The organism is Rhodospirillales bacterium, assembly GCA_023898785.1.
In the GTDB taxonomy this organism is placed as follows: Bacteria; Pseudomonadota; Alphaproteobacteria; order Micavibrionales; family Micavibrionaceae; genus TMED27.
In genome coordinates this window covers 804,606-919,948 of sequence record CP060239.1, presented here as the reverse complement: position 1 = coordinate 919,948, position 115,343 = coordinate 804,606, and the positions used below count along the sequence as shown (strand labels likewise).

The window sequence follows — 115,343 nt, the reverse complement described above, 5'->3', positions numbered from 1 at the left end:
GCGCCCGAAGGCCCCATCGACCAGGACGGCCTGAAGAAGGCGCTTGCCCTTTGTCGCGGCCAGATGAGCGCCGTGCTGGCCTCACGGCTTGACCCCGGCACCATCACCGTACTCAAGGGCAACAAGCCGCTCTGCCTGCGCATCCACCGCCAGCACCGGGTGGTGCTCTACGCCTCGGAGGCCGCCTTTATCGACTTTGCCGTGGACAACGAGAAGGGCTGGCGCGAGCTGGAGGTGCCGCCCATGACCATGCTCACCATCCGCCACGAGGATGTGCGGGCCATCGAAAACAGCGAATTCCGCTTCATACCCCAGGAGCGCAAAGGGACACTGCCCGAAGGAGTGAATGCATGAACATTGGAGACACCGCGAAGCTGAACACAAACCCGGAAGACACTTCCGAGACCATCCTCCGGCTCTTCGTTTACGGCACCCTGAAACGGGGCTACTGGAACCATCAACGCTTCTGCGCCCAGGCCCAAAGCATCGAACCGGCCGTGGTCTGGGGCAGGCTCTATCATCTCCATGCCGGATTCCCGGCCCTCGAGGTGCCCGAAGGTCTGATCCTGGCCAGGGGCACAGCCGATCCACTGGCGGACGCTCGCAGGCAGCAGGAGATCGGCACGCCGCGCTTCGGCCGCCCGACCGGGGACTGGGATCTGATCCACGGAGAGCTGGTGACCTTCACCGACCCGCTACGTGACCTGCCGCCCATCGACCGGCTGGAGGGATTTCGGCCCGGCGGGCACAGCATGTACCAGCGGGTAATGGTGGCGGTGCTATGCGGGCGCACCTCGATTCCCGCCTGGACCTATTGGATGCCATGCCCGCCTTCCGCGGAAAGAGTCGCCAGTGGCCAGTGGTTACGCCCGTGAGCCGATCTTTGCGGCCTTATCCGGACGAAAGCGTTTGACAATCGGCCCCTGCCTAAATATATTAGAGGATGTTTTAAGTTGGGGAAGCTGCGCCCAGCATCCCCGTTACCGCCTCTGGCGTGGCAAGAAAACCAATCGCCCTTGAGGAGTTGGAGATATGGCCGAGATAGAAGATCGCTGGTTATCAGTAGACGAAATAGGCAAGTACCTCGGTGTCAGCAGTGACACCGTTTACCGTTGGATCGACAAGCATGCGATGCCCGCCCATCGCATGGGCCGTCTTTGGAAGTTCAAGAAAGACGAAGTCGACGAGTGGGTGACTGTCCGCGAGTGTGCCAGGTTGCAGACGTTTCCCGACAATTTTGATTTTCCCCATTCGGCCACGTCTAACATCATGCAAATTGGCAACGCCGTACCGCCGATTCTGGGAAATAAAGTTGCAAGAGCTATCGCCAAATATCTGGAGGGCGTGAAATGAAATCAGAGTCGCTAATAACGCAAGTCGTCGACATCACACCCACCCCGAGAATCCTTAGAACGTTGGGTGACATTCCGTTTGCCGCTTGGCAATGCTTAGCGGAACTGACCGACAATTCGCTGGACGCTTTTTCTGAGGCCGAAAACAAGGGGAAAGTTATAAATGGCCCCAGGGTCGATATCCATTGGTCCAGTGATTCTGTCGCCGCTTATGATAGAGAAATTGTCGTTCAGGACAACGGTCTCGGCATGGAACTCGAAGTCCTCCAGAAAGCTGCCAAGGCGGGGTATTCAAGCAACGATCCTATCCACAACCTTGGACTATTTGGAATGGGTTTCAATATCGCCACAGCCCGACTTGGAGATGAAACTCTTTTCCTTTCGGCGACTCCAGATGGAACTGAATGGGTTGGAATTAAAATCAGTTTTGAACAATTGATAAAGGAGCAAACCTTTTCCGCTCCGGTTGTTAGGGAACAAAAAAAAACTCCTGACGAATCCGGCACTAAAATAATTGTCAAGAGCTTGAAGGACGGTGTTTTCGCGGAAATAAGGAAAAAGGAAAGCGCGATAAGAAGGCAGCTGGAGACAATTTACACACCGATACTCAGCAGGAAAAAGGTTTCAATATTTGTACAGGGAAAACAGCTTTCCCCCCGTCCACATTGCGTTTGGAGCGATTCAAGGTTTGTGGTTCGTAAAGGGGTTCGAGTAGAGGCGATCCAAAGAATAAACCGAGACCTCGGAGAGACATACTTCGACTCTCTGAAAAATCGCTATCTGACCGAAGACGAAGCCGCTGATCTCGATGTCTCGATTAGTAAAGGTGGTGTTTCTCAGACACACATAGTCAAACGTGCCCGTCGGCTTAAGGGTTGGATTGGTATTCAGCGGTATGCCGATCCATCTGATTTTGGTGTGGATTTTGTTCGTAACGGACGGAAAATACTGGTTTCCGACAAATCCCTTTTCGGCTACGAAAATCCGGATACAGGAACTTACACGTCTGAATACCCAGTCGAACTAGGATCGACTGTTGGCGGGAGAATCGTTGGCGAGCTCCATGTTGATTACCTGATCCCGACGTATCAAAAGAATGGGTTTGATATCACAGACAGAGCATGGCGACTCACACTGGAAGCCGTTCGAGGCGCTGGACCGATTCTTCCCAAGAAAAGGCAAGCTTTGGGATACGATGGGGACAACGAGTCTCCTCTCGGTAGATTGGTTAACGCATACAGAAGAACAGACCCTGGCACAAAAAATCTCGCGGTTCCTAATTCACTGGCGAGAGAATTCGCCAAGCGTTTCTTTTCCGGGGACTTGGAGTACGAAACCGATGATAAGTGGTACAAGGTCGCTCAGGAATCAGACAGAGAACGGGGGGATGGCGGTAAAGGATTGACTCCGGTAAATTCTGGAGAAACTCCGTCAGATGACATTTCTAGCTATTTGCCCGGCGCTCAATCTGGAACTGGCTCTCATACTGCCCCCCCTGTCAGTACTCCACCACTGCCATCACCTACTGTGGCTCCCGTTCCGGCGACTTCTGACAGAGATCTCTTGATTCAGCATTCTGACAAAGAGGAATCACTGTCAGGAAAATACTCTTACGACACAACTCCCGGAATGGAAATAACCGCCTGGAGAGTGCGTGACAGCCAAATCAAAATCCAAGGAAGCAGAGTGCCATGTCACCTTTATCAGGATGGAATCGAGGTTGATTTCTTTTTCGACCCGACTCATCCAATTCTATCCGAGTATCCACTTTCCCCTAAACAATTGTTGCTGCAGGGCTTGGCAGAAAAGTTCGCGCTCCGTGATCCTGGCGTGTCTATTCAAGCGGCGTTTATTGGGCTCGTTGACAATCATTTGCTTGAAGAACGGATCAATCCCCAAGCTCTACAAGAACGGGCGCATTCGATTGTTTCGTCAATACGCGAAAAGCTACCTTCTTTGCTCGGGCATCGATTTGCCAAGGTAAAAGAAGTTATCCAGTCTGTTGAAGCTGAAGAGGAAGAACTGGCAAAACGCCTGCTTGATGAGGCTCCAAATCTGCTCGGTGCCTATCAAGACTCCAGTGAAGAATCGATTCAGTCTCTGGCGTTTGTTTGCGACACGACTATAAAACGGCTGATAGAAATCTCCCTCGTGATGGTGTTTCGTATCATGAAGCGGACCACGGCACGGGGAGCGCTGGCTTTATCGAGGTAGCGAAAGGGCATGGAACCCAAGATGCTGGAAAGAAAAAGGCTAAGGTGCTGTACCACCTGGTGGTAAACCAAAACCACTCGAAAGAGGAAAAATTCGCAACGATTGCCCACGAACTAGGCCATCTCTATTGCGGCCACCTCGGAACGCCAAATGAAAACTGGTGGCCAGATCGCCGTAAGGAACACATCAACATTCGAGAGTTCGAGGCCGAAAGCGTTGCCTGGCTTGTGTGTGAGCGGGCAGGGATTAAAAATCCGTCGGCAGAATACCTCAGCGGATACCTGAACGATAACGCTCAGATCCCCCAAGTTAGTCTGGAAAATGTTCTGAAGGCTGCCGGAATGATAGAGGCCATGACCTTGAGAGGCCTTTCGCTGCGCAAAGAGGTTGTTGTCTGATGTTGGCTGGCACCTCAATTCGATTCCCGTTTTGGGAACCGAACCGGCGTCCGAAAACCGGATTCAAAGTTGTTGCGGTTCGTCGCCAGGTATCCGGTTTTACTGCAAACCCGTCACCCTCGTCCGGTGCCGGGAAATCAGGGGAGAAATTCGTTTCTCTGGTCGGGTTGGTGGGAAGTGGTTGTGCGAGATGACTTCGGCGTTTATTATCAATGAGTTACGAGTAGCGCGGGCTTTGAGACTGTTTTGCGGTAAGTCAGCGTTCCCTCCACCATTTTTTTTGAAAAAGTAATTATCTTTAAGGGGCTGCCCTAGATAATCAGCCTATATGTTTTCTAACCCATTGCTTTAACTGTGATAATTGATCTATCGGGTCACTGTTGTTAAATCGCCATTCACACTCCTTTAAAAATAAAGGGAAATGCTTGGCAGGAATACCGTTAAATTTTCGCATGTGCCTCACTAAGACTGGTGATGATGGATTTGACTCTTCTTTGCACGCGTCCGCGTTGCGCCACTGAATAATCAATAATAATTTTCTTCTTTCGGGATGGATTTATGATGAACAAAGCACATTGTTTTGCTCTGATACTTGGCCCGAATCTTGTTGCCGGTTCAGCGCATTCAGCTATTACGCTGAACTTTCTACCAAACAGCCTAACCCCTCGCCAAAAAAACAGTTACAACTGCTCAAAAAATGGATAAAATCGAGACAATTAACCTAAACATCTATGCCAGCCCCTAAAACAATTATTAATATTATGTAAATTTATGCGGTCCGTAGGACAGAACACCACGGGTTTACCCGTGGATGAATGAGCCCGGAGGCGGTATGTTGTTTCCGTTATGGAAGTTATTACGACTGGGCACAGCGCTTACCGCCTCGAATATCACGTGGTTTGGGTCTGCAAATACCGCCGGAGGGTCCTGAAGCCTGGTGTCTGTGCATACGTGCACAGGGTTCTTCTCAAGCTGTGTCGAAGTATGCCCGGCGTCACGATAGAGACGATTGGCTTTGGTCAGGATCACCTGCATATGGTCATGGTGATACCCCCGAAATACGCAATAGCGTCTGTTATGGGCACGATGAAAAGCCAATCGGCGAGCGCCTTGCACAAGCGGTTTGATTTTCTTGCCAAAGTTTACTGGAAGGAAAATATTGTGTGGTCGCCGGGCTACTTCGTAAGCAGCGTAGGCGTTGATGAGCACGTTATTCGCCGTTATGTAGAACGTCAAGGACACCGGGATTCAGGTCAATTCCGCGAGGAATTGTAATGCGCAAAGCGCGGCGCAGCCCCATAGAACCACGGGTTTACCCGTGGGTATCTATAACATAAATATCTGTAACCTTTTGTGTTTGTGACATTTTCTTTGACATTCTTCCAAAAATCTCTATAAATCCCCATATTCCTGAGAAGCGGGCACATATGCCCGCGTTGATCATTGTATCAATCCTAAAAGGGGAATCGGGACATGAACTTAAATGATTTGTCTATGAAAGGACCTTAATTATGAGTGGTAAGCGCATATCCGCAAAACATAAAATTGACCGCCGTATGGCTTGTAACCTGTGGGGGCGGACCAAATCTCCTTATAACCTTCGCCAAAAAGGCCCGGGCATGCACGGCGAACGCCGCGGCAAGCTCTCCGACTACGGTCAGCAGTTAATGGCCAAGCAAAAGCTTAAAGGCTATTATGGCAATATTGGCGAGAAACAATTTCGCAGTTACTATAAAGAAGCTGACCGTATGCGCGGCGACACAGGTCAAAACCTGATTGGCTTGCTGGAGTGCCGCCTCGATGCGGTTGTTTACCGTGCGTCTTTTGTGCCTACGGTTTTTGCGGCGCGTCAGTTTGTAAACCATAAGCACGTAACCGTGAATGGTAAAATTGTGAACATTCCGTCTTACCAAGTGAAGCCTGGCGATGTGATTGAAGTGCGCGAGAAGGGAAAAGCTATTCCTATGGTTATTTCTGCAACCCAGCAGCCTGAGCGTGAAGTACCTGAATATGTGGATGTTGACCTGAAAGCGATGAAAGCAACGTTCCTGCGCATTCCGGCTTTGGAAGACGTGCCATATCCGGTGCAGATGGAACCGAACCTGATCGTCGAATTTTATTCACGATAATCAGGTTTCAAAACCGAGAATTCAAAGAGCCGCTTATTTTTCAGCGGCTTTTTTCTTGCCAATCAACACCGAAACAATCCCTTGCAGCGTATTGATTTCCTGCATACTGAGCTCCGAACGGGTGAAAATATTACGGATATTACGAACCATCGTTGGCTTGAGGTCTTTCGCTGTAAAGAAGCCGCCAGCTTCCAGTTCACGCTCCAGCCGTTTAAAAAAGTTTTCACAATCTTCTTGCAGAGCAGGGGGGCTGTCTCCCGTGTCCATCACGCGCCCGGATGTATCATCAGCAGCCTGAAACAGCTCATGCGCCATCAACAAAACCGCTTGCCCGAGATTGAGAGAAGAAAACTCCGGATTGGTCGGCACCTGAATAATGTATGAGCATAGTGCAACCTCATCATTGGTCAGCCCTGTGCGCTCGGCCCCAAACACAAAGCCAATTTTCTGACGGTTCTGCAAGCGCCCCCGCGCATCTTTGGCGGCTGTCCGCGGTGTAAGCACAGGTTTGATCATATCGCGCCGCCGCGCCGTTGTAGCATAAGCCAGTTGAAGGTCGGAAATGGACTCGCCCAGCGTATCAAAGACGCCCACGGGCGGCATCCGCTCCAGCGCGCCTGAGGACATATCAATCGCACGTTGGTTCGGCCAGCCATCTCGAGGGTTCACAAGCCGTAAATCGGTGAGACCGAAATTCAGCATCGCCCGCGCCGCTGCGCCGATATTTTCCCCCATTTGCGGGTTTGTTAAGATGATTGCCGGGCTGTTATAGACCACTTTTTACACCAGTTCCAATAAGCGTTTATGAGCTTAAAATATTGAAAAACAAAAGAGAATCAAATTAAATTTTACAGATTTACATAAATTTGTTAGCTTTTGTTAACACTTCATTAAGAATTGCGATTTAAAACGCTATGCCACCAATGCATGAGCGTAAAGGAGTAAAGAGGATGTACGCCAAAATTAGAGATTTGCTAACAAGCGCAGAGCAGACTTTTAACATTATCGAAGAATATGCTGCGCTTAGCCCTAAACGGAAAGTTCTGGTTTGTGATCATTTCTTTATCGAAGGCCATGAAATATATGAAAACACAGTGCGTTTGCTCTGGCCCGAGGCCACAAAGGCCGACATGAAAAAGCTCAGTAATTTTTTGATTTTGCTCAAAAGTACATCGCATTAAGAATAAGGTTTCACCCAAAACTAAGGTTTAAAAGGGGTTTTTTTAAGGGTCCACATCAACGGGTGAAACCAAAGCCGCCTGCCGCTTCCCCTATCCCCACAAGGCAGGTGGCTTTTTTATGCCGCTTTTTTCGCAGAGAGGCGCTCTTTGACTTTATCCGGTCCAATGAGCAGCAAAAGCTTATCCAGCTCCGGCCCGTGATCCATCCCCGTGATCGCCTGGCGCAACGGCATGAACAGCGCCTTGCCCTTACGCCCCGTATCTTCTTTCACGGCCTTTGTCCATTGCCCCCAGGTCTCTGGTGACCAAGGCGTTTCAGGCAGCAGGCTCAGCGCTTGCGCAATAAACTCCGGCTCTTCAATAACCGGCTGCACCGGGCCGTTGGCCACGCTCCACCAGTCCTGAATATCGCCGATTTTCTCAAGGTTGGCCTTCACCGCCTCCCAAAACTCTTCATCCAGATCGGGCAACCCCATTTCTGCCAGACGCACATTCACAGCCTCAAACGGCGTGTCGTGAATAATTTTGGCGTTGAGACGGAAAATTTCGGCCGGGTCAAATTTTGCACTGGCGCGGGAGAATTTGGAAAAATCAAAACTCTCGACAAGCGGCTCAAGACTGGTAAAGGCTTCAATCGGATCGGACGTGCCCAGACGGGCGAGTAGGCTGCTCACCGCCATCGCCTCCAGCCCTTCTGTTTCGCGCAAATCCCGAATGCTCAAAGAGCCCAGGCGCTTGGACAGCTTGCCGCCTTCGGCATCGGAAATCAGGGCATTATGGGCAAATTCCGGCGGAACTGCGCCCAGCGCTTCAAACATTTGGATATGCGTCGCCGTATTAGAGACATGATCCTCCCCGCGAATGATATGCGTAATGTCGAAATCAATATCGTCAATCACCGAGCATAGATGATAAAGCGGGCTGCCATCCTCGCGGATCACGACAGGGTCGGACAAATCACTGCCGTTAAACTTTACTTCGCCGCGAATATGGTCGTTCCATTCAATCGGCTCATGATTGAGCTTGAACCGCCAGTGCGGGCGTCGCCCTTCGGCTTCATATTTGGCGATTTGTGCATCGGTGAGGGAGAGCGCCGCCCGGTCGTAAATCGGCGGCTTGCTCCGGCTGAGCAAGGTCTTGCGCATCAAGCCCAGCTCTTCCGGCGTTTCATAGCACGGATAAATGCGCCCGGCTTCCTGCAGTTTGGCAATCTGTTCCTGATAGCGCGCCAGACGGTCCTTCTGGTTGGCCTTTTCATCCCAGTTCAGCCCCAGCCACATCAGGGAATCTTCAATCGCCAGCTCATATTCGACCTTTGAACGCTCCGGGTCCGTATCATCAATGCGCAGCAGGAACCGTCCGCCTTGCGAACGGGCAAACAGCCATGTCATCAGGGCTGTGCGTGCATTCCCAACATGCAGCATACCGGTGGGGGAAGGGGCAAAACGAACTTTTACAGACATCTTTTTCTTTCTTTTTATAAAAACACAGCAATCACAGCGCGTTCAGAGATGGTCTTTGAATTTACAGTTTAAAAAACAAAACCTTATCCGCATTCTTTTATTATTTTTGGAATTTAAATACAAGGAAAAGCGCGCTGTGTCTTCGCTGTGCGCGCTGTGTTTTTTATTCCCCTGTTGACAGAATGCCTTCGCGTCTTTATTTGTCATAGCGTTTAATGCGTAACATAAGGTGAATAAAAATGTCAGAACAAACGGAAGAAAGAATTATTCGGCTAGGGCTAAGGGGAATGGTCTATGGTCAGGCAACAGAAGATCAGCCCTATGGTTCCTACGGTTATGATTTAGAAGGTGAAGGCCCACGTCGTGCCACTATTCATGTGGTCGCCTCTCTGGCGGATTTGTATAACCAAGTAGCAGATAGGGATGTTCTTCCTGCTGTGGAAAGCCCCAGTTGTGAAGTCGATGTGTTTAGTGCAAGACATAAAGGGGACGTTGTTAAAAGAGTTGTCAGGGATGGCCCTCCGGTAGAGTTGAGGTCTTTCTCGCGTGACGGCGACGATCAGTCAGGTGTAAATTTGTTTGTTTTTCCGAAAATGGGCGATGAGAACCAACTGGGCATCGCAGGCTTTAATTATGCCGCTCGTTTGACTCCTCCCATAAAAGGGGCAGGAAACGTTAGATTGATTGAGCATTTTACAAGACTTAATCCTATACAAACGCAGAAGGAAATTGAGGCTGCGTTGTCTTCTATGATCGACATTGCCCACAACGCTCATTCCTGATTGGAAAAGAATTTATTCGTAATCGGATAGCGCCGGTCACGGCCAAAGGCCCGGCGCGTGATTTTGACTCCCGGCGGAGCTTGGCGGCGTTTATATTCCGCTCTGTCTAACATCGCCCAAACCTGCTTAACGGTGGCTTCATCATGTCCGCGCGCGCAAATCTCATCCATGGCCATATCATGTTCGATCAAGCATTCAAGAATATCATCGAGCTCTTCATAGGGCGGCAGGCTGTCCTGATCTCTCTGGTTTTCTTTGAGCTCTGCCGTTGGAACCTTGGTCAGAATATTTTCAGGAATGACAACGCCGCCCGGCCCCAGTGCACCGGTTGGTTTATGCGCATTTCGCCATTTCGAAAGCGCGTACACTTGCATCTTATAGAGGTCTTTCAGGGCGTTAAACCCGCCATTCATGTCGCCATACAGCGTTGCATACCCGACCGCCATCTCGCTCTTATTGCCCGTCGACAGCGCCATATTGCCCGATGCATTGGACAGTGCCATCAGGATCAGCCCGCGCACCCGGCTCTGCATATTTTCATGCGCAATGCCTGACAGGCCCGGAATAATGCTGGTAAACGCTTCCATGGCCGCGTCAATCGGCATGGTTTCATAAGGGCATCCCAAAGCATTGGCGCAGTCTTGTGCATCAATCAGGCTTTCCTCAGAGGTGAACGGGGAGGGCATCATCACGCAATGTACGCGCTCCGGCCCCAGCGCATCGACCGCAATCGCCGCCGAAAGCGCGCTGTCAATCCCACCCGATAGGCCCAGCAGCACGCCCGGAAACCCGTTCTTTTCAATATAGTCTTTAAGCCCCAACACCAAGGCTTTATACAGCTCTTCTTCCGGGCTGAATTGCGGCACGCTGTCTGGGCAAGACAATCTTCTACCGGAAAAAGTAATCCCATGGGTTTCTTCGGTAAATTCAGCGGCCTGAAACACGGCGTTGCCTTCACCATCCATCACAAACGAACCGCCGTCAAACACCAACTCATCCTGCCCGCCGACCTGATTGACGTAAAGCAGGGGTAGACCGGTTTCACCGGCGCGCGCGCGGGCAATATCAAGGCGCGTTTCATCTTTGGTTGTTTCAAACGGGCTGGCATTGGGCACAATTAAAAGCTCTGCGCCTTCGGCCTTAAGATGCGCCGCCACATCCGCATACCACATATCTTCGCAAATCAGGATGCCCAGCCTATACCCGCGAAAGTCAATCGGTGCGGGCAGGGGCCCGGCCTTGAAAATGCGTTGCTCGTCAAACACTCCGTAATTGGGTAAATGATGCTTGGGTTGAACAGCAACGATCTGACCATTTTCAATCAGCAGCGCCGCATTATAAACCTCATCCTCAATGCGCCACGGGCAGGAAATCAGCGCTGCCGATTTAAAGTCTTTGCTTTGCTCACAAATTGATTCAACAAAAGAATGTATGGAATTGATAAAGCTCGGTTTTAAAACGAGATCCTCAGGCGGATATCCGCACAACGCCATCTCGGCAAACACCACTAGATCGCTTTCAGACTCGTCCCATACATCAAGTATTTTCTCTGCATTTTCGCGCAGATCTCCTACGGTTGGATTAAGCTGAGCAAGGGTGAGTGTGAGGCTCTCAGGCATCTTACTCGGCAGCCGCCGCCGTAACAGGTTGCGGTTGTTCGCTCTGACGTACAGCCTTAAGTTCATCGGCAATCAAAAAGGCAAGCTCCAGAGCTTGATTAGCGTTCAGGCGGGGGTCACACGCTGTGTGATAACGGTTCGAAAGATCTTCATCGCCAATCGCCTCGGCGCCGCCGACACATTCTGTTACATTGGCGCCGGTCATTTCAAAATGTACGCCGCCTGGATGCGTGCTTTCGGCTTTATGCGCGGCAAAAAATCCACGAACCTCGGCCAGGACATGTTCGAAGTTCCGGGTTTTGTAACCTGAATCAGCCTTGTAGGTATTGCCATGCATTGGATCACAAGACCATACAACGCTGCGTCCCTCTTCTTTGACTTTACGCAGCAACGGAGAAAGTTTGTCCTCAACCTGCTCATGGCCCATCCGTGCAATCAAGGTCAGGCGGCCGGGAATATTCTCAGGGTTTAAGACATCTATCAGGCGTATGAGTTCATCGGACTCTAATGCTGGAGAACATTTTAGGCCCAGCGGATTTTTAATCCCGCGTACAAATTCAATCTGTGCATGATCTTCCTGATGCGTCCGGGCACCGATCCACAGAAAATGTGCGCTCGTATCATACCAGTCTCCGGTCAGGCTGTCTTCGCGGGTCATCGCTTGTTCGTAATTCAGATGCAGCGCTTCATGAGAAGTATAAAAATCTGTCTGTTGAATGGCTGGGACGGTCTCGGATGTAACGCCACATGCCGCCATAAACCGTAAAGCATCATCAATACGGCTTGCCAAATCTTCATAGCGTTCCTTGAGCGGACTGTCGGAAACAAAATCCAGATTCCAGCCATGTACACGGTTTAAATCCGCATAGCCTCCTTTGGCAAAGGCGCGCAAGAGATTAAGGGTGGATGCCGCTTGATGATACGCGCGGATGAGGCGCTGCGGATCGGGGATGCGCGCTTCATGCGTGAATTCTGCGCTGTTGATATTATCGCCACGATAGCTCGGCAAAGTTACGTCACCTTGCGTTTCCGTATCGCTGGAGCGCGGTTTGGCAAATTGCCCGGCCATTCGTCCGACTTTAACAACCGGCAAAGATCCGCCATAAGTCATTACCACAGCCATTTGCAACAATACGCGGAACGTATCGCGAATATGATTGGCGCTGAATTCGGCAAAACTTTCGGCGCAATCTCCACCTTGGAGCAGAAATCCTTGCCCCTGTGCCGCTTGCCCAAGGCTGTGCTGCAGGCTACGCGCTTCTCCTGCGAAGACCAGTGGCGGAAGGGCGCTGAGTTCTCCCTCGACAGCCTCCAAAGCTGCCAGGTCCGTATATTCCGGCATCTGCTTGATGGGCTTCGTGCGCCAGCTTTCAGGATTCCAACCTTGTGTCATGCTTAAAACTCCATTGATCACACAATATATAAGACAAAAATTTATAAAGGAAACCGAAGCTTTGCGCAAAGCCTAACTGATATACAACGTATAATTGTATTTTTATTTTTTACAACGGTCTTAAAACACCGTACAATGTAACGAGGTAAGAAATTTGACCGGAAATCGGACGGCTATGATCAGTTTTTTTCGCGCAAAAATATCAAAAAATGAACATTTGCAATCACTTAATTCTTTAAGGTCTATACTAAAGGATGAGGAGATTGGCGATTGGTCCCGTGCCGTAGAACTGACGACGGTCCTAGACGACGTTTGTAAAGCGTTTGATAAAGATGTGAAATCTCTCGAGACATACGAAGAATGTATTTTTCCTGATATGAATAATGCAACAGCGACGACAGCAGATACTGTTGAGTATCTGCGCGAGTGGCATGTCATAGGAAATGCGCCCTCGTTGCCGGCAATGATGGCCGTGTCCTGTGGGGTTTTCGGGATTGAAAGCCCAGACCATGTGCAAACATTGCTGATGGCTGGAGTGTTGGGTGAGGTTGAAAATGATTTGCCATACCATAATAATATGCATTTCAAAAAGGTCGCGTTGCAGACTATGCGCATGATTGCCGTGCATAATGATATTTTTGAAGGCACAGCCAGAGCGTTCGGTCCGAAAGAAATAACGATGCTGCTCGCCGCCGCCTGCATTCATGATCTTGATCACGATGGGCTGGGAAACATGATTAAGGGCAATTTTTATCAGGGGCGCCTGGAACGCCGCGCCCATGAGATTGTGGTGCCGTATTTTCGTGCAACCGGAATGGATGAAGAATCTTTAACGCTGCTCAAATCAATGCTGCTGGCGACGGATGTTTCACCGTTAGGGAGTGTGACCAACCCGCTGCACCAAATGAAATCAGCTTATCGGCGGCACTATAAAGGTGAAAAGGGACTCCATAATACTTTACATCTTGATGAGGAGCTGGAGATTTTTGAGTTAAACCCCATGGCAGCGCAGATGGCATGTTTGCTGCAAGAAGCTGATATAGCAACATCTGGAGGGTTGGATTACACGGTCACGCAATATGAAACCGTACAGATTTATACGGAAATAAAACTCTACGGGGCGCGCCCCAGCCACGTTCTGGATTTTCTTGATAAGGTTTGCCAGCGTTGCTTTTTAACGGATGCTGGGCAAAGACTCTTCGGTGCGAATATGGCGCGAATCTGTGCCTTGGCTGAAGAGGATTACGCCAACGGAGACGAGCCGTTTCCAAAAGCGCAGCATACCGATTTTATTCTCGGAACGTCTGCTAATAAAAGCTGTAAAACTGATCCCTCCCGCCTTAACTAATCTTGTCATTAATCTCGTTTCGTCCGCATCAATACAAATTCTTCAGCCGAAGTCGGATGGATCGCCATGGTCCGGTCAAAGTCAGTCTTGGTTGCACCCATATTTATCGCCATCGCAAAGCCTTGAATGATTTCCGGTGCATCCAGGCCCATCATATGCAGACCTAAAACCCGGTCACTGTCCTGATCAACAATCATCTTAAGGAATGAACGTTCATCCCGGCCTGTAAGCTGGTGTTTCATTGGCTTGAACGAAGAGACATACACATCAATTTTATGGCCATGATCCAGCGCATCTTTCTCGCTGATTCCCACTGTGCCAATCGGCGGAGATGAAAACACCGCTGTGGCAATATTATCGTAATTTACGCAGCGCTCCGGCTGGTTGTTAAATAATCGGTCAGCCAGAACATGGCCTTCCTGCACGGCCACTGGCGTCAAGTTATGATGATTCGCAACATCTCCCAGAGCATAAATATGCGCAGCCGAGGTTCGGTAATTCTCATCAATTGCAATGAGAGGTGGCCCCAAGAATTCGGACAGTGAGTTAAGCTACGATCTATGACCGAAGGAGGGTCATGGATTATGAGCAAGACAAGGAAGAACTACCCGGCGAAGTTTAAAGCGCAGGTTGCGCTGGCGGCGTTGCGGGAGGACGCGCCGATCACGGAGCTGTCATCCCGTTACGGGGTGCATGCGACGGTCATTCACCGTTGGAAGAAGGAGGCTCTGGCTGCGCTGGAGGCGGGTTTTGCGGGCAAGCTGGAATCGCGAGCGGACGCGCATAACGCCGAGGTCAGGGACTTGCACGCCAAGATCGGACAGCTGACAGTGGAACGTGATTTTTTAGCCGATGCCTCCGCCCGGTTGCGGTCCGGGGGCGGCAGGAAATGGTAGACCCGTCCAATGACAATATCGGCATCGCGGCGCAGTGCCGGTTGCTGGGGATCAGCCGCTCTGGCTGGTATTACGAGCGGCGCGGGGAGAGCGCGGACAATTTGGCGCTGATGCGGCTGATTGACGCGCAATTCCTGCAAACCCCGTTTTACGGGTCCCGTCAGATGGCCCGGCATCTGCGCCGTCAGGGGTACGAGGTAGGCCGCACCCGCGTGCGGCGTCTGATGCGCCTGATGGGAATCGAGGCGGTCTATCAAAGGCCGCGCACTTCGATGCCGCATCCCGGCCACCGGATTTATCCCTACCGGCTCAAGGGGCTCACGATCACCCGCCCGAACCATGTATGGTGCGCGGATATCACGTACATCCCTGTCAAACGCGGGTTTTTGTATCTGGTAGCGATCATGGACTGGGCCAGCCGGAAGGTGCTGGCCTGGCGGCTGTCGAACACGATGGAAACGCGCTTTTGCGTGGAGGCGCTGGAGGAAGCCATCGCCCGCTACGGGCCGCCGGAGATCTTCAATACCGATCAGGGCAGCCAGTTCACGGCGGACGCGTGGACGGGCGTCCTGAAAGAAAACGGGATCGCGATCTCGATGGACGGCAAGGGCCGCTGGATGGACAATGTGTTCATCGAGCGGCTGTGGCGGAGTCTGAAATATGAATGCGTGTATCTGAACGCGTTCGAGAGCGGCCTGCAAGCCAGGCGGGATATCGGGCGCTGGCTGGCGTTTTACAACGCGCAGAGGCCGCATTCGGTATTTGATGGACAAACCCCGGACGACGTTTATGATGAACGAAATTTTGTTTCTCCGGCCTCGGGCTTGCCGCCTCCGCCTAACGGCTCCGGCGGCCGCGCCCTTCACCCGGAGAAACAAAACCACAGGCAGGCGGCATGACAATAACCAACCGATCGTAGCTTAACTTCGCCGCAAAGCTGGCCGAAGAACCGAGACCACCTCTGTATAAACAATAAAGCCGTTCTCTCCCTTACGCTCGACGCGCGTAATATCGCAGTTAAATCGCAGGTCAACGCCTTGCTTGGCCATCTCATCAGCCAGGCTGCGCGCAATATCGCGATCAAAACCACGCAAAAACAGCTCTCCACGGTAAAGCAGGGTAACGTGCGCACCGATGCCGTGCAGAATATGTGCAAATTCCACTGCAATGTAACCACCACCTTGAATGACTACCTTTTCAGGCATTTTCGGCCAGAAGAAAACGTCATCCGATGTCGCCATCAATTCTCCGCCTTCAATATCGGGAAGGCGGGGGCGGCCGCCAACGGCAATCAGAATTTTATCGGCGCTAACCTGCCGTTTGCCAACTTCAAGTGTGTGGTCATCAATAAAGCGGGCGCGTCCGCTTAAAATCTCCACACCGGAATTTTCAAGTAAATTCTTATAAATCCCATTGAGTCTACTGATTTCATTATTTTTATTATTGATCAATGCCCGCCAATCAAAGCTGCTTTCTGCCGGTGCGTCCCAGCCAAACCCCCGCGCATCTTCAAAATGCCCCGTATAATCGGAGGCATAGGCAAACAGCTTCTTCGGAATGCAGCCCAGATTAACGCAAGTTCCGCCAAGAGCCGATTTCTCTGCAACCCCAACCTTTGCGCCGTGCCCGGCAGCGATGCGTGCTGAGCGCACCCCACCGGAACCTGCCCCAATTACAAAATAGTCGTAATCATAATCAGCCATTTTTATGAATCCTTCCACCGCCTATGTAGCCACAGCCATTGCTCCGGCGTTTCAAGAATAAATTCCTCTAACACGGTATGCGCATCTCTGATGACATCCTCAATGGCGCGCGGCTTGCCATCATCTTCAAACACCGTCAAAGGTTCATAAACACTAAGGCTAAAGCTCGCGCCGTCAAGGCGGCGGTTGCGAATAGGCACAAGCGCACAGCCATATTTCTGCGCAAGCTGGACAAAAAACGGATTGGTCATCGCCTCGAGGCCAAAGAAGGGAACGCTAACGCCCTGATTATATTTTTGATCGATCAAAATGCCTAGCGTCCGGCCGTTTTTGATTGTCTCTATCATGGCTTTCCCACCTTGACGGGATTTGGAATAGGCAGGTAAACGCCCCCCAAGAGTGCGCGCACGCATCAAAAGTTTATCGCTCCACGGATTGTTTGGTGCGCGGTAACTTAGGGCCACTTTTCGTCCGGCTTGCAGCAGCACTGCCGCGCCATTAATTTCCCAGTTTCCTAAATGCGCACCAAAGAAAATTGCTCCATTGGGATTATTCAAAGCGTTTTGTAAATTGTCTTGCCCAATGATTTGGGTATGGCCCAGAGCCAGAGTTTCCAGATGAGGGTACTCGGCAATCACACGCCCTAAATGCTCCCACATTCCGGCGATGATCTCATCGCTGCATGTCTCGGTAATATCAGAAAAAACGCGGTTCAGATTGTGCCGTACTTTACGGGATGCGGCTAGTTTAGGCCCAATGCTCCGGCCGATCCACCCGCCCAGATTTGATGCCGTTTCGGCGGGCAAAACTAGAAACACCAGAAACAAAACGGCAAGTCCAAAAGCCTCGCCTGCGTAACGAAGTTGTTTCAGAAAATCATCCGTCATAGTTGTGGTTTCAGATGTTTTTGAATCAGTTGGAGGAGGGCCTTTTCATTATCCCAGCACATCTCAACAGGCAATGTTTCAACAGCAACGCCTTCAATATGCGGCAGACGCAGATAATCCTTCTCGGTCGTGATCAGGCGTGCACCTAAGGATTCTGCCTGTTTGTGCAAGGCTCTAAGGTCTGAAATTTCATAAGGGTGATGGTCGCTAAACGCACTCTCGGAAACAACATTCATGCCCAGCGTGCCTTTAAGATAACAAAAGAATTTTTGCGGATATCCCAGCCCGGCAAAGGCCAGATACTTCGTTTGTGTATCAATTTGGGCAGAAGCGCTTGGTTTAAGTTGCGCCTGGATTAACGGGATGCTATCAGGTAAGCCTTGCAAAGCATTGCGGCGATCCTCGCCGATCAATATAACGCCATCCGCCATTGAGTAATTTTCATCCAGAGGCTGGCGCATTGGTCCGGCAGGTAGCAGGCGTTTGTTACCAAAGCCCATTTCACCATTGACCACCACCAGCCGAAGGTCTTTGTGAATACTCGGATTTTGCAATCCGTCATCCATGATAATTAAATCTGCATCGTTTTCCAACGCCATTTGTGCGCTGGCTGCCCGGTCGCCGCCGACATAAGTCGGTGCATGTTGTGCAAGAATGAGCGCTTCATCGCCAACATCCCAGGCCGTATGAATTTTTGGGTCCACACGCATCGGCCCGATTTCCGCACCGCCATACCCGCGAATGAGAAAGGCCGGATTTTTGGCAATTCCATGGGCTTTCAGAGTTTTGAGCAAGGCGATGGCTGTGGGTGTTTTTCCTGTTCCCCCCGCAACGAGATTGCCGATGCACAAGACCGGCACACGGGCTTTATATGGCCGTTTCATAATATGGTGTATATCGTACAAAAACCTGTAAACGGCCGCCGCGGGAATCAAAAGCCGTTCGACCGCAGGAGGCTTGCTCCCTGCAGGGCGATACCAAAAGCTCGGGGTTTTCAGCGTCATGCAGCCTTCCTGCCGATTTCAAGAGTATCAAGGGTAGGGCGCAAAGCCTCTAAAACAGTTTCGAGAACTTGCTCCTTGCGCCGGGAAAAATCATACGCTTTTTGTTGTAGGACTTCAATTTTCTCCGCGTTTGTAAGCAAATCATATAAATGACTTTCCAGTTCTTCTGGCGTGCTTAGGCGCATCGCCGCTCCATATGCATCCATTTCATCAAAGATTTCCTGTAAATTTTGCACGTTAGGGCCGTGAAGCACAGCGCAATGAAGCTGGGCGGCTTCAATTGGGTTATGTCCGCCGCCGCCATCATCACTAAACGAGCGCCCAATAACAGCCACCGGGCAAGCGCGGTAAAACAGGCCAAGCTCGCCCATAGTATCGGCAATATAAATATCCGTATCATCACCAGGCAGGGTTTTATCCCCGCCACGAAAAACAATATTCAACCCCAGCCCATCCAGATCTTGCGCAATGGCCATGCGCCTTTCAGGATGACGGGGGATAATAATGCTAAGAAGGTTGGGGATACTGTTTTTCAGGCGGGCGTGAATTTGTGCTGCTATTTTCTCTTCACTGGCATGAGAACTGGCATAAACCCAGCATGGTCGGTTAATAAACGCGCTATTGATGGCCTTTAAGGCGGCCTCATCACAGGGCAGGGGAGCAGCGCTGTATTTCAAATTATCACTGACCTGCACGTTTTGCGCGCCTAAACGACGATAAAAAGATTCATCTTTATCTGTTTGGCATAAAATCAGCGTAAAACTGAGTAAAATTTTACGGCTTGCTCCCTTTAAAAGCTTCCAGATTCGAAAAGAACGCGGAGAAAGCCGTGCATTGATCAAAATAGCGGGTATTTTACGGGCTTGAATAGCCAGCAGCATATTCGGCCATAGCTCAGATTCCATCCATAATATTAAATCTGGCGACCAATGGTTTAAAAAGGCTTCCACCCATTCAGGATTATCAACCGGATAATATTGATGAAACGCGCCTTCAGGTAGCGCTGTTTCCATCATTTTCGCCGAACTTCGCGTTCCTGTAGTAACAAGAACCTGCACCCCCTCATAGAGCGCAAGAAGCTTGTGAATAAGGATAAGAGCAGATTGCACCTCACCAACACTGGCCGCATGGACCCAAATCAAGCGCCCCTTAGGGCGCGGGCATTGCACCACTCCCAAACGCTCATCAAAGCGCGAAGAGCTTTCCTTACCCGCCCTTTGACGCCTTTTAAGATACGCCGTGATCAAAGGCTTCGCCGCGCGCATGCTAAAGCTGTAAAGAGAAAGTACCATGAAAACTTAACTTATTTTCTGTTATCGTAACACTTGGTTAGGATCTTTGGTTTAGAGTGAAGATATAAGGGCTGGAGCCCTTTTTGGCAATTCCTAACTGCATGGAAGGCTTGAAAACTAACCGGGATGTTTTTGTATGAAACGCATATATCGTAAAAGAAAATCAAAGAAACTGCGCGAAGATACGCTGCAGCAGCTGCAAAAAACGCGTATGCATTTCGAAGAGGAATATCCTGAATTGTTGGAAAAAGCGCGCAAGGCACTAAAGCAAACCGGTCAAACACCAAAATCTGAAGGTGTAAACATTGCCGATGAAACGGTCGATCGTAAAAAGACGCTGGAGGTTGTTTTGAAATATGCGGCAACCCGGACGGGTAAGCAAAAAAACAACCTGAAACAAGAACTCTCTAAATTCCTGAATTAGAAATTAACCCATCGAAGAAGTTAATTTCTAATTTTTACAACTCCCCGAATTCTGTCCTGTAGGCTCATAGTAACACCCAGGCACAACGCAGACATATTCGTTATATTTTGATACGCCACCGGAAGTCCGTTCGATCACGAGACCTGTCTTGATCTTTGATGCAAACTGCCCATTGGCAGAGCCACAGCCTCCGGAAGGAAAAATAAGACCGAAATAGGTGATAACATCATCTTCCGTCCAGGGTGTTGTAGCGGTTTCAATGGCCTTATCCTGCTCTGCTTTAAAGTTGGCGGTCTTCGGGCAGCGCGTTGGAAGAAAGCGTTTGTCTGCTTGGGCATGATATTGGTCAAAGGTAAAAAAACCGTCCTCAGCCGCTGTATGAATGAAATCCATACATTTAGCTTGTTTCCAAACCTGATCCATGACGTTACAAGTGTAATTTCCTGGACTTATGCTGGCAGGTAAATTAACGCCCGATCCGGTTCGCCCGCCTAAAAGAGTATGATTGAAATTAGCGGTATCATACGCATCCATAGGGGCTGCAACAAGTCGGCTAAGTGTAGTGCTCATATTGCCTGGAACACCGCCCCAACGGTTTGTTCCGGTGAACATCTTGCCTGCAGCGACAGGAGGGCCAGCATGATCAGCCAATTCTTTCAAATAACCGTCAAAGCAAGTATATTCCAAAACACTGTCAGCCTTAAAAATCAGATTTTGATTTTGAGTAATTTCACGCTGCGCCTCCAGCCACGCACGCGATTTAAGCGATTCATAATATTCCGGATCACATGGGTCAGGTGCAAAAAGCCCCGCCGCCTGCGCGGCAGAAACGCTGATAAAACCAGCTAAAGCCGCTGCAAACAATACCTTAAGCAGTTTAATGTCTAATTTCATATCGCGTCGAATATACCGTATCATTCACTCTCTACCCTATATAATTGTACGCTATTGAAGTGTTTCCTGGCAAATAGCTTTTTAAAATGTTACCCAATCTCCCTAAGGAGCAGCCTTACAAACATCGTCTGCCGGGTTCGCATTGTCTTTATTATCAAAGTAACACGCAGGATTTGTGCAGACTTTTTCTTCATATTCAAATTGAGCGGCGCCCATAATAGGGTTTCCTGCCAAATCCTGTGCATACGTAGATTTCTTAACCATTACGCCAGTAGGAATAGGGGTTGCATTCGCGCACCCGCTGCCGGAAGCCGGTGCTTTAAGTATAGGTAACAATGTATCAACCTTATCAAAGGCGGCCCAGCTCCAGTCCTTGTTTTTTGCTATTTCCACGCGCATAGGCGTAATTTGGTGAGTGCCGGGGCATGCTTTCGGTTTGGTTCTGGGGTCAGTGTTTAGAAGCGCAGGCGTCGAAAAATAGCTCTCAAAAGTCATAAACGGAACATTCAGGCCAAAATCCTCACATTTTGAGATATAATGCATATTGTACATATGGTCACAAACCCCGGACGCGCCCGCAACTGTAGGCGAGAAATCATGATTGTCGCCAACCGCCGCTCCGGCCAAAAAATCATAAGGGAAGCTCTTCTCGCCATATCTATCCAAACCTTGTAAGACAAGGTTTTCAATGGATCTATCGAGATGGGTGTTACCTAAAAACACATCAATGGTAACACTCTCGCCCATAATATTGACCGTAACAGGGTGCCAGCGTGTGCTTTCCGAGAAAATCGGCCCGGCAATCGTGGCAACTCGCGCGGCCAAATAATCAAAACAGGTATATTCCAGGACGCTGTCGGGTTTGGTGATGGTTGCATTGGTAATAACCATTTCACGCTCAGCCTCGATAAAGGCTTTTGCGTAAATTTGGTTCATAAAGTTCGCATCACAGGCATTAGGGCGAGTAGGGCCGGCTGGCCATGAACGTACGGCAGGCCAGTCTTTACTGCTGTTCGGCCCGGTCTCCGGATTAAGGAGTTGCGCCGCGCTAGGCTTAGTTTCGCACGGCAAGCCGGGGAGGCAAGCGGCTGACGCGGAGTATGCCCACAGCGTTGAAAAGAACAAAGCCGCATATGCAAAGGCGCCAGGTTGAAAGGTCCTAAAATAATATTTTCTAAAAGAAATCATATTACCGGGCCTCCCTGTAAAGAGACTGTTCAGGGTCCCAGGTATAAAGTTGGAAGTCAAAATCATTCTCTTGGTTATCGAAAACCAGTAAATTACGTACGCCGTGAGCGTAATCGTTGCCCAATAAAATATACGCTGCTTCAATTTTTCCTAAATTAATCATGCCGTTTTTGGCTTCCCCAAGGATGAAATAATCACACAATGGAGCGCGTTCACACATTTTCGTACGGACAATAAATTCGTGCAGGCCATCGCCATTAAGATCCGTTCCCGCAAGATCGAATTTCTCCAATGGCGAGCTTAACTCATTGACAGTAAAAGATTTTATCTTCTCTTTGCTGCTATAGGCGAGGGGGGTGTCAAAACGCAGACTCTCAGCAGCTTGCGCATAAGATATGCCCAGCATACACAAAAGAAACCCGGTAATTAAAAAGGTTATCTGAAGTCTCAAAGCTACTGCCCCAAATTGCTCACTCCTTTAATTTTAGCAAATTGGCGCTAAGGCTGGCAACAAACGCTTTTAAAAACAGCTATTTTGCGCAAGTTTTTTTAACTGGTTGCCCCCGGTAGGTCAATTTCAAGAATGGGCATGTCAAAGTTAAAGTCGCCGTCTTCGTCTTTGTAAATCACCCCGATGAATTCACCGTTAAGCAAAACTTCAACGGAATCCCTAGCTTTCTCACGTATTTTAAGAGCAAAACCGGTATTTTTGAGTTTTCCCTGGAGATAGGATTGTAGACGAGATACTTCTTCGGGGTGAATTTCGACCATTTTATACGCTCCTCATTATGCGGCTTTTGAAAGTTTCAGACCCTTGGATACGGTTTCATGACATACTTTGGCAAGTGTTTTTCGATCAGAAAAGTCATTTGCCCGAACAATATCGTAAAATTTGATGTTTAAAACCGCGCCGGACGTCTTGGCAAAGCGCCAAAGATGTTCGGGAAGCTCCGTATCCATATCGCGGTGCCAGGCGTACAGATCACGCTCTTCCTGTGTTTTCGGGGCGCGGCCATTTGAACTTACAACTTCAATGCTCACGGGCTGAATAACAAGGTTTTGGGCATCTTTCTGTAACATGATCGAAAACAGGCTGGATTTAAATGGTACAACTTCCCGCCCGTCGGTAGACGTACCTTCAGGGAAAATTATCAGATTTTTACCGTCTTTAAGCATCTCGGCAAGCGCATTGGCACCCTTGCGGGCATCCTCACGCGAGCGGCTCACAAAAGCAGTTTGTTGAAGCTTTGATAAATAACCAAACACCGGCCAACTCGCGACATCCTTTTTAGCCACGAATGAGCCATAGCAAATCACCGAAGCCAGCGCTGGAATGTCGAGATAAGAGATATGATTGCTGACATAAATGACCTGAGAATCTGTATAAGGTTTACCTTGCATTTGAACGCGAATGCCAAAGACAGCGCATACAGCTTTGTGCCAAAGATGCGGAAGTATATAGGCCCCTCGTCCTTTGTAAACTAGCAGTAAAAGTGCTTGAAGCGGCACAACTAGAGCGCAGAGCAGAGCAAAACCAAAAAGCTTTAGGGACGCGAATGTGAGGTTCATGATTCTTTCGTCTTTTTAAAAGCGGAAAGTTCATGCACATTATTTTCAGCGTCATCACTGCCGGGAATAGTTTTTTGAATTTTACGTTCGTAATGCTTGCGATAGCGATCTGCCAGCAAATGCGTCTGTACGACGACGAAAACATCGGTGGTGTTGAATTGCTCGTCGATCACCGCACCGTCTCCGATGCATGACCCTGCACGCAAATACCCCTTGATAAGCGGGGGTAATTCGGCAAAGACTCTGCGCGCATTAATGTCTTCCTGTGGAATAATATCCATATTAATATACTGCCCCTTCAGCGCTCGCGGGCGAATAGTTTCCGGCGCAAGGTGATAGTGATGTAAATATGAAAGCGGCTTGGATATGCTCTTAATATCTGTGCTGTGCAGGCTCGCGCAGCCGAACATCAGCTCAATATCATACTCGCTGATATAATCGGCAATTCCCTGCCAGAGCAGCTGCAAAATAGGGCGTGTACGATAATCCGGTAAAACACATGAACGTCCAAGTTCCAGCAAAGTCGAACCACACTTAAGCAAAGGGGAAAGATCATATTCACTGGAAGAGTAAAATTGCCCGACCTGATCTGCACCCGAGCGTTGCAACATGCGGTATGTTCCGACGATCTTGTCACTGGCCCCGGAAGAATCAATAACAATCAAATGGTCTGCATAAGCATCATATTCATCGAAATCTCGGCGATCGGCGACCATTTCTGCAGTAGGAATTGCATCATATTCTTCATAAAAGACTGTATAGCGCAAGGCCTGTGCGGCCTCCATCTCGGCTTGCGTTTCGGCAAGGCGTACAGAAATGGACTCAAGTTCAAGTTCAATATGGGACATGATAACTCTGCATCCTAAAAATTAACGCCGCAACATCAAGCATTCCTTGCCTGCCGTAGGCATAAATGCAGAGACAACTATTTTACAAACAGGTGAACCTCATTGGTCACGGCCTGCGCACTCTTATTATAGGACAAGTCAATACGCTCATGCGGCAGGCCCATTTGTGTCAATGTCCGCAGGACTTTTTCAGCATTGCGCCGCGCTTTCGTGCTCTCTATGGCAATCTGTGCGGCATTACCTTGCATAGGCGTCACAGCGACCAGATCAAAGCGCGCGTTAGGATAACGCTTGAGAGCTTCGTTAATAGCCAGATAAATAGGCTCTTCATAAGCAACGTCAGGACGATCAAACTTGATCTTGGCCAGAGGCCGCGGGCCTGAAGAAAGGCTGGCCGCAGGAGCCACAGGGTCCGCAGACGTTGTACTGGGCACCAGTGTAGCATCATAAGCCGATACACCGGAAAAAGGCCGTTTAGCCAAACTGCGGCCATAAAACTCACCATTAGCAACGGCCAACCCCAAAAGACGCAAATTTTCACGCTCAGAGCTTAAATAGGTGCTCGTGCGGGTCATGTCATCACTGATGGTATTCAAAACCCTCTCAATCAGGATCAGCGTGTTATTAATAGCATCCTCAACCTGGGCAAGGTGCACATGGTCTTCTTCGATAGCCCCCGACAGGCTGTAGGCTGCGCGTGCTTCCTCCAGAAGAAAAGAAGCTTCCGAAGCTATATTTGATGTTTCGACAGCCATTCCATTCAACTTGGCCATACTGCTGGAAAGAGTTTCAAGCTGACCTTCAGCATCATCCAGACGCTTTACGAGGCGGGGATTACCAGGCGTTGTACCGGATTGCAATTGTGTATTAATTGTCGCGATATTCGCGTAATATTCCGCCGCGCGCTCTTCATTCACGCGCTCCAGCCCATTCAAATTCCCGGACAAGCCTGCAACAGAGTTTTGGATACGCGCCAGTTCACTGGTAATATTTCCAATTTTACGCCCAACCAGAGTCTGTGAGGGCTTGAAGTATGAATCACTTAAAACTTCCTGCGGCTTGATTGTGCGCACCTGCGCAGGTCTGCTGTAAATTTGACGTTGCAAATTTTTCGGCAAAGGCTCGTTGGTAATAACCAACGAGGGCAGGGACTCTTTTTGCTTCGCTACAGCCTGCGCCGGGATGAGAACCAGCAACGCAGCCACAACGACAATCGGTTTTAAAAAAATCGGAGAGGGTGTAATCATGATCTAAACAAATTCTTCTTACATTGAACACGCCCAGCAAGCACTTCAGGCGCATCATCCTTAAACTATGCCCAAACATCACCATTATTATACAGAGAGTCAAGTGAAACCCTTGTTATAAGATGAGTTTTACAGTGTAAAAATATTGAAATGCAAAATTACTAAAGACAGACTTGCAAAAAAAAATAAATTCGTCTATGGTCTGCCGACTTTTCAAGGGATGCGCCCGTAGCTCAGCTGGATAGAGCGCCTGACTACGGATCAGGAGGTCAGGAGTTCGAATCTTCTCGGGCGCGCCATTTCCCATTTAGTGCCGGAAATATCCCTTAGAGCCTTGAACGGGCTGGATAAATTCGGTGTTCGAAACCCGGTTTTCCGATCATATACAAGACGCTCTGCAAAGACGAGTTTTAGCACCGGCCGCTTGAGTTCCAATGCGCTGGAACCGTTGTAATTAAACAGTTTCAAGAGTGTTCGAACATCCGCTCGAAGGGAAGTAGTGAATCGCCCCTATGGATCTAGACACCTCGATTTTTCCATTTTTGCTGTTTTTCAAAATCGATTGGTGACAGCAATCCGTTATTACCATGCTTTCTTTTCGGATTGTAGAAAAATTCGATATATCAAACACATCATCGCGGGCATCTTTGCGCGTAGCATAGGTTTTACGCCGGATACGCTCTCGTTTTAAAAGCTGGAAAAAACTTTCCGCCACAGCGTTATCGTAGCAATTCCCTTTGCGGCTCATGCTCATTTCCAAATTATGCTTATCAAGAAAAGCCTGCCACTCATGACCGGTGAACTGACTGCCCTGATCGGAATGAATGATGACTTGCTGCTTTGGTTTCCTGCGCCATACCGCCATCAACAGAGCACTCAATACCAGATCCATCTGCATCCGTGATTGCATCGACCACCCCACCACGCGCCGTGAATACAGATCAATCACAACCGCCAGATACAGCCAGCACATTATAGCCGCGCCAGCAATCGGAATAAACGATGCTATCGGGCTGGATTTTATCTCGGATGATGGGCATCAAGGTCTTGCTCCCCGCATCTGGAATGATCTGTGTGTAAACCTTGCCGCCGCGTTTGAGGATTCCAAACACTGGCACTTTACCAGCGGCACCACGCCCCCGTTTGCCCTTGCGCGTGCCGCCAAAGTAGCTTTCATCGACTTCAAACTCCCCTGAAAGCAAAGCCTCGTTATTGCATTCAAGGGCAATAATTTCCCGGAGACGGTGAAAATAATAGGCAGCAGTCGTCTTGTTAACATTAACAAGTTTTGCTGCTGTACGGGCAGTTGATCCCGACACAAAATGTTCGATTAATCGATCCTGTTTATATGAGCTTATTCGACTTTTTCGCATGTCCATAGTGATAACCTTTCTCGGTTATCTAGGACAGCCCCTTCCTTTATTTTGGAGATGGGCAAGACGGTCGGCAAAGGCTAATTTGAGCATCGCTCTTTGGCTCTCTAACCGGCCTTAGGCCCAGAGATTATAAGGATTTTCAGAAATCTGAGCGCGGTTCTAAGTATGAAATCGAAATCGCGCACCGGCCTTGCCGCATTTAGCGATTAGAGGTGGTCTCGGTTCTTCGGCCAGCTTTGCGGCGAAGTTAAGCTACGATCGGTTGGTTATTGTCATGCCGCCTGCCTGTGGTTTTGTTTCTCCGGGTGAAGGGCGCGGCCGCCGGAGCCGTTAGGCGGCGGCGCCACGCCCGAGGCCGGAGAAACAAAATTTCGTTCATCATAAACGTCGTCCGGGGTTTGTCCATCAAATACCGAATGCGGCCTCTGCGCGTTGTAAAACGCCAGCCAGCGCCCGATATCCCGCCTGGCTTGCAGGCCGCTCTCGAACGCGTTCAGATACACGCATTCATATTTCAGACTCCGCCACAGCCGCTCGATGAACACATTGTCCATCCAGCGGCCCTTGCCGTCCATCGAGATCGCGATCCCGTTTTCTTTCAGGACGCCCGTCCACGCGTCCGCCGTGAACTGGCTGCCCTGATCGGTATTGAAGATCTCCGGCGGCCCGTAGCGGGCGATGGCTTCCTCCAGCGCCTCCACGCAAAAGCGCGTTTCCATCGTGTTCGACAGCCGCCAGGCCAGCACCTTCCGGCTGGCCCAGTCCATGATCGCTACCAGATACAAAAACCCGCGTTTGACAGGGATGTACGTGATATCCGCGCACCATACATGGTTCGGGCGGGTGATCGTGAGCCCCTTGAGCCGGTAGGGATAAATCCGGTGGCCGGGATGCGGCATCGAAGTGCGCGGCCTTTGATAGACCGCCTCGATTCCCATCAGGCGCATCAGACGCCGCACGCGGGTGCGGCCTACCTCGTACCCCTGACGGCGCAGATGCCGGGCCATCTGACGGGACCCGTAAAACGGGGTTTGCAGGAATTGCGCGTCAATCAGCCGCATCAGCGCCAAATTGTCCGCGCTCTCCCCGCGCCGCTCGTAATACCAGCCAGAGCGGCTGATCCCCAGCAACCGGCACTGCGCCGCGATGCCGATATTGTCATTGGACGGGTCTACCATTTCCTGCCGCCCCCGGACCGCAACCGGGCGGAGGCATCGGCTAAAAAATCACGTTCCACTGTCAGCTGTCCGATCTTGGCGTGCAAGTCCCTGACCTCGGCGTTATGCGCGTCCGCTCGCGATTCCAGCTTGCCCGCAAAACCCGCCTCCAGCGCAGCCAGAGCCTCCTTCTTCCAACGGTGAATGACCGTCGCATGCACCCCGTAACGGGATGACAGCTCCGTGATCGGCGCGTCCTCCCGCAACGCCGCCAGCGCAACCTGCGCTTTAAACTTCGCCGGGTAGTTCTTCCTTGTCTTGCTCATAATCCATGACCCTCCTTCGGTCATAGATCGTAGCTTAACTCACTGTCCGAATTCTTGGGGCCACCTCTATTTTTTCCTACAACGCCGCCTTAATAAAACAGCGAAAATTGGCGACACGGCAGGCCTTTTTACAGGGGGCGGGGGCTTAGGCCGCCTTTCTTGGCTCTTCGTCTTCCTGATCTATGGTTTTTTTACTTTCACCGTTTCCTTCCGATCTGATTCCGTTCAGGAACCGGTCAACGGAGTTTTTAAGATTATCGGAGAGTTTTGCTACTTCTCTGGCCGCATTCAAAACAGCATCGGCAGACGATCCGGTTTCTCCAGCTCCTTTTTGTACATCCACTATGATTTGAGACACCTGTTGAACGCCTTGAGCCGCTTCGCCGACACTGCGCACGATTTCTGATGTTGTAGCGTTTTGTTCTTCTACAGCTGCTGAAACCCCCGTAACAGACTGATCGATGTCTGAAATATTGTCGATAATCCGTTCCATAGCGCTAACAGAAGCACGTGTTGCCTCCTGTATCTGTATAATACGAGTATTAATTTCATCTGTTTTATTGCCAGTTTCGGTCGCCAGCTTTTTGACTTCCTCTGCCACAACAGCAAAGCCTTTTCCGGCCTCTCCCGCTCTTGCCGCTTCGATTGTCGCGTTCAATGCCAAGAGATTAGTCTGTTCTGCTATACCTTGAATAGCGGTAACAACTTCGCCAATATTTTCGACCAGTATATTTAGATTGCTTACTGTTTCATTGGCGTTTTTAGCATTTTCCGCTGTATCGTTTGATTTCACCCTCGCACTAGAAATCTGTGAAGCAATCTCACTTGCGCTGGCGGACATTTCTTCCATGGCAGAAGCCACGGTACTGACATTCGTGCTGGCCTCTTCCGAAGAAGCTGCCACCGTCTGGCTTGATTGAGAGGTGTTATCAGCAATACTGCGCATGCTTTCGGCTGTGGATTGTAGTTCGGAAGAAGCTGAGGCAAGAGAGTTAATCAAACCTCCAACCTGGCCATCAAAATTATTTGCCAGTTCTACCATAGCTTTTTTCTTTTCTTCCTCTGCTTGCTCCTGAACTTTCAGAGCTTCTTCTTCCATGCGTTTCTTCTCAATCAGTCCTTGCTTAAAAACCTCAATGGAACGGGCCATCCCGCCCATTTCATCTTTGCGCTCTGTTCCCTGAACATCAACTTCCGTATTACCTTTCACAAGCTCGTTCATCACTTCTTCTGTGTTATGAATATTTTGCAGAAGATCCTTTAAAATGATAAAGGTCAAAATAGAAACAACGGCAATTAAACCAATAAAAACGAAAAGATAAAAATTCCTGATTGACAATGCGCTGCTTGCACCCTGATGGGCAATGTGCCTGACATCTTCGGCTATATGGTCCTCTATTTCTTTAAGGATGTTAATTTTTGTGGTCATGGTTTTAAACCAGAGAGCAGCATTAACTTTGTCGGTAAGATTATAAGAATTGTCTTCAGATAAAGCGATTTCGCGCATCTTGCTAACTTCGGCAAAAGATTTATCGTTGATTTTCTCTTTATAGAATTTTAGTTCTTCACCTGCTGCATAGACCTCAAACACACGCATATATGTATCTTGCGTAGTGATAAGATTAGCCAGTTTGCTTTGCAGTGCTGAAGTCCATCCGCTGTCAAAACCCGCTGCTCCAACGGCCCTCTCAATCCCGGCGCGTTCTTTCGATTGCAGAAAACTTAGATAAGCCGACACATCACGCAAAATATCCGGATCTTCAGCCAGGAAAACCGCCTTGTTCGTGATACCGAGAAAATTTCCGTTCATGCTTGTGTAATAACCAACGGCATCGGGAAGTGATATCGAAATATTTTTTACTTTTTTGCGAGTATCTTCAATTTTATCCAGATCACCCAAAGCGGCCTTTAGCGCTTCATTATATTCCTGTCCGTAACGGTTTGTGTCCAGTCTTTCCAGAACGGCTGTTAACTGATCCTTTTTTGCGTTTGTTTCCAGATATTGTTTTGGCAAAACATCGCCAAAGTTAGAGCCTTTGCTATTAATAAAACCGGCAGAGGCGCCGCGTTCTTTCTGAAGTTCATGAACAAGATTGCTGGCTGCAATGGAAATTTCCATCAAATCTGAAAGGCTGCTCTGACGCGAAGCCTGCTCTTGTAGAGATACAATCTTTATCCCCGCCAAATTTACAACCCCCAGCACCGGAAGAAGAACAATAAATAGAAGTTTGTACTTAACAGCAATATTTTTCAAAAAATTTGTCATGATGGCTCCCCCCGCTAGTAATGTATTCTTTCGTAAAAATACAAACAAGTCCACTCTGTCGACAATCCCTGTTTTTTCACAGAAAGACGTTGATTCAGATCAAGGGCATACAGGCGCATTTCAACCTCTAAAGAACTTCCCGAAGCAATCTTATGGAAACATAAAGAACGAGGAGCGCTGTCAGTTTTTTTATTATGTCAGGATTAATGCGCGAAGATCCTGTCCACGACCCGATTTGCCCCCCGATCAGGACAGCAGGAAGCAAATACCAGTATGACAGAGCCAGAGGGAGTATCTCTGTTTCTCCCAGCTTCATCGCCTGTCCCGCAAGACCGGACAGGGAATTCAGAAGAATGAACAGGCTGCATGTTCCGGCGATATTGCGGGAATCACTCCAGCGCAGAAAATGAAGGACGGGCGCCAGAAAAATTCCGCCGCCGATGCCGGTCAACCCGGCGATAAACCCCAGCCCTCCACCGATAACAGGAGGGACAAAAGGCGGCATATGTCGGACCGGTTGCGAAAGGATACTCTTCTTCTCCGGCCATAGCATGTTAATGCCTGAGAGAAAAAGAACGCCTCCCAGAAGTCCGATAAAAACTGTTTCCGGAATCTCAATATAACCTCCTATCCAGGCTGCCGGAACAGAAAGAGCCGTCCACGGCAGTACCTTGCGGACATCAATATGCCGCCCGCGCGAAAAATGCCAGACGCCACCGCTGACAACGATAATATTGCACGTCAGGGCAATAAACGGCAGCACGCGGTAGTCCGTTCCGCTTAAGACCAGAAGCGCGTTATAGGTCGATCCGCCGCCGAACCCGACGCAGGCATAAAGCAAAGCTGTGATGAAGAAGAGCGCTGCAAGAACCATGGCGCTTACTCTTTTATACGCGGACGGCTGTCGGCTCTCAGGTCAACCTGTAAAAAAACATCAAGACCGTCTATATGAGCGAAAAGCCCTTCTTTGCTTTTTCCCATGCCAACCAGTTTTTTAATTTGCCCTTTTGTCGTCCCAAGGACCAGTCTTCCTTGATCCATGGTGATTTCCAGATTGCCGCCGGCACAAGGATCAATCGCCATTTCAAAACAGTGTCCTCTCATGGGAATACTTTTTTCCAGCGATTTCCCTTCGGCCAGTACATTCATTTCTTCTTCCGTTATTTTAAAAGTGACAGAGTTTTCGGTGATTTTAACATTCATAAAGCAGCCACCTCCTTCCACTCTTCCGGCGTATTGACGTTTTTCATAGACGAAGAGAATTGTTCGGGCAACGCCAGGGGATAAATGCCGCGAGAATCGAGCAAGCCCTGTACGGAGGTTTCATGGTTTTCTGAACAGGGCGGCGTCATAAAAGCGGGTAACGGACAGCCTTTGAAGTAAGCGCCGTTTTTTTGCTGCATAAGAATTTGCAGCATGGCAGGTTCCAGAAGCGGCATATCGACGGGAACAAAAAGAAAGCCTTTATAATCCGGAAAATGCCGAATAATCGTTTCTATGGCCTTCGCGGGGCCGCCAAAAGGATTCTCATCCGGCATGCAGTCATACCCCTCAACATTACCGCTAATGATGATCGTTTCGACCCCGGAGTGTTTCAGGATCGCCGTCATATGCTCAATGAGGGGTTTTCCATGATACGAAAGGAGCGCTTTATTCTGTCCCATCCGGCGGGAACGCCCCCCCGCCAGAATCACGCCGAGAGTCATAACGCCTCCTTCAGGGAATGTCCCGGCAGCCAGTCGCTTATCCCGTCCGTGTAGTGTTCTTTTTTCCAGACAGGCAGGCGTTTTTTGATTTCCTCAATCACATAACGGCAGGCATCGAAACTTTCCGCCCGGTGGGGAGAACTGACGGCGATCACGACACTGATCCCGCCAACATCAAGCGTGCCGTGGTAATGAGCAACATAGTAACGCGTGTCCGGCCAGAATCCTTGCGCCTCTGCGCAGATATCCCGCAGCGTTTTTTCAGCGAGCGTTTTATGCACATCATAGGTAATGCCCGTGACGTCTTTTCCTTCATGCGTATTGCGTACAGTGCCGATAAAAGTGTCAATGGCGCCATGTCCCGGATCGCAGACATAGGCAACAGCTTCCTGCAGGTTTAAAAGCGTATTGCCGATAAGGACCTGAATGCCGTTCATGTTAGATCTACCCTCCACAGACAGGCGGTAAAATGGAGAGCGCTGTTTCATCCTTCAGGATATAGGCATTCGGCAGGATTTCATTGTCGTTCGCTAAAACGGAATCTTCAACCAGAGCTTTTTGAGTCTGTCCCAGTTTTTGAATAAGGGCCTGCTTTACCTCCAGAACGGAGCTGCCTTCAGCAATATCCACATTCAGGCTTTCGCCGAACTTCCTGAACACACCGAAACATTTGACGGAAAGGCTTATCGTATTCATGGTTTTTCTCCATAGCCCTGTTTTTTGATTTTCTCCAGAGCATCGCCGATAAAGGGCGCGATGATTTCCCAGCATTCCTTGACAGCCTTGGGAGAGCCGGGAAAAGCAATCACCAGTGTCGATCCGACCATCCCCGCGCTCATGCGCGAAAGCCACGCCGTATCGGTGTAGTGCAGGCTTTCAGCGCGCAGAAGATCACCAAGCCCCTCCAGCATCCGGTCGCTGATTTCTTCCAGAACCTCCGGTGTGACATCGCGCGGCCCCGGTCCCGTGCCGCCCGATGCAATGAGAATATCCGGCTTGCCTTCCAGAGAAAGCTCTTTTATCGCTGCAGAAATTTTATCCGCTTCATCCGGCACCACGTTGCAGCATTTGACGTCCGCTCCCGCTTTTGAAAGCAGATCGTTCAAAACGGGGCCGGATTTGTCCTCGTATTCGCCGCCGGCAGCGCGGTCGCTCATAACGAGAACAGCGGCTGTTTTGCCCTTCAGGCTTTGTTCGTCCGGAAGTTGCGCCGCCAGCCAGTCAGGAATGCCGTCCGGGTTTGTCCAGACGCCGCTCTTGCCACCTGTTTTGACGAGAAGCCGGGTGCCGTCCATCGACAGATTGGGATCGACGCCCTTGGTCAAATCCCAGATTGTCAGAAGCGCGGCATTGACTCCAGCCAAAGCCTCCATCTCCACGCCCGTTTTGGCAAAGGCCGCAGCCTGCGCATAGACCGTGATGTTTTGCTCCTGTTCGTTCAGATCGCAGTGAATGGTGACCTGATCGAGCGGCAGGGTATGACACATCGGGATCAGTTCCGGCGTTTTCTTCGCGCCTGTAATTCCGGCAGCCTCCGCCAGCGCCAGAACGTTTCCTTTCGGCAGCGTGCCGTTTTTAACCGCTTCGAAAGCCTCCCGGCCCATGCGGATCGTGCCGCAAGCCACGGCGCGCCGACGCGTGGGACGCTTGCGCCCGACATCGATCATTTTAAAATTCGGTGCCTGCGCCGTCGGAAAGGCGATAACGTCCTTTGATTTTTCCATGATTTTACCCTCCTATGCTCGCCAGATGGTCGCGCACGCCGCTGTTATCCTCGTGCAGAAAATGTGCGGATTTTTTGAAATTCATCAATGTCATGATTTTATCTTCCAGCTCTTCCTGCTGGTCGTCCGCTTGCAATAAAGGCCGCAGCGAATAACCGCCTTCACCGAACAGGCACAGATGCAGATCGCCTTTGGCGGAGACGCGTAGACGATTGCAGCTCTTACAGAAATCTTTTGAATAAGGCGCAATCAGGCCAATCGTTCCGGCGCTTTGCGGATGTTCGAATTCCACGGCAGGCCCTGCGCCCTCTACCCTTGGTTTTTGCCGCCATCCCTGTGATAAAAGCCGCTCCGTTACATACGTGCCGGGCAGGTGATGTTCTTGAAAGTAAGCCTGATTGTCCCGTGTGCGCATCAGTTCAATAAAACGCAATGAAACGGGCTTGTTCCCCACAAAGTCTATGAAGTCATCCAGTTCGGTATCGTTCAGGTTTTTAAGCAAAACCGTATTGATTTTCACGCGTTCAAACCCGGCTTCAAAACAGGCGTTAAGCCCGTCCAGAACATCCCCCAGACGGTCATGGCCCGTGATGGTTTTGAAACCGTCAGCGTCAAGAGAGTCAATGCTGATATTTATAGCCCTCAGTCCCGCGTCATAATAGCTTTGCGCCCGCTGCGGCAATTTGTAGCCGTTGGTGGTGAAAGCCAGTTTTTGGATTCCCGGCAGGACGGAAATTTGCTGCGATATTTCAATAAAATCAGGGCGTGTGGTCGGTTCGCCGCCCGTTATCCGGATCTTCCAGACCCCCAGTGCGGCAAAAGCCCGCACGAGCCTGAGTATCTCGGCCTGATCCAGAAAGGCTGTGCAACCTGTTTTCTTATATCCGTCAGGAAGGCAATAAGTGCACCGAAAATTGCACACATCCGTCAAAGACAGGCGCAAGTAAGGAAAACGGCGACCAAAACTGTCCGCAAGCTGCGGCCCTTCTGTCATTTTTACTCCTTTCCAAATACGGGAGGCTACGGCGTTTCCACACGTAACCCCGGCTTTCATGCCATATCACTGCCATGACTTAGGCGGTGAAAGCTCGGAGCAGCCACGTCTTTCATAAAAAAACATGGCGACTTGTACGGTCAGTATAGAAGACATAGAGAAATAGTTGACTTGATCTAAATCAAGGGCGAAAAATTGTGAAAGCAGTTAATGAACAGATTATTTTTTAAAAACCTCAAGTTGGAAAACTATGCCTGCGAATAATATTTTCAATCTTGTAAAAGGGGCGCCCCTATTTCAGGGCGTTGATATTTCCGTCATAGATGCAGTGGTAGCGCACGCTCATCAGAAGCATTTCTTAAAAGGAAAACAGCTTTTTACCATGGGAGATAAGGCAGAAGGATTTTTTATTATCCTGAAAGGGTGGGTCAAACTCTACCGCGTTTCAAAAACCGGTGAAGAAGCCATCGTTCATGTGATTGGTCCCGGCGAGTCTTTTGCAGAAGCGGCTGTCTTCAATGATGGCCGAACCTATCCTGTGAATGCGCAAGCTGTTGAAGATGTAGATCTCATTGAAGTTCCCCGCAGTTTTTTTGTTCAGAAAATCCAGAAAGACAGCAGTTTTGCTTTGTGTATTTTGGGCGCTATTGCTTCCAGGCAGCACCACCTTATACAACAGCTTGAACAAGTGACAACACGGACGGCATCGCAGCGTGTTGGTGCCTTTTTATTACGTTTTTGCCAAAAAGAAGAGGGGGAGGGCGGAACGTACATTGTGATGCTTCCCTACGACAAAGCCCTTATCTCTGCGCGCCTTAATATAAAACCGGAAACCTTTTCGCGCGCGTTAAGAAAACTAACTCCGCACGGCATTCACCTTGGCGAAGAAAACATTATCATAACCGATATGGATTCTTTGAGAGATTTTTGCGACGTTCCTCTGGTTGAAAAGCCTTGTTAAGCCTCACGTCCGTCAGGCCGTGGCCCTGTCAGCATAGGTGTATAAACAAGAAGGTAAATTACAAAACATGCGGCCCAAAGGAAAGCCGAACCGGTAACCCATTCCGTCATCTTGTTCGGCATAGACAAAGGGCCGAACACGCGCATGAGAGCAGCAACCTGCATCATAAGAAAAGAAGCTGTCGTTATTTTAGAGGCAAGCAGATTGCGTCCCGTGTGACCAAGAGTAACGCGGCATATCATGCCCAATGTCATAGAGCCAATACATCCGGTCGTCAGAGCGTGAATAACGGACGGAAGGGCAAGAATTCCAAAACCCGTTAAGGAGAGCATAAACAGCCCTATAATCAGCCAGAGATAGCCTGCTTGCAAAATCCACAGCATGGGATCTGCCAGAGTTTTCAAACCATGATAGTGACGCATGCGCAGGCCGTGAATAAGGGCGGATAGTCCGGCGCAGAGCGCCATAAAAATCGTGTCTTTGGCAAAGACCAGGCAAAGAGCTACGGCGGCCAGTGAAACAAGAGCTGCTATATCCATTTTTTCCTGCGGTGTTTGAAAGGCTTTGACGCCGTTACGCCGCAGCGCCGCAACAGTAAAGGCTGGAATAATCCGACCTCCCACAAGGGAGATCATCGTCAAAATAACCATGAGAGCAATATAAAGAGACATTTTTTCCATTGTGATCAGGAAAACGAGATCACAAGCAAACAAAGCACTCAGAAGAGTTAGAAAAATAAAGTTTCGCTTGTTCCAGCTTTTTATAAGAGGGACGGCCAGAGAAAGGGCAAGGGCCGGGATAAAAACTATTTCCGCTAAAACCAAGCCCCAAAAGGGTAACCCCAAATCAACGTTCATGACAAGCCGTCCCAAAAGCCATAGAAAACAAAGACTAATCAGATGAATTTGCCGGGCCGGAGCGCCGCCTGTCCAGTTTGCTACGGCTGTGAGCAGAAAGCCTGCGATAATCGCCATGGTATAGCCGTAAATCATCTCATGCGCATGCCATAAGACAGAATCCAACAAAAAACCGGGTGGTGTAATGTGGCCAGCATAAAACCAGCCCCATATACCTAAAGAGAAAACGCTATACAAGGCACCAAGAAAAAAGAAAGGACGGAACCCACGGCCCCAGAAAGGTTGTTCGAAGAAAGTCTGCATTTGTTTTACTGTACAAGGGGTGTTTTACTGCCTTCAAGGTGAAAGCCGCTGATTTCCGATTTTCCAGCCAAAACTTTTATATATTGGTTAAAAGCTTGGTTCCAGCTTTTTTGCGTCAAGTCGTCTCGAATCCATTCGTGAGCCGTCTCAAAAGGAAGTTGCAAACCTTCCGCTTTTTTGTGAACTTTTATGATGTGATAGCCGACTTCTGTGGCAACAGGCTGCGGGCTGATTTCATTTTCTTTCATCTGAAAGAGCGCGGCTTCAAAAGCCGGCATTGTTTGTCCCTTGCTGATTTGTCCCAGACGCCCGCCTTCGGACGCGGAAGAACAGGCGGATTCTTCACGGGCAAGCGCTTCAAACAATTCAGGTTTGTCTTTTATCTTTTTGAGTGCTGCCTGTGCTTTTTTCAAAGCCGTCTCTCCGGCTTTTTTATCGCCGGGCGGCGCCAGATATAAAATATGAGAAACTTCAAAAAGCGGAGAGGTAAAAAATTTTCTCTTGTTTTTTTGATAGTAGCGCAGGCAGGTCTCTTCGTCAGCCTCTGGAATGGAAATTTCTTTTTCAAGCAACGCGTCAATAACTTCGTCGGGTTTTTTAACCCCTTTATCGCGTGTGCACAGACCAAGCTGTGCGGCTCTTTGAATCAAAAGCTCCCGAATCACAAGGGCCTTCATGGCTTCGTATTTAGCATCATAGAGATTATCAGCCGGATGATATTGCACTTCGGCATTTATTTCTTCCGGTGAAATCAAAATACGATTGACCGTAATGCCGGGGGCTAAAGCCTGCATTACGTTGCTCTTTTACGCACGATCTGCCAGGGGCGGACAACATAGCCAATGGGCGCGCTTAGAACATGAACGAGCCGGGTGAAAGGAAAAATCAGCAATATAAACAGACCCAGCGTAATATGCGCTCTGAAGACAGGAGCAACATCGCTTAAATATTCATGCGCACCGCCACGAAATGTCACGATATGTTGAGCCCACTCCATAAATTTAACCATTTCATGCCCGTCCAGATGATGCATGGAAACGGTGATGGTAAACAGGCCAAGCGTCAGCTGGATCAAAAGCAGGACAAGAACGCCAATATCCGCGAAAGAGCTGGTGGCACGGATGCGCGGATCAAATAAGCGCCGGTGTAAAAGCAAGAGCAAACCTATAAAACAAAAGACACCTGCAAACCCGCCCACACCCATTGCCATGATCTGCTTGAATTCATGAGAAATGCCCAGAGCATCAAAGGCGGCTATCGGGGTTAACAACCCGACAGCATGCCCTGCGAGGATTACAAGAATGCCTAGATGGAACAGAATGCTGCCGATAATCAGTTGTCTACGCCGTAAAAGCTGGCTTGACTTGCTGCGCCACGAATAAGGATCGCGGTCGAAGCGTAAAATACTTCCGAGCAAAAAGAACAATATCGCGATATAGGGAAATATCTGAAATAAAAAGTAATCCAAATATCCGCTCATTTTTTTATCCTTTCTTCTTGCTTATAACTTTCAATTCGTTCCAGCATTTCCTTTGCCTTTGGACAGCCATCATCCTGCCCGGTCGTTTGAGGTGTATTTTCAAAAGCGAACTGCTCTTCCCATTCCCTGTCGATTTGTTCAAGATCGTATTCTGCCCCGGAGGCTTCCTTCAGGGCACTATCAACGGCAGCTTTATCAGGCGTTTTTTCTGCTGCTTCAATCAGAGCGTCAAAAATACCGGTATAAGCGGAACCCCTGTTTTTAAGCCGTTCACTGAGCGCTGAAAGGATGTTTACGATACTGCCAAGATTATTTCTGATCTCTTCCGGCGGAAGCGTTGAAACATATTCCAGAAACAGGGGCAGATAATCAGGCGTTTCTTCCGTGTTGATGACAAGACCGGCCTGCTCATAAACGCCCGCCAGATCGGCCAAAGCCTGTCCCCGCTGCCGGGAATCACCGTGAATATGCTCAAAAAGATGAAGAGACAGGGACGGCGTGCGGTCAAACAGATCCACATAGGCCTCCTGAAGATCAAGAAGACCCGTTTCTTCCATCTCTGTTATCAGCCTATTCAAGCTCTCAAGCGTTTTTGCAGACAGAATATTTTCCTGCTTTAAAAACACCCGGCATTCCGAAAAGGCATCCCGGTGCGCCCCCGTGGGATAGGTCAGAAGAAATCCGAGTATTTTAAAGGTTCTTGTGTTCACTCTCTTTCTCCTATCCGCATCCGCCGCCGCACGAGCCGCCGCCACAGCCTGTATTGATTTTGGCCGCGCCCTCGTAATGGTCGCGTTCGAAAATCGTATTGACCCTGTTATCCTTGCCGGATGCACTGCGGCCACGGGATTGTTTCGGGCTGTCAAAAAGGTCAACGGCGCTGTTAGCGTGCCCGGAACACCCATTGCCGAAAGAAAATCCGCATCCGCCGCTTTCTCCGTAAGCATCCAGCGTCTCCTCGCGGTGCCCTGTCGGAATAACGTAACGGTCTTCGTAATTTGCAATCGCCATGGTTTTGTACATGTCTTCAACCAGTTCCGGCGTTAATTTCACATCCTGAAGGACAGCTGTGTTATCAACACCTTCAATCAGCTTGCCGCGCATGTAGTGGCGCATGGCCAGCATGCGTTTCAAACCCTGCCGGACAGGTTCTTCCTTGCCGCCAGTGAGCAGATTGGCAAGATATTTCACCGGAATGCGCATATCATCAAGATCCGGCATAATGCCGTCTTTGCTTGGAAGTTTCCCTTCACTGGCCGCTGCCTGCAAAGGCGAAAGCGGCGGGATATACCAGACCATTGGCAGAGTCCGGTATTCCGGATGCAACGGAAAGGCTACTTTCCACTCCATCGCCATTTTGTAGACCGGCGAATTTTGCGCCCCTTCAATCCAGTTATCGGGAATGCCCTGACGCCGCGCTTCCGCGATGACTTCCGGATCATGAGGATCGAGGAAAAGATCACATTGGGCTTCATAGAGGTTTTCTTCACCGGCCACACTGGCCGCTTCTTCAATTGCATCCGCATCGTAAAGCATGACACCCAGATAACGGATACGCCCGACACATGTCTCCGAGCAGACCGTCGGCTCGCCGTTTTCCAAACGCGGGTAACACAGTGTGCATTTCTCGGCCTTGCCGGATTTCCAGTTATAATAAATTTTCTTATAAGGACAGCCGGACATACACATCCGCCAGCCCCGGCACTTGTCCTGATCGACCAGAACAACGCCATCTTCCTCGCGCTTGTAGATAGACCCGGACGGGCAGGACGCTACGCAGGTCGGATTCAGGCAATGCTCGCACAGGCGCGGCAGATACATCATGAAGGTGTTTTCAAACTCGCCGTAGATTTCTTTTTCAATATCCTTGAAATTGTAATCTTTCTTGCGTTGCTCGAATTCCGTACCCAGAATTTCTTCCCAGTTCGGCCCCCATTGAACTTTTTCCATGCGCTGGCCCGTAATCAAGGAACGGGGCCGGGCCGTTGGCATGGTTTTCATTTCCGGCGCTTTTTGCAGATGATCGTAATCGAATGTAAAAGGCTCATAATAATCGTCAATTTCCGGCAGATTCGGATTGCCAAAAATATTCGCCAGAATGCGCCAACGCCCGCCTTGTTTAGGACTGATCTTTCCGCTGCTATCGCGTTTCCAGCCGCCTTTCCATTTATCCTGATTTTCCCATTCCTTCGGATAGCCGATGCCGGGCTTGGTTTCGACATTATTGAACCAGACATATTCCACGCCTTCGCGGGATGTCCAGACGTTCTTGCAGGTTACCGAACAGGTATGACAACCGATACATTTGTCCAGATTGAGCACCATTCCTATTTGCGCACGTATTTTCATTATTCTGCCGCCTCCATCCAGTCAATATCCTGATCCGCAACCCTGCGAACAATAACAAACTCGTCCCGGTTGGACCCGACCGTTCCATAGTAGTTAAATCCGTAAGAAAGCTGGGCATAAGCGCCAATCATATGGGTTGGTTTCACGGTTGCCCGCGTCACAGAGTTGTGAATACCCCCGCGCGCGTTCGTAATCTTGCTGCCCGGCGTATGTGTCAGTTTCTCCTGTGCATGATACATAAGCATCATGCCTTCATTGACACGTTGAGAGACAACAGCGCGGGCCATAATGGCTCCGTTGGTATTGAAAACCTCCAGCCAGTCATTATCCCTGACCCCGATTTTCCGCGCATCCGTTTCACTGACCCAGACGATCGGTCCGCCGCGCGAAAGCGTGAGCATGTGCAAATTGTCTGAATAGGTGGAATGAATGCCCCATTTCTGGTGCGGCGTAATGAAGTTGAGAAGAATTGTCGGCGATTCGTCTCCGTGCTTGTCCAGCATATGCTGGACGGTACGCGTGTTGATCGGCGGACGGTAGGACACAAGGCTTTCCCCAAAATCAATCATCCACGGGTGATCCTGATAAAGCTGCTGCCGCCCCGTCAGGGTTCGCCACGGGATGAATTCGTGGACGTTTGTATATCCGGCATTGTAGCAGACATGCTCGGATTCCAGCCCGCTCCACGTTGGCGAGCTGATAATCTTGCGCGGCTGCGCCTGAATATCGCGGAAGCGTATTTTTTCCTCTTCCTTCGGCCGCGCCAGATGCGTGTGATCGCGTCCCGTAATCTTACTTAAAGCGCCCCAGGCCTTGACCGCAACTTCACCGTTGGTTTCAGGAGCAAGAGACAGTACCGTTTCACAGGCATCAATGTCCGTTTCGATTTTAGCCCGACCGTCTTTCTCGCCGTTCAGGGCTTTAAGGAACTCCACTTCATGCTCGGTATTCCAGGCGATTCCTTTCCCGCCATTGCCGACTTTTTCCATGAGCGGACCCAGTGATGTAAACCGTTCATAAGTTGCCGGATAATCGCGCTCGATTACTTTCATGGCCGGGGCGGTCTTCCCGGGGATAAGATCGCATTCACCCTTGCGCCACTCTTTAACGTCCGGCTGCGCCAGTTCACCGGGCGTGTCGTGCTGAATGGGCGTAAGAACGATTTCCCTTTCCACGCCCAGATGGCCCTCGCAAATCTCTGAAAGTTTCTTGGCAATCCCTTTGTAAATCTCCCAGTCGGACTTGCTTTGCCAGACCGGATCAATCGCCTTGGACAGCGGGTGGATGAAGGGATGCATGTCTGAAGTGTTCAGATCGTTTTTCTCGTACCAGCTTGCCGTCGGCAAAACGATATCCGAATAAATGCAGGTCGTGGACATGCGAAAATCAAGAGTAACGACAAGATCAAGCTTTCCTTGCGGCGCATCCTCATGCCATTCGACTTCGGCGCAGCGGCTCTGCCCTTCCGCGCCAAGATCCTTGCCTTGTACACCGTGCTGAGTGCCCAAAAGATGCTTAAGGAAATATTCATGCCCCTTGCCTGAAGAACCGAGTAGGTTCGAACGCCAGACAAACAGGTTGCGCGGCCAGTTATCCGGATTGTCCGGATCTTCACAGGACATACGTAGATCACCGCTGGAAAGGCGCTCCGTAACATATTCAACAGGATCAGCTCCTCTAGCTTCAGCTTTACTCACCAGATCAATCGGGTTTTCTCGCAGCTGCGGTGCGGAAGGCAGCCAGCCCATGCGCTCGGAACGGATATTGCAGTCGATCAGCGAGCCTTTCCATTTTTCCTTATCGGCCAGGGGCGAGAGGATTTCCCCCACGCCAAGCGTCTCATAACGCCATTGGTCGGTATGGGCATAGAAGAAGGACGTCGAATTTTGCTGGCGCGGCGGACGGTTCCAGTCCAGCGCAAAAGCCAGCGGCAGCCAGCCGGTTTGCGGGCGGAGTTTCTCCTGCCCCACATAGTGCGACCACCCGCCACCGGATTGCCCCACACAACCGCAAAACACCAGCATATTGATGCAGGCACGGTAATTCATATCCATGTGATACCAGTGGTTCATGGCCGCGCCGATGATAATCATCGACTTGCCTTTGGTGACATGCGCGTTCTGAGCGAATGCACGAGCGACCTGTGTCACTTTTTCGGCTGGAACACCCGTAATCTTTTCCTGCCATTTTGGCGTATAGGGAATATCATCTTCATAACTTTTGGACACATGATCGCCATCTATCCCTTTACGGGCGATCCCGTAATTGGCGCAGAGCAGATCGAACACGCAGGCTACGGCCACTTTTTCACCGTTCAGATCAAGATATTTGACGGGGATGTTGCGATCCAGAATCTCTTCCCGTTCGCTTGGCTCAAAATAGCCGTGCTCATGACCGGCCCCTGCAAAATAGGGGAAGCCGACTTTCAAGACATCGTCATGATCTCCAAGCAGGGTTTTACGAGGGCGGATATCCTTGCCGGTTTTGGAATCGGTGGGAACAATATTCCATTTTCCCTCTTCCCCCCAACGGAAACCGATAGAGCCGGTCGGTACGGTGACATTTCCCGTTTCTTCATCAAAACAGACAGTCTTCCATTCGGGATTGTTTTTCTCGTCCAGATTTCCTTTGAAATCGGAAGCCCGAAGCATGCGTCCAGGGACAAAGCGCCCATCACGCTCTTCCAGCTTCACCAGAAACGGCATATCCGTGTAGGCGCGGCTGTAATCATCGAAATATTCGGACGGATTTTCCAGATGGAATTCCTTCAGGATCACATGCCCCATAGCCATACCGAGCGCGGCATCCGTTCCCTGTTTCGGATTCAGCCAGATATCGCCGAATTTAGAGGCTTCAGAATAATCCGGCGTAACAGTGACAACCTGTGTACCCTTATAGCGCGCTTCGGTCATAAAGTGCGCATCGGGCGTGCGGGTCTGCGGGACATTGGAGCCCCACATGATAATAAAGCCGGAATTATACCAGTCCGCGCTTTCCGGCACGTCCGTCTGCTCGCCCCAGCTTTGCGGGGAAGAGGGCGGCAAATCGCAGTACCAGTCGTAAAAGCTCATGCAGGTTCCGCCCAGCAGCGAGAGATAGCGCGACCCGGCGGCGTACGACACCATGGACATCGCCGGAATGGGAGAAAACCCGATCAGGCGGTCCGGGCCGTGTTTCTTGATCGTATGGACATTGGCCGCAGCGATGATCTCATTGACCTCTTCCCAGCCTGCCCGGACAAAGCCCCCGCGTCCGCGCACCTGCTGGTATTCACGGCGCAGTTCTTCATCAGCCTGTATAGAAGCCCAGGCATCGACAGGATCTTTCGTTGTTTCCTTTGCCTTGCGATACAGCTTGAGCAGCCGCTTGCGCACCATCGGATATTTCAAGCGGTTGGCAGAATAAATATACCAGCTGTAACTCGCCCCACGCGCGCAACCGCGCGGCTCGTGGTTGGGCAGGTCAGGCCGCGTCCGGGGATAATCTGTCTGCTGCGTTTCCCACGTAATAAGCCCGTTTTTGACATAAATTTTCCATGAGCAGGAGCCTGTGCAGTTCACACCATGCGTGGACCGGACGATTTTGTCATGTGCCCAACGGTCACGGTATGCCTGTTCCCAAGCCCTGTTTTCTTCAGTTGTTACACCGTGCCCACCTGAGAACTTTTCACGATTCTGGGAAAAATACGTGATTCGGTCAATAAAATAGCTCATCGTGGTTTCTCTCGTTTCTCTTAAGGATTTTTATGCTCTGCGCCAGGACGCAGGTAGGCCCACCAGTTCAGAAGGCAGCAAAACGCATAGAAGGCTGCAAAGCCGTAAAGCGCAATTTCCGGTGTTGTCAGCTTAATCTGTTCGCCTAAAACTTTGGGGATAATAAAGGCGCCGTAAGCGGCAACGGCAGAGGTCCATCCAAGTACAGGCCCGGCCTGTTCACGGTCGAAGACCATGGCAATCGTGCGGAACGTCGAGCCGTTGCCAATCCCTGTAGCGGCAAACAGCACAAGGAACAGAACAAAGAACGGCACAAAATATTGCTCAGGCGTTGCCGACGCATAGGCTGCTTTCATATAGTAAGCCACACCCAAAGCACTAGCCACCATAATTACGGAGCAAATTTGCGTGACCAGCGCCCCGCCCATTTTGTCGGAAATCCAGCCGCCCAGGGGGCGGATAAAAGCACCGATAAACGGGCCCATCCACGCATACATCAGGGCACTGGGACCGTTGGGGTTGGCAATGTCATGCGTCATGATACCGGCCTCGTTTACGACATGCTGAAAACCGAAGATCACTTTGATGGCTAGCGGGAAAGAAGCCGCATAGCCGATGAAAGATCCAAATGTCATGGTATAAATGATTGTCATGATCCATGTATGCGAATGGTTGAAAATCTTATACTGACGCTTTAGATTTTGACCCGTTTCTCCGGGAATCATTTTGAGCAGAAACACCGTTAACGCGATAACAATCGGCAGCACAAGCCATTTGCTGACCCCAAAACCCGAACCATTCGCCGCTTCGGGCAACATAAGCCACAAGCCAAACGTTGCCGTAATAAAGCCGATCAGCAGCATCACGGAAATTTGAAAGAATGCAACAGGAGCGGGCGCGATATTTGGGGAAACATGCTCGGCACGGATATTGTTCATACCGAACCATGCAGCAATGACAAGCGGCACCAAAATAGCAACCCAGACAAAACCGGCATTGTGAATCCATGTCTCGGATCCGGCCTCGATCTTGCCAATCAACGTTCCGCTCGTGTTTTCAAGAATCATCGGCTCCCCGCCGAAAGCGGCAAATGTCATAAAGAGCGGAATCAATATCTGCATTGTTGTCACACCGGCATTTCCCAGACCAGCATTCAAACCCAGAGAAAGCCCCTGCACCTTTTTCGGGAAGAAAAAGCTGATATTGGACATGGAAGACGCAAAATTCCCGCCGCCAAAACCGGAAAGGAGAGCCAGAAGCTGAAACATCCACAGCGGTGTATCTTTATCTTGCAGCGCAAAACCTGTGCCTAGGGCAGGGAGGATTAAAAGCGCAGTCGTAAAGAAGATTGTGTTTCGTCCACCGGCCAGACGAATAAAAAACGTGGAAGGAATGCGCAGCGTCGCGCCGGTTAATCCCGCAATGGCCGACAAGGTAAACAGCTCGGACTGCTCGAACGGGAAGCCCAGATTGAGCATTTGGACGGTGATAACACCCCAGTAGAGCCAGACAGCAAAGCCACACAGCAGGCAGGGAATGGAAATCCACAAATTTCGCCAGGCAATCGAAGCTCCGCCGCTTTTCCATTGCTCTTCGTTCTCCGGATCCCATGTTTGAATATCTTTGGCCATTCTTAGCTTCCTTCCAAATTTATAAATGCCGACTCCGCATTTTTGCAGTTTTAGAAAAGATGGACTTGATTCAGATCAAGGAGGTTGTCTGATTTCATATCTAGCTTCTGAAAAAGAGGCAAAAGCCACCTGCAAATCTACCTCCATCCCGCCCTCAATCCAGAATCGGAGTAAACACCATGGAACTCGAAAATAAAGCTACGGCCCTGTGGGCAAACTTCTTCAAGGTCAATATGGTCCAGATAAGAACATTTCACATGACGTGGTTTGCCTTCTTTCTGTGTTTCTTTGCCTGGTTCGGCATTGCCCCTCTTATGAAGGTTGTCCGTGAAGAACTTGCACTGACCAAGGAACAGGTTGGCTGGACCATCATTGCTTCCGTGGCAGTGACTATCTTTGCCCGGCTTCTTATAGGATGGCTGTGCGACCGGATCGGTCCGCGCCTGACCTATACATGGCTTCTTGTTCTAGGCTCTTTACCCGTTATGGGGATTGGTTTGGCTCATAATTTCGAGACATTCATCCTGTTCCGCTTGATGATTGGTGTGATTGGCGCGTCATTTGTTATTACGCAGTATCATACTTCCGTCATGTTCGCCCCGAATGTTGTGGGGCAGGCAAATGCGACAAGTGCCGGATGGGGGAATCTTGGCGGCGGCGTAACGCAGTTTGTCATGCCTCTGATTTTCAGCATATTCGTTTTGGGCTTCGGTTTTTCCGATGAATTCGGCTGGCGCGCTTCCATGTTTGTCGCCGGGATCGTCTGTTTCATCACAGGGATTGCATACTATTTCTTTACCCAGGATGCTCCAGACGGCAATTACAAGGATCTTCGTGCGGCCGGAAAAATGCCGGAAAAGAAACAAGTCACCGGGGGGTATTTCAGAGCGATGAAAGACTACCGGGTCTGGCTTCTGTTCCTGATTTACGCAGCCTGTTTCGGCATTGAACTCACCGTCAACAACGTTGCCGCCCTTTATTTCGCAGACTACTTTGATCTGAGCCTTGTCGCAGCGGGTATGACAGCGGCGGCGTTCGGGCTGATGAATATTTTTGCCAGAACGTTAGGCGGAGTTTTCGGCGACAACTTCGCATCACTCTGGGGTTTGAAAGGCCGTGCGATGTGGCTTTTTATCGTCTTATTCTGCGAAGGTCTGGCTTTAATGTTATTTTCTCAGATGAACGTCCTGTTTCTGGCTATTCCAACGCTGATCCTTTTCAGCTTGTTTACGCAAATGTCGGAAGGAGCAACTTATTCTGTTGTGCCGTTCATCAACAGAAAAGCTCTCGGTGCTGTGGCTGGTATCGTCGGAGCTGGAGGGAATGCCGGCGCCGTGGCCGCTGGGTTTTTGTTCAAAGGTTCTATGGACTGGTCAACAGCCTTTCTTATTCTGGGGGCGCTTGTGACCTGCGCTTCTTTCCTGGCGTTTTTCGTGCGGTTCTCTCCGGAGCGGCAAAAGGAGGAAGACGCAGCCTTGCACGAGGCCCATCTTGAGGAGATGGCCAAACGGGCTCATAAGGCTCATATAGCCTATGAGGAATACAAGGAAAAACATAAAGGGAAGCTGAATCTGGAATAAAAGCCAGTTTCTCTATAAAAATAAAATGCAAAAAGCCCTCTTTTCCGAGGGCTTTTTTATCATGTATAGCTTAATGTAACTTATGATGGATAAAGGGAAGTTATCTATGGAGTTACCGAGCGGGTTCAATAAACAAAAGAAACCGGAGCTTTTTGAAAAGCTCAGTGAAGAAAGTCTTCAGGATTTGCTCGGGCATTCTATTATGCAGGAATTTGAGGCGGGACGGCTTCTGGTGCAGCAAGGAGATGTGCCGGAATATGTTTACCTTGTGATAGAAGGAGCGGTTAAAACTTCCCGCATGAGCGAAGAAGGTGGAGAAGCAACGATCCGCATGCTTCAGCCCGGGGAAACGTGCATGGAAGCCGTTATGTTTATGGGCGGTCCGTCACCCATCAATGTTTATGTCATGGAAGATGCCAAAGTCTTAATGATTCCGGGAAAAATTATCCGCGCTCATGCACTGGAAGATTCGCAGTTCGCCGTCAATCTTCTGCGTATCGTTACGCGGCACTATAAAAACGCCATGCACCAGATTGACGCAATGAACATAAAATCTCCACTGCAACGTGTGGGGTACTATTTTTTGCTCAAATATATCGAACAAGGCCCTGAAAATCTGGAATTTAAATTACCCTTCCGCAAGCAGGTCATTGCCAATTACTTGGGTATGACGCCAGAAACTTTTTCCTGGGCATCAATGTCGATGACGACAAGATCAGGATGCGGGATTCTTTTGTATTATGCCATTTTTGTGATTTTGACGCGGACGCCTTATGTGAACGGCCAGACAAAGAAAATTGCAGAAAATGCCCGATGCATTAAAACTCGCCGGACAGAAGAGGGTACATATCTACAACATCCCCGGTTTCTAATTTTTCCAAATCCTCTGGTACACGAACCCACGCATTCATATCCAAAAACGGGCTGACCATAAAAGAAGCCTGCCCTTCCATGATTTCAACTGCCAGAGAACTATCTTTCTGGCTTTCTGATTTTCCTTTTAAAAACATCTGGAGCCCAGCCCGTTTGGAAAAGTTATTCATGGCTCGCGCACGTATTGGCATTTCACGCTCTTGGTCAGTCATGGCGCGCAGAGCATGATCAACAAGAAAACGAAGTCCCACGGCTGTTGCCACCGGGTTCCCGGGCAGACCGAAATAAAGCGTTCCGTTTGGCAGTCGGGCCAAAAGATTCGGTTTGCCGGGTTTGATCCTGATTTTATGGTAGAGGATATCTGTACCTGCCTGTTCCAGAGACTTCTTCACAAAATCAAATTCACCGGCGGATACCGCCCCGCTGGAAATAATAAAATCGAGGTTTTCCCCGTTCAATTCGGAAAGAGTCCGCAAAAAAGCTTCAGGATCGTCCTTGATCGTTAAAGTTTTTACGCACTCAATACCCAGAACTTTTAGAAAACTTACGGCATAAGAGCGGTTGGAATTGTATATCTGGCCGGGTTCAAGAGGTGACGACAAGTCGTCAACCAGCTCCAAGCCCGTGGACAAGAAAGCGGCCCGTGGCCTTTTGTAGACATTGACCTTGCTTATACCGAGTGTGGCTAGAGGCAAAATATGTGTTGTATGCAGTTTTTGGCCCGGCTGTAACAGAACAGCCCCTTCCCTAAAATCTTCTCCTGCCAGACGGATATGAATCCCTTCTTCCGGGCAGGAGGAAAAAAAAATCCGATCGTTTTGCATTTCAACCTGTTCGACAGGAACAACCGCTTGCGCATTCGGCGGCACAGGAGCGCCTGTCATGATTTGAACACAGGTTCCTGCTGACAGGGGCTGTTTCGGCACAGGAGCGCCAGCCGCAATAATCGCCGTTTTTTGCAGAGTTACAGGGGTGCCTTTCGAAGCCTCTGTCAAATCGGAGCGCAGGACGGCAAAGCCGTCCATGGCCGCATTGTCGAAGGGCTGAATATTAAGCGGCGCCGAAAGGGTTTGCGCACAAACACGGCCCGATATTTCTTCCAGAAATACAGTTTCCGTTCCCAGCCTTCGCTTCAGTGCTGTTTTCCAAATTATTTTCTGTGCGTCTTCAAAAGCGATCATGTTTTCCCCTGCTTTGCTTTTCCCTGTGCCGCCTGTGTCAATAAACCGATTTTATCTGGTTCCATATTTGTTGTAAAAATGGTTTGATCTGAATCAATAAGGTTTTTCATCAAGGTCTCTATGGTAGCAACATGGCTATAGCATTTGAAGAAGCAGAATCGCATATTTCGAACGGGAAAACCCCTTTGTCTGCTTTTTTACGTCCGGCCCTGGCTCCATTTCCGCTTTTTATCCTTCAGCCGGTTTTAAGGCGCATTGTCCGGCATATCGCGCACACGCGTCCGGAATTGTTCAACCGGATCGGGCCGCATAAGGACAAGCTGTTTTTGATCGACCCGGTTAACCTGCCTTTTGTCCTCGTGTTGCAGGCTCACCCGGACACGCCGCTTTTGAGAGCATATCGCCGCCGCAAAGCGCCGCGCACCGATGCCCAGATTGCCGGAACATTCCTGACCCTGCTGGATATGGTTGACGGACACCTAGACGGCGATGCGCTTTTCTTTACACGGGAATTGCACATAGAGGGAGATACGGAAGCCGTCGTCTGCCTGCGTAATGCGCTCGATGATCTGGAAGGCAGCGTGGCAGAAGATACCGCCAGTTTATTTGGCCCTCCCGGACGGCAAGCCCTGAAGGTTTTAAGAAAGATCAGAAACCATGAATGACCATGATGCAATCCGTCCGGAACTGGTCTGTCCGGCGGGGACGCCTGCCTCTCTGCGGACCGCTGTGGATGCCGGGGCCGATGCCGTCTATTGCGGCTTTCAGAACGCAACGAATGCGCGGAATTTTGCCGGCCTTAATTTTACACCGGAAGAAATGGAAACAAGCGTGCTTTATGCTCATGAACATGGCGCAAAAGTTTTACTGGCGGCCAACACGTTTCCTCCGGCCGGAAAAACAGGACTCTGGAAAGAAGCCGTCGATACGGCCGTCGGTTTCGGTATTGATGCCATTATCGTGGCCGATATCGGCGTGGCAAACTACGTGAAGACACAATATCCGGATCAGCGCCTGCACCTTTCCGTTCAGGCGGGCGCGCCTTCTGTCGAAGCCATTAAATATTACTGCGAGGAATTCGGCGTCCGGCGCGTGGTTTTGCCGCGCATTCTGACGATCCCTGAAATCACCGTCCTGAAAAAAGAAATCCCGTGTGAGATTGAGTGCTTCATTTTCGGCAATCACGGTCTGATGGCCGAAGGGCGTTGCAGCCTGACGAACTATGTCACAGGCCTGTCCACCAATATGGACGGCGTCTGTTCCCCGGCCAGCCATGTGAAATACGAAGAAGACACAAAGCGCAATCTTACAACCCGGCTGGGAGACTTCACGATTGACTGTTTTTCCTGTACGCAAAATCCCGGCTATCCCACGATTTGCAAGGGCCGTTATCTTGCCCCGCACAAGCAGGAAGGCTATTACGCGTTTGAGGAGCCGATCAGCCTGAACCTTGCACGCCTGTTACCGGAACTGGTTAAGGCCGGTGTCCATGCCTTCAAGATCGAAGGACGGCAGCGTTCTCGCGCCTACGTTCGGGAAGTTGTGTCCTCATGGCGCAAGGCGGTGGATGATATGATGGACGGGCAGGACGTCGAACTTGCTCACCTCCTGTCTCTGACGGAAGGGCACAAACAAACGCAAGGCGCTTATGAAAACAAGAGGTGGCGGTAGATGAGCGGTGCGGAACTGACCATAGGGCCGATTTTGTTTCACTGGTCCGCCGACAAAAAACGGGATTTTTATTTCCGCATTGCTGACGAAGCTCCCGTCGATACGGTTTATATCGGCGAAGTGATTTGCTCCAAGCGCGCGCCTTTTTTTGAGCCTTATTACGATGAGGTAGCGGAGCGACTGACCCGAGCAGGCAAAAAGATTGTCTTTTCATCGCTGGCTGAAATCATGCTTCCACGGGAGCAAAAAATGACCAAAGGCCTGTGTGAACTGGAAGAGTATGAAGTGGAAGCAAACGATGCAGCGGCACTCTATCACTTGCGCGGCAAACCCCACAGGGTAGGACAATATTTCAATGTTTATAACGAAGACACGATGGCGCATCTGACCTCTCAGGGGGCTGTGCATTTTACAGTGCCGTCCGAACTCCCGAAAGAAGCCCTGTCCGTCCTGTCGAACAAGGCGGAAGAACTGAACGTTGGTCTGGAAGTCCAGGTCTATGGCCGCACGGGACTGGCCCTATCGGCGCGGTGTTATCATGCCCGGTCGCACAACCGGGTGAAAGATAACTGCCAGTTTGTTTGCGAAGAAGACCCGGATGGCATGGAATTGAAGACTCTGGATGGCAAACCGTTTCTCAGCGTGAACGGAATCCAGACGCTCTCACATACCTGCCTCAACCTTATGCACGAAGTAAATGAAATGCAGGGAATGGGAATTACTCATTTTCGACTTTCTCCGCACAGTCACGACATGGTTTCCGTTGCCAGAGCCTTTCGTGCGGTTCTGGACAAAGACTGCGCGGCCGATGAAGGCGTAAAAAAACTCGAGCAGGCCGGATTCAAAGGGACCTTTTCACGCGGCTTTTATCACGGAAACCCTGGTTACGCGTGGAAGACGGCATAAAGGAAAGATCGATGGCCTATAAAAAACTTCTGGACGGTTTTTCCCTTTTCAAAAAAGATTATTTCCATTCAAAAAAGGGAGAAGCATATCAAAAACTGGTCGCAGAGGGGCAAAAGCCTGAAACGTTGGTGATCGCCTGCTCGGATTCGCGCATAGATCCGGCAATTTTGACCTATAGCGATCCCGGCGAGTTTTTCGCCGTCCGGAATGTCGCCGCGCTTGTACCACCTTACAATAACGGCGGACTTCTGCGAGGAACAAGCTCCGCTATTGAATATGCCGTCCGGTTTTTACAGGTCAAACATATTGTCATTTTGGGGCATGCCGGATGTGGAGGGATTGGTGCTTTGGCAACAGGCAATTTTCAGGTCACGGAATATCATAACTTTGAATTTCTGCATCATTGGCTGGGGATTGCTTCCGAGGCAAAAGAACAAGTGTTTTCCGTATTGTCTTTTGCAGGCGAAAAGCAAAGAACGAAGGCACTGGAACAGGCCAGCATCCTTGTTTCATTGGAAAACCTTCGCTCCTTTCCATGGATCAAGGATAAATACGAGCGGCAGGAACTCCAGATTCACGGCTGGTATTTCGACATGAAAGAAGGGCAGCTTCTGGAATACAACGTAGAAAAAGGCCTTTTTGAAGATATTAGGCAGGATCAAGCCAAAAAAATGTCTTCGCTGCCCAGCGCGTACGATCTTTCCCGATTTTTGAAAAAATATGCGCAAACATGCGCATGCTCTCAGTAACTTGATTTAGATCAAGGATAAACCCATCCGGTAACCACATTGTCAAACGTGGATATAACTGTTTCATATAAACAAAAGAGTGCGCCATGCTAAAAACCAAATCTTTTAAAACCCTCCTCCTGTCGGGAGTCTGTGTTGTCCTTTTTCAAGGCTTTTCTCCTGCCTTTGCCGGAGAAGACGTTGAAACGATTGTAACGGAAGGGAGCTTCTTCGGGGAAGTTCGTTATCGTTATGAGTTTGTCGATCAGGACGGCGTGGCAAATGACGCAAAGGCTTCGACCGTGCGTACGAATGTCGGTTTCAAGACAGGTGAATACCGGGATTTCCAGGCTCTTCTCGAAGCGCAGATTGTCCAGAATGTCGGCTCAAACGACTTTAACGATACGGTGAACGGGAAGGCAACCTATCCGGTTGTCGCCGATCCGGATAATGCAGAGATCAATCAGGCCTGGCTAACATGGACAGGGTTGCCGGGGGCAGAAATCAAAGTAGGACGCCAGGGAATTAATCTCGATAATCAACGTTTTGTTGGAACGGTAGGCTGGCGCCAGAACGACCAGACTTTCGATTCTGCGCTGTTCACCTATACAGGGTTGGAAAACGCTACTTTTCAGTACGGGCACGTCTGGAACGTCAACCGTATCTTCGGCGATGAGCACCCTTTGGGAGATCTGGACACGGAAAGCCATATCGCACGCGCTGGCTATCAATGGGCGGAATGGCTGAATACCATTGTTTATGGCTACTGGTTTGATTTTGACCAGCTGGCTGCACGCTCTTCACAGACATACGGAATCAGGGCAACAGGGAAGGTGCCGCTCGATCAAAACTGGACGTTTTCCTATGAGGCCGAAGCCGCTACGCAGGACGACTTCAGAAACAATACGGCCAATTATGACGAAGAATATTATCACATTGCGCCGTCCGTCTCAGGTCATGGTTTTACGCTGACGGCCGGTTATGAAGTTCTGGAAGGGGATGGCGCAAACGCTTTCCAGACTCCTCTGGCTACACTTCATAAGTTCAACGGCTGGGCAGATGCGTTCTTAAATACACCGGCCGCAGGACTTGAAGATGCTTATTTAAGCGCTTCTTACAAAATTTCCGGCACAGACAGCATCGTCGATGGCACAAAATTGGCGGCTGTCTATCATGACTTTGACAGCAACGATTCCAGTAGCGGCGATTTTGGTGATGAAGTCGATCTGTCTATCGGTAAAAGCTTCACACTTCCTGATGTTGGCCAGCCGTTCAAAGGCGTCGATGTATTACTCAAATACGCTGACTATGACGGCGACAGCGGCGTTGCGGACCGTGAAAAGTTCTGGCTCCAAATCGGTGTGAAGTTTTAAGGCCTGAAGGGGAAGCGCTGGCGTCGCCCATTAAGGCATTTGGCGCAATTCTTCCGGTTGCGTGGCATGTTTTTTTAAGGTGTTTCTGCGCTGCCCTGAATCCATTTGTCCGCGCTGTTATCGTTGTCGACCGCCGTGATGGAGGGGTGCGCCGTCGCCATGGCCCGCTCAAAATATTCCGCCGACATCTTCTCGTTTTGCGGCGGGTTCAGGCTCATGGGAAACAGGAATTTCTTGCGCCGCATTCTACTGCTCAAGGTATAAGCGACTGAAAAGAATATAAAAACAACTTAGGAAGCTTTGTTGATAAACGCTTAAAAATTTCTTTCAAGCCTTCTAAAATGCGGAAAAGTGCGTTCGAAGTATCCGGCTTGAGGCTCGTCATTTATTTCTCGAAAAAGTCTCTCAAAATATTATGCCGCATTGCAAAGGGCTTGCAAATCCCTGTAAAACACGCTTTATTGGCTGCGTTCACCATTTTTATCAATGCTGATAGCAAGGAGTTAAATAGCATGTCCACTAATTTTGGTTTAGCAGAATATATCTGGCTTGACGGAAGTGTCCCCACGCGTTTTGTCCGTTCGAAAACGCGTGTTGTAAACCTTGGTGCCAAGCCAAAAATTACGGAGTTCCCAGAGTGGAGCTTTGACGGATCATCTACGCAACAGGCCGCAGGCAATGATTCAGACTGCATCTTGCAACCTGTTTCATATTTCAAAGACCCTATCCGTGGTGAAGGCAACTTCCTCGTGATGTGTGAGGTGAATAACCCTGATGGAAGCCCGCACGAATCCAACTCACGCGCGCAACTGCGCGAAGTACTGGACGCCGGCGCCAGTAAGCAGGATCCCTGGGCAGGCTTTGAGCAGGAATATACGCTCTTCCCACAAGGTCATCGTACGCCGCTTGGTTGGCCGTCACATGGCTATCCGGCGCCACAAGGGCCGTATTACTGCGGCGTTGGCGCCGAAGAGGCCTTTGGCCGTGAGGTAGCAGAAACTCACGCTGAACTCTGCCTTGATGCTGGTCTAATGTATTACGGCATGAACGCCGAAGTTATGCCCGGTCAATGGGAATTTCAGATTGGCTATCGTGGTGATAATTCTGAAGATTCAGGCGTTTTAAATATGGCTGATCAGGTTTGGGTTGCGCGCTGGCTGCTCCATCGTGTTGGCGAAGAGTTTGATATTGCGGCAACGCTTGAAAATAAACCGGTCAAAGGCGACTGGAATGGTGCAGGCATGCATACAAACTTCTCTACAAGCGATACCCGCGATAAATCTAAAGGTCGTGCGGCAATCGATGCTGCTGTAGACGCACTGAGCAAAAAACACGCAGAGCATATCGTACTTTATGGCGCAGGCCTGAGTGAGCGCCTGACAGGGCTGCATGAAACATGCGATATCAATACGTTCAAGGCAGGAGATGCTGATCGCGGCTGTTCGATCCGTATTCCAAAACCTGTTGCAATCAAAGGGTATGGCTATTTTGAAGATCGTCGTCCCGGTGCAAATGCAGACCCGTATTTGGTTGCTGCGCGTTTATGTACGACAGTATGCGGCGTGGATGAATCTGTGATGAGATTTAGCTCCTGGCCACGTCGAGATAAGAAAATTACAGCTGTTGCTGCTGAATAAACACAGTTTTAAATGGTATTAAATTAAAGAAGGCACCAAATTTTAGATCGGTGCCTTCTTTTTTCTTTAAATCTTAAAAGTTATGTAAATAAACATATTTGTTTTGTTAACTTTTCTAGGATATCCTGATTACTCGAATGGCGTAACTCTTCTGATAATACTCAAAAGCTATTTTCTTAGGGTAGAGAGCATAAAAATGATCCATAGGGACGATAAAGAACCCATTGAGGGTATCATTGTTAAGGAATCTAAGTCTGTAAAGGCAACAGAGGCGCCGATATCAGAGACTTTTCATGGACTCGTATTAGAAGAAGATGCAGAGCCTGTTCAGGTTGAAGTCATTGATCAAAATCTGCCTAATTCTGAAAATGAAAAAAGCGCTGCGCAGCTTCCTGCGCGTTTTGTGCCTGCGCGTGAAAATCAAACGCAGCAATCACAATCACAATCACAACAGCAGAGACAAGATACGGGCCATGCTCTCAAGACGTACAGTCGTAATATTACTATAAATGAATCTGAAGAGGACGATGATCTACGCAGAAAAGGGCGCATCGGCGATCGTATGGTTGAGATGGGATTGATTTCCAAAGATCAGCTGAACGTGGCTCTTCAGGAAAAGAAAATTACTGGCAAGATGCTCGGTGAGGTCATGGTTGACCTGGGGTTTATTGATGAAGAGACGTTGAGCGCTTTTATTGCTCAAAGTTCTGGCGTTGAACTCTTTGATCCGCAAAATACAATTTTTGATGGCGAGGTCTTAGGGCTGATTACCAAGGAAGAAGCTGCCAAGCATAAGGTATTGCCGGTATCTATGAGCGAGCACCACATCAAGGTAGCTATGGCGGACCCCTACGACATTGTTGCTATGGATATGCTTCGCCGCTTCATTCCCAAGGGGCTGACAGTCAAGCCGATGGTGTGTACGCCGAAAATCCTGAGTGAGGCGATTGATGCAGCTTATGGGTATGCCAGCTCGGTCAACGCGATCTTGCAAGAGCTTGAAGAGGGGAAAGAGCAAAAAGATGTAGCGTCCCTAGATGAAAGCGAAGCATTTTCACACCCGATTGTACGTCTTGTAAATGCGTTGGTTTTTGAAGCTGTAAAGATTGGTGCATCTGACTTGCACTTCGAACCGGAAGAAAACTTTATTCGTCTGCGTTATCGCAAGGATGGTGTGCTTTTTACAGCGCAAATTCTGCATAAACAGCATTGGAGCGGAATTTCTCAACGCATCAAGATTATGTCCGGCATGAATATAGCGGATAAATTAGGTGCGCAAGACGGGCGTTTCGGTATGCATGTCGGGGGGCGCGAGGCCGATTTCCGCGTGTCTTCTCTGCCGACGGTGCACGGTGAAAACATCGTACTGCGTGTTCTGGATCAGAGTGAAAGCATTATGCCGATGGAAAAACTCGGCTTTAGCAATCATAACCGCAATCTGATTCGTCAGGCACAAAGTAAGCCCGAAGGTATTATTATCGTAACGGGTCCAACCGGCTCTGGGAAAACGACATCGCTTTATTCCATGTTGAATGAAATTAACGATGTCGAGGTGAATATCCAGACTCTTGAAGACCCGGTGGAATATTCTTTGCCGATGATTCGCCAGACGCACGTGCGTGAAGGCGTACTGGAATTCGCAGATGGCATCAAAGCGCTTTTGCGTCAGGACCCGGACATCATCTTTATCGGTGAAATTCGTGATGGTGAAACGGCTGGCATGGCGTTAAAGGCTGCGATGACAGGGCACCAGGTTTATACAACGCTGCACACAAACGATTCATTCGGCGCAATTCCTCGTCTGTTCGATCTGGGGTTGAAGCCTGGCATGGTTGCCGGAGCTATCGTTGCGGTTTTTGCACAGCGCCTGACGCGCAGATTGTGTCCGGTCTGTAAAGAAGCGTACCAGCCTGATGCACAAGAATGTGAGATTTTGGGTGCTGATCCAGCAAATATGCCAACAATTTATCGCGCAAGGCAGGGCGGATGCGATAGCTGTAGCGGCAGCGGGTATAAAGGGCGGACAGCCGTTGTTGAAATCCTGACATTCGATGAAGAAATGGATGAATTGCTCGCGCGCGGTGCAAATAAGGCTGAGTTAAAAGCCATGGCCGTGAAAAAAGGCTTCAAAAGCATGAAAGACGATGGCATTCTAAAAGTTCTGGAAGGGGTTACATCCCTGGAGGCGCTCGCCAAAGTCGTTGATATAAGACGGTGATTTTCACTTCATGTAAAGGATCCTGAATCATACCACGCTATAAGTACAAAGCAATAAACTCTAAAGGTCGGCCCATTCGCGGTAACATTGCGGCCAATAGTGAGGTTGACCTTTACAAGCAACTCCAGTCTGCCGGGCTTGAGTTGGTGGATTGCTCTGCACAGTCAACCAAGTCTAAGGGCGGTTTTGGCCAGATTGGTCAAAAGAAAATCAAGCTTCGCGATGTTATTCAGCTTTTTGTACAATTGGAGCAGATGCAAAGCGCAGGCGTACCGTTGCTTGATGCGCTTTCTGATGTGCGCGATTCAACCGAGCATGATGGTCTGCGTGATATAATGTCAGAAATTTTTCGCGATGTATCTGACGGCGCGGCGTTGTCTGAGGCGATGAATAAGCATCCCAAAGTCTTTAAGCCGCTTTATATCTCCTTGGTCGAAGCCGGAGAAGAAACAGGGGATTTAACAGCCTCATACCTCCAACTCATAAAATATTTGAAATGGGTTGATGTCATTCAGGCCAAAATCAGAAAGGCTACGCGCTATCCCATCATCGTCAGCGTTGTGGTTATTTTGACCGTTGTGTTTATGATGAGTATAGTCGTGCCGCAGATTGTAGGCTTTTTAAGGTTCCTAGATCTTGATCTGCCATGGTTCACGATTGCATTAATTGCGACATCTGACTTTATGGTTGAGCCCCAGTTTCACTTCTTTGGGGTGCCTGTATATGGCTCGATTATTGTCATGGTTGTTCCGGTGATTATTTTTGGAACGGTAAAGCTTTTGCGCCACAGCTCAGACGCTATAGCCTATAAGCTTGATTCGTGGTGGCTGAATGCCCCCGTGGTTGGCCCGCTTATTCGCAAAATTTCTATTGCGCGCTATGCTCAAACATTTGGTGCGCTTTATGCAAGCGGGATCAATGTAATCAGCGCGCTGGAAAACTCGCGAGCGACCGTGACAAACCTGATGATGCTGGATGCCATGGAAAGCGTTGAAGGTCACGTGAAGGCAGGAAGTGCATTGTCCGAAGCATTTAATGCAAGTGGTGAATTTCCAAGTCTGGTTGTACGTATGGTTAAGGTCGGAGAAGAGTCCGGGAATCTAACACCGGTGCTTGATCAGGTCTCTGATTTTTATACACATGATGTAAATGAAGCGATTGAAGCGTTAATTGAGATGATTCAGCCGACATTAACTGCTATACTCGGACTCATCATTGCTTGGATTGCTGCAGGCAGCCTGGGACCAATCTACATGAACCTTGGAAACTTTATGGATTTTTAAGTACCGATGTCACTTTCTTTTCTTGCTCCTAATCGTACAGTATTGCTCGTTTCCGACGAATTTTTGTCTATCTATACAGTTAGAGGACCTGGCGTAAAGCTTATCGATACGATTCCATGGGAAGCGGAAAATTTTGAGAAAAACGTCGCCAGCATTATTGCCAAAGATTGTGGTAAAAAACCGGTTTTGATTCTCAATGATATGGTAGAGCAGCATTACCGCAAGGAGCGGGTGGTGCGCACCGGTGTAGGGATGGTTGATAAAGCGTCAATGGTTAAGCGCAAACTTAATGTAGCGTTTCCTCATTATCCAATTCGCGCGGCGTTTCCTTTAAAGGAAAAGGTGGCGAAGACTGACTCTCAGCCTGCTGCTGATATTTATATATTTGCAGCCGTTGCTGGAAACGATCAGATTACCAAAACGATTGAATCAACTAAAAAATCAATGGCCTCTGTTGCGGCATTTTGTCTGCTGCCGATTGAATCCTCCGATATGGTCAAAGCCTTGTCAGGTAAGATCGGGGCCAAAAAGGGACGTAAAAAGAATGTATGGTCCATTTTTATTGGTCAGCATCAGAATGGAAGCCTGCGTCAGGTTCTGACAAAAAACGGTGAGCTAGCGCTTACACGGATGAGTCCTATTGCTGAGAAGGATGATGATCCTCAAGTATGGGCATCTGAATTGTATCAGGAATTTAAATCAACCATCAGCTATCTTTCACGTTTTGGTTATGATCCCGCTGATGGATTGGATGTGTTCGTCATAGCAAATCCTGCGCCGGCTGAAGCTTTGCGCTCTATATTTGATGAAGACTATGATCTTCATATTTTGGGCGTGGATGACGCCGCCAGAGCGTTAGGGGTGAATATAGGCCGTCAAGCCGATATGCGTTATGCCGATGTTCTGCATGTGGCTTGGGCTGGTCGGAAGGGAAGTTTCGTGTTGCCGATGAAGGCAACGCAGGTTGATGAAGTCTCAAAACCGCGTCAAGTAGCGATGCTTGTCGGAATGGCGCTGTTGTGTGGATCTGCGTTCCTGGGCTATCAGGTTGTATCAAGTGCTGGATCGCTGGCATCTCTGGTGTCTGATATTGAAGGTTTGAAGCGCAATAAATCACAACTCGATGCACAATATCAGCGTGAGGTTCAGCGTCTTGATAAGGTTGGCTTCGATGCTCGCCTTGTTCAAGGAGCGCTTGCTGTTCATAAGGAGTTTGAAGATGACCGCATTCCGATTCTTACCGTCTTTCAGAAGGTCGGCAAGGCTCTGGGTAAGGACTTGCGTATTGATAGTATTGAGATAAAGAAAGTAAAGCCTACGATTGCGCAGAATGTGTGGAGCGCAGTTAAAAATGAGTCGCAACCAAGATTTGAAACGCGCATGAAAATGACATATCCATCGACGGCAAATGTCGATAAGGGGAATAAAGAGGTTGCCGATTTGAGCGTACGTATTGAAAGTCTGCTGCCGGGTTACAAAGTTGAGGTGACTAAATTCCTCAAGGATTATGAATATACCGAAGGTCTTATTGTTGAGGCGGGAGATCTTGAAAAACAGGATATTCAACAAGACTTTGTGGCAGAAATTCTTATAAGGGGGCCCGCGAAAGAATGATCGCAGTTTTGGGTATAAAACGTATTTTTGTGTTGGCTGCTTTGTTGTTGCTCAACGCATTTCTGGCTGCTGGTTTGTATTTATATTTCATCCCTGAAATACAAGTTAAGGAGCGCGAATTAAGAGGGTTGCGTGGCACTGTTTCTACGTTGCGCACGGACATTAATCGGATGCAGGTTGAATTTGAACAACTGGAAGATCAGAAAGAAGAATTCGAGAAACTGGTAAGGCGCGGATTCTTCAAAGACCAAAGTCGCCGCCAGGCTGAAAAAATGTTCAACGTCATACAAAAAAACTCAGGGGTTTCAAAAGCTATTGCCAGCGTAAAATCCGGCTCAATAGAAGATAATCCCGAAGCGCAAAAAGCTGAGCATAAAATTCTTAGAAGTCCTGTCGAAATTCGCCTAGAGGCATTTGATGATGTGAATATTTTTCATTATCTGTTTTTGGCTGAAAATTACTTCCCAGGGCATTTGTCTGTCGAAAAAATTAGCTTAAAAAGAGAAGCCGATGTAACTGGAACGGTGCTGCGGGCAATTGCAAACGGCAAAAACCCATCGCTTGTGGGCGCGCAGGTCGAGTTGATGTGGCGTACAATGATCCCAGAGGCGAGCGTCATTAACGGAGGGGGGAAATAATGAGATACTATATCCTTCTTCTTTTAGGTATTGTTGTGATGTCTTTCGGGTTTGCGGTAATGCCGCGCGCTCAATCTGTGCAGCGAGAAACGCCGACGGCGGCGACCGAAACCCTTTCGGAAAATCAAACGTCTGCTGACAAAGATGCAAATTCGAAGAAAGGATTTGATCCCTTACAATACGATTCTATCCTTTTTACGCATTGGGAACATGTTGCAATTCAGGACGCTCGCCGATATGTCGGTGACACGCGCAATGTAACAGATAGTGAGCTTGCGAAAGATTTGAAACAGCGTGAGGATATTGGCGAAAAAATCAAACCACCTCCCGAGGAACGTGAAATTCGCCTGTCTGGTATTGTTTTTCATGGTAAAGCAGACTGGGCAATTTGGCTGAATGAAGAGCGCATAACTCCGGATGCTATTCCCAAAGAGGTTATGGATCTGAGAGTCTATAAGGAGTATATAGAATTTAAATGGTTCGACGAATACACCAACCAGATTTTCCCAATCCGCTTGCGACCACACCAGCGTTTTAATATTGATACGCGCATATTCTTGCCCGGCTAGGTTTGGTGAAACAATGAGTACAGCCAAAGTCCAACAGCAAAAACCCGAAGACGCGCTAAGTATAAAAAATGTCGGCGTATCCTACGGAGCGTTTAAGGCTATCCAGGATGTCGATCTTAATATAAAGGCAAGCGAATGTTTTGGTTTGATTGGTCTGAACGGCGCGGGAAAAACCACCCTCATTAAAGCAATTTTGGATTTGCGTACGCCTAGTGACGGGGAGATTTTGATCTTTAATCAAAGAGCAGGCACGAAAGCCGTAAAGCAGCGTTTGGCTTTTTTGCCAGAGCGCTTTGAGCCGCCATGGTTCTTAACCGGCCTCGAATTTTTAAAATTCTCCGCGCGTATGTACAAAACCAGCATTTCCAATGCGCAGTGTATAGAATATGCCGAGCGCATAGCCCTTGACCCAGCGGCTCTTGACCGGCGTGTTCATACCTATTCCAAGGGAATGCGTCAAAAATTAGGGGTGCTGGCCACGATACTGACGGATTGCGATTTGCTAATCCTTGATGAGCCAATGAGCGGTTTAGACCCTGTCGCTAGAGCACTCGTAAAAACTCTTATTGTAGAAGCAAGGCAGAAGGGTTGCACCGTTTTCCTGAGCTCTCATATTCTGGCTGATATGGATGAGATCTGTGATCGCGTTGCTGTGATGCATGATCGTTCCATTCGCTTTACCGGAAAACCGGATAAACTGAAAGCTCTGTCCGGTGATTTGTCCCTCGAACAAGCCTTTCTACATTTTATTGAGCAAAAGAGCGCAGCGTGATACATTGAAAGTGCGAGTATTGTTCTACTGATTCGCACTTTATTCCCTCGCTGCTGCTTCGGCAGTATTTCTATCGACAGGTTTATATCATGATGTGGCGTTTCCAAATTCCTTCACACTTTAAGCTCAAAACCTATAGTCTAGGTGTCTGCTTTATAGCAGGTGTCGGGCTGAGCCCGTTCATAGCCCATGCGCAATCGGCAAGGCAGGTATTGGACAGGGCGCAGGAGCTTTCTGTTGAAATGAATGCACAGGAAGAGGCGGTAATTCAGGATCTGCTGATACAAAAGAACGCAGCGTCTGATGTAAAGCAGGAAACGGATATACAAGAAATTACATCGCCCGCCGCGCCGCTGGAAGAGCAAGACTTAATGTCAGCTACAGAGGCGGCAGAAGTGCCTGCGTTACCGGAAGGTCAGACCGAAGACGGGGGTGAGTTTGATGAAGATTTGTTCTTTGACGCGGAAGCATACGTCCCTACCAGCGATCTTTCGCGTCAGGGTGCGCCGTCTAAGGTTAATCCTGCGCTAAACCCGGCCTCCCGTTTGGTTATTACGCGCAAGAAATTTGACGCCGACAGCAAAGAGGCTCGCCTGGTTGCAGCTGAGCGCGCTACAAAACTGGGGCGCTATGAATCGGCCCTTGAGATATATGATGGGCTCTATGCAACAAACAAGCGCGATCCGAATATTCTTTTAGGGCGCGCCACATCTTTTCAGCGTGCGGGCCGTTTTGATGAGGCGATTGCGGCTTATGAAGAGCTTCTGGAGATTCGTCCAAGCAATGTCGAAGCGCAAATCAATCTGCAAGGCCTTATGGGGCGGCGTTATCCGGCGGTTGCACTCATAAACTTACAAAAGCTGCATGAGGATAACCCTGGAAGTACCGCAATCATTGCCCAGATAGCTGTTATTGAAGCTCAATTAGGGAGATATCCAGATGCGATTCGCTATCTTGGTATGGCGGCGAGCATGGAGCCGAATAATGCAAACCATATATTTAATATGGCTGTAATAGCTGACCGCGCAGGCGATAAAAAGCAAGCTGTCCGCTATTATGAAGAGGCACTGGAGGTCGACACGCTTTACGGCGCGAGTAAAAGCATTCCTCGTGAAACCGTCTTTGAGCGCTTAGCGCAGCTTCGCTGATTCGTGCCTGATATGCCGAACGTAAATCCACTGGTTTTGGGTGATTTCGGCGTCCTCTTGCTTGTAGTATTCGCATTATTAGGTCTGATCATGGGCAGTTTTTCCAGTGCCATGATCCACCGCCTGCCAAGCGGCGTCGGAGTGTTCAGCCCTGGCCAGCGCTCTGCATGTCCGTATTGTAATCATACTCTGGGAGTACGTGATCTTATCCCGCTCTTTTCCTGGCTGTTTTCGCGTGGGCGTTGCCGTTATTGTTCTGCCAGTATACCTGCTTTATATCCTTTTTTGGAGCTAAGCGCCGCACTGCTCGCCATCTCGATCTTTATTTTTTGCCCGGCGAAGGATATGATGCAGAGTTTTATCGTCTTGGCGATGTTACCGTTCCTTTTGGCGCTGCTCATGATTGATATTCGCCATAAAACCCTGCCCAATATTTTAGTCGCAATCATTTTTATGCTGGGGTTAACAAGCCTCGCGTATCAAGTTTATCTTGAGCCAGGCACTATGAAAGGCCGCATAGTGGAACATTTGGGTGGTGCCCTTGTTTATATGACATTGGCCTGGCTGTTGGCGGCTGGAATGACTAAAATCCTTAAAAAACAAGCGCTTGGAATGGGGGATGTCAAATTTTTTGCAGTCGCCGGGCTATGGCTGGGATTAGGAGATTTAGGCATTTTTTGTATTCTGGGAGGGATTTTTGGTGTTTTATTCGGAGTGGCTTGGCAGAAAATTAAAAATGAAGCTTTATTCCCATTCGGCCCGGCCCTGATTGTCAGCTTTTTTATACTTTTGTTGATGGGAGGTTCTCATTCGCTTTAAAAAGCGCTAAAATCTTTAGCGGAAGGTCAAAAATCTTTACTTTCCATTTATAAATTTGCGTTAAAACTATCTATAGGCATAAAAATCACGTTGCCTTCAAGTTTCTAATAAAAAGGAGAGTATCCTTGGATCTCACTCAGCTTCTTGCATTTACGATGCAAAATGACGCCTCCGACCTTCATTTAAGTGCCGGTAGCCCGCCCATTATCCGCGTAAGCGGTTTGCTTAAGCGTGTGAAAGCTGATCCGCTTTCCAGTGACGATATTCGCACCATGCTTTATTCAGTTATGACTGAGGATCAGCGCGCAGAATATGAAAAGAATATGGAGATCGACTTTGCGATTGCTCTGGGCGAAAAAGCGCGTTTTCGTGTCAATGGCTTTACATCCAGACTGGGGGCTTCCGCTGTATTCCGTACCATCCCGACGGAAGTCCCAACAATGGAACAGCTTGGTTTGCCGCCCGTAATGCGCCGTTTTTCCGAACTGGAAAAAGGCATTGTTTTGGTCACGGGGCCGACGGGTTCTGGTAAATCGACAACGCTGGCCTCGATGGTCAATCATATCAACTTAACGATGTCTAAGCACATTCTGACAATTGAAGATCCGGTAGAATTTTTTCATACCTCACAAAAAAGCTTGGTAAACCACAGAGAAGTCGGCACTGACACCAAGTCTTTTGCGCGTGCATTGAAAAGTGCGTTGCGTGAAGACCCTGATGTAATACTCGTTGGTGAGATGCGCGACTATGAAACGATTTCGTTGGCGCTGACGGCTGCAGAAACCGGGCACTTGGTCTTCGCTACCCTGCACTCCAACTCAGCTTCAAAAACCATTGACCGTGTGATTGACGTATTTCCGACCGGGGACAAGGAAATGGTGCGCGCAATGTTGGCTTCCTCACTTCAGGGAGTGATAGCACAAACTCTTGTGCGTAAGGCGGATGGGCAGGGGCGCGTTGGCGCATTTGAGATACTTGTTGGAACAAATGCTGTGCGCAACCTGATTCGTGAAAACCAGATACCGCAAATGTATTCCATGATGCAGACCGGTTCACGCTACGGTATGGTTACAATGCAAGACGCGATCGCAGATCTGTTTGAGGCAGGCCTTATTGATAAAGACGAAGCGCGCCGTGCAACGCTTTTGACAACGAATGACGATGGCGATGACGATAATGAATATGCCGCTGCCGCTCTCGGCGGAGCGAAACTGGATGAGAGCGCAGCAGGTGGAAGTGGATCGAAAGACGGGGGGTACTCATTTTGACACCTCCAGAGACACCTCCGGCCATTCTTAATTATTTGCTGTCTATGGGGCAGCATGAGGCAAGTGACTTATACCTTACAGTCGGACAGCCTCCGACCTTGCGTGCCGAAGACAAGATGATTTATCTGAGCGAAAGGAAGCTGGTTCTGGAGGATATTGACGCTATCCTTGACAGCATCCTGACGGCACGTCAAAAGCGTGAGTTTGAAAATAAAATGGAGTTAAATACAGCACTTGATATGGGGGAGCAAGGGCGTTTCCGCATTAATGTTATGAAACAGCGCCAGTTTCCTGCGCTCGTTATTCGCCGTATTGTGTCAAAAATCCCTTCATTTAAAGATTTGAACTTACCACCTATCCTGGAACGGTTAGCAATGGAAAAAAGGGGGCTTGTGCTGGTAACCGGGATCACAGGTTCCGGTAAATCGACCACGCTGGCCTCAATGGTGGATTATCGTAATGAGCGCAGCGAAGGTCACATCATCACAGTTGAAGACCCGATCGAATATTATCACGAACACAAAAAGTCCGTTGTTACGCAGCGTGAAGTTGGTGTAGATACTGAATCATTTTCCATAGCAATGAAAAATTCTTTGCGCCAACGCCCGGACGTAATTCTGGTCGGGGAAATTCGTGATCGTGATGTAATGGAACAGGCTTTAACGATTACTGAAACAGGGCATTTATGTTTGGCGACTATTCACACAAATAACGCTTATCAAGCCATTGAACGTATCGTCAATTTCTTTCCGGAAGAACTCGCTGCCCAAGTACGCTTAAATTTGGCAATGAACCTCAAAGCGATTGTTTCTCAACGCTTGATCATGGGGGTAAATCAAAAAATGGTCCCCGCCATTGAGATTATGCTCAACCAGGGTCTGGTACGTGAACTGATCCTGAAAGGTGAAATCGCAAAAATAAAAGACGTGATGGAGCAAAACACAACACTGGGTATGTGTACATTCGATCAATGCTTAATGGATCTGTATGTTCGTGGCCTTATCACAGAAGAAACCGCAATGTCTAACTCTGATCGCCCATCTGATCTGAAGATTAAATTACACCAACACCAATTATCCACTAAGAATAATAAAGGCGAAAAGGGGCTGACGCAAATTGACACCTCGCGCATAAAGTTTGGTGATTAAAAGCCGCAACTCACTTAAACTTATAGCTACATCCTGCTTCAAAATATGCTATGCTATTTGAGAATCGCAACGTGCGTTCGCACTGTGCATCACCGTTCTATACGAGGCTAGGGTCCATGATTGTTTTTCATCCGGTTCAAAACCGTTTCTCCTTCACCGTCCTTTCAACCTGTTGCGTGCTATTTTCGTCGTTCTTTTTGACGTCTTGCGATATGGCCAAAAACCAGCTTAAAGCAGATCGCGAAGGCAGCATGGAAATGCAGGATTACCGCGACGGCCTGGCCACACGCCTGCCTGATACGGATGAAGGCCGGGCTGATCAAGGGGCAATCCCGGATTTGCAGCCTTATGTAGCACAGTCATCCGAGCGAATGAAACCCATGCCTCTGGTTTCAATTAAGATCAATCAATCCGTGCCTCTGCGCGATGCCTTATATGAATTGGCGCAGCAAGCCGACTATGATATTGAACTGGACCCGCGCATTCGCGGCTCTATCATTTTCACAGCAACCAACAGGCCTTTTGACGTCGTAATTGAGCGCATCGCCGATATTGCCGGGCTACGCTACAAGTTTGAAGATGATATCTTGCGCGTTGAACTCGATACACCTTATAACAGCGTCTACAAAATTGATTATTTGAGCTATATCCGTAACTCAAAAAGCAGCATCAGCAACAATGTTTCAGTTGTGTCCGGCGATGGGACGGATTCTGGTTCTAATTTTGAAGCCGATTCTGAAAGCGAGGCCAATTTCTGGGGGGAGCTTGAGGTCAACCTTGAGCAAATCGTTCGTGGCAATCAGACCGGCGCGTTAAAAACAAAACGTGATCCGCGCATCACGGCTGCCGAGCAGAACCCGGACGTGCAGGCCGTTGCCCCAACTTCGGAAGATGGAACGCAAGTGGCCGTGCAGCCGCCGCAAGCAACGCTGCGTGTTGAATCACTGCCTGTAGATGATGATGACGACACATCAAGTTCAAGAGGTAAAAAAGATGAACCGGAGGGAACATTTACCATCAACAAGCAGGCCGGCCTGATCAATGTTTACGCCTCTGAAAAAGCGCATAAAGAGATTAAAGAATATCTCAAACTTCTGAAACGCGCAGTGACAGCACAGGTCTTGATCGAAGCCAAAGTTCTCGAGGTGACCTTGTCGGATGAATACAGAACAGGGATAGATTGGGATATTGTAGGGCTGCCCGGTGAGTTCAGCTTGGACTTCGCTTCAGGAAGCAATATTGGTACGCCGTTACTTACGGCGGCTTATAATGGCAATGATATTCAGAGTCTGATTACTGCGACCTCCCGGTTTGGTACCGTAAGGGCCCTGGCCAGTCCGCGTCTGACAGTTTTGAATAACCAGCCCGCTGTGTTGAATGTGGCGACCAATCGGGTGTTTTTTGAAATTGATATTGATGTTACTCAGGATGGTGTTACTGCACAAACTGAGGTTAATACTGAAATCCGCAATGTTCCGGAAGGCGTTCTTGTCAATGTTCAACCCTCCATCAATCTTGAAGACCGCACGATCTCGATGGCTGTTCGTCCAACAGTAACAAGTATAGTCAGTGAAGAACCGGACCCCGGTATTGCATATATAATAGCGCAATGTGGAGCGCCTTGTAACAATTTAGAAGATAGCCTGGTTCCTGAGCTCAATGTACAGGAGATTGATTCAGTTGTAAAAGTTCGTTCCGGACAGGCCATTGTGATGGGTGGCTTGCTGCAGGACCGTGCTCAAGTTACCGATGGTGGTGTGCCAATCCTTGGAGAAGCCCCTATTATCGGCAATCTCTTTAAAGATCACGATGACAGCGTTAGTAAAACCGAACTGGTGATCTTTCTCAAAGCCACCATCTTGGATAACCCAAGCGATAGCGTTCATAACACCGATAAGGATCTCTACCGTCAGTTTTCATCTGACCGCCGTCCTTTGAGATTTTAAGGCGGCGTAGATGAAATCGCTTCCCCTGATCGGACCGTCCTTGGTAGGCTATGTGATCACAGCAGCGATCCGTGACAAGCTGATCATCGGTATTTGTGTGCTCCTGGCCGCCGCCGTGTCCCTGTCCGTTTTCCTCGGCTCTGCGGCAATTACCGAGCAGGATCAATTCGTTGCAGTCTTCTCTGCTGGCTCGGTCCGCATTCTGAACATCGTCGGCCTTGTCCTGTTCATCGTCTTTTTCATTCGCCGCAGCTTTGAAACACGAGACATCGAGTTTATGCTTTCGCGCCCCGTCGGACGAACGCAACTTGTGTTATCATATGCCGCCGGATTTTCATTAATTGCCACGCTTATGGGCGTTATCTCCGGCCTGTGCATTATGGCTCTTTCCCCGCATTTGGTCTCTGGTGGTCACGCACTCTGGATACTCAGTCTGGTCGTCGAAAATGTAATCATGGTCAATGTCGCCTTGTTTTTTTCCATGATTTTGACCAGTGCCGCGAGCTGCACCTTTGCGACTTTTGGTTTTTATGTCCTGGCGCGCATGATGTCGCAAATCCTGGGGATTATCGATTCCGGTAAGAACGCCGTCGATCTGAAAATACTTGAAATGATCATGCAGGCAATTTCATCCGTTATGCCGCGGCTGGACTTGTTAACCCAGACCTCCTGGCTGGTCTACGGACCTGATGAAAACATAGGCCCTGCCTTCATCTTGATGCAGGGAATAATCTATTCATCTCTAATTCTACTGGCGGCGCTCATTGATATGCGCCGCAGGCAATTCTGATCATGCTGCGCGTTTCACAACATAACGCGGCATTAGCGAGTTTGTTTGTTTTATTCACGCTCAGCATTGCTCTGAATATAGCGCTCTGGTCATCGGTGCGGAGCATACAAACGCGCTGGAGCAACGTCCCGCCAACGCCCGGCCTGTCCGGCGCACTGTGGTCATCGCTTGGCGATCCACAACTGGCCTATCGCGGTTATGGCCTGATGATCCAGAATATGGGCGATACCGGCGGGCGTATTATCAACCTTGGTGAATATGACTATAATGCCCTCGGCCGTTGGTTTCGCCTGCAACACCAGCTTGACCCGCACTCCAGCTTTACGCCCTTTGTCGCCGGATATTTCTTTGGCGGACTGCGCAGCAGACCAGAAAAAATTGCTGCTATCGTCGATTACCTGGAACTGGCTGCCGGTGATGGCAGCGGAGAAAAATGGCGTTTTATGAGCCATGCCGTCTTTCTGGCCCGCTACCGCATGAACGATATGAACCGCGCCCTTGAGCTGGCGCAAAAATTGGCCGCCTATGATAATCCCGATATGGCGGTTTGGGCGCGCCAGATGCCGATTTTTATCCTGACCGCTCAGGGCGAAAGGCAGGCCGCCTATGAAATGATGGTAAATCTCTTAAAAACCGAAGGCGCGAACTTGCATCCCAACGAGGTCAATGCGACACTGGCCTATATTTGCGAACAGATTTTAAGCCCCGAAGAGGCCGCATTAGATCCGCTTTGCAAAGATTATAAATAATAGGGCGCGCCCTGAATTAAGTATTCTTATTTTAACAAAATGAACCAGATTAGCTTCTCATTACCTGAAATACTCGCGCTGATCGGCGTGGTGCAATGTACATATTTGATCGTACATATCACATTGCGCTCGGGCATGGTTTTGCGCGCCGGTCTGCCGTTAGTGTATTTTCTGGTTCTGGCCGCCGCTTTCACCGCGGATTTGGCGCAAAACCGTCTGCAATTTGAGGGCGATTATTATTTCCTCATGCAGTGGTTCTTATGGTTTTCCGGCCCGCCGTTAAGCGTTCTTCTGGTCGTTCAACTCTCCGATATGAACACAACCCCACCCTTGCGCGATTATTGGGTGCTTTTGCTCCTGCCTTTAAGCTTTATGCTCTCGGTTTTATCAGCCGGCAGCGCAATCGGCTGTGAAGATTTCAAAAACTGCGAGGCCATGCACGAATTACTGAAAGTCACGGGCCTCATGGCCGGAACCATTAGCCTTTTGGTGATTTTTAGCAAAAAACAGCTCATGAAAACGCTGCACAAGCAAAAATTCGGTAAAGAGCGCTACTGGCTCATTTTTTCGCTCATTGCGCTCAATACGCTGTTTTTGCTCACAATGCTGCTAAGTCTGACTCAATATATCTCCCCCGATGAAGCATTAATGTTACGCAATATCCTGGGGATTGGCTTTGCCTATCTGGTCAGCACCAGCCTTTTGCGCATCATCCCGCGTAATCAGGGCCCCGCCGCCCAAACCGGCGCTTCAGCGGAAAATTTGAGCGAAGAAGAACGCGATTTGGCCGAAAAGATTGAAGGCCTGTTAAAATTTGAAAAAGTATACCAGGAACCAACCTATTCCCGCGCTGACCTCGCGCGAGAGTGCGAGACTTCCGAAACCATAATTTCGCGGGTCATCAACGCACATTTCCAAAAATCTTTTCCCCAATTGATGAATGAGCGGCGCATCGAAGACGCAAAACAGCTCTTGCGCGAAACGGATGCCACAATTCAGGCCATCGCCAAAGATGTAGGCTTTAATTCCCTGCCATCCTTCAATCGCGTCTTCAAAGAGCTTGCAAATCAGGCCCCAAGCCAATACCGCAAAAAAACTCCTCAAAACACAAATTGATCACTTTGTTTTTTTGATATGTTCAGAACGCGCCTTGAGTGTAAGTATCTGGCATTATTAATAAAATATTCATCAAATTGAAGCGATCATGAAACCATAGGGACTGTTTTTGTGGGGGGATTATGTGTATACTATTTCACATGATTTGAATCGGGGAAGCTCAAGTCAAATCATCCCACCTAAAACCTTTATATCCATTTTTAAATTTTGAGGAGATTTTACGAATGAACACAACACTTCAAACAATGCGCAAGGACGAGCAGGGCTTTACCCTCGTCGAACTTGCGGTCGTGATGATCATCATCGGTCTGTTGATCGGCGGGATCTTGAAAGGTCAGGAACTGATCACCAACGCCCGTGTAACATCCACGGCTTCGCAGATGGAATCTCTCGGGGCGGCTTATAACACGTTCAGAGACCAGTTTAACGCGATTCCGGGCGATATGGGAAGTGCAACGGCGCGTCTTGCCAACTGTCCCAACACCAGTGCTTGTGGAATAGATATTTCTGCTACTGCAAATAACGGAATTATTGATGAGAATGTTGGCGAGGCGCCTGCAGACGAAGGCATTGCCTTTTTCGGCCAGATGCTTGCGGCGGGTCTGATCACCGGCATGGACGGTTCTGGACAGACGGCGGCCATGGGCGTGACTAACCCGACGGCGTCTATTGGCGGTGGTTTTATGGTCGGCGATACCCGTACCGGGACATTGAACGGTTTTGATGGAACGGAGTTCCGTGCCGGTATTTATCTGGTGTTGAATGGTGTCGCGGCGACGGTTGATGGCAGTAATGGCGCTGTGACCGGTGTTCAGGCAGCCAACATCGACCGCCGTCTCGATGATGGAAATGCATTGACAGGTTCCATCATATCGGACAATGGGCAAAACTGCCGTGGTACAACGCAGGATAACAATGGCAACGATGTAGCTGGTACGAGTTATGACCTTACATCTGTGGATTCTATCTGTGCGCTTGCCTATCGTATGTAATCCATTTTACTAAGAAACGAACAAAAAGCCCGGTCCTCGCGTCCGGGCTTTTTTTATGCGCCGTACGTCATTGCGAGGAGCATAGCGACGAAGCAATCTACATCTATCCGGCTTTCTGGATTGCTTCGGCTTCGCCTCGCAATGACAAATATAGTATTTCCGCTTAAGAATGAGACACATGAAACACAAATGTCATCCCGGCGAAAGCCGGGATCTGGTTGCATGTAACTACAAGATCCCGGCTTTCGCCGGGATGACAATAGAAAGAGAATGTCTCATTCTTAAGCGGAAATACTATAATTTCAGGCCGCCTTACTCTTGGCTTCCGAAAGCGCCTCAATCAGCGCATCGCCCATCGCGGATGTCGAAACCTCCCGGCACCCCTCGCTCATAATATCCGCCGTGCGCACGCCTGCATCCAGCACCGCCTGCACGCTCTGCTCAATCAAATCGGCAAGGTCCGCGCGCTCCAATGAATAGCGCAGCGCCATCGACAGGCTTAAAATCGTCGCTAAGGGGTTGGCCTTGTTCTGCCCGGCAATATCCGGCGCGGACCCGTGCGCAGGCTCATACAACCCCGGCGCATCCGGCGCGCCCAGCGAGGCCGAGGGCAACATGCCCAAAGACCCGGTCAGCATCGCCGCCTCGTCGCTCAAAATATCGCCAAACAGATTATCGGTCACAATCACATCAAACTGCCGCGGATACCGGCACAGTTGCATCGCGCAATTATCCGCATACATATGTTCCAACGCAACATCCGCATAATCCGACGCCTGCAAAGCAGTAATCTCCTCACGCCAGAGCTTACCGCTTTCCATCACATTGGCCTTTTCGCAGGAGGTCACTTTACCACATCCGCCGGAATGCCAGCGAGTTGAGCGGGTACGCGCCAGATCAAACGCCACCCGGCCAATACGCTGAATCTCGCCGCTCGTATAGGTCTGTGTGTTAAACCCACGGCGCTCACCACCCCCCAGATTCTCAATCCCCCGCGGCTCTCCGAAATACACCCCGCCGGTCAGCTCGCGCACGATCAATATATCCAGCCCCCTCACAATCTCAGGCTTCAATGAAGAGGCATCCACCAGCGCGTCAAACACAAGCGCCGGGCGCAAATTCGCAAACAGATCCAGCTCTTTGCGTATACGCAAAAGCCCCGCTTCCGGGCGCTTGTCGTAATCCACACCGTCCCACCTCGGCCCGCCAACGCTGCCCATCAAAATCGCGTCCGCGCTCCGGCATTTTTTCAGCGTTTCATCGGCAAACGGTGTGCCATAGGCGTCATAGGCCTGCCCGCCGATCAAATCATGCTCGACCTCAACCTCCAGCCCGGCATGCTCGCGCAGCCATTCAAGCACTTTCAGCGCTTCCGCCACAATCTCCGGGCCAATCCCGTCACCGGGAAGTACGACAAGTTTTTGGGTCATGTTTAATCCTTATAAAAAATACCATCCACCTGAAGCTGGCGGTTTAATTTGCGTGAAAAGTTATTCTCAACAATCATATGGGCGTGAAACCCGCGCGTTTTCAAAAACGCGATAATGTCGTCATAAAGCGTTTCGCCTTCATAAAGTTCAAACAGTGAAAGCTCAAGCTGTAGCCCTTTAAGGGCGGGCAGAGCCATCGGCGCATTCTCCAAAATGCGCATTTCATAGCCTTGCGTATCCATTTTCACGAACACATTCCTGCCTTCCAAATTCAAATCAGACAGAAGCGTATCAAGCGTTTTCATCGGCACTTCAACTTGCTCCACCACGCGGGTTTTCGGCAAAGCGCTCATAAGCGCGCTGGAGGAGGGCAGGGCGCTGCTCATATCGCTCGCTTCGGACACATTCATAAGGCATGTTCCGTCGTGATCTCCAATCGCCAGTGGTGGCAAAACGCTCCAGCATGGGTCACGCTTGGCCTTGTTTTGGAGCGTTCTTTGTAAGGCAGGCAGCGGCTCGACAGAGATAATATCTCCCTCATATCCGCCAAACCGTAAGTAATCCCGCGTTTGACCGTTATTTGCACCAATATCAATGACCGTATCAATGGCATGCGCTTTTAGCGTCAGCGCGATTTTTCCCTCGCGGGTTTTATGCGGTTTTTTCTTTTTGAAAGGCGGGATCATCGCTCGGCTACATCCAGGGCTGTTTGCTGGTGCGCTTGTCTTCAAAATTATCAATCGCCGTGCCTTTTCCCAACGTCAGGCCAATATCATCCAGCCCGTTCAAAAGGCAATATTTCCGAAACGGGTCAATATCAAATGCGAATGTAAACTTGTTTCCGCGCGTAATAGTCTGTTTTTCTAAATCTATTTCAATTTCACCATCGGGGTCGTTCTTGGCGCTGCCCATCAACTGGTCCACCTGATATTGTGGCAATTCAATCGGCAAAATGCCGTTTTTAAAGCTGTTATTAAAGAAAATATCGGCAAAAGACGGTGCGACGATGCAACGAAATCCCATATCCAGCAGTGCCCATGGCGCATGCTCACGCGACGAGCCGCAGCCGAAATTCTCACCCGTGATCAAAATCTCTGCCTCGGTATATTCCGGTTTGTTCAGTACAAAGTCGGGCAGGGGAGCACCATCATCGTCATAACGAATGTTATAAAACGCGTTCACGCCCAGACCCGTTCGTTTCACGGTCTTAAGAAATTGTTTCGGGATAATAATGTCGGTATCGACATTAATCATCTCCAGCGGCGCGGCCACGGCCTTAAGTGTGCTAAATGGCTTCATAATTTAATTATCCTGTAAGATTTGGCCTTCTTTATAATCGTCCATTTTCATTTTGGCAAAGGCTTCAAACAACACCATATCAAAAACTTCCGCGCCTTTTTCCTCGCGCATGCGTTTTAAGACGCCTGGCGAAGAAATATCGCGGGTCCCAAAATGTGGCCGCCAGATCCGCCAGCCGTCATACGCTTCGACAATCGCCGCCAGCCGCACCGGCGCTGAGAGCTGGTCGCCCATTACACCATGGGGACCATTCCCATCCATCTGCTCATGGTGATAACGCATAATATCCATCATCAGGTCCTTAAAAGGATGTTCTATATCAGGAAAGATTTCCTGAACGATTTGTGCGCCCAGCAGCGTATGTAAGCGGCGCACTTTTTTTACACGTCCGCTTGGTTTTTCTTCCTGGTCCCAAAGCTCAACCGGCAGCAAACGCTTGCCAATATCATGCGGCAAAACAGCCCAATACATGTTCTCCGCTACAAGAGGACTTAGCCCCATATGCAGGCATGTGCGCTTTACATTCTTCGCCACCCGCTGTGCATGTTCATGGAAAATATAGATCACTTCCGCAGAGGCATTGTCCTTGCGCTTTTGATCATAAAGTGCCAGCGCCTCAAGCTGTTCAGCAATAAAGCCCCGAAACCGGTTACCGATTTCAGGCGCATCACGCAAGTCAAAATTATCAGGCCATTTATTTTCCATAGTGTTTTAGTAAAATTTTATGCTTATTGCGATACGCTATTTGTCATCGCTGCGTAACAAAACCATAAAAAGAGGGCAAAACAAATGAAAAATTCGATTGGATTGCTAATGCTGCTGGCTTTCTTGGCGACTATGGTCAAGATCTCGGCGCATGCAGGAGAAGCGCAGACTTATAAGGCGCCTGAGAACAAAGCGGATCACGGCATCTCCTATGACAAAGAAGACAAGAAGTTGATTGTGTCGTTCGCTGGCCATGATGAAGAAGAGGGCGTTCTGGAGCTGTTTGTAGCCAAAGACGCGATGTCTGCAAACAGGCCATCGCCGCTTGCCAGTGAACTTAACCGCATCTCCCCCGCCGCGGGCATGCAGTTCCGTTTGGAATTTTAACGTCAATAGACAGTTGTTCCGGGAGTAAGGGCTTCTGAATCCCGCGCTGATATTGCGTTGCAGCGCATATGAAATTGGTGGGCATATATTTTATTTGTTATAATAATTATGTGCGTGACATAAAAAATAAAAAGAAGATCATAACTGTATCTTGTTTTCTGGCGTTTTTCGCTGGAAATGTGTATGCCGAAGAGATTGCGGCTTATCGCACAGCGTTACCTGTTTTCACCATATCTTCGGCTCAAAATGCATTTCAATGGAACGACCCATCCTATGATTATCGCTTAAATACAGGCGCGGGAGAGCGCATGCCAATAGAAATAAGCGCCGCTGAAACAGACACGCCGCTAGGCGCTGACCAAACGTTAAGCGGAAATTTAGCGAAAAGCGAAGAGGGCGAGGACTACGCCGATAAAATTCTTGCCAAAATTCCTTATAACAAGCAGCTTAAATCAACCTGGAAACTCATTGACGGCGATACGGATTTGTATGTTAAAGGGCTGCGCGTTGATCGCGGCAATAAAGGCGTTGAATATTCAACCAGCACCATGCCCTTTGTTGGTGAAGTTGAAGGCATAAAATTTAAGGCCGAAGCTGGGGAAGAGAATAAGATCAAATTCGAAAGCTCCAGAATTCCCTTCATAGGCAATGTCGAAGGCTTCAAATTCAAGTCCAGCGTTGGCGAGGAGTCCAGCGTTTCTGTACGCTACACCACATCTTTGGAAAAACTCGGCCTATAACTCCCGCACATCCGTGAGCTTGCCGGTAATCGCCGCCGCTGCGGCCATGGCCGGGGAAAGCAGGTGTGTCCGCCCGCCTTTGCCCTGACGCCCTTCAAAGTTGCGATTGGATGTCGAGGCGCAGCGCTCTCCCGGCTGTAATTGATCCGGGTTCATCCCCAGACACATCGAACAGCCCGGCTCGCGCCAGTCAAATCCGGCTTCAATCAGAATATCGGCAAGACCTTCTTCTTCCGCCATCGCTTTGACAAGTCCGGAGCCGGGGACAATCATCGCCTCGACGCCCTCGGAGACCTTTTTGCCCTCTGCAATACGTGCAACTTCGCGCAAATCCTCAATTCGCGCATTGGTGCACGACCCGATAAACACCTTGTCCACCGGGATATCAGTCATCTTTGTACCCGGTTCAAGGCCCATATACTCGAGCATCCGCTGGACTGACGCGCGTTTATTGGCATCCGCAAAATCATCCGGGGAGGGCACACATCCGGTAATGGGCACCACATCCTCAGGCGTAGTCCCCCAGGTCACGGTCGGCGCTATTTCAGAGGCCTCCAGCACCACTTCTTTATCGTAGGTCGCCCCTTCATCACTGGGCAGGGTTTTCCAGTAGGCTACAGCCTTGTCGAAATCCTCGCCCTTCGGCGCCATCGGCCGGCCCTTGATATAGGCAAATGTTGTCTCATCCGGTGCCACCAGCCCGGCGCGCGCACCGGCTTCAATCGACATGTTGCAGATTGTCATCCGCCCTTCCATGGAAAGGGCGCGCACAGCTTCACCCGCATATTCAATCACATAGCCCGTCCCGCCCGCCGTGCCAATCTTGCTTATAATCGCCAAAATCATATCCTTGGCCGTGACGGCATCGGGCAGGGCGCCATCAACGGTAATGCGCATCGTTTTGGCGGGTTTCTGGATCAGCGTTTGCGTCGCCAGTACGTGTTCGACCTCGCTGGTGCCAATACCGAAGGCCAGCGCACCAAAAGCGCCATGCGTTGAAGTATGGGAATCGCCGCAAACAATCGTCATGCCGGGCAGAGTAAAACCTTGCTCCGGGCCGATAATGTGGACGATACCTTGGCGCTGGTCATGCAAATCAAAGAGCATCACGCCGAATTCGGCGCAGTTCTTGCGCAGCGTTTCAATCTGGATGCGGCTGTCTTCCTGCTCAATCGGCTGGCTGCGGTCCGTGGTTGGCACATTATGATCCATCACCGCCAGCGTGTTTTCAGTCCGGCGAACCTTGCGCCCGGCCATGCGCAAGCCTTCAAAGGCCTGCGGACTGGTCACTTCATGGATCAGATGCCGGTCGATATAGATCAAACACGTCCCGTCTTCTTGGCGGTCGACGACATGATCATCCCAGATTTTTTCAAACAACGTACGAGGCTTCATTTTAACTCTATTTTAAGACCTTAAATTTATAATTTTAACGTGGCGCGGGCTGCGCATTTAAACAAAGAACATCAGGCCCGTCAATAAAGGTAATACGTGAGGAATAAACAACAAGAAGGTGTAAACATGGCTGGTGATCTTGATAAGTGTTTAAGTTTGACAGCGGAATATAATGAATCGTCGCTAATTGCTTCAATTAATCGTGTTATGGATATGCACGTTATTGATGATCCAATTTTGCTCAATGCAAAAGAGGGAATGTATGCAGTGCATGATCATGTTTTAATTGGTGATGACATCAAATTATATACCAAGCAAGAATTTGACGAAGAATTTGCAGATAAAAAGCCTATAAGTTACGCGCAGTATGTCGAAGATCGTAATACGATTAGCGAAAATAGATTCCATGAAAGAATGCCTGCAGTTGCTACGGCAGGGAACGGAAAATTATCAGGCATGAATATGCGGATCGAACAAATAGAAAAAGATGCAAAAGAATTTGGTATAGAATTAGACACTAAATCTGGCGTTGAGGTGCTGCCAAACCCTCCATCAGATGATCCTGCGTGTAAGTTTTAATTGTAAAAGTCATAACTTAATCTGACGATTATGAATTATCGGCCAGCCAGCGCTTCTTGAGGCGCGCTGTCCGATAATTCTTGCACGTTATCGATATTTTTCGATTGTGCAAGCTCTTTGGCATCCCGGAAGGTTTGCATTGGGGGTTTGCCGTAGCAGTATTTCCCGGAATGAGGCCGCGTTTCATTATATTTTCGCAGCCATTCATCGACGTCCGTTTGCAGCTCTTCGAGGCTGTAATACAGCTTTTTGCGGAAGGCGATGTCGTAGAACTCCTGCTTCATGGTGCGGTGGAACCGCTCGCAGATACCATTGGTTTGCGGAGAGTTTGCCTTCGTTCTGGTGTGATCGATATTTTCGATTCCCAGATAAAGCTGATAGGCGTGGTTCTCGGCTTTGCCGCAATATTCCGTGCCGCGGTCGGTAAGGATACGCAGCAGCACAAGCCCTTCTTCTGCGAAGAACGGCAGGACCGTGCCGTTAAGTGTATCGGCCGCCGTGATGGCGGTCTTCTCGGTATAGAGCCGGGCAAAGGCCACGCGGGAATAGGTATCGACAAAGGTTTGCTGATAAATCCGGCCCACGCCCTTGATGTTGCCGACATAGTAAGTATCCTGCGATCCCAGATAGCCCGGATGTTCGCTCTCAATCTCACCATGGGCCTCGCGCTGTGATTTTTGTTTTTCCAGCGCGGCGAGTTGTTCTTCGGTCAGGATGATGCCGTCTTGGGCAACCTTGGCTTCCAGCGCATTGAGGCGCTTCTTCATGGTCTCCAGATCGTTGCGCAGCCATACCGAACGGATGCCACCGGGCGAGATCAAAATGCCTTTTTTACGCAGTTCGTTAGCCGCACGTTGCTGGCCGTAGGCCGGAAACTCAACGGCGATCTCAATGCAGGCCCGCTCCACGCTTTCCGCCACGCGGTTCTTCAAGATCGGCTTCTTGCGGCTGATCTCGATCAGCGCTTCTTCTCCGCCGTTCTCGTACAGTTCACGATAGCGATAGAACGTATCACGGCTATAGCCCATGACTTTGCAGGCTTGCGAAACATTGCCCAATTGCTTGGCAAGCTCCAATACGCCCAGTTTCGGTTTGATGATTTTTTCCTGATAACTGCTCATGTCTGACACTCCTTTGCTTTTAAATGCAGTTTGTAAAGAATGTCAGATCAAGTCTCAACTAATACATTTTAATAGATACCCACGGGTAAACCCGTGGTGTTCTGTCCTACGGACCGCATAAAAAAGCCGCTCAAATGAAGCGGCTTTTGTTTGATCTCGATAAAAGAGAATCGCTTATTCTGCGCCGCTCTCAGAAGGTGCTTCAGCCGCAGCCGCCGCGGCTTCTGCTTCTGCGGCAGCCTTTTCAGCTTCTTTAGCCGCGGCCTTGGTTTTTGCGGCATCTTCATTCGCCTTACGGGCTTCAGCGCGCTTGGCGTCTTTCGCCGCTTTCTTCTGCGCACGTTTCTGTGTTTGTGTCAGAGCCTCTTCGGCTTCATCAACATTCGTATCAAAACCGTGACCGGTCGTACGCTCAGAAATGCGCGCGGATTTACCACGACGATCACGCAGGTAATACAGTTTCGCCCGACGAACATCCCCCTTGCGAACCAACTCAATGGAATCAATCCGTGAACTCCACAACGGAAATACACGCTCAACGCCCTCGCCAAAGCTGATCTTACGGACAGCGAAATTCTCGTTAATGCCAGAGCCGCTACGCGCAATGCATACGCCTTCATAGGCCTGAATACGCTCACGCGTACCTTCTTTAACGCGGACATTCACTCTGATGGTGTCACCGGGCGAAAACGCCGGAATACTTTTGCTCTCTTGCAGGGCCGCCAATTGTTTGGCTTCAAATTTTTGTAACGTGTTCATAGTTCTATTCCTTTATCAAAGCCCGATAATCAAAGAGCATAGGCCCCAAGGCGGCTTGTTTCTTAATTGATGCGCTTTATATCGGCCCGGCAGGCTTTTTGCAAGCTTTATTTCAACAAATCCGGACGCACCTTACGGGTGATCTCCAGCGCACGGTTCTCGCGCCAGGCCTTGATCTTCTCGTGATTGCCGGATTGTAAAACCTCCGGCACTTCGTAAGCCTGCCCATCTGCCGCTTCCCAGACCGCAGGGCGCGTGTAATGCGGATACTCAAGCAACCCGTTTGAAAAGCTTTCCTCATCCGGCGTGGCTTCGTTGCCCATCACCCCGGGCAGCAGGCGAATGCACGCATCCATCAGGATTAAAGCGGCCGGTTCGCCGCCCGAAAGCACATAATCGCCAATCGAAACCTCTTCAAAACCATGCGCGTCCAAAACCCGCTGATCCACACCCTCATAACGCCCACACAGCAAGGTAATTTCAGGCGTAGCGCTCAGCTCTTTAACAAGACTTTGCGTCAAAGGTTTCCCGCGGGGAGAGAGGTAAATTAACCTCATGCTGTCATCCCGGACTTGATCCGGGATCTTTTTGTTACCCACACCAGATCCCGGCCTGCGCCGGGATGACAATTGTGGTTGGATCGAAAGCAACGCTTTCTCGATCACATCCGCGTACATCACCATGCCCGCACCTCCGCCATAGGGTGTATCATCCACGGTCTTGTGCACGCCTTCACCAAAATCACGGATATTCACGCACTCATAACCCCAATCCCCACGCTCTAGAGCTTTCCCGGCCAAAGACTGCCCAAGGCTTCCCGGAAACATTTCAGGAAAGAGTGTCAGAATGTCGAAATGCAGACTCACAGCATCAGCCTTTCATAATTGCGGATGGTCACAGTTTCGCCAATTTCAGGAACATACTCATCAGTAAAAGGGAGCAGCACTTCTTGCCCGGATTTAAGCTGTACCTCCAGCAAATCACCCGCGCCAAAATTCTCGACCGCTTTCACATGGCCGATCTCCATGCCATTTTCATCAACGCAAGTCATGCCGATAAGGTCTTCAAAATAGAAGGTATCATCATCGTCAATTTCAGGGAGTTGATCGCGCGTAACAAACAACTCAGTGTTTCTAAGCGCTTCGGCGGCGTTGCGGTCCTTCACGCCTTCTATTTCCGCCAGCATATATTTGCCCATCGGATTTTTGAGCGTGATTTTGAAATCAAGGGCCTGCTCAAGCAGGGCAGGGTCTTCGCAAAACGGCAAAAGCTTGACCAACCCCTTCACGCCATGTGCGCTGGCAATCCTGCCGACGCATATACGGCTCGTTAAGCCCTCTCCCTGGGGAGAGGGTTTGGGTGAGGGGATACTGAGGCTGAGTTTTTCCAAAACACCGTCTATATTGCTTAAAACATCATTATTCCAAAAACGAATAATCTTATACCCTTGATCCTCAATATATTTTTGACGTTCTCGATCTTTCTCAGGCGTATGCTGACCACCATCAATTTCAACAATAAGCTTGAGATCCTCGCAATAAAAGTCTGCGACATAGGGCGGAACGGGATGCTGACGACGAAATTTGAGGTTTTCAAATTGCCGGTTGCGCAGTTTCGACCAGAGGAGCTTTTCGGCGTCTGTTTGGTTTTTCCGAAGTGTTCTGGCAGTTTTTACGGTATTGGTCATAATTCCCCTCACCCACTGCGGCTAAAGCGCTTCACGCTTAAGCCTCGTAATCCCTCTCCCTTAGGGAGAGGGTGGTCTGAGCGAAAGCGAAGACCGGGTGAGGGAGGATACTTCACGAGATTACTCTGCTTTTTCTTCGTCTTCAGCCTTCGGCTCTTCAGCAGGAGTTTCTTCAACTTTAGCGTCCTCAGCCGGAGCTTCCGTTTCGGCAGGCGCAGCGTCTTCAGCCGGTGCTCCAGGTGCAGCCGCCGCAGCTTCCGCTGCCGCTTTGGCTTCCTCTTCAGCAGCTTTAGCCGCTTCAGCAGCCGCAGTTTGCTTTTCTTTCTTGTCTTCAATCCGCAGCTTGGTCTTTTCAGACTGCTCTGATTTTTTCGGGCGGTTTGGCTGCGCAGGCATGTCGATAATCCCGGCTTTACCGAGGAAAATTGCTACGCGTTCGGATGGTTGCGCCCCTTGGGATAGCCAGTATTTAATGCGGTCTTCAACCAGTTTCACGCGGTTTTCATCCTTGTCATCCAAAAGCGGGGTATACGTGCCCAGCTTTTCAATATAGCGGCCATCGCGCGCCATGCGCTTGTCCGCCACAACGATGCGGTAAAATGGACGGGCCTTTCGTCCGCCTCTGGATAGTCTCATTGCAAGTGCCATTTCATTTTCTCCTTTAATTAATGTTGGTTACAATTCATGAGTTTTAAAAGTCCTTTTCACATTGTGTGGTTGAGAATCTCTTGGAAAAAGACAAAGTAAAAAAACAGCTATATTAAGAACACTGGTGATAGCGGTATTTATCGTCGCGGCTTTTAGATTTTGTCTTTTGATGGAGCGAATACAAAAAAACAACGATACAAAATAAGCTAAAGCGTAGGCGCTGGCATGAGCAATGATACCAATACCAAAAAAGTCGTATAACGAAAACGCCAGCCATCCTGCTACGATAACAGGAATTGCCGGTATGAGCGTATGCACAACCAGAATAAGAAACCTGATAACATATATGTTACGTTGTGACAGTTTATCCATCGTTTTTCCCCTCCATTCTGCTGTCATTGCGAGGAGGCCGTAGGCCGACGCGGCAATCCAGACTGGATTGCTTCGCGGAGTTTATGCCCCTGAGGGTGCTCGCAATGACGGGGTAGGCGAATGTCATTTTCGTTTCCCCTTCTTGCGGTCCTTTTTCTTACCGCCATGAGAGGGAAGGCCGGGCATGCCGCCACCCAAACCGGGCAGACCCGTGCCGCCAAGGCCGGGCAAACCGCCCGCGCCACCGGTAAACGGGTTTGGCCCCAAACCCCCAGACTGGCCAAGGCCCGCCATATCATGACCCAGAGCATCCGGGTCCATCGACCCAGCCATCAGCTCCAGCTCATCAGCTTTGCCACCCATCATATCCTTCATCATGCCCATCATTTTGCCGGTGCCCATCTTGCGCATCTTTTTCATCATCGTTTGCATCTGCTTGAGCTGCTTCACGATTTTGTTAACATCTTGCACAGATGTCCCGGACCCGGTCGCAATGCGCTGCTTGCGCCTCATATTAAGCAAATCGGGTTTTTCGCGCTCGGCCTTGGTCATGGAATAAATAATCGCCTCCTGACGCTTCACAAAACCATCATCCAGTCCCGCCTCATCAAGCTTGCCTGCCATGCTGGAAAGACCGGGCATCAGCTTCATCATCGCGCCCATACCGCCCATTTTCTTCATCTGCTGTATTTGCGAGAGTAGATCATTAAAATCAAACTGGCCCTTTTTGAACTTTTTGGCCATTTTCAGGGCTTCTTCGGAATCCACCGTCTCCACGGCCTTTTCCACCAAAGACACCACATCGCCCATCCCCAAAATGCGCCCTGCAACCCGCTCAGGATGGAAGGTTTCAATCTCGTCCCATTTCTCGCCAACCCCGATCAGCTTGATCGGCTTGCCGGTCACGGCCTTCATGCTCATCGCCGCCCCGCCGCGCGCATCCCCGTCTACGCGCGTGAGCATAATGCCGGAAAGCGGCACGCGTTCGTCAAAAGCCTTGGCCGTTTGCACCGCGTCTTGCCCGGTCATCGCATCGGCCACCAGCAGCGTTTCAATTGGCTTGGCCTCTTTCTGGATCGCCGCAACCTCATCCATCAACGCTTCGTCAATGGACAACCGCCCGGCGGTATCGAGCATCACAACGTCATAGCCCTCTTTACGGGCCGTATCCATCGCGCGCTTTGTGATGGCGAGCGGCTTTTGCCCTTCGACAACCGGAAGCGTCGCAATCTCCGTTTGCTCACCAAGCTGCTTGAGTTGTTCCTGCGCCGCCGGGCGGTAAACGTCGAGCGAAGCCATCAGGATTTTCTTGTTCTGCTTATCGCTCAGCAGCTTGGAAATCTTCGCCGTCGAGGTCGTTTTTCCCGAACCCTGCAAACCCACCATCAGGTACACGGAGGGCGGGGAAGAGAATTTTAGAGCATCGGTCTCACTGCCCAGCATTTCAACCAGTTCGTCATGAACAATCTTAATCACCTGCTGCGCCGGGTTCACACCCTTGATGATGTCCTGACCAACAGCTTTGTCTTTAATCGAGGCAATGAAATCTTTGACGACGGGCAGGGCGACATCGGCCTCCAGCAGCGCAACGCGGATCTCACGGCTCACCGCCATGACATCATTTTCGCTCAAAGCCCCTTTGCCTCTGAGTTTTGAAAATACACCACCAAGCTTTTCGCTCAAAGATTCAAACATCTGCAAACCGTTATTAACAATAAATCTTAGCCCCGCTGAGCGTTCGCGCCGAGCGAGGGGTACCGTTAAGCACTGACTTCAAAACAAACATGTCAGTGAAATTTGGGTGGAAAATATGGGATATGCCCTATATTGTCAAGGACTTTAACGCTTTGCGTCATTGCGAGCGGAGCGAAGCAATCCAGTAGACCACATGGATTGCCACGTCAGGCCTCCGGCCCTCCTCGCAATGACGATGTTGGGAAATGAATGATGCGCTTTAAAAAAATGCACGGGCTGGGGAATGATTTTGTAATCATAGACACGCGCACGCAGTCTGTAACCATCGGCCATGCGCGAATACAAGACATTTGCGACCGGCATTTCGGTGTCGGCTGTGACTTGCTGGCACTTATTGAGCCTTCTGAAAAGGCCGATGTCTTTGCCCGCTTTTACAATGCCGACGGTTCTGAAAGCGCCGCCTGCGGCAATGCAACGCGCTGCATCGCCGATATCGTGATGAAAGAGCGCGGCACTGATCAATGCGCAATCGAAACCGGACGCGGCGTGCTGGACTGCAGCGCCGTCGAAAATGGGCTGGTGACCGTCGATATGGGCGCGCCGCAGCTCGATTGGGCCGCTATTCCTCTGGCTGAGGAACGTGATACGCTGATGGTCGAGCTGGGCACAGATACCCATAACCCGGCAGTCGCCGTAGGAATGGGCAACCCGCATTGCGTACTGTTCGTCGATGACGCTGAAAATGCGCTGGTTGAACGTTTCGGCCCTGTAATAGAAAACCATGCTCTGTTTCCGGAGCGAACAAATGTCGAGTTTGTTCAGCTTCTTGAAGATGGCCGACTGCGCCAGCGTACTTGGGAGCGCGGCTGCGGTGAAACGCTGGCTTGCGGCTCCGGCGCGTGCGCAGTGGCTGTTGCGACGATACGCCGTGGCCTCATTGATGGCCGCAAAGTTGAAATTCTTCTCAATGGCGGCCCCATTCATATCGAATGGCGCGAAAGCGACAACCATGTCCTCATGACCGGTCCTGTCGCCTATATATTTGACGGTAGGTTAACAAATCTGTAAAACCGCGCTCATGGATCAAAAGAGTCCAAAACTCGTCACCTTCGGCTGCCGCCTCAACACCTATGAGTCAGAGGTGATGCGCACGCACGCCGCTAATGCGGGGCTGGATGACGCCATCATCTTTAACACCTGCGCTGTAACAAAAGAAGCCGAGCGTCAGGCCCGGCAAGCCATTCGCCGTGCCCGGCGTGAAAATCCGAATGCAAAAATCATTGTCACGGGCTGCTCGGCGCAGATCACCCCTGATACCTACGCCGCTATGCCTGAGGTCGACCAGATCATCGGCAATGATTTAAAGCTTAAAGCCGAAAGCTGGGGGGTGGAGCAGGGCGAAAAGGTCATGGTCAACGACATTATGTCTGTAACCGAAACCGCCAGCCATCTGATCGAAGGCTTTGAGGACCGCTCCCGCGCCTTCCTGCAGGTGCAAAATGGCTGCGACCACCGCTGCACTTTTTGCATTATTCCCTATGGTCGCGGCCCTTCGCGTTCTGTCCCTATAGGGGTGATTGCCGAACATGTTCGTGCGCTGGTCGAACAAGGTTATAATGAAATTGTATTTACCGGCGTCGATGTTACCTCATACGGGCCCGATTTGCCTGGCGCGCCGACACTAGGGCAGATGATCCGCCGCGTACTGGCTCTTGTCCCTGAACTGCCGCGTCTGCGCCTTTCATCGCTCGATCCGGTCGAAATCGATGACGACCTTTGGCGCCTGATTGCCGAAGAACCACGCCTGATGCCGCATCTGCATCTAAGCTTGCAAGCGGGAGATGATATGATCCTTAAACGCATGAAGCGCCGCCATTTGCGCAATGATGTTATTGCGATGTGCCAGCGGGCTCGTACCCTCCGCCCCGATATTGAATTCGGTGCCGACATTATCACCGGCTTTCCCACTGAAACCGAAGAGATGTTCCAAAACACCCTTAAAATCGTCGAAGAATGCGACTTGACCTATCTCCATGTCTTTCCTTACTCAGAGCGCAAAGGCACTCCCGCCGCACGTATTCCCGGTCAGGTTCCACCAAAAGAGCGCAAAGAGCGCGCCGCGCGCTTGCGAGCGCTAGGAGAACTGCAGCTCCAAAAATTACTTAGGCGAAACCTTAATAAAGAAGCGCAAATTATTGTTGAAAAAGGAAGTTTTGGCAGAACTCAAAACTTTTCGCCTGTGCATCTGAATGCAAAAGCCCGTCCTGGCGATCTTTTGTCCGTCAAGCTCTCCGGCATAACAGGCGAAAACCTGCTTGGCGAGCCGCTTTAGAGGGCGTATAATCTCCATAACACAAGGAGATTGAAATGGTTTTTTGGCGTAAAAAGCAAAATATTGCCGAGCAGGAACAAGAAGAACGTGAAGAAAAACTTTTTCATCCCAAAGGTGAACCGGCAATTGAGCCATCCACAGATTATGAAGCCGAACTGGATGATGAAATTCGTCATGAGATGGAAGATGAAACCGCCAGTGAAATTCTTGATGATCTGCGCCTGTCTCCTGCGCCTAAGCATGATAGGCTTGACGATGCGGAAGAGGCCGAAGAATTTGCCGATGACAGTAATGAAGGCGGTTGGCTTTCACGCCTGACCAGTGGTTTGTCCAAATCCACCAACAAAATCACCAAAGGACTCACCGATCTGGTTACAAAGAAAACGCTGGATCAAGAAACACTTGACGGGTTGGAAGAGTTGCTTATCGAGGCGGATCTTGGTCCAAAAACCGCTGCCAAAATTATCGAGGAATTTTCTAAAGGCCGCTTTGGCAAGGAAATTAGTGAAGAAGAAATCCGTGAGGCTCTGGCCGAAACAATCGCAGGAATTCTAAAGCCTGTCGCCAAACTGCTTACTATTGAAAAACCGGATGACGGACCTTTTACTATAATCGTTTGCGGCGTGAATGGCGTGGGTAAGACCACCACGATTGGTAAGATTGCCCAGAATTTGAAATTTAAAGATCACTGTTCGGTTGTGATGGCTGCCGGGGATACTTTCCGCGCGGCCGCTGTCGAACAGCTCGGCATTTGGGCCAAGCGCACCGGCGCGAAGTTGGTACAAAAAGACGTTGGTGCAGATGCCGCTTCTGTGGCTTTTGAGGCTTATGAGCAGGCCAAAAACCAAGGGGCTGATGTGCTTCTGATCGACACCGCCGGACGCTTGCAAAACAAAGCAAACTTGATGGATGAGTTGGCCAAAGTCATCCGCGTACTAAAAAAACAGGACGAAAGCTTGCCGCATGAAACGCTTTTAGTGCTTGATGCCACCACCGGTCAAAATGCATTTTCTCAACTTGAAACCTTCAAGGACATGGTCAATGTCACCGGCCTGATCGTCACCAAGCTCGACGGCAGCGCCAAAGGTGGTGTTCTCGTTGGGCTGGCCGACCAGTTCGGCGTACCGGTCTATTCTATCGGTATTGGTGAAGGGCTTGATGATTTACAACCATTCTGTCCGCGTGAATACGCCCGCGCACTTATGGGTCTAGAGAATTGATAAATAACAAAAAATCTGCGATAATAAAAGGATGATGCACTCTCCCGATATGATCGCCCCCAAAACCTGTTCGGCGCCTGAAGAAGTTTTGGCGCAGGTCAAAATTATCTATGATGCCCAGATTGCCTTCCTGCGCGCCCGCTTTGACGCGCTGACCAAAGGCGATGGGGTAAAGGGACGCAGCCGTGCATTTTACCCTTATGCGCGCATTTCGACCAAATATGCACGCCGCACGGATACGAGGCTGTCCTATGGCTTTGCTCCGCGCCCCGGCACATATAGCATAACCCTGACCCGCCCGGATATTTTTGCCAATTACTATCTCGAACAATTTCGTAATATCATAAAAAATCACGATATTACGATTGAAGTCGGTGTCAGCAATACGCCGATTCCATTGCATTTCGCGCTGGGTGAAGAATTTCACCTTGAGGGCGATTTGGGAGCAGAACAGCTTAAAGACCTGCCGGATCTATTCGATATGCCGAATCTGGATATTATGGACGATGAAATCGCTAATGGCACGTATATACCCGCAGAAGGGCAGGATCGACCGCTCGCGCTCTTTACCGCGCCGCGCGTTGATCTCAGCATTCAGCGTCTGCGCCATTATTGTGGCATGCCTGCAGAACATTTTCAGAATTTTGTGATCTTTACAAACTATCAATTCTATATCGATGAATTCGTTAAAATCGGCGAGAGCAAAGCAGGAAAAGACGGTTATAGCGAATTTATCCAGCCTGCCGCAGCCACACGTTTGCCACAAATGCCGGCCTATCATCTCAAACGCAAAGATGGTAAGGGCATCACCATGGTCAATATCGGTGTTGGCCCTTCCAATGCCAAAACCATCACCGACCACATCGCTGTACTGCGTCCGCATGCGTGGCTGATGCTCGGCCATTGCGCAGGACTGCGCAATTCTCAAAATCTCGGTGATTATGTTCTTGCCCACGGCTACTTACGCGAAGACAATATCCTCGATACCGACCTGCCGACCAGCATTCCTATTCCCGCTCTGGCGGAAATTCAAGTCGCGCTGGAAAAAGCTGTGAGCGAAATTTGTGGCTTTGAGGGATACGACATCAAAAAAGTCATGCGCACCGGCACAGTCGCCACAACCGATGACCGTAATTGGGAACTGCGCTCTTCCATCCGCCAAAATAAACGCCTCAGCCAAAGCCGCGCCATCGCCATGGATATGGAGAGCGGTACAATCGCTGCCAACGGTTTTCGTTTTCGCGTACCCTATGGGACGCTTCTATGTGTCTCCGACAAACCTCTGCACGGGCAACTCAAGCTGCCGGGCATGGCCAATACGTTTTATCGCCAGCGCGTAGACCAGCACTTACAGGTCGGTATTCGGGCCATGGAAATGCTGCGCCAATTGGCCCCAGAAAAACTCCATAGCCGCAAACTTCGCAGCTTCAACGAAGTCGCATTTCAATAAGCGCACTTAGGTTTTGCCCCCCTAATTAGAAACGCCTCGGCCAGAATCGAAAAGGCGCTTCAAAAAGAAGCGCCCATCCCCACGAACGTAAAATCTCTATGCTTAAATCACCACATCAACCAACGAACCGCGCCGCAGCGTCTCAGCACCGGCAGGATCATTCTGGTCAGTGGTCAAAGCATTTTGAATTTGTTGCTGCAGAACATCCTCATTATGTGTTTCCGTATTTTGCGTTTCAGCTGCAGGTGCACCTTGTGGCTGAACCCGGTCAGCTTCTGGCTTCTGCTCACTCTGACCACGAACACCATTCGTATTTTGAGTGGACGTCTGTGAGGGCTGAGCCAGGGGAACCTGCTGCTGTCCCGCAATACCGCTTAATGGTCCTGCCATAAGATTGTATCCTTTTTACAAAATGAAACCCCAATTTATAGGGTACTTCATAAGCGTTAAAAAACAGTATAAGGGTGCAGAGTCTATAAATCAAACACGAGAGATTGCATACATTAATTTTTTGGTAATTTTTTATTAACTGAAACGTAAGAAATACCCCGTATATATAGAGGCAGAGAACGGAAATAACAGTATAAAATTTAGCTAAAATGCTATGAATAACAAAGTACTTCATTGTTTTCTTATATAAAAATAAAATAAAAATATGACGCAGTCTGGGGCATCTCATGGATCTAAGTTTTTTAGATAAGACATCAACAGTAACACCTTTATTGGTGCGACTATATGATTCGCACAAGCTGTATGGTTTGGCCAGTGACGACAAGCCTCTTGCGCGTGCTGAACTGACCTCTGCTGTTAGCGAATTACTGGAGATGGAGCTTTCTCCTAAAGAAAGCGAATTGATCGCCGATGTACTCATTGCCTTGATGCGCCAGGCAGAAATAGACCTGCGGGAAGCTTTATCTGAACGTCTCGCTATTTTAGAAAATGTGCCACTACGTCTCATTTTGCAAATGGCCAATGACGAAATTCCTGTCGCAGCGCCTGTTTTAAGCAAGAGTCCGGTCTTGGGGGATATGGATTTAATTTATATCATTAAGTCCAAGGGGCCGAAATACTGGCAGGCTATAGCCAAACGCGAAAATATGAGCAACCAGATTATGAACTTGCTGGCTGACACGCGTGATATTGATACGACGATTCAACTAGTTAAAAATAAAAAAATTAACTTAACCGAATATAGTCTGACAATCCTTAGCGACTTGGCCCAGCAATCTGACGCACTGGCCGCTCCGCTTCTGCGGCGTGAAGAGGTCGGCCCGGAATTGGCCAAAGTCCTATATGCATATGTTGGTGAAGAAATAAAAGAACAAGTCAAAACACTCTACGGTTTTGAAGCCCAATCTGTAGTTCAGGCCGTCGATGAAGTCATTGTTGAAATGGTTGAGGCCAGCGAGTCCGTCAGCGAATTTACGCCCAACAAGGCTATCCTCAGGGCAGCAGACCGTTATAAGCAAAAAGGACTGCTAACCATTAAGCTCATGCTCGGCACGTTACGCCGCGGGCAAATAGCAGCCTTTGTTGGACAGTTCTCTCGTTATTCTGGTTTAGATCCGAAGACCACGCTGGAAATTCTTTCACAAACCAGCGGGCAGGGGCTGGCCGTAGCGTGTAAGGCTTTTGATGTTCCAAAAGAAGATTTTATTTCAATTTTTTTACTGACAAACCGCGTCCGCAACCACGGCCGCATGGTTGCGCTGAACGATATGACAAAAGCGATAAATTATTTCAACAGGATCAAACCTGAGGTCGCACGCAGTATCATTGAAAATTCTCTCGATGAAGAATTGAAGAAATAATCAGGCGGCTTTTTGAGTTATATTGAGGGCCTCAATGCCGGGCAGTGTCTCGCCTTTAAGCCACTCTAAAAATGCCCCGCCCGCAGTAGAAATGTAAGTGAAATCCTGACAGACTTCGGCATTTTCCAGCGCAGCGACCGTATCGCCGCCTCCGGCAATACTGACCAGATTTCCGGTTTTTGTTTGTTCCGCAGCCTTGCGCGCCAATGCATTGGTACCGTGGTCAAAAGGTTTAAGCTCAAATACCCCCATTGGCCCGTTCCAGAGCAAAGTCTTGCTTTTTTCAAGAATGCTTTCGACATAGGCAATGCTTTTCGGACCGACATCAATAGCCATTTTATCATTCGGAATGGCCTGAGAATCAACAATTTCAGAAGGAGCGTTGAGTTTGAGCTCGCTCACCACCACACTATCAATCGGCAGTACAATCTCACAGCCACCCTTGCGTGCCGTTTCAAAAATTCTTAGAGCTTCATCCTTCATGTTGGTCTCACACAAGGAGCTACCTACATCCGCGCCATTTGCATAAAGAAATGTATTGGCCATTGCCCCGCCGAGGATCATATAATCCACCCGCTGTACGATATTGTTGAGCACTCCAAGTTTAGTGGAAATTTTTGAACCGCCGACAATTGCCGCTACTGGTTTTTTCGGGTGTTCCAACGCTGCATCGAGAGCATTCAGCTCTTGCTCCATCAAAAGCCCCGCTACCGCTGGAAGAACATGCGCCAAGCCTTCCGTACTTGCATGGGCGCGGTGCGCTGCGGAAAAAGCGTCATTGACGAAAACGTCCCCTAGCGCCGCCAGTTTTGCAACAAATTCCGGCGCATTTTGCTTTTCTTCTTTGTAAAAACGAACATTTTCCAACAGCGTAACATCGCCTTCGCACATCTTTGCAATTACAGCTTCAGCCTTTACCCCAATGCAATCAGGGCTAAAACGAATATTACATCCCCAGCGTTCTTCCAGAGTCGGTGTCAAAAAGGCCAACGACATTTCCGGGTTTTGCTCTCCTTCCGGGCGGCCAAAATGGGAAAGAATAAGAATTTTTGCACCAGCCCCGCGCAGAAAATCAATCGTCGGCTTTAAACGGTCAATGCGTGTAGTATCCGTTACTTTACCACGCCGCGCCGGCACATTTAAATCCGCGCGCAAAAGGACTTTTTTACCCTGAAAATCCATATCGCGGATCGATTGAAAACTCATCTTTGTCTCGTTTTTGTCGCTATTCATTTTCGTGTTTGTTTTTCTATGCGAGGGTTTTGGCACGTTCTGTTGCTTCAATCAAGCGCGAACGTAGCGTAGGATCAAGCGCCGAATGTCCGGCGTCGGGCACAACAATATAATCTGCCTCCGGCCAAAGCTGATGAAGTTTGTGCGCAGTTCGGATCGGACAAATCAGATCATAACGTCCATGAATGATAGTTGAGGGGATTTCCCGGATTTTATCAATGCTGTTCAAAAGACTGTTCTCACGAGTAATCACTTCATATTTAAAATAATGCGCCTCGATCCGCGCTAGCGCCAGCGCATGGTCTTTTTGTTCATCCGTTGTAATGGTTTCATAATTGGGCAGCAGCGATGCGCATGCTCCTTCATAAAGACTCCAGTGAATAGCCGCTTCCATTTGTTTTTCTTCATCTGCTCCAGTCAAATGCTTGTAATAATTATCCAGCAGGTCACTTTGCTCATCTTCCGGTAAAAAACCCGCAAACTGCTCCCACGCCTCGGGGAAGATGTTGCGCATGCCGTAAAGAAACCAGTCAATCTCATCTTGCTCACATAAAAAAATCCCGCGCAAAATCATGCTGATGCAGCGCTGTGGGTATACGCGGGCATAAGACAGCGACAAGGTGCTGCCCCACGATCCGCCAAAAATATGCCAGCGCTCAATACGCAAATGCTGGCGAAGCCGTTCAATATCATCAACCAGATGCACAGTTGTGTTGTTTTCAAGACTGCCCAAAGGGTGTGAACGCCCCGATCCGCGCTGATCGAAAATTATAATCCGGTAATGATCCGGATCAAAAAAACGCCTATGCACCGGCGTTGCCCCAGCACCAGGACCGCCATGCAAAAACAAAACAGGCGCCCCATCAGGATTACCGCTTTGCTCCCAGTAAAGATTATGCGTGTCATCGACGTCCAAAAAACCACTTGAATACGGCGTTAAGGCTGGAAACAGGTCGAGTAAAGGCTTTCGAGGCGTGCGGCTAACATCATTTGTGGTTTGAGAAACAGGCTTGTGTTTACGATGTGGCATCGGCAAATTCAGGCAAAATATTAAAATGTTTACGATTGCACCAGCTTAAGACTTCAGGTATCACGAGGCAATCTATTTGTCGTTTGGCCGTTTTTGTACATCATCGCCTGCGCTTAAAATTTCCAGAGCCTCCGGATGATCAATTTCAATATACGCGCCATTATACTCTTCAACCCAGCCACGCACCCGCACATGCGCACCATTCCAGTCCAGCGGATTAATCTCAGCCTTCGAAAATATTCTTCGGTCCTCCGGCGCAATCGATACAGTGAAATCATTACGCCAGTTCCCGCCAAAATTAAGGTAAACCCGGTTCTTTTTCATCGCCGCGCTTTGAATGACACCCTCCACAATCTGAAAGCTGTTGAGATGTTTCAGCGCATCTTCCGGGCTCAAAATGACATCATCATTTTCCCAAATGCCGATTTTCTCGTGGCGGGCTTCCGCCTCCAGCGCATAAAGCTGGGCCGCCATTTCCGGGTTGCGCTGAGATGTTTTGACCTGCGCCAAGCCAAGGCGGATCAGCATTCCTTGCGCCCACAATCCGCTATCAGATCGTACAAGATGTGCCAGCGCATGGCCCATGCGGTTGGTCCGCCCCCAATCTTTTTTCGGCGTTTGATAAATCTCCACTTTTTTCCCTTCCAGCATATCTTGAAGGACCTTCATGGCAGTAAGAGCGAAGGGGCCGGTGCGCTCCGCCGTATAATCATAGTCTGGGAAGTGTAGTCCCGGCAGGCGGACAATATCGCCGTTGCTGAGCTTTACCGTAAGCGGGCTGATGACTTCCAGCACTTGTGCTTCGCCGGTTTTTCTGAGCGCGGAAAAATCGCTGGCGGGCAGAGCGCTAGCGTCTTGCCCGTACGCAGCGCCGATACTATATAAGTTGGCGAGCAGCAGGAAAAAGACTAAGATGTGCCAGTTTTTAAGAAACATAACTAACAGTGGATGGATGTGATGCGACGTTTCAAGGTTTTCTTTGCAGTTTTAAACGTTTTTTTGACTGCCGCACTGACGGGGTGCTCCACCAATCCTGCCACAGGACAGCAACAATTCACCGCTTTGATGTCGCCCCAGCAAGAAGTGCAGGTTGGCGCATCCGAGCATCAAAAGATCGCCCAGCAATTCGGCTTTTATGAAGATGCAAGGGTTAATGCCTACGTCACCAGCGTCGGTCGAAAGGTCACCACCAAAACCGAACGCCCCGATGTTCAGTATAAATTTTTTGTTCTCGACAGTCCCATCGTCAACGCTTTTGCACTGCCGGGCGGCTATATCTATGTTTCGCGTGGACTGCTGGCATTGGCAAACAGTGAGGCCGAACTCGCCGCCGTACTGGCCCATGAAACTGGACACATCACCGGGCGTCATTCCGCAGAGCGCTATTCACGCGGCGTAGTTACCACACTGGGCGCAGGGGTGCTCTCCGCTGTGCTGGGTAGTGATGGAGCCTCGCAAGCATTGGGCGTCGGCGCGAACCTCTACTTAAGCGCCTATTCCCGTGGGCAGGAAAGCGAAGCCGACGCACTGGGGCTGCGCTACATGACTCATGGCGGTTACGATGTAGATGCGATGGCTAAATTCCTGAGTTCATTAAAGGCACAATCAGACCTCGACAGCCGCCTGGCAGGCAATGGTAATGCAAACGGCTTTAGCTATTTTTCAACTCACCCGGCCACCGCCGACCGCGTTGCGCAAACGCGCACGCAAGCCCGCAATTATCCTAGTGGCGGGCAGGTGAATCGGAATGCCCACCTCAATATCATTAACGGCATGATTTATGGAGATAGCGCCGCCCAAGGGTTCGTTCGCGGCCAAAGTTTTTATCACCCGAAAATGGACTTTACCTTCACCGTGCCCGCAGGCTTTAATTTGAAAAACAGCCCCGCCCAAATCACCGCGAGCGCAAGCAACGGCGCAGTTCTGATCTTCGATATGGCGGCAAATAAGCAAGGGCTTGACCCGCGCAGCTATGTGCAAAGCTGGGTCGATGATCGCCAGTTGCAAGGTCTTGAATCCATCAATGTACATGGCCGCACAGGCGCAACGGCTAGTTTTGCCGGAAATATTAATGGCCGTCCTGTGACGATCCGCTTGGTGGCGATTGCATATGGTGATCGCTTTGCCCGCTTCCAGATGGCGATTCCGGCGGGCGCTCCAGCCGCGCAGCTCGAAGGCTTAAAGGCGGCGACCTATAGCTTCCGCTCTATGAGCGATAAAGAGAAAAACTCTGTGCATCCATATCGCTTGCAAACGTTCATCGCCCAATCCGGCGATAGCGTAGCATCAATCGTTCGCCGTCAGCCTTTTACAAATCTTCAGGAAGAACGTTTCCTTGTCCTCAACGGCTTGAGGGCAGGCGAGCCGTTGCAGACCGGATGGATGTACAAGAAAATCGTAGAATAAATCGAATATCCGCATAAAAACTGACCGACACTTAAGGGGAAGAGAGGTGCCGATCAGTTAGTGCAGCTGGGGAAAGGAAACCTTTAAGGTTTAATACGGTAGTCCGCCGGAAAACAATTCTGGGCCGATATCGGCTTGGTTTTCGATTGATGTTTTCAGCTTTTCCATCGCTCGCACTTCAAGCTGGCGCACACGCTCCTTACTCACGCCCAACTCTTTACCAAGCGCCTCAAGCGTCACGACCTCCTGTCCCAAATGCCGCTGGCGGATAATAGTCTGCTCCCGATCACTCAGATCGTGCAGTGCATTGTTCAACCATCTCGATCGCGCCTCAGAATCTACAACATGCAACGCAACTTCTTCCGGGTTTGGCCGCTCATCACTCAGCAGGCTCTGCCACTCATCCTCGCCGTCCTGACCAATATGGGCATTCAGCGATTGATCTGTGCCAGACAAACGGCCTTCCATAGCCTCTACATCCTTGACCTTGATGTTCAACTCATTGGCAATTTGCACCCGGCTATCATCATTAAGGCCCTCATGATCGGCGGCGCGCTCAACCTTTGCACGCAAACGGCGGTAATTAAAAAACAGCGATTTCTGAGCCGATGTCGTGCCGGTGCGTACAATCGACCAGTTCCGCAGTACATAATCCTGGATGCTCGCGCGGATCCACCACGTCGCATAGGTCGAAAAACGAATATCACGCTCCGGATCAAAACGCTCAGCGGCCAGCATCAACCCGACATTGCCTTCCTGAATAAGGTCACCCATCGGCAAGCCATAATTACGAAAGCGCGAGGCCACTGAAATCACCAGCCGTGTATAAGACTTCACAAGCTTATGCAGCGCGCGCTCATCTTTTTTGTCACGCCATTGCCGCGCCAAGTCCAACTCATGGCCTTTTTCCAACAAAGGCTCACCCATAGAACAGCGAATATAATCCATATTCGCTTTTTGTGTCTGCGGATCATCAATATACGTCATAAAATTCATCCTCCTTTTATGTAGGCACGTAAAACTTACGTATGCCGCTTGCATTTGCATTCGCTCAAAACACAAAAAAGTTAACAAAAAGTAATATTTTTTTTGAAATTCGTCGATGCGGCAGGCTCAAAAAGCCCTAGGCCTCAAGTATATGCGCCGCCGCGCCATCAGGATCAAACCCGACGCTGATTAACTGTCCGCCAAAGCCGCACCCGTCATCAACCGTGGCGCTGACGCCGTTAAGATACATGCCGCCATGATCAGGATCAAATCCGCGAACAACTTTGGTAAAGGGCGCGTAAGGGTGCTCTATTTTTCTAAAATTATCCGTTGCCCACCAAATATCATCGCCTTGCTCATGCAAGGCGCGTTCGATATTTAGCCCTGCATGAACAAACAGCATCGGGGCAGGGGCGCTCTTATCCGTAACAGCCATACGTTTGAGCTGGTTCATAAAGGTTTCATGGCCCGGATGCGCTCGCAGCGCCTTGCGGATCGAGTTTGTCCATTTCGTCAGGCCCATAATACCGGTCTTGCAGGCATCAATCCCGTCATGCGGCGACAGCCCATAATCATAAAGCGTGTTGGTCAGACCGTTCCCTAACATCCACAGCAAAACATTGGTCGGGTCGGGCGCAAATTGAATCTGTAACAGCTTTTCCCAGATAAGTTCCTGCTGCCCGCGCAGATAAACAATATCAGACGGCAGCATCCCCGGCAGCGCCAACACCATCCGCCGAAAGGCCAGAATTTCATCAAGGCACGCTACCGCACGCTCACCATAGCCTGTGTAATTACCATGATAAATGATCCGGTCACCCGGCTTGATCCGACTAAAAATCATATCATGCAAGCGCACAAGCTGTACTAGATCTGCGTGAATAGCAGGAATGCTCCATACTATATGGGGTGTGCCCATTGAGGAGATAGAATCAGAATCTTTCCAAACCATATTCACGTTTGCGTTCGTTCTCGTGGGTGACTTTTCGGTGACCGAAAAAAGGTGAGGGCGGGAAGAGTTCCCAGAATCAAAGTCAGTATATAATAAAATCAGGCGCATAGAAAGCCTAAAAACTTATCCATGCGCCCGATTAAAATTTCAGGTAAATGTAAGAGAAGCCCACTCTTAAGCGGCTTGCTTGTCTTCCAGAGGCATTTCTTTTGGAACACCCATAATGTCTTCAAGGCGTTCTATTGCTTTGCCCTCGGTAATTTTCTCAACCGCCGCCACTTCGCGTGCCAAACGCTCCAGTGCTGATTGATAGATTTGACGTTCGCTGTAAGATTGCTCGCTATCGTCATTACTACGTTTCAGATCGCGCAGAACTTCTGCAATCGCGACGGGATCACCGGAATTAATCTTCATTTCGTATTCCTGTGCGCGGCGGCTCCACATTGTACGCCGTACGCGGGCTTTGCCTTTCAGTGTTTTTAGCGCATCGCCCATACGATCCGTAGAGCTGAGTTTGCGCAGGCCCGCAGCCTCGGCTTTCATCACAGGAATTTTAAGGCGCATACGGTCTTTTTCAAAAGAAATAGCATAAAGGCTGACTTCCATGCCGCCAATATTCTGGGTTTCGATCCCTTCGATAACGCCTACGCCATGTGCAGGGTATACAACGGAGGTTCCAGCAGTGAAGTCAAAATTATCATTAGCCATGTTCAATGCACCTTCTTTTTGTTGTTATGTTTATTGACAAAAGGCCCACACCACAGCGCACCGAGTCCGCCCCGGATAAGCACTTTCGCCATTCACAAAACAATGTCTTGTTTAAACGTGAAGCCAGATGGTACCTAAAATTTCACAAATTTTCAACAAAAACTTAATAAAGTCTTAAAAATTTTTATTAACAAACAGAGCCAATGTACTGTTTTTAATAACTTTACATCCTGTTGATAGTTTCAGGTTTTTCAAGTTTTTTTATACGTTTCAACTTTTCTTCCGGAATAAAATTATTGTCCAGAACGCGCCCGATTGTTGCTAGTTTAGACGCCGCACCCAATAAATTTTGTGCAGAACTATCGCGATTTAATCCAAATTCTACCGCGATAAGATCACTCAAAATTTTATTTGATAACAAAGTCGTCAGGCCGGATAAATTATCAGATCTTGCACACACCGAATTATTGTGTTGTGTGGTAATGCTGGCAAGATAAAAGCTCTTTTCCTGACTATCTGAGGAAAGCCGTTTAATTATTAGGCTCTTAAGATTGAAATCTCGACAAAACAGCGTCGAAAAATGATCAAAATCCTTGCAATGCAGCCCGTAAAGGGCCATGTACGAAATATATCCTGTAATTTTTATCAGGCTGCTCAGAGGTGGTCTCGGTTCTTCGGCCAGCTTTGCGGCGAAGTTAAGCTACGATCGGTTGGTTATTGTCATGCCGCCTGCCTGTGGTTTTGTTTCTCCGGGTGAAGGGCGCGGCCGCCGGAGCCGTTAGGCGGAGGCGGCAAGCCCGAGGCCGGAGAAACAAAATTTCGTTCATCATAAACGTCGTCCGGGGTTTGTCCATCAAATACCGAATGCGGCCTCTGCGCGTTGTAAAACGCCAGCCAGCGCCCGATATCCCGCCTGGCTTGCAGGCCGCTCTCGAACGCGTTCAGATACACGCATTCATATTTCAGACTCCGCCACAGCCGCTCGATGAACACATTGTCCATCCAGCGGCCCTTGCCGTCCATCGAGATCGCGATCCCGTTTTCTTTCAGGACGCCCGTCCACGCGTCCGCCGTGAACTGGCTGCCCTGATCGGTATTGAAGATCTCCGGCGGCCCGTAGCGGGCGATGGCTTCCTCCAGCGCCTCCACGCAAAAGCGCGTTTCCATCGTGTTCGACAGCCGCCAGGCCAGCACCTTCCGGCTGGCCCAGTCCATGATCGCTACCAGATACAAAAACCCGCGTTTGACAGGGATGTACGTGATATCCGCGCACCATACATGGTTCGGGCGGGTGATCGTGAGCCCCTTGAGCCGGTAGGGATAAATCCGGTGGCCGGGATGCGGCATCGAAGTGCGCGGCCTTTGATAGACCGCCTCGATTCCCATCAGGCGCATCAGACGCCGCACGCGGGTGCGGCCTACCTCGTACCCCTGACGGCGCAGATGCCGGGCCATCTGACGGGATCCGTAAAACGGGGTTTGCAGGAATTGCGCGTCAATCAGCCGCATCAGCGCCAAATTGTCCGCGCTCTCCCCGCGCCGCTCGTAATACCAGCCAGAGCGGCTGATCCCCAGCAACCGGCACTGCGCCGCGATGCCGATATTGTCATTGGACGGGTCTACCATTTCCTGCCGCCCCCGGACCGCAACCGGGCGGAGGCATCGGCTAAAAAATCACGTTCCACTGTCAGCTGTCCGATCTTGGCGTGCAAGTCCCTGACCTCGGCGTTATGCGCGTCCGCTCGCGATTCCAGCTTGCCCGCAAAACCCGCCTCCAGCGCAGCCAGAGCCTCCTTCTTCCAACGGTGAATGACCGTCGCATGCACCCCGTAACGGGATGACAGCTCCGTGATCGGCGCGTCCTCCCGCAACGCCGCCAGCGCAACCTGCGCTTTAAACTTCGCCGGGTAGTTCTTCCTTGTCTTGCTCATAATCCATGACCCTCCTTCGGTCATAGATCGTAGCTTAACTCACTGTCCGAATTCTTGGGGCCACCTCTCTCAGCCGTGCATCGTCAAGCGTATCAGCCAAATTTGTTGTCGTATTGCCGCTATACATCAGAGCTTTGATTTGATTTGTTTTATTCAATATTTCGATATAAGAAAACGGATCGCAGCATATCTGACTACCCGGTTTTAGTCTCGCCAGTGCCCTATGTCCATCTGCGGAGGTTACATCAATGGCGCAATCACACGCTTCATAATGATATTTAAATCCAGATCCCCAACTGGTGAACGAGCCATGCGAGCATACGCTCTCATACTTCATCTCTAACTCAGTCCCTGCTATTTTTATTTTGATTATCTAATATATGCGTTTAAAAAAGTCACTTGTCAAATAATTTTTTATAAAGCATTGTTATATAACGATTAAATGAAATACAACAGCAGGCAATCTCCATTTTTTTGTCAGATTAGGATAGAGCGCCAAATATGTCAAAATTTAAAATTATTGTTTTATAACAAGCTTTTAATTATTTTTTAAATAGCATGTATATCTCATGCACTCTCATAAAGGCGCATATTTTATACAAGTCTTCTTGTGGAGACGAAAGGGGGTGTCTAGCACAAGTTTGTAAAACGTAAGTTCATTGCAGTAGTATCCAAGATGCCGTTTCTTCCGATTGGTACTGGCCATAAATTTTTACCGTGGCCAAATGGGGCATTGAAAATAATGGGAATGTCCCTGCCATCAAGGGCTTCTAATACAATATCCTCAAGCGAGAATCCAAAGGGGCGTACGCTATCTTTTGTATCGTGAAACTCACCCAGGACCAGACCGCCGATCTGCTCAAAGACACCCATGCGCTTCATGTGCGCAAACATGCGGTCAAACCGGCTTATTTCATCACTGCTATCTTCAAGTAATAAAATGGCACCTTGCATATTGGGACAATCATTGGTGCCGGGCAGATAGTGAAACAAACTCAGGCATCCGCCGATTATAACCCCTTCGGCGTGGCCAGACCGAAGGATAAGCGCCTCTTCCATGGGCATAGAAGAGCATTTCCCTGACAGGGCGCAGAGCGTTTCATCAAGCTGTTCAAAATCGTGCAAACGTTTGAAGACTTGCGCATGAAAGCCCTCAATCCCGGTGTTGGCGTAAATAGCATTCAAAAGCGCACTCGCATCGCTGAAACCAATCAGGGGTTTCGGTTTCTTTGCGATGAGCTCATAGTCCAGATCGTCCAGCAAATAAAGTGACCGGTTTCCACCACCGGCGGCCCAAATTGCGCGAATACTCTCATCAGCATAAAGCGAGTGAAGAGCATCAAGCTTATCCTTGTGGGTGCCAGCAGACTGGTTTTGGCGTGCAAAGGTCTGAGGGTGAATAAAAACGTCATACCCCTTACTTTCCAACAGCGCCTTCGACTTTTCAATATCGTCCTTCTCCACATAGGAAGACGGTGCCATCACACCAATTACATCACCGGGGGAAATATGAAACATAATATCCACACATGCACTTCATGCAGGCTCACAGTAAAATTAGCCATCAGCCCGGATTTTCTTGATAATTTCCTGCAACAGCTCTTCGGCTTTCAGGTTCTCAACCTGACAGGTCCCGGCTGCATTATGCCCGCCACCGCCATAGCTTAAGCACATCTGGCCGATGTCCGTGTTGCTGGTACGGTTCAGGATAGATTTTCCGATAGCAAACACAGTATTTTGCTTGTTCTTACCCCACAAAATGTGAGCGGAAATATTAGCATGCGGGAACAAGGCGTAAATCACAAAGCGGTTTCCTGCCCAAATAGTTTCTTCCTTGCGCAAGTCCAGCACCACGAGGTTGCCGTGGACAACCGAGCAACGCTCAATCTGCTCCCGAAATTTGATCTGATGATCAAAATACAGGTCAACGCGCTCCTTAACATCCTGTAACTCCAGAATTTGCTCAATCGTTTCATGATTACGACAATGCTCTATTAGCTTCATCATCAATTGATAATTTGAGATATTAAAATCGCGGAAGCGCCCAAGGCCTGTACGCGCATCCATGATAAAGCTTAAAAGCTCCCAACCGTCAGGGTTAAGAATGTCTTCTTTCGTAAATTTTGCAGAATCGGCCTTATCAACTGCCTCCATCATATCCAAAGATACATGAGGGAATTTCTCTTCGCCACCAAAATAATCATAAACCACGCGCGCGGCTGACGGCGCACTCGCATCAATGATATGGTTGGGAGCAATTTTATCCAGACGCTCTGTCTCGCTGGCATGGTGATCAAAGGCCAGATAAGCGCCCTCGACGTAAGGAAGGTTCGTGGTTATATCGTCCGGCCCTACATCAATGAGCCCGTCTTGCATGTCTTTAGGGTGAGCAAAAGTCACATCGTCAATGAGGTCTAGTTCTTTCAGCAAAATACCACATACCAGCCCATCCATATCACTGCGCGTGATGAGGCGGTATTTCTTGTTTGGCTCCGGCATGATTTTGGCAGCTTGTGACATTGTGAGTAATCTCCCCTGTGAATCAATAACATCAAACTTGATGCTACATTATTTTAAGCACAAAAGCATGAACACAAAATGAAAAAGCATACAGACTTATTAATAAACAATATATTGACATAATAAAATAGGTCGTGTAGGGTGCGAACCATCATTTAAGGTATTGGAAGAGGTGGCGATGAAGGGCAAATTTGACCAATTAGATGAGGTCAGTAGGGTAGATAACGATGGAGAAACGCAAAGGGCGTTGCTGCGAAGATTAGCGGACATAGCCGATCCACGACAATACCCGCGCCTATCGCGGGCACAGGAAGATGCGCTTGTAAGGGACTGGGTTGAAAAGAGCGATGAAAAAGCTCTTGAGCGTTTATTAATAGACAAGTCCAGGTTAATCATTAAAAAACAGTACCCGACATATCGTAAATTTCAAAAGCACGTAACATTAAACGACATTCTCGATTTCGCGTTGGTGGGGGTCTGGAAGAGTGGAAAGATGTGCGGAGTATTGAGGGGTATAGAGGCCTACCATAAGCGCCCCTCTGCACAGAAAGACACAACATTAAACGCCTATGTGACGAATGGAGCAGAATGGGGCGTGAAGATGGGGATGGAAGGCGTCCTCCCCCAGCTTTTTAAAAATGACCACATGTCCAAGATTCTGAAGGCCATCGAAAACGCTGAAATTGAAAGGGGGGCTGCGCTGAGTAAGGTAGAAGAGGATGATATTGCATCATCGTTTTCCCTGTCAATGCGTCATAAGTTCCATAGTCGCCTTCTCGGTGGAACCATTAGCTCATCGGAGATTTATGCAGCAAAGGAACGAAGGCGGGATAATCCGCTTTATGATGCAGATATTGATTCGCGTTTCGAGGTCGCTGATCCTATGGCTCTTTTTATAGATCCGAATGCAGAAGATCCTCTAGTCGCCGCAGAGCAAGAACAACTCGCAGAAAAAACATGGGGTGCCCTAGAGCTGCTGTCCGAAAGGGAAAAACTCACATTATGTCGGCGCTTTAATGTTCAGCCGGGAACGCACCAGCATCCAACGCCGTGGGGGAGCGATGATGGTGCGTGTAATTTGGAACAGACGGCGCGATATCTTGGTGTCCTGAAATATCGTGCAGGAGAAATCGAGGCAACAGAGCTGAGAAGATTACGCCATCCTTCACGATCAGATATTTTGAGAAGCGCTTTATTTGGCGAAGAAGATTTCGCAAAAAGACGTGAAGAAGCGGAACGCCTTAAAGAGCAAAATGTAGGACTGAGATCCGAAAAAATCGCGTGGCTTAAAGCTGTAAAAGAAGAATTTTTATACGGAACCATCAACCAGTACCACGCAGGGGAACTGCGCAAGACGCTTATTGATTACAGTCTTTGGAAAGGTGGAATGGTCTACGATCCGGTGTAGGCACATAAGGTGTATTAGTTGAGACTTGATCTGACATTCTTTACAAACTGCATTTAAAAGCAAAGGAGTGTCAGACATGAGCAGTTATCAGGAAAAAATCATCAAACCGAAACTGGGCGTATTGGAGCTTGCCAAGCAATTGGGCAATGTTTCGCAAGCCTGCAAAGTCATGGGCTATAGCCGTGATACGTTCTATCGCTATCGTGAACTGTACGAGAACGGCGGAGAAGAAGCGCTGATCGAGATCAGCCGCAAGAAGCCGATCTTGAAGAACCGCGTGGCGGAAAGCGTGGAGCGGGCCTGCATTGAGATCGCCGTTGAGTTTCCGGCCTACGGCCAGCAACGTGCGGCTAACGAACTGCGTAAAAAAGGCATTTTGATCTCGCCCGGTGGCATCCGTTCGGTATGGCTGCGCAACGATCTGGAGACCATGAAGAAGCGCCTCAATGCGCTGGAAGCCAAGGTTGCCCAAGACGGCATCATCCTGACCGAAGAACAACTCGCCGCGCTGGAAAAACAAAAATCACAGCGCGAGGCCCATGGTGAGATTGAGAGCGAACATCCGGGCTATCTGGGATCGCAGGATACTTACTATGTCGGCAACATCAAGGGCGTGGGCCGGATTTATCAGCAAACCTTTGTCGATACCTATTCCCGCGTGGCCTTTGCCCGGCTCTATACCGAGAAGACCGCCATCACGGCGGCCGATACACTTAACGGCACGGTCCTGCCGTTCTTCGCAGAAGAAGGGCTTGTGCTGCTGCGTATCCTTACCGACCGCGGCACGGAATATTGCGGCAAAGCCGAGAACCACGCCTATCAGCTTTATCTGGGAATCGAAAATATCGATCACACCAGAACGAAGGCAAACTCTCCGCAAACCAATGGTATCTGCGAGCGGTTCCACCGCACCATGAAGCAGGAGTTCTACGACATCGCCTTCCGCAAAAAGCTGTATTACAGCCTCGAAGAGCTGCAAACGGACGTCGATGAATGGCTGCGAAAATATAATGAAACGCGGCCTCATTCCGGGAAATACTGCTACGGCAAACCCCCAATGCAAACCTTCCGGGATGCCAAAGAGCTTGCACAATCGAAAAATATCGATAACGTGCAAGAATTATCGGACAGCGCGCCTCAAGAAGCGCTGGCTGGCCGATAATTCATAATCGTCAGATTAAGTTATGACTTTTACACATAAGGCCGCATACTGGGGCTTAAGCCTTCGCCGCTTCTTTGTCCTTTTTACCGGCCGGTTTTTTCTTTTTCTTCTTATCGTCAGCGATCACCATGACCGGGTCTTTGCCATCCTCTACCGTCTTCTTGTTGATGATAACCTCTTCCAGCCCCTCAATATCAGGAAGCTCAAACATCGTATCCAGCAACAGATTCTCTAAAATGGAGCGCAAACCCCGCGCCCCGGTTTTGCGTTCAATGGCCTTCTTGGCGATTGCCGTTAAAGCGGAATCTTCGAAGGTAAGCTCAACACCTTCAATGTCAAACAGCTTCTTATATTGCTTGACCAGTGCATTTTTCGGTTCGGTTAAAATGGTGATCAGTGCATCTTCATCCAGATCTTCCAGCGTCGCAATCACCGGCAAACGCCCAACAAATTCAGGAATGAGCCCGTATTTGAGCAGATCTTCTGGCTCCAGTTCCTTAAATAGCTCGCCAATGCCGCGCTCATCCAAATCTTTGACATCCGCGCCAAACCCAATTGTTGTGCCTCGCCCCCGCGCCGCGATCACTTTGTCAAGGCCCGCAAACGCACCCCCGGCAATAAACAGGATGTTGGCCGTATCAACCTGCAAAAATTCCTGCTGCGGGTGCTTGCGCCCGCCCTGCGGCGGCACAGAGGCCACCGTGCCTTCCATGAGTTTTAGCAAGGCCTGCTGCACACCTTCTCCAGACACATCGCGGGTAATCGACGGGTTATCAGACTTGCGCGAAATTTTGTCGATCTCATCAATATACACAATCCCTTTTTGCGCGCGCTCAACATTGTAATCACTGGCTTGTAGCAATTTGAGCACAATATTTTCCACATCTTCACCCACATAGCCTGCTTCGGTCAGGGTGGTCGCATCGGCCATCGTAAAAGGTACATCCAAAATACGCGCGAGTGTTTGCGCCAAAAGTGTTTTACCGCAACCGGTAGGACCAACCAGCAAGATGTTTGACTTCGCCAACTCGACATCGCTGCCTGAGCCAGTTCCGCCATGCTCCAGACGCTTGTAATGGTTATGCACCGCCACAGATAACACGCGCTTGGCAGCTTCCTGGCCAATTACATAATCATCCAAAACCTGTTTGATCTCAGACGGGGCAGGAACATTTTCCCCTTCGCGAACAAGCTGTGTCTTATCCTCTTCACGGATAATATCCATGCACAGCTCAACGCATTCATTGCAAATGAAAACATTCGGGCCAGCAATCAGCTTACGCACCTCATGCTGGCTTTTGCCGCAAAAAGAACAATACAGGGTATTTTTGCTATCGGTTTTATCTGAAGATTTGCTCATGGAAAGAGGGGTCCATTCTTTATGTTACTCTCCCAATCTAGCGAACGCGAAGGCAGGCGCGCAAGCCTTATATAATGAATTTGTTGTTTTTCTCCCGAAAATAAATGTTATACAACTGCTCATGAGTCAGGAAACCTTGAATGAACTGATAGAAGATCTCGCACTTTTTGATGATTGGGAAGAGCGCTACCGCTATCTCATTGATCTCGGGCGCGCTTTACCCGCCATGGATGTATCGCTGAAAAACGATGAATCGCTGGTCCGGGGCTGTACTTCGCGCGTCTGGATTGTCCCGGAAATTCGCGATGGTGAATTTTACTTCAAGGCTGACAGCGACGCCCACATCGTCCGGGGTCTGATCGCGATTCTGGATAAAACCTATCAGGGTGTAAAGCTTTCAAAACTTGGCGCTATCGACATCGAATCCGCCTTCGCCAAAATGGGCCTCGACCAGAACCTCTCCCCCAATCGCCGTAACGGCTTCTTCTCCATGGTCGAACGGATTAAATCTTTTGCAACCTAATCCCGCTCCGGTGCCTTGGTCTTCACCGGCGGCTCAACATCTTTAACGCCGCTGTAACGCACGGTTTTCAATATATCGCTAAACGCCTGATCCGCCGTCTCATGCGCCTCGCCGATCAACTCCGCCTCAACGGAAAAGGCCGATTGTTTGCCAATCCACAGCTGCGCGATATAAATCATCGGTGTGCGCCCAACCTTGCCCGCGCCTGCAAGCCCTGCCTGCTTATAGCCGTCACCCTCACGAAAACCGCTATTATATTCCTCAACAACCGTTTTGCGTGTCATGGCCCGCAAGGTCGCCTGCATCACCTCGGCGCTGTATTCGTCATAGACGGCAGAATCAATCGGGTTGCATATAATCCGAAAGTTGATGGTTGAGGACATCTCGTAAACCTGCGTGTAGCTCACCAGATCATAACATCTATCTTTACCCTCATCCTCACAGCGCCGCGCAGCGTAAGGGGCACTGGGAAAAGTCACGGAAAATTCACAAAAATCAGGGGAATATGTATGCCCCTGCGGTTCTTCAGCGGGCTGTTCTTTCTTAGTTTGAGCTTCTTCGTCTTGCGCCAATGCAGACATCACCGTCATTGCGAGGAGAGCGAAGGCCGACGCGGCAATCCAGATTCTGGATTGCTTCACTAGCGTTCGCAATGACAAAAACCTATTCATCAGGATTCCACTCTTTCGGATCGGCCTGCATCTGCTTACCTGTGGACATATTTTTCACTTCGTGCGCCTGTCCATCCTCAAACGGCGGAAACCAGACATGCGGAATCCCTTTTTTCTCGGCATAAGCGATTTGCTTGCCGACTTTTTGCGGTGCGTGATACAGCTCGACCTTCACTCCACGTTCACGCAGGGTCCGCGCGGCCTGCGCGGCCTCATCGCGCCGCTCTTCCGATGGTAAAACCACCAGCACGTCCGCCGGAGATTTCAGCCCCGGTTCAATCTTGCCCGCCTGACGCAGTACGTCAAACAGCCGCGTAAAGCCGATTGAAATCCCCACGCCGGGCAAGTGCTTGTTGATATAACTGCCCGCCAGATCGTCATACCGCCCGCCGCTGCACACCGAACCGACAAATTCCGGCACATCGAGCAGTTGCGTTTCGTAGACCGTGCCGGTGTAATAATCGAGCCCTCGCACGATGGACAGGTCGGCAACCACCGCATGTTCAGGGAGGTGGGCGAGTTGGTCCAGTACAAATTGAAGTTCTTCAATCCCTTCACGCAGCATTTCGTTACTTGAATCAATCTCGCTATTGTTTTGAAACAATTCCAGAATATTTGCACCGGGCTTTATTTTAGTTTCCGCAAGATTCAAAAAAGGTTCTATAAATGTCTGAAAATTAAACCCTAACTCTCCGACCACCAAAAGGGTTTGTTCGAGTCTTGATAGCAAGACTTTTTTTCCGATTTTCTCAAGCTTGTCGATGTCTCTTATAATTTCTGCTTTGGTTTCATCTGAGAGTTTGACTGTAGTTTCGCCGTTAGTTTTTTTATCCGGAACATTTAAGCTTTCCAAAAACCCCATCAAAATCTTCCGATTACTCACCCGCAATTGCACGCGACCCATATCCAGCGCTTCGAGCGCCTCATAACAGATCGCCGCGACTTCTGCATCAAAGTGAATCGGCAGGGAATCGACATTGATGACATCGATGTCGCACTGATAAAATTCACGCATCCGGCCCATCTGCGGGCGCTCACCGCGCCAGACTTTTTGCATCTGGTAACGCTTGAACGGAAAGGTCAGATCGGCAAAATGCTGTGCGACATAGCGCGCCAGCGGCACTGTCTGGTCGAAATGCAGCGCCAGCCGCGCATCTTTTTTCTCATCCGGGTCGGCCTGCAAGCGCTCCAGCACGTAAATCTCTTTATCGACATCCTCGCCCTTGGCGGCAATCACCTCCAATTCCTCAACGGCGGGCGTCTCTATCGAACAATACCCATAGCTTTCAAACACGGCGCGGATTTTATCCAGCCAGCACTGCTCAACGGCGCGGTATTCCGGCAACCATTCAGGAAAACCACTTACGGGTTTGGGTTTATAGATTTTATTTTGCTTAGCCATTCGCTTTGCTTACGGGATCGCTGCAATGAAGACAAGCTTTAATTCGCGATGGAATAGAGGTGGCTCCAAGAATTCGGACAGTGAGTTAAGCTACGATCTATGACCGAAGGAGGGTCATGGATTATGAGTAAGACAAGGAAGAACTACCCGGCGAAGTTTAAAGCGCAGGTTGCGCTGGCGGCGTTGCGGGAGGACGCGCCGATCACGGAGCTGTCATCCCGTTACGGGGTGCATGCGACGGTCATTCACCGTTGGAAGAAGGAGGCTCTGGCTGCGCTGGAGGCGGGTTTTGCGGGCAAGCTGGAATCGCGAGCGGACGCGCATAACGCCGAGGTCAGGGACTTGCACGCCAAGATCGGACAGCTGACAGTGGAACGTGATTTTTTAGCCGATGCCTCCGCCCGGTTGCGGTCCGGGGGCGGCAGGAAATGGTAGACCCGTCCAATGACAATATCGGCATCGCGGCGCAGTGCCGGTTGCTGGGGATCAGCCGCTCTGGCTGGTATTACGAGCGGCGCGGGGAGAGCGCGGACAATTTGGCGCTGATGCGGCTGATTGACGCGCAATTCCTGCAAACCCCGTTTTACGGGTCCCGTCAGATGGCCCGGCATCTGCGCCGTCAGGGGTACGAGGTAGGCCGCACCCGCGTGCGGCGTCTGATGCGCCTGATGGGAATCGAGGCGGTCTATCAAAGGCCGCGCACTTCGATGCCGCATCCCGGCCACCGGATTTATCCCTACCGGCTCAAGGGGCTCACGATCACCCGCCCGAACCATGTATGGTGCGCGGATATCACGTACAAGGGCCGCTGGATGGACAATGTGTTCATCGAGCGGCTGTGGCGGAGTCTGAAATATGAATGCGTGTATCTGAACGCGTTCGAGAGCGGCCTGCAAGCCAGGCGGGATATCGGGCGCTGGCTGGCGTTTTACAACGCGCAGAGGCCGCATTCGGTATTTGATGGACAAACCCCGGACGACGTTTATGATGAACGAAATTTTGTTTCTCCGGCCTCGGGCTTGCCGCCTCCGCCTAACGGCTCCGGCGGCCGCGCCCTTCACCCGGAGAAACAAAACCACAGGCAGGCGGCATGACAATAACCAACCGATCGTAGCTTAACTTCGCCGCAAAGCTGGCCGAAGAACCGAGACCACCTCTAATAAACGCAGCCTTAGGGAGAGCGGAACGGAGTGGCAGGCTGTTGCATGAATGCTCTGTTATATGTATCGGCCTGCTCCTGCGCAAGATCGGCTTGAAGTTTGGGCTCATCCAGGGCCCGTCCAAGAGCAGCCGGGTCGATTCCAAGCGCTTGTTCCAGCTCCAGCTGTTGTTGCGTATAAAGCTGGTTTTGAATCCATAGCTCCGGCACCATATATTCCGTACAGCTTCCATCTTCTCTGAGGTTATCGAGTGCATCCTGCATAAGCGCGTCAGAGCTTTGAACTTCAACAAGAGCTTGAAATTCCGGCGGCATATCGGGTGTGGATTTTTCGGGCAGGATTTCACGGATTTCATCAAGTGTAACGTCCTGCGTCTCATCACCTGCAAAGAAACGGAAAATCCGGTCACTGATCTCGCTGGCGACCCAGGCACAGCCCGCGCAGCCAACGATGGCGCCAACGCCTGTACCAATCGCTGTTCCGAGACCGGGATTGACTGCAGAGCCTCCCATAAAACCAAGCTTGCCGACGGCATATCCTCCTGCAACGCAGCCCGCCCAGGCCGAGGCATCCTGAACGGCGGCTTCCACGACTTCGACGCCGGACTCGCCATGAAGCAGGGCGTCTGTTGTTTCCGGAATAGGATTGAGCGTTTGTCCGCTGTTATACGCCGCTTCTGCCGGAGATGCGCCAGCCGCGAGCGAAGCCGCGCCCACAGCCGCGGCAATGCCGACATCAAGCACAATATTTTTGTTGCTTTTGCCAACATCTCCCAGCTTATCAAGTATAACATTTAGGGCGCGGCCTTTATTATCAACTGGCCCTGTATATATGAATTTTGTTTTTACGTCCGGGTCTAACAGACTATTGATTTTGCCGTCATAGGCTGCGGCATTGTGCAGTTCGATTGCTTGGGTTTTTAATACATTTCTTCTGGAGACTTCTTCTGGTGTAAACGGCCTGTTTTCACTTTGGGCTAACTCTTTTATTCTATTAGCCTCTTTCATTAACGTATGCGTTTGCTTGTTAACACGCAGCATGTCTTCTTGTTGGACCTGTATCTCTCCAATATGACCATTAGGTAAAACAACCTTAGTGTTCAAATCTCGATAGCCAGTTTCACTAGGGACCTCATATTTGTTATTCATGCCGGCAAGGTTTAAGTTTGAAAGCTCTTGCTTGATAAGCTGTATCTGCTCTGGAGTTTGAGTGACAAAACGTCCGCGGGTTAGATCTTTGATTTGACGATGATCACCGTCATAATCCGGCAGCTTTTTCTGGGCACTTTCCCATGTTTTGAGTGGGCCCATCTCAAAACGGACCCCTTCCATGACGTCTGGATGCGCGTCTTTGAGTCTTTGAAGAATATCCTGTGCCGTTTTATCAAGCACAGGGGCGGACTGCTCTGCTTGACGAAGCAGATCATCAAAAGATAAATCAGGCTGAACTTGCGGAATATTGCTTTCCGGCATTTACACACTCCCTACGAACCTGCTTTCTGTCTAATGCAGAATTAAATTTCAGGTTTTAGATTACTTTTTTTTTCAACAAACTCTTTAACACGTTGATCGAATTCTTCTTTAGGAATCTCGTCAATATCGCCACTCATATTCCATATGACTTGATCAAGAAAACGCTGGTTAAGCTCCATAACACCTGTATCCCGGTTAGGTGTTTCGGTTCCGATAATGTCATCCCCGTCTTCCGAGGCTACGATCGCCCGAATAGGGAAGACACCATTGAAGAAATATCGATACGTATATTGCTGCTCTTGTTCCATATTTGCCCCTCGCATCTATTCTAACGCACATAATACCAAAAAACCGTTAATGAGGGAATTGCGGGGCAGGGGATTATGGATTCGAAAATGCCATCGTCTGGCCATGTGTACTCGCTGTTTGCGGAGTGCTGCCCGCAGTTTGTGCTATCCTGTTTTGCTCAAACTGGCGCTGCGCTTCAAGAATGCGTTGCTGCTCAATCGCGTGTTCTTGTTCAAGCATCATTTGCGTATGGAGTTGGTTTTGCACCTGTAGCTCCGGCACCATAAATTCGCCGAAACTGCCATCTTGTTGTAAATTATCCAATGTGTCTTGCATGAGCTCATCGGAACTTTGAACTTCGGTGAGCGCTTGAAATTCCGGCGGCATATCGGGTGTGGATTTTTCGGGCAGGATTTCACGGATTTCATCAAGTGTAACGTCCTGCGTCTCATCACCTGCAAAGAAACGGAAAATCCGGTCACTGATCTCGCTGGCGACTCAGGCATCGCCCGCGCAGCCAACGATGGCGCCAACGCCTGTACCAATCGCTGTTCCGAGACCGGGATTGACTGCAGAGCCTCCCATAAAACCAAGCTTGCCGACGGCATATCCTCCTGCAACGCAGCCCGCCCAGGCCGAGGCATCCTGAACGGCGGTTTCTGCCACTTCTGCGCCCGACTCTCCATGAAGCAGGGCTTCCGTTGTTTCCGGGATGGGATTGACGTCTCCCCGGCAGCATAAGCCGCCTCTGCAGGCGTTGCGCCTGCCATAAGGGCCATTCCGCCAGCAGCTACAGCAATACCTGCA

The 115,343-nt window shown here is 49.7% G+C and carries 110 protein-coding genes, 1 tRNA gene, 7 pseudogenes and 1 riboswitch (1 of these 119 only partly in view); of the genes and pseudogenes, 50 read left to right on the top strand and 68 right to left on the bottom strand.

What is annotated here, in order from left to right:
* From H6859_04790 to H6859_04770, 5 genes are all read left to right on the top strand, one after another.
* On the top strand, window positions 1-354 hold the final stretch of the coding sequence (locus tag H6859_04790; protein USO06497.1) for a glucosamine 6-phosphate synthetase. The gene continues 444 nt to the left of window position 1, outside the view; only the last 354 of its 798 coding nucleotides appear in the window; the start codon falls outside the window, past its left edge; the stop codon is at window positions 352-354.
* Entirely contained in the window at window positions 351-875 is a 525-nt protein-coding gene (locus tag H6859_04785) for a gamma-glutamylcyclotransferase (GenBank protein USO06496.1), read from the top strand. Before H6859_04790 ends, H6859_04785 begins: the two co-directional genes overlap by 4 nt.
* 157 nt (window positions 876-1,032) lie before the next feature.
* A complete protein-coding gene (locus tag H6859_04780; protein ID USO06495.1) occupies window positions 1,033-1,353 on the top strand; it encodes an excisionase family DNA-binding protein in 321 nt (106 codons plus the stop codon).
* Entirely contained in the window at window positions 1,350-3,566 is a 2,217-nt protein-coding gene (locus H6859_04775) for an ATP-binding protein (GenBank protein USO06494.1), read from the top strand. The genes H6859_04780 and H6859_04775 overlap by 4 nt, the downstream gene beginning before the upstream one ends.
* 59 nt (window positions 3,567-3,625) lie before the next feature.
* A complete protein-coding gene (locus tag H6859_04770) occupies window positions 3,626-3,964 on the top strand; it encodes an ImmA/IrrE family metallo-endopeptidase (protein ID USO06493.1) in 339 nt (112 codons plus the stop codon).
* Between the two features lie 319 nt (window positions 3,965-4,283).
* On the opposite strand, the pseudogene H6859_04765 reads toward H6859_04770, so the two are convergent.
* Window positions 4,284-4,424: pseudogene (locus H6859_04765) on the bottom strand (IS1595 family transposase).
* A 386-nt stretch (window positions 4,425-4,810) separates the two neighbouring features.
* On the opposite strand from H6859_04765, the gene tnpA reads away from it, so the two are divergent.
* Together tnpA and rpsD are read left to right on the top strand one after the other, a co-directional pair.
* Window positions 4,811-5,239: an IS200/IS605 family transposase gene (tnpA, locus tag H6859_04760; GenBank protein ID USO06492.1), complete on the top strand. Its 429-nt coding sequence runs from the start codon at window positions 4,811-4,813 to the stop codon at window positions 5,237-5,239.
* A 236-nt stretch (window positions 5,240-5,475) separates the two neighbouring features.
* Window positions 5,476-6,093, top strand: coding sequence for a 30S ribosomal protein S4 (rpsD, locus tag H6859_04755; GenBank protein USO06491.1), 618 nt, complete (start codon window positions 5,476-5,478; stop codon window positions 6,091-6,093).
* 33 nt (window positions 6,094-6,126) lie between these two features.
* On the opposite strand, the gene H6859_04750 is transcribed toward rpsD, so the two are convergent.
* Entirely contained in the window at window positions 6,127-6,828 is a 702-nt protein-coding gene (locus tag H6859_04750; protein ID USO06695.1) for an RNA methyltransferase, read from the bottom strand.
* A gap of 215 nt (window positions 6,829-7,043) precedes the next feature.
* On the opposite strand from H6859_04750, the gene H6859_04745 reads away from it, so the two are divergent.
* Window positions 7,044-7,274: a hypothetical protein gene (locus H6859_04745; protein ID USO06490.1), complete on the top strand. Its 231-nt coding sequence runs from the start codon at window positions 7,044-7,046 to the stop codon at window positions 7,272-7,274.
* Window positions 7,275-7,390: 116 nt separating this feature from the next.
* On the opposite strand, the gene H6859_04740 is transcribed toward H6859_04745, so the two are convergent.
* On the bottom strand, window positions 7,391-8,737 hold the full coding sequence (locus tag H6859_04740; protein ID USO06489.1) for a glutamate--tRNA ligase: 1,347 nt from the start codon (window positions 8,735-8,737) through the stop codon (window positions 7,391-7,393).
* Window positions 8,738-8,976: 239 nt separating this feature from the next.
* On the opposite strand from H6859_04740, the gene H6859_04735 reads away from it, so the two are divergent.
* A complete protein-coding gene (locus H6859_04735; GenBank protein ID USO06488.1) occupies window positions 8,977-9,519 on the top strand; it encodes a hypothetical protein in 543 nt (180 codons plus the stop codon).
* Here H6859_04735 and H6859_04730 read toward each other — a convergent pair.
* A complete protein-coding gene (locus H6859_04730) occupies window positions 9,510-11,138 on the bottom strand; it encodes an NAD+ synthase (GenBank protein ID USO06487.1) in 1,629 nt (542 codons plus the stop codon). The genes H6859_04735 and H6859_04730 overlap by 10 nt on opposite strands.
* 1 nt (window position 11,139) lies before the next feature.
* Window positions 11,140-12,531: a 3-deoxy-7-phosphoheptulonate synthase class II gene (locus H6859_04725; protein USO06486.1), complete on the bottom strand. Its 1,392-nt coding sequence runs from the start codon at window positions 12,529-12,531 to the stop codon at window positions 11,140-11,142.
* 175 nt (window positions 12,532-12,706) lie between these two features.
* Here H6859_04725 and H6859_04720 point away from each other — a divergent pair, with 175 nt between their 5' ends.
* Window positions 12,707-13,879 (top strand): hypothetical protein, encoded by a 1,173-nt coding sequence (locus tag H6859_04720; GenBank protein USO06485.1) that lies wholly within the window; start codon window positions 12,707-12,709, stop codon window positions 13,877-13,879.
* Window positions 13,880-13,887: 8 nt separating this feature from the next.
* On the opposite strand, the gene H6859_04715 is transcribed toward H6859_04720, so the two are convergent.
* Entirely contained in the window at window positions 13,888-14,409 is a 522-nt protein-coding gene (locus H6859_04715; GenBank protein ID USO06484.1) for a hypothetical protein, read from the bottom strand.
* 54 nt (window positions 14,410-14,463) lie between these two features.
* On the opposite strand from H6859_04715, the pseudogene H6859_04710 reads away from it, so the two are divergent.
* Window positions 14,464-15,569: pseudogene (locus H6859_04710) on the top strand (IS3 family transposase).
* Window positions 15,570-15,695: 126 nt separating this feature from the next.
* On the opposite strand, the gene H6859_04705 reads toward H6859_04710, so the two are convergent.
* The 4 genes from H6859_04705 to H6859_04690 are packed head-to-tail and all read right to left on the bottom strand — an operon-like array spanning window position 15,696 to window position 19,661.
* A complete protein-coding gene (locus H6859_04705) occupies window positions 15,696-16,478 on the bottom strand; it encodes an FAD-dependent oxidoreductase (protein ID USO06483.1) in 783 nt (260 codons plus the stop codon).
* A gap of 2 nt (window positions 16,479-16,480) precedes the next feature.
* Entirely contained in the window at window positions 16,481-17,365 is an 885-nt protein-coding gene (locus H6859_04700) for a lysophospholipid acyltransferase family protein (protein USO06482.1), read from the bottom strand.
* Window positions 17,362-18,369: a tetraacyldisaccharide 4'-kinase gene (lpxK, locus tag H6859_04695; protein USO06481.1), complete on the bottom strand. Its 1,008-nt coding sequence runs from the start codon at window positions 18,367-18,369 to the stop codon at window positions 17,362-17,364. The genes H6859_04700 and lpxK overlap by 4 nt, the downstream gene beginning before the upstream one ends.
* Window positions 18,366-19,661 (bottom strand): 3-deoxy-D-manno-octulosonic acid transferase, encoded by a 1,296-nt coding sequence (locus H6859_04690; protein USO06480.1) that lies wholly within the window; start codon window positions 19,659-19,661, stop codon window positions 18,366-18,368. Before H6859_04690 ends, lpxK begins: the two co-directional genes overlap by 4 nt.
* A 136-nt stretch (window positions 19,662-19,797) precedes the next feature.
* Between H6859_04690 and H6859_04685 the strand changes: the two genes are divergently transcribed.
* Entirely contained in the window at window positions 19,798-20,085 is a 288-nt protein-coding gene (locus H6859_04685; protein ID USO06479.1) for a hypothetical protein, read from the top strand.
* Between the two features lie 27 nt (window positions 20,086-20,112).
* Here the strand turns inward: H6859_04685 and H6859_04680 are convergent, their stop codons facing one another.
* The 7 genes from H6859_04680 to H6859_04650 form a co-directional block, all read right to left on the bottom strand.
* Entirely contained in the window at window positions 20,113-21,003 is an 891-nt protein-coding gene (locus tag H6859_04680; GenBank protein ID USO06478.1) for a hypothetical protein, read from the bottom strand.
* 78 nt (window positions 21,004-21,081) lie between these two features.
* Entirely contained in the window at window positions 21,082-21,915 is an 834-nt protein-coding gene (locus H6859_04675) for a hypothetical protein (GenBank protein USO06477.1), read from the bottom strand.
* Between the two features lie 253 nt (window positions 21,916-22,168).
* A complete protein-coding gene (locus H6859_04670) occupies window positions 22,169-22,573 on the bottom strand; it encodes a hypothetical protein (protein USO06476.1) in 405 nt (134 codons plus the stop codon).
* A 143-nt stretch (window positions 22,574-22,716) separates the two neighbouring features.
* The gene (locus tag H6859_04665; GenBank protein ID USO06694.1) at window positions 22,717-22,929 is read right to left on the bottom strand and encodes a DUF3126 family protein; all 213 of its coding nucleotides are present in this window, start codon (window positions 22,927-22,929) and stop codon (window positions 22,717-22,719) included.
* A 24-nt stretch (window positions 22,930-22,953) separates the two neighbouring features.
* The gene (locus H6859_04660) at window positions 22,954-23,736 is read right to left on the bottom strand and encodes a 1-acyl-sn-glycerol-3-phosphate acyltransferase (GenBank protein ID USO06475.1); all 783 of its coding nucleotides are present in this window, start codon (window positions 23,734-23,736) and stop codon (window positions 22,954-22,956) included.
* Window positions 23,733-24,584 carry a GNAT family N-acetyltransferase gene (locus H6859_04655; GenBank protein USO06474.1) on the bottom strand — a complete coding sequence of 284 codons (852 nt, stop codon included), beginning with the start codon at window positions 24,582-24,584 and terminating at the stop codon, window positions 23,733-23,735. Before H6859_04655 ends, H6859_04660 begins: the two co-directional genes overlap by 4 nt.
* A 77-nt stretch (window positions 24,585-24,661) precedes the next feature.
* Complete coding sequence (locus H6859_04650) at window positions 24,662-25,831, bottom strand: hypothetical protein (GenBank protein USO06473.1); 1,170 nt, start codon at window positions 25,829-25,831, stop codon at window positions 24,662-24,664.
* A gap of 222 nt (window positions 25,832-26,053) precedes the next feature.
* Here H6859_04650 and H6859_04645 point away from each other — a divergent pair.
* A tRNA-Arg gene (locus tag H6859_04645) sits at window positions 26,054-26,130 on the top strand.
* Here H6859_04645 and H6859_04640 read toward each other — a convergent pair.
* The 12 genes and pseudogenes from H6859_04640 to moaA form a co-directional block, all read right to left on the bottom strand.
* Complete coding sequence (locus H6859_04640) at window positions 26,093-26,299, bottom strand: hypothetical protein (protein ID USO06472.1); 207 nt, start codon at window positions 26,297-26,299, stop codon at window positions 26,093-26,095. The two genes, H6859_04645 and H6859_04640, sit on opposite strands and share 38 nt — an antisense overlap.
* A gap of 50 nt (window positions 26,300-26,349) precedes the next feature.
* A pseudogene (locus tag H6859_04635) lies at window positions 26,350-26,795 on the bottom strand (IS3 family transposase).
* Window positions 26,788-27,210: pseudogene (locus tag H6859_04630) on the bottom strand (IS1595 family transposase). Before H6859_04630 ends, H6859_04635 begins: the two co-directional pseudogenes overlap by 8 nt.
* Before the next feature lie 269 nt (window positions 27,211-27,479).
* Window positions 27,480-28,690, bottom strand: a protein-coding gene (locus H6859_04625) for an IS3 family transposase (protein USO06471.1) whose coding sequence is annotated in 2 segments (ribosomal slippage) — window positions 27,480-28,435 and window positions 28,435-28,690 — 1,212 coding nt in all. Because the reading frame shifts where the segments join, the coding sequence is not laid out codon by codon here.
* 145 nt (window positions 28,691-28,835) lie between these two features.
* The gene (locus tag H6859_04620; protein USO06470.1) at window positions 28,836-31,004 is read right to left on the bottom strand and encodes a nitrate- and nitrite sensing domain-containing protein; all 2,169 of its coding nucleotides are present in this window, start codon (window positions 31,002-31,004) and stop codon (window positions 28,836-28,838) included.
* A 79-nt stretch (window positions 31,005-31,083) separates the two neighbouring features.
* Window positions 31,084-31,830, bottom strand: a complete 747-nt coding sequence (locus H6859_04615) for a sulfite exporter TauE/SafE family protein (GenBank protein USO06469.1) — start codon at window positions 31,828-31,830, stop codon at window positions 31,084-31,086.
* A gap of 5 nt (window positions 31,831-31,835) precedes the next feature.
* Window positions 31,836-32,159 (bottom strand): hypothetical protein, encoded by a 324-nt coding sequence (locus tag H6859_04610; protein ID USO06468.1) that lies wholly within the window; start codon window positions 32,157-32,159, stop codon window positions 31,836-31,838.
* The gene (locus H6859_04605; protein USO06467.1) at window positions 32,156-32,662 is read right to left on the bottom strand and encodes a molybdenum cofactor guanylyltransferase; all 507 of its coding nucleotides are present in this window, start codon (window positions 32,660-32,662) and stop codon (window positions 32,156-32,158) included. The genes H6859_04610 and H6859_04605 overlap by 4 nt, the downstream gene beginning before the upstream one ends.
* Entirely contained in the window at window positions 32,659-33,099 is a 441-nt protein-coding gene (locus H6859_04600; GenBank protein USO06466.1) for a molybdenum cofactor biosynthesis protein MoaE, read from the bottom strand. The genes H6859_04605 and H6859_04600 overlap by 4 nt, the downstream gene beginning before the upstream one ends.
* 7 nt (window positions 33,100-33,106) lie before the next feature.
* Window positions 33,107-33,358 carry a MoaD/ThiS family protein gene (locus H6859_04595; GenBank protein ID USO06465.1) on the bottom strand — a complete coding sequence of 84 codons (252 nt, stop codon included), beginning with the start codon at window positions 33,356-33,358 and terminating at the stop codon, window positions 33,107-33,109.
* Window positions 33,355-34,386 (bottom strand): bifunctional molybdenum cofactor biosynthesis protein MoaC/MoaB, encoded by a 1,032-nt coding sequence (locus H6859_04590; protein USO06464.1) that lies wholly within the window; start codon window positions 34,384-34,386, stop codon window positions 33,355-33,357. Before H6859_04590 ends, H6859_04595 begins: the two co-directional genes overlap by 4 nt.
* A gap of 4 nt (window positions 34,387-34,390) precedes the next feature.
* A complete protein-coding gene (moaA, locus tag H6859_04585; GenBank protein ID USO06463.1) occupies window positions 34,391-35,380 on the bottom strand; it encodes a GTP 3',8-cyclase MoaA in 990 nt (329 codons plus the stop codon).
* A riboswitch (molybdenum cofactor riboswitch) is annotated at window positions 35,370-35,492 on the bottom strand. It overlaps the preceding gene by 11 nt.
* Before the next feature lie 270 nt (window positions 35,493-35,762).
* Here moaA and H6859_04580 point away from each other — a divergent pair.
* On the top strand, window positions 35,763-36,341 hold the full coding sequence (locus H6859_04580; protein ID USO06462.1) for a Crp/Fnr family transcriptional regulator: 579 nt from the start codon (window positions 35,763-35,765) through the stop codon (window positions 36,339-36,341).
* Here H6859_04580 and H6859_04575 read toward each other — a convergent pair.
* The 7 genes from H6859_04575 to H6859_04545 are packed head-to-tail and all read right to left on the bottom strand — an operon-like array spanning window position 36,338 to window position 46,674.
* Window positions 36,338-37,501 (bottom strand): NnrS family protein, encoded by a 1,164-nt coding sequence (locus H6859_04575; protein ID USO06461.1) that lies wholly within the window; start codon window positions 37,499-37,501, stop codon window positions 36,338-36,340. The genes H6859_04580 and H6859_04575 overlap by 4 nt on opposite strands.
* Window positions 37,502-37,506: 5 nt before the next feature.
* Window positions 37,507-38,295: a peptidylprolyl isomerase gene (locus H6859_04570; GenBank protein USO06460.1), complete on the bottom strand. Its 789-nt coding sequence runs from the start codon at window positions 38,293-38,295 to the stop codon at window positions 37,507-37,509.
* Window positions 38,295-38,981 carry a respiratory nitrate reductase subunit gamma gene (gene narI / locus H6859_04565; protein ID USO06459.1) on the bottom strand — a complete coding sequence of 229 codons (687 nt, stop codon included), beginning with the start codon at window positions 38,979-38,981 and terminating at the stop codon, window positions 38,295-38,297. Before narI ends, H6859_04570 begins: the two co-directional genes overlap by 1 nt.
* On the bottom strand, window positions 38,978-39,691 hold the full coding sequence (narJ, locus tag H6859_04560) for a nitrate reductase molybdenum cofactor assembly chaperone (GenBank protein ID USO06458.1): 714 nt from the start codon (window positions 39,689-39,691) through the stop codon (window positions 38,978-38,980). The genes narI and narJ overlap by 4 nt, the downstream gene beginning before the upstream one ends.
* A gap of 10 nt (window positions 39,692-39,701) precedes the next feature.
* Window positions 39,702-41,330, bottom strand: coding sequence for a nitrate reductase subunit beta (gene narH / locus H6859_04555; protein ID USO06457.1), 1,629 nt, complete (start codon window positions 41,328-41,330; stop codon window positions 39,702-39,704).
* Entirely contained in the window at window positions 41,330-45,043 is a 3,714-nt protein-coding gene (locus tag H6859_04550; GenBank protein ID USO06456.1) for a nitrate reductase subunit alpha, read from the bottom strand. The genes narH and H6859_04550 overlap by 1 nt, the downstream gene beginning before the upstream one ends.
* A 20-nt stretch (window positions 45,044-45,063) precedes the next feature.
* A complete protein-coding gene (locus H6859_04545) occupies window positions 45,064-46,674 on the bottom strand; it encodes an MFS transporter (GenBank protein ID USO06455.1) in 1,611 nt (536 codons plus the stop codon).
* 179 nt (window positions 46,675-46,853) lie between these two features.
* Between H6859_04545 and H6859_04540 the strand changes: the two genes are divergently transcribed.
* On the top strand, window positions 46,854-48,254 hold the full coding sequence (locus H6859_04540; GenBank protein ID USO06454.1) for an MFS transporter: 1,401 nt from the start codon (window positions 46,854-46,856) through the stop codon (window positions 48,252-48,254).
* Window positions 48,255-48,360: 106 nt separating this feature from the next.
* Window positions 48,361-49,076 (top strand): annotated as a pseudogene (locus H6859_04535) (Crp/Fnr family transcriptional regulator).
* On the opposite strand, the gene H6859_04530 reads toward H6859_04535, so the two are convergent.
* Window positions 49,073-50,308 (bottom strand): molybdopterin molybdotransferase MoeA, encoded by a 1,236-nt coding sequence (locus tag H6859_04530; GenBank protein USO06453.1) that lies wholly within the window; start codon window positions 50,306-50,308, stop codon window positions 49,073-49,075. The pseudogene H6859_04535 and the gene H6859_04530 overlap by 4 nt on opposite strands.
* Before the next feature lie 131 nt (window positions 50,309-50,439).
* Here H6859_04530 and H6859_04525 point away from each other — a divergent pair, with 131 nt between their 5' ends.
* The 5 genes from H6859_04525 to H6859_04505 all read left to right on the top strand — a co-directional run bounded on the left by H6859_04525 (window position 50,440) and on the right by H6859_04505 (window position 54,986).
* On the top strand, window positions 50,440-50,973 hold the full coding sequence (locus H6859_04525) for an SCP2 sterol-binding domain-containing protein (protein USO06452.1): 534 nt from the start codon (window positions 50,440-50,442) through the stop codon (window positions 50,971-50,973).
* On the top strand, window positions 50,966-51,979 hold the full coding sequence (locus tag H6859_04520; GenBank protein USO06451.1) for a U32 family peptidase: 1,014 nt from the start codon (window positions 50,966-50,968) through the stop codon (window positions 51,977-51,979). Before H6859_04525 ends, H6859_04520 begins: the two co-directional genes overlap by 8 nt.
* On the top strand, window positions 51,980-52,885 hold the full coding sequence (locus tag H6859_04515) for a U32 family peptidase (GenBank protein USO06450.1): 906 nt from the start codon (window positions 51,980-51,982) through the stop codon (window positions 52,883-52,885). It begins immediately after the preceding gene.
* A gap of 11 nt (window positions 52,886-52,896) precedes the next feature.
* A complete protein-coding gene (locus tag H6859_04510; GenBank protein ID USO06449.1) occupies window positions 52,897-53,634 on the top strand; it encodes a carbonic anhydrase in 738 nt (245 codons plus the stop codon).
* Window positions 53,635-53,720: 86 nt separating this feature from the next.
* Window positions 53,721-54,986, top strand: a complete 1,266-nt coding sequence (locus H6859_04505) for an alginate export family protein (GenBank protein USO06448.1) — start codon at window positions 53,721-53,723, stop codon at window positions 54,984-54,986.
* Window positions 54,987-55,060: 74 nt separating this feature from the next.
* Here H6859_04505 and H6859_04500 read toward each other — a convergent pair whose 3' ends face one another.
* Window positions 55,061-55,243: a hypothetical protein gene (locus H6859_04500; protein USO06447.1), complete on the bottom strand. Its 183-nt coding sequence runs from the start codon at window positions 55,241-55,243 to the stop codon at window positions 55,061-55,063.
* Between the two features lie 255 nt (window positions 55,244-55,498).
* On the opposite strand from H6859_04500, the gene H6859_04495 reads away from it, so the two are divergent.
* The 16 genes from H6859_04495 (at window position 55,499) to H6859_04420 (ending at window position 73,693) form a co-directional block, all read left to right on the top strand.
* Window positions 55,499-56,623, top strand: coding sequence for a glutamine synthetase beta-grasp domain-containing protein (locus H6859_04495; GenBank protein ID USO06446.1), 1,125 nt, complete (start codon window positions 55,499-55,501; stop codon window positions 56,621-56,623).
* A 196-nt stretch (window positions 56,624-56,819) separates the two neighbouring features.
* Entirely contained in the window at window positions 56,820-58,841 is a 2,022-nt protein-coding gene (tadA, locus tag H6859_04490) for a Flp pilus assembly complex ATPase component TadA (protein USO06445.1), read from the top strand.
* A 26-nt stretch (window positions 58,842-58,867) separates the two neighbouring features.
* Window positions 58,868-60,124 (top strand): type II secretion system F family protein, encoded by a 1,257-nt coding sequence (locus H6859_04485; protein USO06693.1) that lies wholly within the window; start codon window positions 58,868-58,870, stop codon window positions 60,122-60,124.
* Window positions 60,125-60,130: 6 nt separating this feature from the next.
* Complete coding sequence (locus H6859_04480) at window positions 60,131-61,738, top strand: hypothetical protein (GenBank protein ID USO06444.1); 1,608 nt, start codon at window positions 60,131-60,133, stop codon at window positions 61,736-61,738.
* A complete protein-coding gene (locus tag H6859_04475; protein ID USO06443.1) occupies window positions 61,735-62,376 on the top strand; it encodes a hypothetical protein in 642 nt (213 codons plus the stop codon). The genes H6859_04480 and H6859_04475 overlap by 4 nt, the downstream gene beginning before the upstream one ends.
* Window positions 62,376-62,945, top strand: coding sequence for a hypothetical protein (locus H6859_04470; GenBank protein USO06442.1), 570 nt, complete (start codon window positions 62,376-62,378; stop codon window positions 62,943-62,945). The genes H6859_04475 and H6859_04470 overlap by 1 nt, the downstream gene beginning before the upstream one ends.
* Before the next feature lie 13 nt (window positions 62,946-62,958).
* Window positions 62,959-63,717, top strand: a complete 759-nt coding sequence (locus H6859_04465) for an ABC transporter ATP-binding protein (GenBank protein ID USO06441.1) — start codon at window positions 62,959-62,961, stop codon at window positions 63,715-63,717.
* Between the two features lie 89 nt (window positions 63,718-63,806).
* On the top strand, window positions 63,807-64,865 hold the full coding sequence (locus H6859_04460) for a tetratricopeptide repeat protein (GenBank protein ID USO06440.1): 1,059 nt from the start codon (window positions 63,807-63,809) through the stop codon (window positions 64,863-64,865).
* A gap of 36 nt (window positions 64,866-64,901) precedes the next feature.
* A complete protein-coding gene (locus H6859_04455; GenBank protein ID USO06439.1) occupies window positions 64,902-65,684 on the top strand; it encodes a prepilin peptidase in 783 nt (260 codons plus the stop codon).
* Window positions 65,685-65,809: 125 nt separating this feature from the next.
* Window positions 65,810-66,952, top strand: a complete 1,143-nt coding sequence (locus H6859_04450; protein ID USO06438.1) for a type IV pilus twitching motility protein PilT — start codon at window positions 65,810-65,812, stop codon at window positions 66,950-66,952.
* 44 nt (window positions 66,953-66,996) lie between these two features.
* Window positions 66,997-68,100, top strand: a complete 1,104-nt coding sequence (locus tag H6859_04445; GenBank protein USO06692.1) for a PilT/PilU family type 4a pilus ATPase — start codon at window positions 66,997-66,999, stop codon at window positions 68,098-68,100.
* A 116-nt stretch (window positions 68,101-68,216) separates the two neighbouring features.
* A complete protein-coding gene (locus H6859_04440; GenBank protein USO06437.1) occupies window positions 68,217-70,046 on the top strand; it encodes a type II and III secretion system family protein in 1,830 nt (609 codons plus the stop codon).
* Window positions 70,047-70,056: 10 nt separating this feature from the next.
* Window positions 70,057-70,836 (top strand): hypothetical protein, encoded by a 780-nt coding sequence (locus H6859_04435; GenBank protein USO06436.1) that lies wholly within the window; start codon window positions 70,057-70,059, stop codon window positions 70,834-70,836.
* A gap of 2 nt (window positions 70,837-70,838) precedes the next feature.
* Window positions 70,839-71,585: a hypothetical protein gene (locus tag H6859_04430; protein ID USO06435.1), complete on the top strand. Its 747-nt coding sequence runs from the start codon at window positions 70,839-70,841 to the stop codon at window positions 71,583-71,585.
* Between the two features lie 39 nt (window positions 71,586-71,624).
* Entirely contained in the window at window positions 71,625-72,701 is a 1,077-nt protein-coding gene (locus H6859_04425; GenBank protein ID USO06434.1) for a helix-turn-helix transcriptional regulator, read from the top strand.
* A gap of 224 nt (window positions 72,702-72,925) precedes the next feature.
* Window positions 72,926-73,693 (top strand): prepilin-type N-terminal cleavage/methylation domain-containing protein, encoded by a 768-nt coding sequence (locus tag H6859_04420; GenBank protein ID USO06433.1) that lies wholly within the window; start codon window positions 72,926-72,928, stop codon window positions 73,691-73,693.
* Window positions 73,694-73,995: 302 nt separating this feature from the next.
* Here the strand turns inward: H6859_04420 and leuB are convergent, their stop codons facing one another.
* The 4 genes from leuB to H6859_04400 are packed head-to-tail and all read right to left on the bottom strand — an operon-like array spanning window position 73,996 to window position 77,127.
* The gene (gene leuB, locus H6859_04415) at window positions 73,996-75,123 is read right to left on the bottom strand and encodes a 3-isopropylmalate dehydrogenase (protein USO06432.1); all 1,128 of its coding nucleotides are present in this window, start codon (window positions 75,121-75,123) and stop codon (window positions 73,996-73,998) included.
* A 2-nt stretch (window positions 75,124-75,125) separates the two neighbouring features.
* Entirely contained in the window at window positions 75,126-75,809 is a 684-nt protein-coding gene (locus tag H6859_04410; protein ID USO06431.1) for an FkbM family methyltransferase, read from the bottom strand.
* A gap of 7 nt (window positions 75,810-75,816) precedes the next feature.
* A complete protein-coding gene (gene leuD / locus H6859_04405) occupies window positions 75,817-76,422 on the bottom strand; it encodes a 3-isopropylmalate dehydratase small subunit (GenBank protein ID USO06430.1) in 606 nt (201 codons plus the stop codon).
* Window positions 76,423-76,425: 3 nt separating this feature from the next.
* Window positions 76,426-77,127 (bottom strand): HD domain-containing protein, encoded by a 702-nt coding sequence (locus H6859_04400; GenBank protein ID USO06429.1) that lies wholly within the window; start codon window positions 77,125-77,127, stop codon window positions 76,426-76,428.
* Window positions 77,128-77,211: 84 nt separating this feature from the next.
* On the opposite strand from H6859_04400, the gene H6859_04395 reads away from it, so the two are divergent.
* Window positions 77,212-77,514 carry a hypothetical protein gene (locus H6859_04395; protein USO06428.1) on the top strand — a complete coding sequence of 101 codons (303 nt, stop codon included), beginning with the start codon at window positions 77,212-77,214 and terminating at the stop codon, window positions 77,512-77,514.
* A gap of 110 nt (window positions 77,515-77,624) precedes the next feature.
* Window positions 77,625-78,254 (top strand): hypothetical protein, encoded by a 630-nt coding sequence (locus H6859_04390; GenBank protein ID USO06427.1) that lies wholly within the window; start codon window positions 77,625-77,627, stop codon window positions 78,252-78,254.
* Here the strand turns inward: H6859_04390 and leuC are convergent.
* Window positions 78,249-79,649 (bottom strand): 3-isopropylmalate dehydratase large subunit, encoded by a 1,401-nt coding sequence (leuC, locus tag H6859_04385; GenBank protein ID USO06426.1) that lies wholly within the window; start codon window positions 79,647-79,649, stop codon window positions 78,249-78,251. The two genes, H6859_04390 and leuC, sit on opposite strands and share 6 nt — an antisense overlap.
* Before the next feature lie 126 nt (window positions 79,650-79,775).
* Here leuC and H6859_04380 point away from each other — a divergent pair, with 126 nt between their 5' ends.
* Window positions 79,776-80,228, top strand: coding sequence for a hypothetical protein (locus H6859_04380; protein USO06425.1), 453 nt, complete (start codon window positions 79,776-79,778; stop codon window positions 80,226-80,228).
* A gap of 35 nt (window positions 80,229-80,263) precedes the next feature.
* On the opposite strand, the gene H6859_04375 is transcribed toward H6859_04380, so the two are convergent.
* The 7 genes from H6859_04375 to ffh form a co-directional block, all read right to left on the bottom strand.
* Complete coding sequence (locus tag H6859_04375) at window positions 80,264-81,349, bottom strand: IS481 family transposase (protein USO06424.1); 1,086 nt, start codon at window positions 81,347-81,349, stop codon at window positions 80,264-80,266.
* A 174-nt stretch (window positions 81,350-81,523) separates the two neighbouring features.
* Window positions 81,524-82,108, bottom strand: coding sequence for a 50S ribosomal protein L19 (rplS, locus tag H6859_04370; protein USO06423.1), 585 nt, complete (start codon window positions 82,106-82,108; stop codon window positions 81,524-81,526).
* Window positions 82,109-82,215: 107 nt separating this feature from the next.
* The gene (gene trmD, locus H6859_04365) at window positions 82,216-82,935 is read right to left on the bottom strand and encodes a tRNA (guanosine(37)-N1)-methyltransferase TrmD (GenBank protein ID USO06691.1); all 720 of its coding nucleotides are present in this window, start codon (window positions 82,933-82,935) and stop codon (window positions 82,216-82,218) included.
* 35 nt (window positions 82,936-82,970) lie between these two features.
* Window positions 82,971-83,795, bottom strand: a complete 825-nt coding sequence (rimM, locus tag H6859_04360; GenBank protein USO06422.1) for a 16S rRNA processing protein RimM — start codon at window positions 83,793-83,795, stop codon at window positions 82,971-82,973.
* 120 nt (window positions 83,796-83,915) lie between these two features.
* Entirely contained in the window at window positions 83,916-84,443 is a 528-nt protein-coding gene (gene rpsP / locus H6859_04355) for a 30S ribosomal protein S16 (protein ID USO06421.1), read from the bottom strand.
* Window positions 84,444-84,470: 27 nt separating this feature from the next.
* Complete coding sequence (locus tag H6859_04350; protein USO06420.1) at window positions 84,471-84,815, bottom strand: hypothetical protein; 345 nt, start codon at window positions 84,813-84,815, stop codon at window positions 84,471-84,473.
* Window positions 84,816-84,938: 123 nt separating this feature from the next.
* Window positions 84,939-86,510, bottom strand: a complete 1,572-nt coding sequence (ffh, locus tag H6859_04345; GenBank protein ID USO06419.1) for a signal recognition particle protein — start codon at window positions 86,508-86,510, stop codon at window positions 84,939-84,941.
* Between the two features lie 249 nt (window positions 86,511-86,759).
* Here ffh and H6859_04340 point away from each other — a divergent pair, with 249 nt between their 5' ends.
* Genes H6859_04340 through H6859_04325 form a run of 4 tightly spaced genes read left to right on the top strand, consistent with a single transcriptional unit; the run spans window position 86,760 to window position 91,512 of the window.
* A complete protein-coding gene (locus tag H6859_04340; GenBank protein USO06418.1) occupies window positions 86,760-87,578 on the top strand; it encodes a diaminopimelate epimerase in 819 nt (272 codons plus the stop codon).
* Between the two features lie 10 nt (window positions 87,579-87,588).
* A complete protein-coding gene (gene mtaB, locus H6859_04335; GenBank protein ID USO06417.1) occupies window positions 87,589-88,842 on the top strand; it encodes a tRNA (N(6)-L-threonylcarbamoyladenosine(37)-C(2))-methylthiotransferase MtaB in 1,254 nt (417 codons plus the stop codon).
* A 35-nt stretch (window positions 88,843-88,877) separates the two neighbouring features.
* Window positions 88,878-90,062 (top strand): signal recognition particle-docking protein FtsY, encoded by a 1,185-nt coding sequence (gene ftsY / locus H6859_04330; protein USO06416.1) that lies wholly within the window; start codon window positions 88,878-88,880, stop codon window positions 90,060-90,062.
* A 31-nt stretch (window positions 90,063-90,093) separates the two neighbouring features.
* Window positions 90,094-91,512 (top strand): AMP nucleosidase, encoded by a 1,419-nt coding sequence (locus tag H6859_04325; GenBank protein ID USO06415.1) that lies wholly within the window; start codon window positions 90,094-90,096, stop codon window positions 91,510-91,512.
* A gap of 102 nt (window positions 91,513-91,614) precedes the next feature.
* On the opposite strand, the gene H6859_04320 is transcribed toward H6859_04325, so the two are convergent.
* Entirely contained in the window at window positions 91,615-91,902 is a 288-nt protein-coding gene (locus H6859_04320; GenBank protein ID USO06414.1) for a hypothetical protein, read from the bottom strand.
* A 287-nt stretch (window positions 91,903-92,189) separates the two neighbouring features.
* Between H6859_04320 and H6859_04315 the strand changes: the two genes are divergently transcribed.
* The gene (locus H6859_04315) at window positions 92,190-93,323 is read left to right on the top strand and encodes a DUF2336 domain-containing protein (protein USO06413.1); all 1,134 of its coding nucleotides are present in this window, start codon (window positions 92,190-92,192) and stop codon (window positions 93,321-93,323) included.
* Here H6859_04315 and H6859_04310 read toward each other — a convergent pair whose 3' ends face one another.
* The 3 genes from H6859_04310 to H6859_04300 all read right to left on the bottom strand — a co-directional run bounded on the left by H6859_04310 (window position 93,324) and on the right by H6859_04300 (window position 96,522).
* Window positions 93,324-94,529, bottom strand: coding sequence for a phosphoglycerate kinase (locus H6859_04310; protein USO06690.1), 1,206 nt, complete (start codon window positions 94,527-94,529; stop codon window positions 93,324-93,326). It lies immediately after the preceding gene.
* A 43-nt stretch (window positions 94,530-94,572) separates the two neighbouring features.
* Window positions 94,573-95,586 (bottom strand): prolyl aminopeptidase, encoded by a 1,014-nt coding sequence (pip, locus tag H6859_04305; GenBank protein USO06412.1) that lies wholly within the window; start codon window positions 95,584-95,586, stop codon window positions 94,573-94,575.
* Window positions 95,587-95,658: 72 nt separating this feature from the next.
* Window positions 95,659-96,522 carry a thermonuclease family protein gene (locus H6859_04300; protein ID USO06411.1) on the bottom strand — a complete coding sequence of 288 codons (864 nt, stop codon included), beginning with the start codon at window positions 96,520-96,522 and terminating at the stop codon, window positions 95,659-95,661.
* Between the two features lie 21 nt (window positions 96,523-96,543).
* Between H6859_04300 and H6859_04295 the strand changes: the two genes are divergently transcribed.
* A complete protein-coding gene (locus tag H6859_04295) occupies window positions 96,544-97,992 on the top strand; it encodes a M48 family metalloprotease (GenBank protein ID USO06410.1) in 1,449 nt (482 codons plus the stop codon).
* 90 nt (window positions 97,993-98,082) lie between these two features.
* Here the strand turns inward: H6859_04295 and H6859_04290 are convergent, their stop codons facing one another.
* From H6859_04290 to H6859_04260, 7 genes and pseudogenes are all read right to left on the bottom strand, one after another.
* Window positions 98,083-98,979, bottom strand: coding sequence for an RNA polymerase factor sigma-32 (locus H6859_04290; protein ID USO06409.1), 897 nt, complete (start codon window positions 98,977-98,979; stop codon window positions 98,083-98,085).
* 136 nt (window positions 98,980-99,115) lie between these two features.
* On the bottom strand, window positions 99,116-99,898 hold the full coding sequence (locus tag H6859_04285) for a hypothetical protein (protein ID USO06689.1): 783 nt from the start codon (window positions 99,896-99,898) through the stop codon (window positions 99,116-99,118).
* 207 nt (window positions 99,899-100,105) lie between these two features.
* Window positions 100,106-100,639 (bottom strand): CarD family transcriptional regulator, encoded by a 534-nt coding sequence (locus H6859_04280; protein ID USO06408.1) that lies wholly within the window; start codon window positions 100,637-100,639, stop codon window positions 100,106-100,108.
* 223 nt (window positions 100,640-100,862) lie between these two features.
* Entirely contained in the window at window positions 100,863-101,258 is a 396-nt protein-coding gene (locus tag H6859_04275) for a hypothetical protein (protein USO06407.1), read from the bottom strand.
* A gap of 206 nt (window positions 101,259-101,464) precedes the next feature.
* Window positions 101,465-102,570, bottom strand: a pseudogene (locus tag H6859_04270) (IS3 family transposase).
* A 630-nt stretch (window positions 102,571-103,200) separates the two neighbouring features.
* Window positions 103,201-104,088 carry an LD-carboxypeptidase gene (locus tag H6859_04265; protein ID USO06406.1) on the bottom strand — a complete coding sequence of 296 codons (888 nt, stop codon included), beginning with the start codon at window positions 104,086-104,088 and terminating at the stop codon, window positions 103,201-103,203.
* 39 nt (window positions 104,089-104,127) lie between these two features.
* Window positions 104,128-105,090, bottom strand: coding sequence for an exopolyphosphatase (locus H6859_04260; protein ID USO06405.1), 963 nt, complete (start codon window positions 105,088-105,090; stop codon window positions 104,128-104,130).
* 178 nt (window positions 105,091-105,268) lie between these two features.
* Between H6859_04260 and H6859_04255 the strand changes: the two genes are divergently transcribed.
* Together H6859_04255 and H6859_04250 are read left to right on the top strand one after the other, a co-directional pair.
* Window positions 105,269-106,498: a hypothetical protein gene (locus H6859_04255; GenBank protein ID USO06404.1), complete on the top strand. Its 1,230-nt coding sequence runs from the start codon at window positions 105,269-105,271 to the stop codon at window positions 106,496-106,498.
* 76 nt (window positions 106,499-106,574) lie between these two features.
* Entirely contained in the window at window positions 106,575-107,660 is a 1,086-nt protein-coding gene (locus H6859_04250; GenBank protein ID USO06403.1) for an IS481 family transposase, read from the top strand.
* A gap of 55 nt (window positions 107,661-107,715) precedes the next feature.
* On the opposite strand, the gene clpX is transcribed toward H6859_04250, so the two are convergent.
* A complete protein-coding gene (gene clpX, locus H6859_04245; protein ID USO06402.1) occupies window positions 107,716-109,020 on the bottom strand; it encodes an ATP-dependent Clp protease ATP-binding subunit ClpX in 1,305 nt (434 codons plus the stop codon).
* 121 nt (window positions 109,021-109,141) lie between these two features.
* On the opposite strand from clpX, the gene H6859_04240 reads away from it, so the two are divergent.
* Entirely contained in the window at window positions 109,142-109,543 is a 402-nt protein-coding gene (locus tag H6859_04240) for a SufE family protein (GenBank protein ID USO06401.1), read from the top strand.
* On the opposite strand, the gene H6859_04235 is transcribed toward H6859_04240, so the two are convergent.
* Both H6859_04235 and hisS read right to left on the bottom strand, forming a co-directional pair.
* Window positions 109,540-110,214 carry a hypothetical protein gene (locus H6859_04235; protein USO06400.1) on the bottom strand — a complete coding sequence of 225 codons (675 nt, stop codon included), beginning with the start codon at window positions 110,212-110,214 and terminating at the stop codon, window positions 109,540-109,542. The two genes, H6859_04240 and H6859_04235, sit on opposite strands and share 4 nt — an antisense overlap.
* Window positions 110,207-111,616, bottom strand: coding sequence for a histidine--tRNA ligase (gene hisS, locus H6859_04230; protein USO06399.1), 1,410 nt, complete (start codon window positions 111,614-111,616; stop codon window positions 110,207-110,209). Before hisS ends, H6859_04235 begins: the two co-directional genes overlap by 8 nt.
* Before the next feature lie 123 nt (window positions 111,617-111,739).
* On the opposite strand from hisS, the pseudogene H6859_04225 reads away from it, so the two are divergent.
* Window positions 111,740-112,605, top strand: a pseudogene (locus H6859_04225) (IS3 family transposase).
* Window positions 112,606-112,787: 182 nt separating this feature from the next.
* Here H6859_04225 and H6859_04220 read toward each other — a convergent pair.
* The 4 genes from H6859_04220 to H6859_04205 form a co-directional block, all read right to left on the bottom strand.
* Window positions 112,788-114,248: a hypothetical protein gene (locus H6859_04220; protein ID USO06398.1), complete on the bottom strand. Its 1,461-nt coding sequence runs from the start codon at window positions 114,246-114,248 to the stop codon at window positions 112,788-112,790.
* A gap of 41 nt (window positions 114,249-114,289) precedes the next feature.
* Window positions 114,290-114,556, bottom strand: a complete 267-nt coding sequence (locus H6859_04215) for a hypothetical protein (protein ID USO06397.1) — start codon at window positions 114,554-114,556, stop codon at window positions 114,290-114,292.
* A gap of 73 nt (window positions 114,557-114,629) precedes the next feature.
* Window positions 114,630-114,923 (bottom strand): hypothetical protein, encoded by a 294-nt coding sequence (locus tag H6859_04210; GenBank protein USO06396.1) that lies wholly within the window; start codon window positions 114,921-114,923, stop codon window positions 114,630-114,632.
* A 111-nt stretch (window positions 114,924-115,034) separates the two neighbouring features.
* A complete protein-coding gene (locus tag H6859_04205) occupies window positions 115,035-115,202 on the bottom strand; it encodes a hypothetical protein (protein USO06395.1) in 168 nt (55 codons plus the stop codon).
* Window positions 115,203-115,343 lie beyond the last annotated feature (141 nt).

Coding starts and splice junctions, on each gene's coding strand:
- H6859_04785 (USO06496.1), top strand. CDS start 351: ATGAACATTGGAGACACCGCGAAGCTGAACACAAACCCGGAAGACACT.
- H6859_04780 (USO06495.1), top strand. CDS start 1,033: ATGGCCGAGATAGAAGATCGCTGGTTATCAGTAGACGAAATAGGCAAG.
- H6859_04775 (USO06494.1), top strand. CDS start 1,350: ATGAAATCAGAGTCGCTAATAACGCAAGTCGTCGACATCACACCCACC.
- tnpA (USO06492.1), top strand. CDS start 4,811: ATGGAAGTTATTACGACTGGGCACAGCGCTTACCGCCTCGAATATCAC.
- rpsD (USO06491.1), top strand. CDS start 5,476: ATGAGTGGTAAGCGCATATCCGCAAAACATAAAATTGACCGCCGTATG.
- H6859_04750 (USO06695.1), bottom strand. CDS start 6,828: ATGGGGGAAAATATCGGCGCAGCGGCGCGGGCGATGCTGAATTTCGGT.
- H6859_04745 (USO06490.1), top strand. CDS start 7,044: ATGTACGCCAAAATTAGAGATTTGCTAACAAGCGCAGAGCAGACTTTT.
- H6859_04740 (USO06489.1), bottom strand. CDS start 8,737: ATGTCTGTAAAAGTTCGTTTTGCCCCTTCCCCCACCGGTATGCTGCAT.
- H6859_04735 (USO06488.1), top strand. CDS start 8,977: ATGTCAGAACAAACGGAAGAAAGAATTATTCGGCTAGGGCTAAGGGGA.
- H6859_04730 (USO06487.1), bottom strand. CDS start 11,138: ATGCCTGAGAGCCTCACACTCACCCTTGCTCAGCTTAATCCAACCGTA.
- H6859_04725 (USO06486.1), bottom strand. CDS start 12,531: ATGACACAAGGTTGGAATCCTGAAAGCTGGCGCACGAAGCCCATCAAG.
- H6859_04720 (USO06485.1), top strand. CDS start 12,707: ATGATCAGTTTTTTTCGCGCAAAAATATCAAAAAATGAACATTTGCAA.
- H6859_04705 (USO06483.1), bottom strand. CDS start 16,478: ATGGCTGATTATGATTACGACTATTTTGTAATTGGGGCAGGTTCCGGT.
- H6859_04700 (USO06482.1), bottom strand. CDS start 17,365: ATGACGGATGATTTTCTGAAACAACTTCGTTACGCAGGCGAGGCTTTT.
- lpxK (USO06481.1), bottom strand. CDS start 18,369: ATGACGCTGAAAACCCCGAGCTTTTGGTATCGCCCTGCAGGGAGCAAG.
- H6859_04690 (USO06480.1), bottom strand. CDS start 19,661: ATGGTACTTTCTCTTTACAGCTTTAGCATGCGCGCGGCGAAGCCTTTG.
- H6859_04685 (USO06479.1), top strand. CDS start 19,798: ATGAAACGCATATATCGTAAAAGAAAATCAAAGAAACTGCGCGAAGAT.
- H6859_04680 (USO06478.1), bottom strand. CDS start 21,003: ATGATACGGTATATTCGACGCGATATGAAATTAGACATTAAACTGCTT.
- H6859_04675 (USO06477.1), bottom strand. CDS start 21,915: ATGAACCAAATTTACGCAAAAGCCTTTATCGAGGCTGAGCGTGAAATG.
- H6859_04670 (USO06476.1), bottom strand. CDS start 22,573: ATGCTGGGCATATCTTATGCGCAAGCTGCTGAGAGTCTGCGTTTTGAC.
- H6859_04660 (USO06475.1), bottom strand. CDS start 23,736: ATGAACCTCACATTCGCGTCCCTAAAGCTTTTTGGTTTTGCTCTGCTC.
- H6859_04655 (USO06474.1), bottom strand. CDS start 24,584: ATGTCCCATATTGAACTTGAACTTGAGTCCATTTCTGTACGCCTTGCC.
- H6859_04650 (USO06473.1), bottom strand. CDS start 25,831: ATGATTACACCCTCTCCGATTTTTTTAAAACCGATTGTCGTTGTGGCT.
- H6859_04615 (USO06469.1), bottom strand. CDS start 31,830: ATGGTTCTTGCAGCGCTCTTCTTCATCACAGCTTTGCTTTATGCCTGC.
- H6859_04610 (USO06468.1), bottom strand. CDS start 32,159: ATGAATGTTAAAATCACCGAAAACTCTGTCACTTTTAAAATAACGGAA.
- H6859_04605 (USO06467.1), bottom strand. CDS start 32,662: ATGACTCTCGGCGTGATTCTGGCGGGGGGGCGTTCCCGCCGGATGGGA.
- H6859_04600 (USO06466.1), bottom strand. CDS start 33,099: ATGAACGGCATTCAGGTCCTTATCGGCAATACGCTTTTAAACCTGCAG.
- H6859_04595 (USO06465.1), bottom strand. CDS start 33,358: ATGAATACGATAAGCCTTTCCGTCAAATGTTTCGGTGTGTTCAGGAAG.
- H6859_04590 (USO06464.1), bottom strand. CDS start 34,386: ATGGAAAAATCAAAGGACGTTATCGCCTTTCCGACGGCGCAGGCACCG.
- moaA (USO06463.1), bottom strand. CDS start 35,380: ATGACAGAAGGGCCGCAGCTTGCGGACAGTTTTGGTCGCCGTTTTCCT.
- H6859_04580 (USO06462.1), top strand. CDS start 35,763: ATGGGAGATAAGGCAGAAGGATTTTTTATTATCCTGAAAGGGTGGGTC.
- H6859_04575 (USO06461.1), bottom strand. CDS start 37,501: ATGCAGACTTTCTTCGAACAACCTTTCTGGGGCCGTGGGTTCCGTCCT.
- H6859_04570 (USO06460.1), bottom strand. CDS start 38,295: ATGCAGGCTTTAGCCCCCGGCATTACGGTCAATCGTATTTTGATTTCA.
- narI (USO06459.1), bottom strand. CDS start 38,981: ATGAGCGGATATTTGGATTACTTTTTATTTCAGATATTTCCCTATATC.
- narH (USO06457.1), bottom strand. CDS start 41,330: ATGAAAATACGTGCGCAAATAGGAATGGTGCTCAATCTGGACAAATGT.
- H6859_04550 (USO06456.1), bottom strand. CDS start 45,043: ATGAGCTATTTTATTGACCGAATCACGTATTTTTCCCAGAATCGTGAA.
- H6859_04545 (USO06455.1), bottom strand. CDS start 46,674: ATGGCCAAAGATATTCAAACATGGGATCCGGAGAACGAAGAGCAATGG.
- H6859_04540 (USO06454.1), top strand. CDS start 46,854: ATGGAACTCGAAAATAAAGCTACGGCCCTGTGGGCAAACTTCTTCAAG.
- H6859_04530 (USO06453.1), bottom strand. CDS start 50,308: ATGATCGCTTTTGAAGACGCACAGAAAATAATTTGGAAAACAGCACTG.
- H6859_04525 (USO06452.1), top strand. CDS start 50,440: ATGGCTATAGCATTTGAAGAAGCAGAATCGCATATTTCGAACGGGAAA.
- H6859_04520 (USO06451.1), top strand. CDS start 50,966: ATGAATGACCATGATGCAATCCGTCCGGAACTGGTCTGTCCGGCGGGG.
- H6859_04515 (USO06450.1), top strand. CDS start 51,980: ATGAGCGGTGCGGAACTGACCATAGGGCCGATTTTGTTTCACTGGTCC.
- H6859_04510 (USO06449.1), top strand. CDS start 52,897: ATGGCCTATAAAAAACTTCTGGACGGTTTTTCCCTTTTCAAAAAAGAT.
- H6859_04505 (USO06448.1), top strand. CDS start 53,721: ATGCTAAAAACCAAATCTTTTAAAACCCTCCTCCTGTCGGGAGTCTGT.
- H6859_04495 (USO06446.1), top strand. CDS start 55,499: ATGTCCACTAATTTTGGTTTAGCAGAATATATCTGGCTTGACGGAAGT.
- tadA (USO06445.1), top strand. CDS start 56,820: ATGATCCATAGGGACGATAAAGAACCCATTGAGGGTATCATTGTTAAG.
- H6859_04480 (USO06444.1), top strand. CDS start 60,131: ATGTCACTTTCTTTTCTTGCTCCTAATCGTACAGTATTGCTCGTTTCC.
- H6859_04475 (USO06443.1), top strand. CDS start 61,735: ATGATCGCAGTTTTGGGTATAAAACGTATTTTTGTGTTGGCTGCTTTG.
- H6859_04470 (USO06442.1), top strand. CDS start 62,376: ATGAGATACTATATCCTTCTTCTTTTAGGTATTGTTGTGATGTCTTTC.
- H6859_04465 (USO06441.1), top strand. CDS start 62,959: ATGAGTACAGCCAAAGTCCAACAGCAAAAACCCGAAGACGCGCTAAGT.
- H6859_04460 (USO06440.1), top strand. CDS start 63,807: ATGATGTGGCGTTTCCAAATTCCTTCACACTTTAAGCTCAAAACCTAT.
- H6859_04445 (USO06692.1), top strand. CDS start 66,997: ATGGGGCAGCATGAGGCAAGTGACTTATACCTTACAGTCGGACAGCCT.
- H6859_04440 (USO06437.1), top strand. CDS start 68,217: ATGATTGTTTTTCATCCGGTTCAAAACCGTTTCTCCTTCACCGTCCTT.
- H6859_04435 (USO06436.1), top strand. CDS start 70,057: ATGAAATCGCTTCCCCTGATCGGACCGTCCTTGGTAGGCTATGTGATC.
- H6859_04430 (USO06435.1), top strand. CDS start 70,839: ATGCTGCGCGTTTCACAACATAACGCGGCATTAGCGAGTTTGTTTGTT.
- H6859_04425 (USO06434.1), top strand. CDS start 71,625: ATGAACCAGATTAGCTTCTCATTACCTGAAATACTCGCGCTGATCGGC.
- H6859_04420 (USO06433.1), top strand. CDS start 72,926: ATGAACACAACACTTCAAACAATGCGCAAGGACGAGCAGGGCTTTACC.
- leuB (USO06432.1), bottom strand. CDS start 75,123: ATGACCCAAAAACTTGTCGTACTTCCCGGTGACGGGATTGGCCCGGAG.
- H6859_04410 (USO06431.1), bottom strand. CDS start 75,809: ATGATCCCGCCTTTCAAAAAGAAAAAACCGCATAAAACCCGCGAGGGA.
- leuD (USO06430.1), bottom strand. CDS start 76,422: ATGAAGCCATTTAGCACACTTAAGGCCGTGGCCGCGCCGCTGGAGATG.
- H6859_04400 (USO06429.1), bottom strand. CDS start 77,127: ATGGAAAATAAATGGCCTGATAATTTTGACTTGCGTGATGCGCCTGAA.
- H6859_04395 (USO06428.1), top strand. CDS start 77,212: ATGAAAAATTCGATTGGATTGCTAATGCTGCTGGCTTTCTTGGCGACT.
- leuC (USO06426.1), bottom strand. CDS start 79,649: ATGAAGCCTCGTACGTTGTTTGAAAAAATCTGGGATGATCATGTCGTC.
- H6859_04380 (USO06425.1), top strand. CDS start 79,776: ATGGCTGGTGATCTTGATAAGTGTTTAAGTTTGACAGCGGAATATAAT.
- H6859_04375 (USO06424.1), bottom strand. CDS start 81,349: ATGAGCAGTTATCAGGAAAAAATCATCAAACCGAAACTGGGCGTATTG.
- rplS (USO06423.1), bottom strand. CDS start 82,108: ATGAACACGTTACAAAAATTTGAAGCCAAACAATTGGCGGCCCTGCAA.
- trmD (USO06691.1), bottom strand. CDS start 82,935: ATGTTTCCGGGAAGCCTTGGGCAGTCTTTGGCCGGGAAAGCTCTAGAG.
- rimM (USO06422.1), bottom strand. CDS start 83,795: ATGACCAATACCGTAAAAACTGCCAGAACACTTCGGAAAAACCAAACA.
- rpsP (USO06421.1), bottom strand. CDS start 84,443: ATGGCACTTGCAATGAGACTATCCAGAGGCGGACGAAAGGCCCGTCCA.
- H6859_04350 (USO06420.1), bottom strand. CDS start 84,815: ATGGATAAACTGTCACAACGTAACATATATGTTATCAGGTTTCTTATT.
- ffh (USO06419.1), bottom strand. CDS start 86,510: ATGTTTGAATCTTTGAGCGAAAAGCTTGGTGGTGTATTTTCAAAACTC.
- H6859_04340 (USO06418.1), top strand. CDS start 86,760: ATGATGCGCTTTAAAAAAATGCACGGGCTGGGGAATGATTTTGTAATC.
- mtaB (USO06417.1), top strand. CDS start 87,589: ATGGATCAAAAGAGTCCAAAACTCGTCACCTTCGGCTGCCGCCTCAAC.
- ftsY (USO06416.1), top strand. CDS start 88,878: ATGGTTTTTTGGCGTAAAAAGCAAAATATTGCCGAGCAGGAACAAGAA.
- H6859_04325 (USO06415.1), top strand. CDS start 90,094: ATGATGCACTCTCCCGATATGATCGCCCCCAAAACCTGTTCGGCGCCT.
- H6859_04320 (USO06414.1), bottom strand. CDS start 91,902: ATGGCAGGACCATTAAGCGGTATTGCGGGACAGCAGCAGGTTCCCCTG.
- H6859_04315 (USO06413.1), top strand. CDS start 92,190: ATGGATCTAAGTTTTTTAGATAAGACATCAACAGTAACACCTTTATTG.
- H6859_04310 (USO06690.1), bottom strand. CDS start 94,529: ATGAGTTTTCAATCGATCCGCGATATGGATTTTCAGGGTAAAAAAGTC.
- pip (USO06412.1), bottom strand. CDS start 95,586: ATGCCACATCGTAAACACAAGCCTGTTTCTCAAACCACAAATGATGTT.
- H6859_04300 (USO06411.1), bottom strand. CDS start 96,522: ATGTTTCTTAAAAACTGGCACATCTTAGTCTTTTTCCTGCTGCTCGCC.
- H6859_04295 (USO06410.1), top strand. CDS start 96,544: ATGCGACGTTTCAAGGTTTTCTTTGCAGTTTTAAACGTTTTTTTGACT.
- H6859_04290 (USO06409.1), bottom strand. CDS start 98,979: ATGACGTATATTGATGATCCGCAGACACAAAAAGCGAATATGGATTAT.
- H6859_04285 (USO06689.1), bottom strand. CDS start 99,898: ATGGGCACACCCCATATAGTATGGAGCATTCCTGCTATTCACGCAGAT.
- H6859_04280 (USO06408.1), bottom strand. CDS start 100,639: ATGGCTAATGATAATTTTGACTTCACTGCTGGAACCTCCGTTGTATAC.
- H6859_04275 (USO06407.1), bottom strand. CDS start 101,258: ATGGCCCTTTACGGGCTGCATTGCAAGGATTTTGATCATTTTTCGACG.
- H6859_04265 (USO06406.1), bottom strand. CDS start 104,088: ATGTTTCATATTTCCCCCGGTGATGTAATTGGTGTGATGGCACCGTCT.
- H6859_04260 (USO06405.1), bottom strand. CDS start 105,090: ATGTCACAAGCTGCCAAAATCATGCCGGAGCCAAACAAGAAATACCGC.
- H6859_04255 (USO06404.1), top strand. CDS start 105,269: ATGAAGGGCAAATTTGACCAATTAGATGAGGTCAGTAGGGTAGATAAC.
- H6859_04250 (USO06403.1), top strand. CDS start 106,575: ATGAGCAGTTATCAGGAAAAAATCATCAAACCGAAACTGGGCGTATTG.
- clpX (USO06402.1), bottom strand. CDS start 109,020: ATGAGCAAATCTTCAGATAAAACCGATAGCAAAAATACCCTGTATTGT.
- H6859_04240 (USO06401.1), top strand. CDS start 109,142: ATGAGTCAGGAAACCTTGAATGAACTGATAGAAGATCTCGCACTTTTT.
- H6859_04235 (USO06400.1), bottom strand. CDS start 110,214: ATGAATAGGTTTTTGTCATTGCGAACGCTAGTGAAGCAATCCAGAATC.
- hisS (USO06399.1), bottom strand. CDS start 111,616: ATGGCTAAGCAAAATAAAATCTATAAACCCAAACCCGTAAGTGGTTTT.
- H6859_04220 (USO06398.1), bottom strand. CDS start 114,248: ATGCCGGAAAGCAATATTCCGCAAGTTCAGCCTGATTTATCTTTTGAT.
- H6859_04215 (USO06397.1), bottom strand. CDS start 114,556: ATGGAACAAGAGCAGCAATATACGTATCGATATTTCTTCAATGGTGTC.
- H6859_04210 (USO06396.1), bottom strand. CDS start 114,923: ATGCCGCCGGAATTTCAAGCGCTCACCGAAGTTCAAAGTTCCGATGAG.